The organism is Sinomonas sp. ASV322, from assembly GCF_030908245.1.
Taxonomy (GTDB): Bacteria; Actinomycetota; Actinomycetes; order Actinomycetales; family Micrococcaceae; genus Sinomonas.
Map to the genome: position 1 here is coordinate 1 of NZ_JAVFJJ010000010.1, position 113,899 is coordinate 113,899.

The 113,899-nt window shown below is 70.0% G+C and carries 100 protein-coding genes, 2 pseudogenes and 1 riboswitch (1 of these 103 cut by a window edge); of the genes and pseudogenes, 44 read left to right on the forward strand and 58 right to left on the reverse strand.

Going from position 1 to position 113,899, the window contains the following annotated elements; all coding sequences use genetic code 11:
* Positions 1-156 precede the first annotated feature (156 nt).
* Positions 157-1,380, forward strand: a complete 1,224-nt coding sequence (locus tag RBS12_RS13700; RefSeq protein WP_307966782.1) for an IS481 family transposase — start codon at positions 157-159, stop codon at positions 1,378-1,380.
* Positions 1,381-1,583: 203 nt separating this feature from the next.
* Here the strand turns inward: RBS12_RS13700 and RBS12_RS13705 are convergent, their stop codons facing one another.
* Positions 1,584-2,351, reverse strand: a complete 768-nt coding sequence (locus tag RBS12_RS13705; protein ID WP_307966679.1) for an SGNH/GDSL hydrolase family protein — start codon at positions 2,349-2,351, stop codon at positions 1,584-1,586.
* A 212-nt stretch (positions 2,352-2,563) separates the two neighbouring features.
* Positions 2,564-3,037, reverse strand: a pseudogene (locus RBS12_RS13710) (MarR family winged helix-turn-helix transcriptional regulator); the annotation flags it as partial.
* Between the two features lie 140 nt (positions 3,038-3,177).
* Here RBS12_RS13710 and RBS12_RS13715 point away from each other — a divergent pair.
* Complete coding sequence (locus RBS12_RS13715; RefSeq protein ID WP_307966680.1) at positions 3,178-4,500, forward strand: alkaline phosphatase family protein; 1,323 nt, start codon at positions 3,178-3,180, stop codon at positions 4,498-4,500.
* A 250-nt stretch (positions 4,501-4,750) separates the two neighbouring features.
* Entirely contained in the window at positions 4,751-5,656 is a 906-nt protein-coding gene (gene gluQRS, locus RBS12_RS13720; RefSeq protein ID WP_307966681.1) for a tRNA glutamyl-Q(34) synthetase GluQRS, read from the forward strand.
* Between the two features lie 37 nt (positions 5,657-5,693).
* Here the strand turns inward: gluQRS and RBS12_RS13725 are convergent, their stop codons facing one another.
* The 13 genes from RBS12_RS13725 to RBS12_RS13785 form a co-directional block, all read right to left on the reverse strand.
* Positions 5,694-6,902, reverse strand: coding sequence for an NAD(P)/FAD-dependent oxidoreductase (locus RBS12_RS13725; protein WP_307966682.1), 1,209 nt, complete (start codon positions 6,900-6,902; stop codon positions 5,694-5,696).
* Positions 6,902-8,071 carry a type III polyketide synthase gene (locus RBS12_RS13730; RefSeq protein ID WP_307966683.1) on the reverse strand — a complete coding sequence of 390 codons (1,170 nt, stop codon included), beginning with the start codon at positions 8,069-8,071 and terminating at the stop codon, positions 6,902-6,904. Before RBS12_RS13730 ends, RBS12_RS13725 begins: the two co-directional genes overlap by 1 nt.
* A gap of 92 nt (positions 8,072-8,163) precedes the next feature.
* A complete protein-coding gene (locus RBS12_RS13735; RefSeq protein WP_307966684.1) occupies positions 8,164-8,433 on the reverse strand; it encodes a YdeI/OmpD-associated family protein in 270 nt (89 codons plus the stop codon).
* A 199-nt stretch (positions 8,434-8,632) separates the two neighbouring features.
* Complete coding sequence (locus RBS12_RS13740) at positions 8,633-9,727, reverse strand: phosphatase domain-containing protein (RefSeq protein WP_307966685.1); 1,095 nt, start codon at positions 9,725-9,727, stop codon at positions 8,633-8,635.
* A gap of 305 nt (positions 9,728-10,032) precedes the next feature.
* Positions 10,033-11,412, reverse strand: a complete 1,380-nt coding sequence (locus tag RBS12_RS13745) for a GNAT family N-acetyltransferase (protein WP_307966686.1) — start codon at positions 11,410-11,412, stop codon at positions 10,033-10,035.
* A gap of 320 nt (positions 11,413-11,732) precedes the next feature.
* Positions 11,733-12,932: a multidrug effflux MFS transporter gene (locus tag RBS12_RS13750; RefSeq protein WP_307966687.1), complete on the reverse strand. Its 1,200-nt coding sequence runs from the start codon at positions 12,930-12,932 to the stop codon at positions 11,733-11,735.
* Between the two features lie 58 nt (positions 12,933-12,990).
* Positions 12,991-13,824 (reverse strand): SGNH/GDSL hydrolase family protein, encoded by an 834-nt coding sequence (locus tag RBS12_RS13755; protein ID WP_307966688.1) that lies wholly within the window; start codon positions 13,822-13,824, stop codon positions 12,991-12,993.
* A gap of 98 nt (positions 13,825-13,922) precedes the next feature.
* A complete protein-coding gene (locus RBS12_RS13760; protein ID WP_307966689.1) occupies positions 13,923-15,284 on the reverse strand; it encodes an LCP family protein in 1,362 nt (453 codons plus the stop codon).
* Between the two features lie 20 nt (positions 15,285-15,304).
* On the reverse strand, positions 15,305-15,781 hold the full coding sequence (locus tag RBS12_RS13765; protein WP_307966690.1) for a hypothetical protein: 477 nt from the start codon (positions 15,779-15,781) through the stop codon (positions 15,305-15,307).
* Between the two features lie 61 nt (positions 15,782-15,842).
* A riboswitch (M-box (ykoK) riboswitch) is annotated at positions 15,843-16,014 on the reverse strand.
* Positions 16,015-16,093: 79 nt separating this feature from the next.
* Positions 16,094-19,543: an ATP-binding protein gene (locus tag RBS12_RS13770; protein ID WP_307966691.1), complete on the reverse strand. Its 3,450-nt coding sequence runs from the start codon at positions 19,541-19,543 to the stop codon at positions 16,094-16,096.
* Positions 19,540-20,493, reverse strand: coding sequence for a DUF4194 domain-containing protein (locus RBS12_RS13775; RefSeq protein WP_307966692.1), 954 nt, complete (start codon positions 20,491-20,493; stop codon positions 19,540-19,542). The genes RBS12_RS13770 and RBS12_RS13775 overlap by 4 nt, the downstream gene beginning before the upstream one ends.
* The gene (locus tag RBS12_RS13780) at positions 20,490-22,013 is read right to left on the reverse strand and encodes a DUF3375 family protein (protein WP_307966783.1); all 1,524 of its coding nucleotides are present in this window, start codon (positions 22,011-22,013) and stop codon (positions 20,490-20,492) included. Before RBS12_RS13780 ends, RBS12_RS13775 begins: the two co-directional genes overlap by 4 nt.
* Positions 22,014-22,405: 392 nt before the next feature.
* A complete protein-coding gene (locus tag RBS12_RS13785; protein WP_307966693.1) occupies positions 22,406-22,660 on the reverse strand; it encodes a hypothetical protein in 255 nt (84 codons plus the stop codon).
* 443 nt (positions 22,661-23,103) lie between these two features.
* Here RBS12_RS13785 and RBS12_RS13790 point away from each other — a divergent pair, with 443 nt between their 5' ends.
* The 3 genes from RBS12_RS13790 to RBS12_RS13800 are packed head-to-tail and all read left to right on the forward strand — an operon-like array spanning position 23,104 to position 25,484.
* Positions 23,104-24,327, forward strand: coding sequence for an MFS transporter (locus RBS12_RS13790; RefSeq protein WP_307966694.1), 1,224 nt, complete (start codon positions 23,104-23,106; stop codon positions 24,325-24,327).
* 1 nt (position 24,328) lies between these two features.
* Positions 24,329-24,919: a sugar O-acetyltransferase gene (locus RBS12_RS13795; RefSeq protein WP_307966695.1), complete on the forward strand. Its 591-nt coding sequence runs from the start codon at positions 24,329-24,331 to the stop codon at positions 24,917-24,919.
* Entirely contained in the window at positions 24,912-25,484 is a 573-nt protein-coding gene (locus RBS12_RS13800; RefSeq protein ID WP_307966696.1) for a TetR family transcriptional regulator, read from the forward strand. The genes RBS12_RS13795 and RBS12_RS13800 overlap by 8 nt, the downstream gene beginning before the upstream one ends.
* Before the next feature lie 178 nt (positions 25,485-25,662).
* Here the strand turns inward: RBS12_RS13800 and RBS12_RS13805 are convergent, their stop codons facing one another.
* The 7 genes from RBS12_RS13805 to RBS12_RS13835 all read right to left on the reverse strand — a co-directional run bounded on the left by RBS12_RS13805 (position 25,663) and on the right by RBS12_RS13835 (position 33,992).
* On the reverse strand, positions 25,663-27,312 hold the full coding sequence (locus RBS12_RS13805; RefSeq protein WP_307966697.1) for an ABC transporter substrate-binding protein: 1,650 nt from the start codon (positions 27,310-27,312) through the stop codon (positions 25,663-25,665).
* A gap of 109 nt (positions 27,313-27,421) precedes the next feature.
* Complete coding sequence (locus RBS12_RS13810; protein ID WP_307966698.1) at positions 27,422-28,297, reverse strand: ATP-binding cassette domain-containing protein; 876 nt, start codon at positions 28,295-28,297, stop codon at positions 27,422-27,424.
* A complete protein-coding gene (locus RBS12_RS13815; protein ID WP_307966699.1) occupies positions 28,294-29,310 on the reverse strand; it encodes an ABC transporter ATP-binding protein in 1,017 nt (338 codons plus the stop codon). Before RBS12_RS13815 ends, RBS12_RS13810 begins: the two co-directional genes overlap by 4 nt.
* Positions 29,307-30,173 carry an ABC transporter permease gene (locus tag RBS12_RS13820; protein WP_307966700.1) on the reverse strand — a complete coding sequence of 289 codons (867 nt, stop codon included), beginning with the start codon at positions 30,171-30,173 and terminating at the stop codon, positions 29,307-29,309. The genes RBS12_RS13815 and RBS12_RS13820 overlap by 4 nt, the downstream gene beginning before the upstream one ends.
* Entirely contained in the window at positions 30,170-31,150 is a 981-nt protein-coding gene (locus RBS12_RS13825; RefSeq protein ID WP_307966701.1) for an ABC transporter permease, read from the reverse strand. The genes RBS12_RS13820 and RBS12_RS13825 overlap by 4 nt, the downstream gene beginning before the upstream one ends.
* Positions 31,147-32,826 carry an amidohydrolase gene (locus tag RBS12_RS13830; protein WP_307966702.1) on the reverse strand — a complete coding sequence of 560 codons (1,680 nt, stop codon included), beginning with the start codon at positions 32,824-32,826 and terminating at the stop codon, positions 31,147-31,149. The genes RBS12_RS13825 and RBS12_RS13830 overlap by 4 nt, the downstream gene beginning before the upstream one ends.
* Positions 32,827-33,257: 431 nt before the next feature.
* Entirely contained in the window at positions 33,258-33,992 is a 735-nt protein-coding gene (locus RBS12_RS13835; RefSeq protein ID WP_307966703.1) for a TetR/AcrR family transcriptional regulator, read from the reverse strand.
* Between the two features lie 321 nt (positions 33,993-34,313).
* Between RBS12_RS13835 and RBS12_RS13840 the strand changes: the two genes are divergently transcribed.
* The gene (locus tag RBS12_RS13840; protein ID WP_307966704.1) at positions 34,314-35,513 is read left to right on the forward strand and encodes a toxic anion resistance protein; all 1,200 of its coding nucleotides are present in this window, start codon (positions 34,314-34,316) and stop codon (positions 35,511-35,513) included.
* Positions 35,514-35,592: 79 nt separating this feature from the next.
* Here the strand turns inward: RBS12_RS13840 and RBS12_RS13845 are convergent, their stop codons facing one another.
* A complete protein-coding gene (locus RBS12_RS13845; RefSeq protein ID WP_307966705.1) occupies positions 35,593-36,897 on the reverse strand; it encodes a hypothetical protein in 1,305 nt (434 codons plus the stop codon).
* 120 nt (positions 36,898-37,017) lie between these two features.
* Here RBS12_RS13845 and RBS12_RS13850 point away from each other — a divergent pair, with 120 nt between their 5' ends.
* From RBS12_RS13850 to RBS12_RS13860, 3 genes are read left to right on the forward strand one after another with little or no spacing between them, the layout of a single operon-like run.
* Positions 37,018-37,563, forward strand: a complete 546-nt coding sequence (locus tag RBS12_RS13850; RefSeq protein ID WP_307966706.1) for a hypothetical protein — start codon at positions 37,018-37,020, stop codon at positions 37,561-37,563.
* Positions 37,560-38,123: a TerD family protein gene (locus RBS12_RS13855; RefSeq protein WP_307966707.1), complete on the forward strand. Its 564-nt coding sequence runs from the start codon at positions 37,560-37,562 to the stop codon at positions 38,121-38,123. Before RBS12_RS13850 ends, RBS12_RS13855 begins: the two co-directional genes overlap by 4 nt.
* Positions 38,123-38,728, forward strand: coding sequence for a hypothetical protein (locus tag RBS12_RS13860; RefSeq protein WP_307966708.1), 606 nt, complete (start codon positions 38,123-38,125; stop codon positions 38,726-38,728). Before RBS12_RS13855 ends, RBS12_RS13860 begins: the two co-directional genes overlap by 1 nt.
* Before the next feature lie 193 nt (positions 38,729-38,921).
* Here RBS12_RS13860 and RBS12_RS13865 read toward each other — a convergent pair whose 3' ends face one another.
* Positions 38,922-39,947, reverse strand: coding sequence for an LLM class flavin-dependent oxidoreductase (locus RBS12_RS13865; protein ID WP_307966709.1), 1,026 nt, complete (start codon positions 39,945-39,947; stop codon positions 38,922-38,924).
* Positions 39,948-40,181: 234 nt separating this feature from the next.
* Here RBS12_RS13865 and RBS12_RS13870 point away from each other — a divergent pair, with 234 nt between their 5' ends.
* Entirely contained in the window at positions 40,182-40,661 is a 480-nt protein-coding gene (locus tag RBS12_RS13870) for a hypothetical protein (RefSeq protein ID WP_307966710.1), read from the forward strand.
* A 129-nt stretch (positions 40,662-40,790) separates the two neighbouring features.
* Here the strand turns inward: RBS12_RS13870 and RBS12_RS13875 are convergent, their stop codons facing one another.
* The 7 genes from RBS12_RS13875 to RBS12_RS13905 form a co-directional block, all read right to left on the reverse strand.
* Complete coding sequence (locus tag RBS12_RS13875) at positions 40,791-42,188, reverse strand: ParA family protein (RefSeq protein ID WP_307966711.1); 1,398 nt, start codon at positions 42,186-42,188, stop codon at positions 40,791-40,793.
* Between the two features lie 155 nt (positions 42,189-42,343).
* Positions 42,344-43,261, reverse strand: a complete 918-nt coding sequence (locus tag RBS12_RS13880) for a hypothetical protein (RefSeq protein WP_307966712.1) — start codon at positions 43,259-43,261, stop codon at positions 42,344-42,346.
* 23 nt (positions 43,262-43,284) lie between these two features.
* Entirely contained in the window at positions 43,285-43,788 is a 504-nt protein-coding gene (locus RBS12_RS13885) for a DUF456 domain-containing protein (protein ID WP_307966713.1), read from the reverse strand.
* 224 nt (positions 43,789-44,012) lie between these two features.
* Positions 44,013-45,155 carry an NADP-dependent malic enzyme gene (locus tag RBS12_RS13890; protein ID WP_307966784.1) on the reverse strand — a complete coding sequence of 381 codons (1,143 nt, stop codon included), beginning with the start codon at positions 45,153-45,155 and terminating at the stop codon, positions 44,013-44,015.
* A gap of 425 nt (positions 45,156-45,580) precedes the next feature.
* The gene (locus RBS12_RS13895) at positions 45,581-46,765 is read right to left on the reverse strand and encodes an alkaline phosphatase family protein (RefSeq protein ID WP_307966714.1); all 1,185 of its coding nucleotides are present in this window, start codon (positions 46,763-46,765) and stop codon (positions 45,581-45,583) included.
* 368 nt (positions 46,766-47,133) lie between these two features.
* On the reverse strand, positions 47,134-47,742 hold the full coding sequence (locus RBS12_RS13900; RefSeq protein WP_307966715.1) for a helix-turn-helix domain-containing protein: 609 nt from the start codon (positions 47,740-47,742) through the stop codon (positions 47,134-47,136).
* A gap of 234 nt (positions 47,743-47,976) precedes the next feature.
* Positions 47,977-49,257 (reverse strand): MFS transporter, encoded by a 1,281-nt coding sequence (locus tag RBS12_RS13905; RefSeq protein WP_307966716.1) that lies wholly within the window; start codon positions 49,255-49,257, stop codon positions 47,977-47,979.
* 151 nt (positions 49,258-49,408) lie between these two features.
* Between RBS12_RS13905 and RBS12_RS13910 the strand changes: the two genes are divergently transcribed.
* The 5 genes from RBS12_RS13910 (at position 49,409) to RBS12_RS13930 (ending at position 56,471) form a co-directional block, all read left to right on the forward strand.
* A complete protein-coding gene (locus tag RBS12_RS13910; protein ID WP_307966717.1) occupies positions 49,409-50,926 on the forward strand; it encodes an MFS transporter in 1,518 nt (505 codons plus the stop codon).
* A 75-nt stretch (positions 50,927-51,001) separates the two neighbouring features.
* Positions 51,002-51,676, forward strand: a complete 675-nt coding sequence (locus RBS12_RS13915; protein WP_307966718.1) for a GntR family transcriptional regulator — start codon at positions 51,002-51,004, stop codon at positions 51,674-51,676.
* A gap of 105 nt (positions 51,677-51,781) precedes the next feature.
* Complete coding sequence (locus RBS12_RS13920) at positions 51,782-53,242, forward strand: NCS1 family nucleobase:cation symporter-1 (protein WP_307966719.1); 1,461 nt, start codon at positions 51,782-51,784, stop codon at positions 53,240-53,242.
* 144 nt (positions 53,243-53,386) lie between these two features.
* The gene (locus tag RBS12_RS13925; RefSeq protein WP_307966720.1) at positions 53,387-55,084 is read left to right on the forward strand and encodes a DUF222 domain-containing protein; all 1,698 of its coding nucleotides are present in this window, start codon (positions 53,387-53,389) and stop codon (positions 55,082-55,084) included.
* A gap of 154 nt (positions 55,085-55,238) precedes the next feature.
* The gene (locus RBS12_RS13930) at positions 55,239-56,471 is read left to right on the forward strand and encodes an MFS transporter (protein ID WP_307966721.1); all 1,233 of its coding nucleotides are present in this window, start codon (positions 55,239-55,241) and stop codon (positions 56,469-56,471) included.
* Between the two features lie 58 nt (positions 56,472-56,529).
* On the opposite strand, the gene RBS12_RS13935 is transcribed toward RBS12_RS13930, so the two are convergent.
* The 3 genes and pseudogenes from RBS12_RS13935 to RBS12_RS13945 all read right to left on the reverse strand — a co-directional run bounded on the left by RBS12_RS13935 (position 56,530) and on the right by RBS12_RS13945 (position 59,966).
* Entirely contained in the window at positions 56,530-57,189 is a 660-nt protein-coding gene (locus RBS12_RS13935; protein ID WP_307966722.1) for a DUF305 domain-containing protein, read from the reverse strand.
* Positions 57,190-57,281: 92 nt separating this feature from the next.
* A complete protein-coding gene (locus RBS12_RS13940) occupies positions 57,282-57,809 on the reverse strand; it encodes a hypothetical protein (protein ID WP_307966723.1) in 528 nt (175 codons plus the stop codon).
* 13 nt (positions 57,810-57,822) lie between these two features.
* Positions 57,823-59,966: pseudogene (locus RBS12_RS13945) on the reverse strand (copper-translocating P-type ATPase).
* Between the two features lie 276 nt (positions 59,967-60,242).
* On the opposite strand from RBS12_RS13945, the gene RBS12_RS13950 reads away from it, so the two are divergent.
* The 6 genes from RBS12_RS13950 (at position 60,243) to RBS12_RS13975 (ending at position 66,675) form a co-directional block, all read left to right on the forward strand.
* Entirely contained in the window at positions 60,243-60,533 is a 291-nt protein-coding gene (locus RBS12_RS13950; protein WP_307966724.1) for an antibiotic biosynthesis monooxygenase, read from the forward strand.
* A gap of 13 nt (positions 60,534-60,546) precedes the next feature.
* Positions 60,547-60,882 carry a YnfA family protein gene (locus tag RBS12_RS13955; RefSeq protein ID WP_307966725.1) on the forward strand — a complete coding sequence of 112 codons (336 nt, stop codon included), beginning with the start codon at positions 60,547-60,549 and terminating at the stop codon, positions 60,880-60,882.
* Positions 60,883-61,187: 305 nt separating this feature from the next.
* A complete protein-coding gene (locus RBS12_RS13960; protein WP_307966726.1) occupies positions 61,188-62,471 on the forward strand; it encodes a hypothetical protein in 1,284 nt (427 codons plus the stop codon).
* A gap of 177 nt (positions 62,472-62,648) precedes the next feature.
* On the forward strand, positions 62,649-63,620 hold the full coding sequence (locus tag RBS12_RS13965) for an aldo/keto reductase (protein WP_307966727.1): 972 nt from the start codon (positions 62,649-62,651) through the stop codon (positions 63,618-63,620).
* A gap of 4 nt (positions 63,621-63,624) precedes the next feature.
* Positions 63,625-64,848, forward strand: coding sequence for an MFS transporter (locus RBS12_RS13970; protein WP_307966728.1), 1,224 nt, complete (start codon positions 63,625-63,627; stop codon positions 64,846-64,848).
* 168 nt (positions 64,849-65,016) lie between these two features.
* Positions 65,017-66,675: an MDR family MFS transporter gene (locus tag RBS12_RS13975; RefSeq protein ID WP_373886525.1), complete on the forward strand. Its 1,659-nt coding sequence runs from the start codon at positions 65,017-65,019 to the stop codon at positions 66,673-66,675.
* A gap of 288 nt (positions 66,676-66,963) precedes the next feature.
* Here RBS12_RS13975 and RBS12_RS13980 read toward each other — a convergent pair whose 3' ends face one another.
* On the reverse strand, positions 66,964-67,179 hold the full coding sequence (locus RBS12_RS13980; RefSeq protein WP_307966729.1) for a hypothetical protein: 216 nt from the start codon (positions 67,177-67,179) through the stop codon (positions 66,964-66,966).
* Positions 67,180-67,370: 191 nt separating this feature from the next.
* On the opposite strand from RBS12_RS13980, the gene cycA reads away from it, so the two are divergent.
* Entirely contained in the window at positions 67,371-68,852 is a 1,482-nt protein-coding gene (cycA, locus tag RBS12_RS13985; RefSeq protein ID WP_307966730.1) for a D-serine/D-alanine/glycine transporter, read from the forward strand.
* Between the two features lie 73 nt (positions 68,853-68,925).
* On the opposite strand, the gene RBS12_RS13990 is transcribed toward cycA, so the two are convergent.
* Positions 68,926-69,348 carry a DUF4190 domain-containing protein gene (locus RBS12_RS13990; RefSeq protein ID WP_307966731.1) on the reverse strand — a complete coding sequence of 141 codons (423 nt, stop codon included), beginning with the start codon at positions 69,346-69,348 and terminating at the stop codon, positions 68,926-68,928.
* Positions 69,349-69,630: 282 nt separating this feature from the next.
* Here RBS12_RS13990 and RBS12_RS13995 point away from each other — a divergent pair, with 282 nt between their 5' ends.
* Positions 69,631-70,035 (forward strand): excisionase family DNA-binding protein, encoded by a 405-nt coding sequence (locus RBS12_RS13995; RefSeq protein ID WP_307966732.1) that lies wholly within the window; start codon positions 69,631-69,633, stop codon positions 70,033-70,035.
* A gap of 81 nt (positions 70,036-70,116) precedes the next feature.
* Here the strand turns inward: RBS12_RS13995 and RBS12_RS14000 are convergent, their stop codons facing one another.
* Entirely contained in the window at positions 70,117-71,313 is a 1,197-nt protein-coding gene (locus tag RBS12_RS14000) for a helix-turn-helix domain-containing protein (protein ID WP_307966733.1), read from the reverse strand.
* A 237-nt stretch (positions 71,314-71,550) separates the two neighbouring features.
* Between RBS12_RS14000 and ald the strand changes: the two genes are divergently transcribed.
* Together ald and RBS12_RS14010 are read left to right on the forward strand one after the other, a co-directional pair.
* Positions 71,551-72,669, forward strand: coding sequence for an alanine dehydrogenase (gene ald, locus RBS12_RS14005; protein WP_307966734.1), 1,119 nt, complete (start codon positions 71,551-71,553; stop codon positions 72,667-72,669).
* A 400-nt stretch (positions 72,670-73,069) separates the two neighbouring features.
* The gene (locus RBS12_RS14010; protein WP_307966735.1) at positions 73,070-73,642 is read left to right on the forward strand and encodes an NAD(P)H-dependent oxidoreductase; all 573 of its coding nucleotides are present in this window, start codon (positions 73,070-73,072) and stop codon (positions 73,640-73,642) included.
* 53 nt (positions 73,643-73,695) lie between these two features.
* Here RBS12_RS14010 and RBS12_RS14015 read toward each other — a convergent pair whose 3' ends face one another.
* Complete coding sequence (locus RBS12_RS14015; protein WP_307966736.1) at positions 73,696-73,935, reverse strand: hypothetical protein; 240 nt, start codon at positions 73,933-73,935, stop codon at positions 73,696-73,698.
* Positions 73,936-73,943: 8 nt separating this feature from the next.
* Positions 73,944-75,380 carry an SPFH domain-containing protein gene (locus tag RBS12_RS14020; protein WP_307966737.1) on the reverse strand — a complete coding sequence of 479 codons (1,437 nt, stop codon included), beginning with the start codon at positions 75,378-75,380 and terminating at the stop codon, positions 73,944-73,946.
* Positions 75,381-75,763: 383 nt separating this feature from the next.
* Between RBS12_RS14020 and RBS12_RS14025 the strand changes: the two genes are divergently transcribed.
* Positions 75,764-75,901: a hypothetical protein gene (locus RBS12_RS14025; RefSeq protein WP_307966738.1), complete on the forward strand. Its 138-nt coding sequence runs from the start codon at positions 75,764-75,766 to the stop codon at positions 75,899-75,901.
* Between the two features lie 35 nt (positions 75,902-75,936).
* Here the strand turns inward: RBS12_RS14025 and RBS12_RS14030 are convergent, their stop codons facing one another.
* Together RBS12_RS14030 and RBS12_RS14035 are read right to left on the reverse strand one after the other, a co-directional pair.
* Positions 75,937-76,296 (reverse strand): zinc ribbon domain-containing protein YjdM, encoded by a 360-nt coding sequence (locus RBS12_RS14030; RefSeq protein ID WP_307966739.1) that lies wholly within the window; start codon positions 76,294-76,296, stop codon positions 75,937-75,939.
* Positions 76,297-76,379: 83 nt separating this feature from the next.
* The gene (locus tag RBS12_RS14035) at positions 76,380-77,762 is read right to left on the reverse strand and encodes an FAD-linked oxidase C-terminal domain-containing protein (protein WP_307966740.1); all 1,383 of its coding nucleotides are present in this window, start codon (positions 77,760-77,762) and stop codon (positions 76,380-76,382) included.
* A gap of 205 nt (positions 77,763-77,967) precedes the next feature.
* On the opposite strand from RBS12_RS14035, the gene RBS12_RS14040 reads away from it, so the two are divergent.
* Positions 77,968-78,552, forward strand: a complete 585-nt coding sequence (locus tag RBS12_RS14040) for a TetR/AcrR family transcriptional regulator (RefSeq protein ID WP_307966741.1) — start codon at positions 77,968-77,970, stop codon at positions 78,550-78,552.
* Positions 78,553-79,175: 623 nt separating this feature from the next.
* Here the strand turns inward: RBS12_RS14040 and RBS12_RS14045 are convergent.
* The gene (locus tag RBS12_RS14045) at positions 79,176-79,454 is read right to left on the reverse strand and encodes an antibiotic biosynthesis monooxygenase (RefSeq protein ID WP_307966742.1); all 279 of its coding nucleotides are present in this window, start codon (positions 79,452-79,454) and stop codon (positions 79,176-79,178) included.
* 481 nt (positions 79,455-79,935) lie between these two features.
* Here RBS12_RS14045 and RBS12_RS14050 point away from each other — a divergent pair, with 481 nt between their 5' ends.
* On the forward strand, positions 79,936-80,136 hold the full coding sequence (locus RBS12_RS14050) for a hypothetical protein (protein ID WP_307966789.1): 201 nt from the start codon (positions 79,936-79,938) through the stop codon (positions 80,134-80,136).
* A gap of 470 nt (positions 80,137-80,606) precedes the next feature.
* On the opposite strand, the gene RBS12_RS14055 is transcribed toward RBS12_RS14050, so the two are convergent.
* From RBS12_RS14055 to RBS12_RS14070, 4 genes are all read right to left on the reverse strand, one after another.
* The gene (locus RBS12_RS14055; RefSeq protein ID WP_307966743.1) at positions 80,607-81,068 is read right to left on the reverse strand and encodes an SRPBCC family protein; all 462 of its coding nucleotides are present in this window, start codon (positions 81,066-81,068) and stop codon (positions 80,607-80,609) included.
* 83 nt (positions 81,069-81,151) lie between these two features.
* Complete coding sequence (locus RBS12_RS14060) at positions 81,152-82,504, reverse strand: amidohydrolase family protein (protein WP_307966744.1); 1,353 nt, start codon at positions 82,502-82,504, stop codon at positions 81,152-81,154.
* Between the two features lie 46 nt (positions 82,505-82,550).
* The gene (locus tag RBS12_RS14065; RefSeq protein WP_307966745.1) at positions 82,551-83,507 is read right to left on the reverse strand and encodes a PDR/VanB family oxidoreductase; all 957 of its coding nucleotides are present in this window, start codon (positions 83,505-83,507) and stop codon (positions 82,551-82,553) included.
* Positions 83,504-84,244 (reverse strand): XRE family transcriptional regulator, encoded by a 741-nt coding sequence (locus RBS12_RS14070; protein WP_307966746.1) that lies wholly within the window; start codon positions 84,242-84,244, stop codon positions 83,504-83,506. Before RBS12_RS14070 ends, RBS12_RS14065 begins: the two co-directional genes overlap by 4 nt.
* Before the next feature lie 154 nt (positions 84,245-84,398).
* On the opposite strand from RBS12_RS14070, the gene RBS12_RS14075 reads away from it, so the two are divergent.
* From RBS12_RS14075 to RBS12_RS14110, 8 genes are all read left to right on the forward strand, one after another.
* Positions 84,399-85,751: an amidohydrolase family protein gene (locus RBS12_RS14075; protein ID WP_307966748.1), complete on the forward strand. Its 1,353-nt coding sequence runs from the start codon at positions 84,399-84,401 to the stop codon at positions 85,749-85,751.
* Between the two features lie 11 nt (positions 85,752-85,762).
* Complete coding sequence (locus tag RBS12_RS14080; RefSeq protein WP_307966749.1) at positions 85,763-86,530, forward strand: ABC transporter ATP-binding protein; 768 nt, start codon at positions 85,763-85,765, stop codon at positions 86,528-86,530.
* Positions 86,530-87,399, forward strand: coding sequence for an ABC transporter permease (locus tag RBS12_RS14085; RefSeq protein ID WP_307966750.1), 870 nt, complete (start codon positions 86,530-86,532; stop codon positions 87,397-87,399). The genes RBS12_RS14080 and RBS12_RS14085 overlap by 1 nt, the downstream gene beginning before the upstream one ends.
* 54 nt (positions 87,400-87,453) lie before the next feature.
* Positions 87,454-88,644 carry an ABC transporter substrate-binding protein gene (locus RBS12_RS14090; protein ID WP_307966751.1) on the forward strand — a complete coding sequence of 397 codons (1,191 nt, stop codon included), beginning with the start codon at positions 87,454-87,456 and terminating at the stop codon, positions 88,642-88,644.
* A gap of 11 nt (positions 88,645-88,655) precedes the next feature.
* Positions 88,656-90,032 carry an FAD-binding oxidoreductase gene (locus tag RBS12_RS14095; protein ID WP_307966752.1) on the forward strand — a complete coding sequence of 459 codons (1,377 nt, stop codon included), beginning with the start codon at positions 88,656-88,658 and terminating at the stop codon, positions 90,030-90,032.
* Between the two features lie 29 nt (positions 90,033-90,061).
* Complete coding sequence (locus RBS12_RS14100) at positions 90,062-90,868, forward strand: creatininase family protein (protein WP_307966753.1); 807 nt, start codon at positions 90,062-90,064, stop codon at positions 90,866-90,868.
* Positions 90,865-91,497 (forward strand): pyridoxamine 5'-phosphate oxidase family protein, encoded by a 633-nt coding sequence (locus tag RBS12_RS14105; protein ID WP_307966754.1) that lies wholly within the window; start codon positions 90,865-90,867, stop codon positions 91,495-91,497. The genes RBS12_RS14100 and RBS12_RS14105 overlap by 4 nt, the downstream gene beginning before the upstream one ends.
* A 73-nt stretch (positions 91,498-91,570) precedes the next feature.
* Positions 91,571-92,857 (forward strand): PLP-dependent aminotransferase family protein, encoded by a 1,287-nt coding sequence (locus RBS12_RS14110; protein WP_307966755.1) that lies wholly within the window; start codon positions 91,571-91,573, stop codon positions 92,855-92,857.
* 3 nt (positions 92,858-92,860) lie between these two features.
* On the opposite strand, the gene RBS12_RS14115 is transcribed toward RBS12_RS14110, so the two are convergent.
* The 8 genes from RBS12_RS14115 to RBS12_RS14150 form a co-directional block, all read right to left on the reverse strand.
* Positions 92,861-93,628: a DUF2182 domain-containing protein gene (locus RBS12_RS14115; RefSeq protein ID WP_307966756.1), complete on the reverse strand. Its 768-nt coding sequence runs from the start codon at positions 93,626-93,628 to the stop codon at positions 92,861-92,863.
* Between the two features lies 1 nt (position 93,629).
* Complete coding sequence (locus RBS12_RS14120) at positions 93,630-94,235, reverse strand: DUF1326 domain-containing protein (protein ID WP_307966757.1); 606 nt, start codon at positions 94,233-94,235, stop codon at positions 93,630-93,632.
* A gap of 97 nt (positions 94,236-94,332) precedes the next feature.
* Complete coding sequence (locus RBS12_RS14125; protein WP_307966758.1) at positions 94,333-95,856, reverse strand: S8 family serine peptidase; 1,524 nt, start codon at positions 95,854-95,856, stop codon at positions 94,333-94,335.
* A gap of 231 nt (positions 95,857-96,087) precedes the next feature.
* Complete coding sequence (locus RBS12_RS14130; RefSeq protein ID WP_307966759.1) at positions 96,088-97,686, reverse strand: glycoside hydrolase family 66 protein; 1,599 nt, start codon at positions 97,684-97,686, stop codon at positions 96,088-96,090.
* A gap of 63 nt (positions 97,687-97,749) precedes the next feature.
* Positions 97,750-98,637 (reverse strand): carbohydrate ABC transporter permease, encoded by an 888-nt coding sequence (locus RBS12_RS14135; RefSeq protein ID WP_307966760.1) that lies wholly within the window; start codon positions 98,635-98,637, stop codon positions 97,750-97,752.
* The gene (locus RBS12_RS14140) at positions 98,634-99,608 is read right to left on the reverse strand and encodes a sugar ABC transporter permease (RefSeq protein WP_307966761.1); all 975 of its coding nucleotides are present in this window, start codon (positions 99,606-99,608) and stop codon (positions 98,634-98,636) included. Before RBS12_RS14140 ends, RBS12_RS14135 begins: the two co-directional genes overlap by 4 nt.
* A gap of 2 nt (positions 99,609-99,610) precedes the next feature.
* Positions 99,611-100,903 carry an extracellular solute-binding protein gene (locus tag RBS12_RS14145; RefSeq protein WP_307966762.1) on the reverse strand — a complete coding sequence of 431 codons (1,293 nt, stop codon included), beginning with the start codon at positions 100,901-100,903 and terminating at the stop codon, positions 99,611-99,613.
* A gap of 12 nt (positions 100,904-100,915) precedes the next feature.
* Positions 100,916-102,703 (reverse strand): alpha-glucosidase, encoded by a 1,788-nt coding sequence (locus tag RBS12_RS14150; RefSeq protein WP_373886526.1) that lies wholly within the window; start codon positions 102,701-102,703, stop codon positions 100,916-100,918.
* Between the two features lie 283 nt (positions 102,704-102,986).
* Here RBS12_RS14150 and RBS12_RS14155 point away from each other — a divergent pair, with 283 nt between their 5' ends.
* Complete coding sequence (locus tag RBS12_RS14155) at positions 102,987-104,132, forward strand: ROK family transcriptional regulator (RefSeq protein WP_307966763.1); 1,146 nt, start codon at positions 102,987-102,989, stop codon at positions 104,130-104,132.
* 162 nt (positions 104,133-104,294) lie between these two features.
* On the opposite strand, the gene RBS12_RS14160 is transcribed toward RBS12_RS14155, so the two are convergent.
* Both RBS12_RS14160 and RBS12_RS14165 read right to left on the reverse strand, forming a co-directional pair.
* The gene (locus tag RBS12_RS14160; protein WP_307966764.1) at positions 104,295-105,023 is read right to left on the reverse strand and encodes an NUDIX domain-containing protein; all 729 of its coding nucleotides are present in this window, start codon (positions 105,021-105,023) and stop codon (positions 104,295-104,297) included.
* Between the two features lie 26 nt (positions 105,024-105,049).
* On the reverse strand, positions 105,050-105,952 hold the full coding sequence (locus RBS12_RS14165; RefSeq protein WP_307966765.1) for a hypothetical protein: 903 nt from the start codon (positions 105,950-105,952) through the stop codon (positions 105,050-105,052).
* A 63-nt stretch (positions 105,953-106,015) separates the two neighbouring features.
* On the opposite strand from RBS12_RS14165, the gene RBS12_RS14170 reads away from it, so the two are divergent.
* Together RBS12_RS14170 and RBS12_RS14175 are read left to right on the forward strand one after the other, a co-directional pair.
* Positions 106,016-107,503: a multicopper oxidase domain-containing protein gene (locus RBS12_RS14170; protein WP_307966766.1), complete on the forward strand. Its 1,488-nt coding sequence runs from the start codon at positions 106,016-106,018 to the stop codon at positions 107,501-107,503.
* Between the two features lie 249 nt (positions 107,504-107,752).
* Positions 107,753-108,064: a putative quinol monooxygenase gene (locus RBS12_RS14175; protein ID WP_307966767.1), complete on the forward strand. Its 312-nt coding sequence runs from the start codon at positions 107,753-107,755 to the stop codon at positions 108,062-108,064.
* A 207-nt stretch (positions 108,065-108,271) separates the two neighbouring features.
* On the opposite strand, the gene RBS12_RS14180 is transcribed toward RBS12_RS14175, so the two are convergent.
* Positions 108,272-109,195 carry a D-isomer specific 2-hydroxyacid dehydrogenase family protein gene (locus RBS12_RS14180; protein WP_307966768.1) on the reverse strand — a complete coding sequence of 308 codons (924 nt, stop codon included), beginning with the start codon at positions 109,193-109,195 and terminating at the stop codon, positions 108,272-108,274.
* Positions 109,196-109,276: 81 nt separating this feature from the next.
* On the opposite strand from RBS12_RS14180, the gene RBS12_RS14185 reads away from it, so the two are divergent.
* The gene (locus tag RBS12_RS14185) at positions 109,277-109,783 is read left to right on the forward strand and encodes a 2'-5' RNA ligase family protein (RefSeq protein WP_307966769.1); all 507 of its coding nucleotides are present in this window, start codon (positions 109,277-109,279) and stop codon (positions 109,781-109,783) included.
* 110 nt (positions 109,784-109,893) lie between these two features.
* Here the strand turns inward: RBS12_RS14185 and RBS12_RS14190 are convergent, their stop codons facing one another.
* The gene (locus RBS12_RS14190; protein WP_307966770.1) at positions 109,894-110,424 is read right to left on the reverse strand and encodes a MarR family transcriptional regulator; all 531 of its coding nucleotides are present in this window, start codon (positions 110,422-110,424) and stop codon (positions 109,894-109,896) included.
* Positions 110,425-110,477: 53 nt separating this feature from the next.
* On the opposite strand from RBS12_RS14190, the gene RBS12_RS14195 reads away from it, so the two are divergent.
* The 3 genes from RBS12_RS14195 to RBS12_RS14205 form a co-directional block, all read left to right on the forward strand.
* On the forward strand, positions 110,478-111,200 hold the full coding sequence (locus tag RBS12_RS14195; RefSeq protein WP_307966771.1) for a hypothetical protein: 723 nt from the start codon (positions 110,478-110,480) through the stop codon (positions 111,198-111,200).
* 112 nt (positions 111,201-111,312) lie between these two features.
* Complete coding sequence (locus RBS12_RS14200; RefSeq protein ID WP_307966772.1) at positions 111,313-113,892, forward strand: glycoside hydrolase family 3 C-terminal domain-containing protein; 2,580 nt, start codon at positions 111,313-111,315, stop codon at positions 113,890-113,892.
* Positions 113,889-113,899, forward strand: the beginning of a protein-coding gene (locus tag RBS12_RS14205; RefSeq protein ID WP_307966773.1) for a TetR/AcrR family transcriptional regulator. Its footprint extends 631 nt past the window's final position; only the first 11 of its 642 coding nucleotides appear in the window; its start codon is at positions 113,889-113,891; its stop codon lies off the right edge, out of view. The genes RBS12_RS14200 and RBS12_RS14205 overlap by 4 nt, the downstream gene beginning before the upstream one ends.

Sequence of the window (113,899 nt, forward strand, 5' to 3'; positions counted from 1 at the left end):
GGTGACAGTTCTGCCTCAGGACATCGGTGACGGTTCCGGGGTTCTTGGTGGTGACACTTCTTTCGCTCTGATGGGCTGGTGAAGAAGAACTCCACTGTCGATCCTCGTATCCGTCTCGCGATCTCTCAGTGGCCGGAGAACGCGCCTCGGGGTGCGGTGACGACGTTCTGCGCCGAGCATGGGATCTCGCGGAAGACGTTCTATGCGATCCGCGCCCGGGTCGCCGCGGACGGGCCGGCCGCGGCGCTGGAGCCCAGGTCGCGGCGCCCGAAGAACAGCCCGGCCAGGCTCTCGGACGATGTGAGGCAGCAGGCCATCGGGGTGCGGGCGGCGCTGGAGCGCTCCGGGCTGGACCACGGTCCGATCAGCGTGCACGAGAAGATGCGTTCCATGGGCCTGGCATCGGTGCCCTCGCCGGCGTCGCTGGCACGCATGTTCCGCCAGGCAGGGGTCGCTCGGGCCGAGCCGAGGAAGAAGCCGCGGGCCGCGTTCCGCCGGTTCGTGTATCCGGCGCCGAACGCGTGCTGGCAGCTGGACGCGACGGAGTACGTGCTCGCCGGCGGGCGCAAGTGCGTGATCTTCCAGCTCATCGACGACCACTCCCGCTACGCGGTCTCATCGCACGTGGCCCGGTCGGAGACGGCGGAGGCGGCCATCGCCGTGACAAGGAAGGGGATAGCCGCCCACGGGGTGCCGCAGCGGCTCCTGACCGACAACGGCAGTGCGCTGAACCCGATCCGCCGGGGCGTGATCGGCCAGCTGGTCATCTATGTGACCTCCCTCGGAGTCGAGCCGATCACGGGCAGGCCCAACAAGCCCACCACCCAGGGCAAGAACGAACGCTTCCACCAGACCCTCTTCCGCTGGCTGGACAAGCAGCCCCTCGCCGAGACGATCGACCAGCTCCAGGAACAGGTCGACGCGTTCGACATCATCTACAACACCCAGCGCCCGCATCAGGGCCTGCCCGGCAGGATCACCCCCCTGCAGGCCTGGGAAGCGACCCCGAAGGCCGAACCGCCCAGGCCGAGGCCCGCACCGCCCGAGCCCACAGTCCCGGGACGCGGCGCCGCCGCGGCAACACGCATCCGCCCGGGAGTGGAAGGGACGGCCACCCGCGTCGTGCCCGCCAACGGCGGCATCACGATCCGCGGCGTGAAGTTCCAGATCGGCAGCGCCAGGACCGGACTCCAAGTCCACATCGTCTGGGATCCCGAAGGGATCGCGTTCTTCGACCACCAGGGCACGCTACTGATCGAGCACCTATGGCCGGCCAAAGGAATCACCTACGTCAGCAACGGCCGCCCCGTCGGCACAAGGCCCCGCACCGACGAAACTGTCACCGATGTCCTGACACACGAACCGTCACCGATGTCCTGAGGCAGAACCGTCACCCATGTCCTGAGACATCACAGGCGTACGACGACGGCGCACGCCCGGGATGCCGCAGGTCGCCGACGAGCGGGGGTTCTTGAGTTGGGGAAGCCGGTTCTGAAACTGGGGAGTCCGGTTCAGGTTCCGGGGAAATCGGCTGCGGCGGGAGGCGCGAGACCAGAGCGCGGGGCGCGGAACGCGGGGCCGGGCTAGAGGCGCGTCAGGGCCGGATACTTGGGGCTCAGGTGGTCGCCCGAGGAGCGACCGGTGAGCCGTCGCATGACCCAGGGCCCCGCGAATTCGCGCGCCCACACGACATTCTCGCGAAGCCGCTCGCGAACGCTCAGGACGGGAAGCTCGGGGGCCTCCGGGACCTCGGCCAGCCCGTCGTGTCCGAGGACGCCCAGCACGCGATTGGCCATCGTCGCGTGCCCGAGCGCGGACATGTGCATACGATCCTCGGCCCACATGCGCCAGTCCTGGAACTCGTGGAAGCGCCAGTAGTCCACGAGCGTCGCGCCGCGCCGCTCGGCGATCCACCGGACCTGCTCGTTGTAGACCGCGGTGCGCCCCCGCATCGCGCCGAAGATCTTCGACGAGCCCGCGTCGAAGCCCGTGAAGAGAAGGACCCGCGCACCGGCGTCCCGGAGGCGCGCGACGGCGGCGTCGTACTCCTCGAGCAGGGCGTCGATGTCGACGCGCGGGCGAAGGATGTCGTTCGCGCCGGCGTAGAGGGTCACGAGCGTTGGGCGGAGGGCGAGTGCCGGTTCGAGCTGCTCGGCCACGACCTGGCGCAGCTTCTTCCCGCGGATCGCGAGGTTGGCGTACGCGAAACCGGGATCAGCGGCCTGGAGGCGCTCGGCCGCGCGATCGGCCCAGCCGCGCACGCCATTCGGGCGCGACGGGTCGGGATCGCCGACACCTTCCGTGAACGAGTCGCCCAACGCGACCCAGCGCGTGCTGAACTCGCCGCTCATGCCGCGCCCCCGCCGTCGCCCGCTGCCTTTGCCCCGCCGCCGCGCGTTGCCTGCACCCCGCCGCCGCCCAATGGCCGCGCCCCGCCGTCGCCCAATGGCCGCGCCCCGCCGTCGCCCGCCGCCTGCACCCCGCCGTCGCGCCCGGGCGCCTCCGCACCTTGGCCAGGCGCGGCGCGATGCTTGGGGCACGGAAGGCCCGGATCGCGGGTCACGTCGCGGAAGATCCACGAGGCGTCGTCGAGCTGCGCGACGATCTTCTCGGCGACATCGGCGAGGAGCCGGGTGTCGTTCTCGTCGAGCCCGTCGAACACGATCTCCCGCACGCGCTCGACGTGGTCGGGGGCCAGGTCGAGGATCGTCTCCCACCCGAGGTCGGTGAGGTGCGCGTTGGTGACTCGGGCGTCGTCGGGCGAGGGCTCGCGGTCGATCCAGCCGCGCCGCTCAAGCTTCGATACGACATGGGACAGCCTCGAGAGCGACGCGGAGGTCCGGGCGGCCAGCTCCTTCATCGGAAGGGACCTCCCGTCCGTCTCGCTCAGCATCGCGAGGACGCTGTAGTCGAAGAGGGAAAGCCTCCCGAGGGAGGTCAGATGCGCGTCGAGCGCGGCTGGAAGGAGCGTCGTCACGCTCAGAAGGGCCAGCCAGGCCCGGCGCTCGTCGGCCGAGAGCCAGCGGGGTTCCGTCACGGATATCAAGCATAGGACGCCGCCGAGTCGACTCTCGGATTGGAGGCGAAGGGGCCTCTTCGGCGCGCGCTGTTCCGCGCCGTCGCCCGCTCCTCTAGCCTGTGTCCCGGAGGCCCACACGATTCCGGGAAGGAACGCCAATGACCGCAGGTCTCGCCGCAATCGACCACATCGTCGTCCTCATGCTCGAGAACCGGTCCTTCGACCACATGCTCGGCTATCTCTACCATTCGTCCGGAAATGTCTCGCCGAGCGGTGCCCCGTTCGCGGGGCTCACCGGCACCGAGAGCTGTCCCGGGACCAACGGCCAGCCCGTGTCCGTCTACCCCATCACGCCGTCCACGACCGACGGCTACTTCATGCCCGGCGCGGACCCCGGCGAGGGCTTCCTGAAGACCAACAACCAGCTCTTCGGAACCCAGAGCCCGGCCGCGGGCGCCGTGCCGACCATGAAGGGCTTCGTCACCGACTACGCCCAGGCGATCAAGGACAACCAGGCGAAGGGCTGGTACGTCGTGCCCGGAACGGCCCCGAACTGGATCATGGGCTGCTATGCACCCGAAACGCTGCCCGTCCTGAGCGCGCTCGCCCGCGGCTTCGCCGTGTGCGACCACTGGTTCGGCGCCGTGCCGACCCAGACCATGCCGAACCGGGCGTTCGCGTGCGCCGGGACGAGTCAGGGCCATCTGGACGACGTCACAAAGTCCTACACGGTTCCGAGCATCTTCGGTCTCCTCGGGAAGCACGGGGTGCCGTGGAAGATCTACGGGTACGACAAGCAGCCCCTCACGAGGCTCAATTTCCCGGACACGCACAGCGCGCCGGCCGCGAACATCGGGCTCTTCGCCGACTTCAAGGCTGACGCCGCCGCCGGCAAGCTCCCCGCGTACGCGTTCGTCGAGCCCAGCTGGAGCTCGACGGGGAACAGCCAGCACCCGAACTACAGTGTCGCGGCCGGCGAACAGCTCCTCCTCGACACGTACCGGGCGCTCTCCTCGGGTCCGGGGTGGGCCAAGACCCTGCTCATCATCACGTACGACGAGCACGGCGGGTGCTACGACCACGTCCCGCCGCCCTCCGGCGCGACCCCGCCCGACAACTCCGTGGGCGAGTTCGGCTTCGACTTCACACGCTTCGGGCCGCGCGTTCCGACCGTCCTCGTGAGCCCGCTCATCCCCGCGGGCAGCGTGTTCCGCGTTCCCGACACGAGCACGCCGCTCGACCACACGAGCATCCTGGCCACGGTCGAACATCGGTGGAACCTTCCGGCGCTCACGAAGAGGGACGCGGCCGCGCCCGACGTCGGCGGGGCCCTCAGCCTCGCGACTCCGCGGACCGACGATCCGCTCGCCGGCGTCACCGCCCCGACCGCGCCTCCGGTCCCCGCTCAGCTCCTCACGCAGCCCTCCCACCTCGCCGAGGTGCGCGACGAGCTCGCGGCGACGTTCGCGCCCCCGTCCTGACGGCTCGCCGGCCGTTTTGGGCCCACGGCGAGGTACCCGGCCTGAGCACGCGAAGGCTGGGAGCCGGTGGGGAGGGCCACGTTCCGCGGGTGCACACCCGCGGGACGTGACCCCCGGACGGCGTAACACCCGCGGGACGTGACCCCCGGACGGCGTAACACCCGCGGGACGTGACCCCCGGACGGCGTAACACCCGCGGGACGTGACCCCCGGACGGCCAACGACGACGGCGCGTGGCTAACCTTGGGGCATGACGTCCGCCGGCCGCTTCGCCCCCAGCCCCTCCGGCGAGCTGCACATCGGGAATCTCCGCACGGCCCTGCTCGCATGGCTCTTCGCGAGATCGACCGGCCGGCGCTTCCTCCTCCGCGTCGAGGACCTCGACCGAGCCCGGGCGGGCGCCGAGGAAGTCCAGCTGCGCGATCTCGCGGCGATCGGGATCGACTGGGACGGCGACGTCGTGCGCCAGACCGAGCGCACCGAGCTCTACGCGGACGCCCTGCGCCGCCTCGCCGCGGACGGCCTCACCTATGAGTGCTTCTGCACGCGCCGCGAGATCCAGGAGGCGCCGAGCGCCCCGCACGCCCCCCAGGGCGCCTACCCCCGCACGTGCCGCGACCTCACCGAGGCACAGCGCGCACGACGCCGGGCCGAGCGTCCCGCGGCGGTCCGGCTGCGCGCCGGGGTCAGCGAGTGGGCCGTCTCCGATGTGCTGCACGGGCGCTACGCGGGCCTCGTCGACGACTTCGTGCTCGAGCGCAACGACGGGGTGGTCGCGTACAACCTCGCCGTGGTCGTCGACGACGCCGAGCAGGGCGTGGACCAGGTGGTCCGCGGCGACGACCTCCTGCCCTCGACCCCGCGGCAGGCCTATCTCGCGGGGCTCCTCGGGTGCCGCGTGCCTGAGTATGCGCACGTCCCGCTCGTGCTCAACGCGGCCGGCCGGCGGCTCGCGAAGCGCGATGGCGCCGTGACACTCGCGGCCCTCGTGAACGCTGGCGTGCGGCCAGAACGGGTGACCGAGCGGCTCCTCGAGTCCCTCGGACTCCCCGGCTCCCTTCCGGAGGCCCTCGCAGTGTTCGATCCGGCGGCTCTCCCCCGCGACCCCGTTCTTCTCCCGGAATTGTCGGGTTACGCAGGGTCAACGCGCCTTTGACCCTGCTCAACCCGACAATTGCGCGCGGGCGGGGCCCCTACTGCATCGTGAAGCGCCGGGCCGTCCACGCGCGCACGGCCTCCGCCCGGTAGAGTCCCGCGAACACGGCGTTCCGCGCCGCCATGACCGGCCCCGCGAGCGGCCTTCCCAAGGCCATGTTGAGTCCCGCGTGCCGGGCCGCCTCGGCCGCCGCCCGCCGTCGTTCGCCCTCGACCGCAGCCCACAGCTCGGGCCACGCGCCGTCGTTCTCCGCAGCCCGCGCGAGGAGCGGCGCGAAGGCCTCCGCGTCGAGCCAGCCGAGCGTCATGCCCTGGCCGCCGATCGGGCTCAGCTCGTGCGCGGCGTCGCCGACGAGCACCGTGCGCCCCCGAACCATCGTCTCGGCAAGGCGCTCACGCACGGTGAAGGCGCTCAGCATCGAGTTCGTCTCGGCATCGACGGATTCTCCCGTCCGCTCGGCGATGAGCCGCGCGAGGCCGCCCGCCGACGGGGCGGCCACGGGCGAATCCACATGTACGACCCACCGGCGCACGCCGCCCGGCAGCGGGAACGCCTCGACAATCCCGCCCGGCTCGAGGTGCAGGACGGCGGCGGCGCCGTCGTCGGTCGCGTCGGCGAAGTCGCCCATGAGGTACGCGTCCGGGTAGGCACGCTCGCGCACCGCGACCCCGAGAAAGGCCCGCATCGGCGAGTGCGCGCCGTCGGCCGCGACAACCCAGCGGCCCGCGAAGGCGAGCTCGCCGCCGTCGGCCCCGACCGCGCGGACGACGCAACCCGCATCCGTTCTTCCTTCCCCCGCCCTACCCGCCCCACCCGCCCCGCCCGCCCCGCCAGCCCCCACCGCGCGCGTGCCCCGCCGGAGGGCCGACGGCGCGAGCTCGGCAAGCCGCGTTTCGAGGGCCTCCTCCGTGCGCCACTGCGGGACGGCTAGCACGGGCGGGTCGAACGCGAGGCGCGCGACGTCTCGCCCGCGCGAGCGCGCGACACCGCCGGTGATCCGCACGCCGTCGGCCGCAAGCCCGTCCGCGACGCCCGCGGTCGCGAGGACGCGGAGGCCGGGCGGGTGGATGCCGATCGCGCGCGAGTGCTGCAGCCGTTCGGTGCGGGCTTCGAGGACGACGACGTCGACGCCCCGCTGCGCGAGCAGCACGCCGAGGCAGAGGCCCACGGGGCCGCCCCCGACGATCACGACGTCGTGCCGTTCCGCGCCGCGCCGTTCAGCGCCCCGCTCATCGGGCACGCGCATCAGGGATGCACGCGGGTCAAGAGCGCGGTTTCGACGGTCAGGCCCGGGCCGAACGCCATCGCGCACACGCGCTCGGTGCCCGGCCGCCCGCCGTCGGCCGCTGTTGTACCGGACGCGTCGCCCGAACGCGGCAGCCCGAGGATGCGCTCGAGGACGAACATGACCGTCGCGCTGCTCATGTTCCCGAACTCGCGCAGGGTCTCGCGTGCGGGGACGGCCTGGGTCTCGCTCAGGCCGAGCCGGCCGACGACCTTGTCCACGATGCTCCGGCCGCCCGGGTGGATGGCCCAATGCTCGATCTCGGCGTGCGGCCGGCCGGACAGTGCGGGATCGCCCTCGAGGAGCGGCTCGAGCGCGCCAGTGATGTAGTCGTCGATGATGTGCGGGACGTACGTGCCGAGGACCATCTCGAAGCCTCGGTCGCCGATGTTCCACGCCATCGTCTCCTCGCCGACGGGCGTCAGCGTCGTCTCGAACGCGTCGAGGCTCAGGGCCGGGCGCGTGAGCGGGAGGTCCCTGGCCGTGACGACGGCGGCCGCGGCGCCGTCCGCGAAGAGGGACGCGCCGAGGATCGTGTCCGGGTCGTTCGAGCTGCGCACGTGCAGCGTGCAGAGCTCAACAATGGCCACGAGCACGACGGCGTTCGGGTCCGCCTCGCAGAACGCCTTCGCGGCGCGGAGGGCCGGAAAGGCGGCGTAGCAGCCCATGAAGCCCAGGTGGAGTCGCTGGACAGACGGTTTGAGGCCGAGTTCCCGGACGATCCGGTAGTCGGGGCCCGGGTTGAAGAAGCCCGTACACGAGACCGTGATGACGTGCGTGACGTCCTCGGGGCCGAGGCCGTCGGCCTTGTCGAGCGCGCGGCGTGCGGTCTCGGTGAAGAGCGGCGTGGCCTCGCGGACGAAGAGGTCGTTGCGGGTCTTCGTGCTCGGGTTGAGAACCGCTCTGGTTGACGGATCGAAGAACTCCGGGTCGTGGTCGGGGCGGTCCCACGAGAATTCGGCGACGGCCGTGTGGCGCGTGTCGATCGCGGCCGCGTCGAAGCACGCGCGGACGAGGCGGGTTCCGAGCCGGGTGAGGCCTTCCTGCGCGGCGAAGACGTCGCGGGCCTCGGCCTGCTTGAGGACCGTCGCGGGGACTGCGGTTTCCAGGGACCTCATGAGGACCGTCATGGGCCATTCTCGCTGCCGACAGGGCCGCGGGGGCAAGGGGTGAACGGCGGATTGTCGAGTGGCCCAATGGTCTCCGACGGCTCCCGGGCACCCTATCGGTCGTCGGTCCTGCGCGATGGCGCGTGGTCCATGCCCATGTAGACGCCGCCCTCGCGGAGCTCCTCGATCATCTGCTCGATGCGCTTCGCGCGTGTCTCCGGCCGTTGGGCGCGGCCGATCCACGCGAGATAGTCGTTCTGCTGGTAGGCGGGGCGGGCGCGATAGTCGGCTTCGACGTCGGCCGCTTGGAGCTCGGCGAGGACGTCGGCGGGCATGGACTGGCGGTCGCGTTGGAGGTTGTCGAAGCTCACATCGTCGGTCATAGTTCGAGTGTGCACCCGCAGACGTGGTTGTTCGAGGACAGCGGGCGCCCTTCCCCGCAATGGTGCGGCGGACCCGCGGCACCGGTGCGGACCCGCGGCACCAGTGCGGACCCCCGGCACCAGTGCGGACCCGCGGCACCAGTGCGGCGGACCCGCGGCACCAGTGCGGGGAAGCGGCACCGCTGGGCGCGGGGCCCGGTTACAGGACCCCGAACGCCTCGAGCTGTTCGGCGAGCGCCGCGCCGTCGGGCGCTGACGCCCACGGGACGCCGGGAACGGGAGTCGGCCGCCCGTCGTGCATCGTGCCGCCCGAGAACACGGCTTCGCTGCCCGTGAGCTCACGGATCGCGACGGCCGCGACGCTGGCCGGATGCCGACGCGCGAACTCGGCGTAGATCGCCTCGTCGTGCTGGCCGTTGTCGCCGACGAGGAGCCACTTGACCTTCGGGAACTCGGAGGCGAGGCGCGCGAGGTTGCGGACCTTGTGCTCGCGGCCGCTGCGGAACCAGCTGTCCGGCGTCATGCCCCAGTCGGTGAGGAGCAGGGGGCCGGCGGGGTACAGGTTGCGGCCGAGGAACCGGGAGAGCGTCGGGGCGGCGTTCCAAGGGCCTGTCGAGAGATACATGACCGGGGCCTCGGGGTGCTGCGCGGCGAGTCTGTCGAGCAGCACCGACATACCGGGCGTTGGCGTTCGGGCGCGCTCGCTCAGCACGAACGTGTTCCACAGCGCGAGAAACGGGCGTGGGAGGGCAGTCACCATGACGGTGTCGTCGATGTCGGAGACGATGCCGAACGTCGTCGCGGGGTCGACCACGAGGACCTGGCCGACGGCGGGCACCGCGCCGTCCGCGCTCAAGCGCACGGAATGCCAGCCCGGTTCGAGCGAGACGTCGACCATCGCGTCTACGACTCCGCCGAAATCCGCGTGCACAGTCTGCACGCTGCCGCCGATCTCGATCGTCACGACCGAGTGCTCGATCGGGACGCTCGTGAAGGCGCGCCAGCCGCGCACGTTCTCCGTGCCGGTCCACCCCTGAGGAGCCCGCGACTCGGGCCATCCGGGCCGGCACCCGTCGCGACCGCGCCCGGGCTCCCGCGTCGTGTTGGCGCCGATCCTGTGGAGGCCCGGGGCGCCGTAGAGGACGCGCGCGAGGATCCGCACGCGCGACGTCGTGCCGTATCCGCGATACGCGACGACCTCGGGAATGAACCCGAACCTGCGCGCCCACCCCATCTGGACGGCGTGCACGCGGTCGCCGACCCGATGGGCGGCCTTCAGGAGGGTTCCAGTCATGCGCAACACTTTGCCACGGGTTGGCGTGCGTCACAGAACTGGGGGCGACGCAAGAACGCTTCGTCCCGTCCAGTACGCGTACACGATGGAACGTGGTCCCGGCTGTACGGGTTTTCACTCAGGGACCGGCCACGGGAGCCCGAAGACATGCGGAATTCCGGGGATCTCTCGGGGCCTCTCGGGGGCGAGCCGCCGAAACCCGTACACGAACGGACCGCCTCGGGCCCGTCCCTTCCAGTACGCGTACAGGAAAGGACGGGTTGGAAGGACGGGGTTTGGGGGGCGCCGGATCGGGCAGCGCGGGCTCAGACGCGCGCGAGCTGCTCGATGTCCTCGAGGAACGCCGCCGCGACCTCGTCACTCACGGTCGTCTTCGTCTCGGCGATGGCCTCGAGGTAATCCTCCGTGGTCGGCCCGCGCCTCGCGTTCCCCTCCGTGCCGGCCGCGTGCGCGCCCGGCCGAACGGCGCCGTCGTCGGCAGCGTCGCTGTCGCCCGCCGCCGAGGCGACCACGGCGGCGACCACGGCCGCGGGAGAGTAGACCGCCTTCTCGAGCGCGCGCTGCGACGCCGAGCGCGCGGCGAACTCGATGTCCGCCGGGGAGAAGCCCTCGGTGCGCTCGACGAGCCGCTCGACATCGACCGAGTCGACGACGGCCTCCGGGATGAACCGCTGCCACATCGCGCTGCGGGCCTCGGCGTCCGGCAGGCCGATCGGGATGACGTAGTCGAACCGTCCGTGCCGCAGGAACGCCGAGTCGAGCGCGCGGATGAAGTTCGTCGCGCACACGAGGAGCCGGCCGGACTGCTCGCGGAACGCGGGGATGATCTTGAGCAGCTCGTTCGTGACGCCCTGGTTGGGGCTCGGCGGGTCTCCGGCCCGGTGCGAGGCGATCTCCTCGACCTCGTCGAGGAACACGACAGCGTGCTCGAGCTCCGCGATCTCCGTGAACGTGCGCCGCAGCGCACCGGCGAGGCCCTCCGAATCCGACGCAAGGCGGGACGGGAACACCTCGACAAACGGCCACTCGAGGCGGGACGCGATGGCCTTCGCGAACGTCGTCTTTCCGGTGCCGGGAGGACCGAAAAGGACGACGGCGCGCGGCGGCACCACACCGAATTCGTCCGCAAGCTCGGCCTCCGCGAGCGGGAGCACGAGCCGCCGCTCGAGGAGCTGCTTCTCGCGCTGCATGCCCGCGACGTTCTCCCAGAGGTCGCGCGGGAGCACACGCCCGCCGAGCTGCGCGAGCGGGCCGAGCTCGGCGCGCTGCACCGGGATCTGCCGCTCGAAGAAGCGCAGGTTCTTGACGTCCTTGAAGCCGCGGGCGGTGAACGCGTCCACGCGGGTTTCGGTGTCCGGCATGAGCGCCGAGAGCTTCGTGAGGCCGAGCGGGGCCATGCGGCGCTCGATCGAGGCGAGGAGCGCCGTGCCGATCCCGCGGCTGCGCCACTCGGGGAGGATCGCGAGGAACACGATCCAGCCCTGCTCGTGAGCCGCGCGCGCGACGGCGGCACCCACCACGTCCTCGCCGTGCACCGCGACCGTCGCGTAGTCCGCCTGGCAGCTCGCGAGGACCTCCGAGAGCGAGTACACCGGCTCGATGCCCGACGCCGTCAGAGCGCTCCACAGGTTCAGCATGCCGTCGAGATCGGAGGGGTGGAAATCCCGGATGCGCCAGGTGGTCATGGGCGTGCTCCTTCGCTGCGCTTACGGGGGCCGGGCCGGAGGGGCCCCGTGCCCCGAGTCTAGCCGCGGCCGGGTGGCGGCGGGGTTGCGAGGCGACGGGCCGACGACGACGCGCGGGAAGACGGCTTGTGGCCGAAAAGACGGCTTCAGCGCGTCCTCTCGGCCACAACGCGTCTCCCCTACCGCGAAGCGGGCCACCTCGAGGCCGCGAGCCGCTCGTCGCCCCCACCCCCGCAGCGCCCCACCCCCGCAGCGCCCTACGCCGCCTCGCCCCACTCCCGCAGCGCCCCACTCCCGCAGCGCCCCACCCCCGCAGCGCCCTACGCCGCCTCGCCCCTCCGTGCCGCGACCGCCACGAGCAGCGTGGAGACGAGCGCCGCCGTCGTCATGAGGACTGCCATCGGCACCGGCGTGCCGGCCCCGCCGATGCCCGAGAGCGGCGAGACGACGGCGCCGAACACGAACTGCGTGAAGCCGAGCCCCGCGGAGCCGCTCCCCGAGACGTGGCGGACGGCGTCGAGCGCGAGGGCGGCCGAGTTGCCCATGATGAAGCCGACGGTCGTGACCGAAAGCCAGATCGGCACCGCGAGGAGCCAGCGCGGCCCGGGCAGGAGGGCGACCACGAGCGTGAGGGCACAGAACGCGAGCAAGAGCGGCACCGCGACCCGCACCGTGCGCAGCGGGCCGACCGTCCGGGCGAGCCGCGACGAGACGTAGCCCGACGTGATGAGCCCTACGGCATTGATGCCGAACGCGAGGCCGTAGCCGACAGCGCTGAATCCGAGAACGTTCTGATACACGAACGAGGAGGCGGAGATGTACGTCATCATGACCGCGAACGTCGTGGCGAAGAGCGCCGCGAACAGGACATAGCGCGGCACGCGGGCCACGTGGGCGAGGCCGCCGAGCGGACTCGCGCCGTCGCGCTCGTGGGCCGGGCGGGTCTCGCGGAACACGAGTGCGACCGACGCGATCATGACCGCGAAAAGCCCCGCGAGCGTCCACATGACGCCGCGCCACCCGACGGGGCCCTGGAGGAGCGCGCCGATCGACGGGGCGAGGATGGGCGCGATTCCGCCGACGGTCATCATGAGGCTCATCGTGCGGGCGGTCTCCGGCCCGCGCGTGAGGTCGACGAGGATCGCGCGCGCGATGACGACGCCGGCCGCCCCGCCAAGGCCCTGCACGAGCCGCGCGGCGATGAGCACCTCGAGCGAGGGGGCGACGGCGGCGAGCGCCGACGCGGCGAGCGCGAGGGCCGTCCCGCACACGAGCGGGACGATGCGCCCGAAGCGGTCGGAGATCGCGCCGAAGCCGAGCTGGCCGAACGCCATGCCCACGAGGAACGCGGTGAGCGTGAGCTGGACCCCCGACGCCGAGGCCGCGAAGTCCTGCTGGACGCGCGGGAAGCCGGGGAGGTAGAGGTCGGTCGAGAGCGGCGCGGTCATGGCGAGCAGCGCGAGGACGAGGAGCCATGCCCCGCTCAGACGACCAGAGCGGTTGAGGGCAGGGAGTGGCATGGCGTTCCTTTCGTGAGCCCTGCCAGCCTACGCCCCGCCGAGCCGGGCCCTCCTCAGGCTAGGGCGTGTGCGCTTCGAGGACCTCGGGATGGTCGATCGCGTAGCGCCGGAGCCCTCCCTTTCGGGGCACCTTGACGGGCTCGGGCCAGCGGGGGCCGAGCGAGTCGCCGAGCGTCACGCCGCGCAGTTTGCGGCCGATGAGCGGGAGCACCCAGTCGTTGAGCCATTCGCGCTGGGCATCGATCCACTCGAGGGTGCTCCGGGGTGCGAGCGGCTCCCAGTCGAGGGGCTTGATCGGCGTCGGGATGCCCAGATGGTCGAGGACCTGGCGCGCGAGGAACTTGTGCCCTGCCGTCGACATGTGGAGGCGGTCGGCGTCCCACATGCGCTTGTCGTTGTATTCGTCGAAGCACCAGTAGTCCACGAGGACCGCACCGTGCTCGCGCGCGAGTTCCCGCACCCGCGCGTTGTACTGCCAGTTGCGACGACGCAGCGGCTCGAGCAGGGGCGCGACCTTGACGTCGTAGCCCGTGAAGAGCACGAGCGTCGCCCCGGTCTCGGCGAGTCGGTCCACGAGGCCCGTGTACTCCTCGAGCAGGTGGTCCATGTCGGTGCCGACGTCGAGGATGTCGTTCCCGCCCGCGTACAGCGTCACGAGCGTGGGTTCGAGGGCGAGCGCGGGTTCGAGCTGGTCGTCGATGATCTGCTGGAGGCGCTTCGAGCGGACCGCGAGATTGGCGTACTCCCAGCCCTTCTCGTGCTTCGCGAGCTTCTCCGCGACGCGATCGGCCCAGCCCCGCACCCCATTCGGGAGGCCCGGATGCGGATCCCCCACGCCCTCGGTGAAGGAGTCCCCGAGGGCGACGTACCGCCGTCGAACGCTGTCACCCACGGGGGCACTCTAAGAAGGGCTGGCCACGCCAGGGCAACACCCGGGCGACGCGCGGGTTAACTCGCGCGGCCACGCGTCGAGCGAGAGGTGGCCACGCATCACTTGACGCAGGGGATGCCGCCGCCGAGGAGCGACGACGACCAGTCGCCGGCGTCGTACGTCCCGGTCGACGGCGGCGACGGCTGAGCGGGAGCGGGCGCCTGCTGCGCCGGGGCCTGCGCCGGGGCCTGCTGCGCCGGGGCCTTCTGCGAACCCTGCTGCGCGGGCGGCGCCGACGTCTGCGGCGGGGCGGGCGCCGCGCTCGTCGTCGGCTGCGGGGCGAGGAGCTCGGCGACCTGGGCCTGAATCGCACCCTTGTCCACGATGTTGACCGACTCGCCCGTGTCCGACCAGCCGAACTCCACAATCGGCAGGGTCACGAACTTCGTGTGGTTGTCCGTGAGCTGCTTGGCCTTGAGTCCGAAATCGATGAGGTTGAGCGACTGGTCGACGGCCATCTTGTCCTTGAGCGCGCCGATGATCCCCTGGATCTTCCCGAGATCGGTGAACGTGCCCTTCTGCTTGAGCTGCGTCGCGAGGGACGCGATGAACGCCTGCTGGCGGCGCGCCCGGTCGAGGTCCGTGAGGAACACGCCCTTGCCCGAGGTGTCGCGGCGCTGACGCACGAAAGCCACGGCCTGCTGGGCATTGAGCTGCTGCTGCCCTGCCTTGAAGTCGGCACCGGAGAAGGTGTCCTTGGTGGCCTCCTGGAGGCACACCGTGATGGGGGCGACGGCCTTCGCGACCGAGAGGAACGCGGACATCGTCACCTCGACGAAGTGGTCCACCTTGACATTGAGGAAGTTCTCGACCGTCTTGATCTCGGCCTTGCGTCCGGCGTCGCGGGCCTGCTGGTAGACCTCGGCGTCGCTCTTGCTCCCCTGATTGGCCTTGAGGGTCCGCATGGCCTCGTCCATCGCGTAGCCGTAGGCCTGCTTGACCTTGCCTTCCGTGACGCCGTCGGGGTGGCCGACCAGCTCGACGTAGTCGTCGCGCGGGATCGAGATGATCGTCGCTGTGCTCCCGTCCTTCGGCACATGCAGGAGCATGAGGACGTTGCTGTTGTACCCGCCGTCGTCCGAGCCGCCGGAGTGCAGCGCGTCGTACTCCTCTTGGCTCAGCGCGTTGCCGTTCTCGTCGAGGCGGCTGTCGAGGCCCATGAGGAGGATGTTGACGTCCTGGTCGAGGCCCGCCCCGCCGTCGATCGCCTGCGAGCGCTTGATCCCGTTCTCGATCCCGAGATACGTCGTGAGCGCGAAGATTCCGGCGCCGAGCACGAGCACGACGACGAGCGCCATCGAGAGGACCGTGATCCTCCGCCGCCGGAACTTCCTCCGGCGGTCTTGGGCGATGAGCTGCCCGTACAGGTCGTGGAACGGCTCGTTGGGCGCGCTGGCCTCGCGATCGGTCGTGTGCCGCATGCGGCTCCTCGGGTCGGCGGTCAGGACGGACGCGCGCCGCACGCGACGCGCGGGCCCACAGTACGCGGGCCTACGATAGCTGGTGAGTCTCCGAATTCTCTGGACGCGCGCCGCGCGTCGCGTTGACTTCGCACGGCTCCCGGGAGCGAGCGAACGACGACGGCGATGCCCGCAAGTGCCGCAAGCGCACCCAACGCGGGGCGAACCGGGGCGAGGACGAGCGCGAACGCGACGCCGAGGCCGGCAAGGAGCGCGACCACGGCGGCCTCCCCTGCGCACGCCGCGACGAGGCGAGCCGCGAGGTCCGTGACGCGGCGGGCGTCGGCCGCAGCGGTCGAGACCACGCGCACGTGCGCGAGGTGCAGTCCCTGGAGGTCGCGGAGCACGAGGACGCCCAGCACGAGAAGCACGAGCGCGATCGCGATCGGGGCGAGCACGACGACGGCGGGGCGGCGGCCGGCGACGGACGTGCGCACGAGAGCGGTGGCGAACAGCATGACGGAAAACCTCGGTCGAATCAGGCTTCGGCGCGAGAAGCGGGGCCCGTCGGACCCGCGGTAAACCTCTCCTCGTAAGACCTTCGGCACTTCGCGTCGTGACCCCGCTGTGACGGGGAGCCAATCGGAACCGCCCCTTAATCCGGAGCGATCTGTCCTGACCCTTGGCGTCTCTCGACGTTCCGGGTCGCTGGCCTGTTTCCGCGAAGGAGCCTCAGCTAACAAGTGGCGCCTTGCACCGTCCACCATAGCGTGGCCCGCGCCGGGCCTCCAACCCGACCGCGTGTGAGCTTGGTTACAGGGCCGACTCCCCTACACCGGCTCGCGCAGCACGATGTCGACGGGGTTGGCCTGCGAGACCGGCCCGCCTGGCTCCCCCTCCCGCCCGAGCCCCTCCAAAAGACCCGAACGGTTCGTGCGCTTGTCGCGGAGGATCTCCGTGACCGATCCCAGGTGCCGCGAGAGGTCGATGACGTTCTCGGGCGCCGCGAGCAGGAGCTGGAACCCGAACTCATGCAGGGCCGAGATGCCGGCCCCCGCGAACTCCTCGGACGCGAGGACGAAAGCCTCGTCCATCATGACCGTCCCGTAGGTCGTGAAGCCCTGCTCCGCGATCCCGAGCTGGTAGCTGAGCGCGGCCGCCATGATGAACGCCGTGAAGCGCTGCCGCTCGCCGCCGGACATGCTGCCGGTGTCCGCGTGGACGAAGACCTCGTCCCGTGGCATCCCGTCCGGGTTGGCGCCGGCGCGGTGCTCCTTGCACGAGATGAACACGTGCGTCCGCACGTCGAGCACCTCGGCGCGCCAGCGGCGGTCCTCGGGCGTCGACGAGCCGAGGCGCTTCACGAGCGTCTCGAGGGTCTTGTAGCGGGCGGCGAGGGCGTCGTCTCCAGCTGCGCCCGCGCCGTCGTCCTTCGCGTCCATACCGTGGCGCGCCTTGAGCGCCGAGACGATCGCGTCCTTGAACTGGCGCGCGGACGCGGGCACGGTCTGCTTGATGTCGAGCTCGAGGTAGCTGCCCTCGTGGAACCCGACGCCGCCGAGGATGCTGTTGAGCGGGAGGATGCGGGCGGAGATCGCGCGGCGCTCCTCGTCGAGGAGGTGCAGGAGCGTGCTGAACGATTCGTGCGTGCGCTGCTGGAAGAAGCGCCGGAACTCGGCCTCCTGCGCGGGCAGGCCCTCGGAGACGATGTCGTGATAGCGGGCCTCGAACGCGCTGGCCGCGGCGACGGACACGCCGTGGTCCGCGGAGACGCCCGGGCCCCACTCGCGCTCGAACGATTCGAAGATCCGGGTGAGGCGTTCCGCGGCGGCCTGCCCTCGGCTCTCGGCCGCGTGGAGCTCCTCGAGGAGGCGCGTGCGCGCGGTGTTGGCCAGGTTGTCGAGCCCGTGGAGGTCGGCGAGGCCCGCGGCGCCGTCGAAGTAGGGGGCGAGGGCCTGGACGTCGTCGCCCGACGGCGGCGCCCCGGCGACGCGCGAGCGCCCGGCTTCGAGGAGCCTCGCCGCGGAGCTCGCGGCCGCATCGAGATGCCGGTGCTCGCTCTGGAGGACCGCGGCGGCCTCGGTCGAGGCCTGGTGCTCCTCGCGGGCCGCCTCGACCTTCGCGCGGAGCGGCTCGAGGTCGGCCTGCGCGGCCTGAGCGTCCTCAAGGCGCTGCTCGGCGCGGCGGAGCTCGTCCTCGGCGACCACGGCCGAGACCTCCTCCCACGCCCGCGCGTCCGAGGCGACGCGCCGGAGCGCCTCGAGGCGGCGGGCCATGCCCTGGTGCGAGTCCTCGCTCGCCTGGGCGGCCTCGGCGGCGCGCGCGAGGGCGGCCTCAAGCGCGGCGATGCGCGCGGCGAGGTCTTCGATCTTGACGGCATTGTCGAAGCCGAGCACCCAGTCCTGGCGGGATGCGAAGCGGTCGTCCTTCTCGACCGTCCCGCGGTGCCGCTTGACGACGCCGCCGAGGCTCAGGCCGCGGTCGAGCCCCGCGAGCTCGTCCGGATCCTCGACGCACGGGTATGCGAAGTCGACGGCGATGCGCTCGCGGACATACGTGCCCGCCCGGTTGCGCACTGCGAGCCCTGCGTTCTCGAGAATGTCGAGCTTCGTCAGGAGGTCGTCCTCGCGCACATCGGCGAGCGCGGCGGCGGCGCCGGGGACGGGCACCGAGAGGTCGACGGCGCGCAGCGCGCCGCGGATCGCGTGCTCGTCGAGGTAGCGGGTCACGGCGGCGAAGTGCTCGCCGGGCACAAGGAGCGTCGTCGCGAGCGAGCGGAGCGCGCGTTCGGCGGCGGGCCGCCAGCGCTCCTCGCCGTCCGCGAGATCGATGAGCTCGCCCGCGAACGGCATGTCCTCCTCCGCGACGCCCGTCGCCGCGGCGATCGCGGCCCGGTTTTCGACGGACGACGGCGGCAGGAGGCTCTTGCGCGCGGCCATCGACTCGAGCTCGCGGCGGGACTCGGCGAGGTCGCGCTTGGCAGCCGCGTGCGCGTCGAAGGCCTCGAAGCGCGCCTCACGCAGGGCCGCGGAGTCGCCCTCGAGCGATTCGGTCGCCGCGGCGGCCTCTTGGTGGGCCCCCGCCCAGCCCTCGGCCGTCCACGGAAGCTGCAGCCCGGCGTCGTCCATTCCCTGCCGCGCCGCCGCCTCGACCTCGCGCCGCAGCCGCAGCCCGACGCGCGCGTTCTCGACGTGCTGTTCGAGCGTGCTGATCTGGTTCCCGCCCGCGTTGTTGTACTCGGCTTCGAGCGCACGGAGCTGATTCGCGAGCGCGTCGCGGGTCTTGCGCTCGGCGGCGAGCTCGGCGGCCTTCGATTTCGCCGAATCGGCGGCGCGCGCCGCGATGCGCTCCTGGACCGTGACGGCGAACTGCTCGCGGACGCGCTCGAACGCCTCGCCCGTGAGGTCGCGGAGCCGGTTCGCCTCGAGGAGGGCCTTCGCATACTGCACGTTGAGTCCCGGAACGGGCGCGAGCTGGTCGCGCTGCTCGCGCACGTCCTCGAGCCGCTGCCGGATGGACATGAGGTTGCTGAACTCCTCGACCACCTGGTCCGAGGCCGCGAGTGTCTCGGGCGGATCGAGGACCTGGTCGCGGAAGAAGCTGTTGACGCTCCCGCCGAGCCCCTTGCCGGCCTGGATTACGCGCAGGAGCGGGATGGCCTGGTCCGAGGAGATGCCGAGGAGGCGGCGGAAGCGCTCGGCGAAGTTCTTGTGGACGTCGAAGACCTGCGCGTGCGGGAAGATCCCCTCGAGCGTGCTCCGCGTGAACCGCCGGTCCGCGATGCCCTCGACCGCTCGCACGTCGAGCGGCACGGAGTCGATGAGGTAGAAGCGGCCGAGGCTCGACTCCGTCCCGTTCTTCGGGAGGTCGAACAGCGCGGTGAGCGTGCAGCGTGTGCCCGCGGCGTTGTCGTAGGTGAGGGCGACGGCGCTCCATGTCGCGCCGGGGCGCTGGAACGCGCTGGCCTGCGTCTCCCCGACCGCGACGTCGCCGACCTTGCCGCGCATGTACGTGAAGGTCGTGCGGCGGTCCTCGCTCTGGCCCGTGCGCGTCGCGGCGGCCTCGTTCGAGCGGGGGCGGGCGTCGAACACGCGCGCGATCGCGTCGAAGAGCGTCGACTTGCCGACGCCCGAGTTGCCCGTGAGGAGCGTCCCCGAGCGGTCGACGTGCATCGTGTGGGCGCCGTGGAAAGTGCCCCAGTTGACGATCTGGACCTGGCCCAGACGGAACTGGCCCGGGTTGACGTCGAGGCCGAGCGGGAGCATGGTCGCGACGCTCATACGAGCTCCTCCTCGGTGCTGGCCGCCTCGTCAGTCTCGCCGAGGTCGGGCCCCCTGACGCCGAGATCGGGGCTGCCGTCGCCGAGATCGGGCCCCCTGACGCCGAGATCGGGGCTGCCGTCGCCCTCATCCTCGCCCTCCCCGGCGAGGTCAAGCGCGGGCTGCGCGGCGCCGTCGTCCGCCTCGCCCGCCCTCGCGACATCCGCGTCCGCCGCCGCGACCGCCTCGAGGTGGCGCGCGATGTCCCCGACGTTCTCGAACGGCAGCGCGAGCGGGAGGGCGTTCGAGATGAGGAAGACGTCGTCGAGCGGCGTCGGGAGGAGCAGCCGGCGGGCCTGGAGCTTCTGGACGGCCCGGGCCACGGTGTCCGCGTCGCGGAGCGCATCCTGCTGGTCCGCGGGCTGGTAGTGGGCGACGACGTCGGAAAGCTCCTCAAGCGTGACCGTCGGTTCGGTGTGCGCGGTCGAGTGGCGGTCGAGGAGGAGCCGGAGGCGGAGGACGAGGATCGTCTCGACGCGGCTCAGGGTGCGCTGCTGGCGCAGGATCGTCGAGCGCGCGGCCGTGCCGAGAAGCTCTGGGTCGACGGGGCGGACGACGGCGATCTTCCGCTCGTGGTCGATGAGAAGGGACAGGAAGAGCTCGGACAGGCGCGAGCGCAACACGTCCTGGCTGTCGAGGAGTGCCGTCCACAGGCGCTCGTCGCGGCCGCCGTCGAGGTACGGGCCCTTGAGCAGGCGCACGAGGGTCTGGCGCACGCGGAGGGGAAGCGCGCCCGTGTCGCCGTCGTAGAGGGCGGCAGCGTTCGCAGGACGACGGCGGGACCCGACCTCGGCGGCAGGGGCCCCGACCTCGGCGACAGGCGACCCGACCTCGGCGACAGGCGACCCGACCTCGGCGGCAGGCGCCCCGACCTGGGCGGCAGGCGCCCCGACCTCGGCGTGTTCGGTCATGCTGTTCCCCTCTCCGCGACGTCTGCGTTCTTAGCGGCCTCGCCATTCCTTGCGGCCTCGGCCGCCCTCGCCTCTCCCACCGGCACGTACGCGCGCCTCTCCGAGCCGTCGACCTGCTCGAAATCGAGCGCTTCCCAGCCCTCGCGGCCAACGTCGCCAGCGAACACGGCGCCGCGGTGCAAAAGCTCGCCCAGCAGCGCGCGGATCGTGTTGATGTGACGCTCCTCGGGCGGAAGCTCGCGCCACACGCTCGCGGCGGTCGCGCGCCCGCCGTCGGCGGCAAGGGCGACGTCGAAGGCCCGCCGGAGTGCCACCGCGTTCGCCTTGCCCGTTCGCGCCGAGCGGACGCGGTCCCCCTCGCGGAACGCGATGGGCTCCGCGAGCCGCGGCGGGGCGACGTATTCGTCGGGGTCGAAGAGCTTGACCATCGCGAGCGAGTCGAATTCCGCAGAGAAGAGCTCGGGCGCGGGCGCGAATGCGGCCTGCTCGCGCTGGTACGGGAGTTTGCGGACGGCGCGCTCGGCGTCGCGAATCGCGTCGCGCAGCCGCACGGACTGGCGGTAGTCGTCGCTCTGGACGTACGTGTTGAGGCTCTCGGAGAGCTTGCCGTAGATGCCCTGGATCTCGGAGTGCTGATCGCGGAGCTCGGCCACGAGGTGGCGCAGGGTCAGGCGTTCCTCGGCGTCGAGGCGGTCGGCGAAGTCGCGCGAGAGGACCTCGGCGATGGCCGAGCGGAAGCGGAGCTGCTGCTCGGGGTTCTCGAGGAACGCGGTGAAGGATCGGAACGTGCGGCCCTCGCTCGACTCGCGGAGCCGCTTGTCGGCCTCGAGCACCTGCGCCATCGTCGCGCCCTTGCTGAGCGACTCCTCGATGATCTGGTTGCGGAGCTGGCCCACGGATTCCTCGATGCGGTCGCGCATGCGCTTGAAGTCCGCTGGAAGGCCGGCCGCGAGGTCGAGGATGTTCTCGGCGGACTCGACGGCGTCGTCGGATTCGAGGCCTGCGTCTAGTTCTCCGGCCTCGAGGCCGCGGATCATCTCGCGCCGTTCGCCAATCTCGGCCTCGAGCGCCTCGACGCGCGCACTCGTATCCGGATTGGTCTCCTGGGCAAGCTTCTCGACGTCGGCGAGGAGCGTCCCGAGGCGCGAGCCCGTGAGCGTCGAGCGGTCGGAGGAGAGCGAATCGAGGAAGGCCAGCACACGGGCGGCCGCCTCGGTGAGCTCATACACGATGCGCCCGCTCTGCGCACGGCGCGAGAGGAAGCGGCGGCGGGTCCAATCGTCCGCGACGAGGCGGCCCGTGAGCGTTCCCGCCGTGCTGGCGGTGTTGGACGCGGCGTCGCGGGCGCGGAGTTCCGCAAGGAAGTCGTCGAGCTCGTCGTGGAACGTCTCGAGCTCTACGTGCGGGCGGTTGCGGGTGAACGCGGTCTGCAGCGCCGCGATGACCCACGGCGCCGAACGAGTGAGGGCCCACGCGGGGCCTTTCGTGAGGACTTCGAGCTCGGCGAGCCGCGAGAGCATCGCGGAGGCCTGGCTGGGGGCCACGGCGCGGGCGCGGGCGGGGCCTATGCCTGCGGGGATCGTGCCTGCGGGGGCCGTGCCTGCGGGGGCCGTGCCTGCGGAGCCGCGGCCTATGCCTGCGGGGACGGGTCCTGTGCCTGCCAGTGACGACGGCGCCGACGCGTGCGCCGCGGCGGTGCGGGCACGGTTCGGGGCGGGTTCTGGCACGGCAGCCCAGTCTACCGGGCGGGCCGCGGCTCTCATGGCCTCGGGTACCCGGTTCCCGCCGAGCATCCACGACCGACGGCGTCGGGAAACCACCTTCTCGCACTGAGCAGTCCCCTTGTCACCCTCAAGTCCCCTTCAAGAGGACTTGAGGGCGACAAGTGGACTTCGGACGGCGGGACCGCGCCTCACCACTTGAGCGAGTGGCGCGCCCGACCGCGCGGGACGATCGCGGTCCTCTCATGACGCTGAGCCGGCTCGGGGTTCCGCGCCGCCCGCAGAGGATCACCGAGGCCGCGCCGGATCCGGCGACCGACGACGACGGCACCCGACACGAGCAGGAGGGCAGCCACCGTCGCCACGACGAGCACCACGAATGCTAGCGAGCCGATGACGGCCGTGAAGAGCCACACGAGGACGTCAGCCAATCCGCTGATATTCATTCCGCCTCCTCGGGCCAATTCAGGATCCGCTCGCCGGCCTTCGCGGAAACCGGCGTCATCGTCCGCGGTGGGACGCTCGCATGCGAGAAATGCCGGACCGATCACCGCCACTCGGCGCGGCATCATCAGGGCCGTGGGGACCAGGCCCCGCCAGCATGGGCAAATCAAGTGTTCAAACAACACCGACCTAAGCGTTAATTTACAGACTTTGTCAAGTAATCGGGTGACGAATTCGCCCTGCAATGTTGTTCGGCTTTCCGAACAAAAAGACCGTTAGTTCGGGCCGAACTAAACGAACTATCGCCACCCCCGGAACCCCAACAAATTCGAGGCCTCAACCCATCACACTATGGACAGATGTCCATAGTGCTGTGTACGTTTGACCATATCGTCGCCGCCCCCGCACCGACGACGCCCAGCTCCCACCGAACAGAAAAGGCCCCATGACGCCCACCCCGCCCTCAACCTTCCGCCGCGCCCGTGCGGCGACGGTCGCCCTGTTCTTCATCGCGGGGCTGTCGCTTGCCGTGTGGGTCGTCAGCATCCCCGCCGTCGAACATCAGACCGGGGTCTCGCACGCCGTCCTCGGCGGCCTCCTGCTCTTGTTGGGCCTCGGATCCTTTATCGGCATGACTGCGGCCGGTCCGCTCGTCGACCGCTTCGGCAGCCGTCGCGCCGCCGTCATTGGCGCGACGCTCCTGGTCATCGGGGTCAATCTCGCTGGCCTCGCCGATGGGCCGCGGCTCCTGGGCGGCGCGCTGATCGTCCTGGGTCTGGGCGCGGGGGCGATCGACGTGGCCATGAACGATCAGGCCGTGATCGTCGAGCGTGCCTACGGCCGACCCATCATGTCCAGCTTCCACGCGTATTTCTCGGTCGGCGGCGGGGCGGGCGCGTTGCTCGGCGGCGGTATCCAAGCCCTGGGGCTTTCGGTGAACTGGTCACTCGGCATCGGGGCGATCGTGACTGCTCTCCCCGCCGCTATCGCATACCCCGCGCTCCTCGCCACGCGAGGCGGCTCCGAGACCGAGGCCCACACGACCGCGGCCGATGCCTCCCCTGGCTCGGTCCGGCGGCGCACCGTGACGATCGTCATCCTCGCCTGCCTTGCCTTTCTCATGATGCTCTCCGAGGGCGCAGCGAGCGACTGGAGCGCGCTCCAGGCCGTCGAGCATCTCGGCCAGCCGTCCTCCGCGGCCTCCCTCGCGTACGGATCCTTCGCCGTCGCGATGACGGTGGGCCGCTTCTCCGCCGACGCCGTCGTGCACTGCTTCGGGCCAGTCAAGGTGGTCCGGGTCGGCTCGCTTCTTGCCGCGGCGGGCATGCTCGTCGTCGTCCTCTCCCCCACCTACCCACTCACCCTCGCCGGATGGTCCGCGTTCGGGATCGGGCTCTCGGGCATCGTGCCTCAGATCTTCACGGCGGCGGGCAGCCTCGGTGGCGCCAACCAGGGGATCCTGATCTCGCGCATCGTCGGGGCCGGCTACCTCGGCCTGCTCGCTGGCCCAGCGGTCATCGGCTGGGTTTCCCAGGGCGTCGGACTCACCTTGGCACTCACGCTGCCTGTGGGCTGCTGCATCGCGGGCATCCTCCTGGCTGGGCGCGCGGCCCCAGCGGCCCAGGCGGCGGACAGGCCACTCGTCAACGTCACAGGAAAGGTGAACTGACATGACCGACTACTTCGAGGGCGACCCCCGCACCAACCGCGAGCGCATGCTCGCCGGAGACTTCTACATCTCCGATGATCCGGAGAGCGCCCGCCGCGCTCAGCGGGCCGTGCAGCTCGCCGACAGGTATCACCGGGCGGCGGTCGACGACGAAGCCGCCGCGCGTCCGATCCTCGCCGAACTCATCGGCTCGCTCGGCGAGGACGCGTTCGTCAAGCCGCCGCTCTACGTCGACTATGGCGAGCACATCGCGATCGGGGCGCGCACGTTCGTCAACTACAACCTCACGGCGCTCGACGTCGCCCCGATCACCATCGGCGAGGACTGCCAGCTCGGGCCCAACATCCAGCTGCTCACGCCGATCCACCCGATCGAGCCTCAACCCCGCAAGGACCGGCTCGAGGCCGCACGGCCCATCACGATCGGTGACAACGTGTGGCTTGGCGGCGGCGTCATCGTCTGCCCCGGGGTCACCATCGGCGACAACAGCGTGATCGGCGCCGGAGCTGTGGTGACGAGAGACATCCCGGCCAACGTCGTCGCCGTCGGCAACCCCGCGCGCGTCATCCGTACAATCGCAGTCGATGGCTGATACCTCGTACCAACCCGCCCCGGCACGACGGGCGCGCCGCTCCGATCCCGACCGCCGCGAGCGGATCATCCAGGCGTGCCTCGAGGTGATCGCCGAAGCAGGCGTCGCCGGGACGACGCATCGCAAGGTCGCCACCGCGGCGGACGTGCCCCTCGGGTCGATGACCTACCACTTCGACGGAATGGACGAGCTCCTCCGCGAGGCCTTCACCCAGTTCGCGGACACCGTGGCAGACGCTTTCGAGCGCCGGATGGCCGCCGTCGAAGGCCGCGAGGCAGCGAAGGCGGCCGTCGTCGCCATCATCACCGAGGACGTTTTCGGGACCCAGCGTGACCTCGTCCTCACGCACGAGCTCTACACGCTCGCCGCCCGGGACAGCGGGTTCCGCGATATTACGAATGCGTGGATGGCCCGGAGCCGGCGGGCTCTCGAGCAGCACTTCGATCCCGCCACCGCGCGCCTGCTCGACGCTCTCATCGAAGGCCTCACGATCCACCGGGCCCTCGACACCGAGCCACACGACCCCTCAACGGCCGTCGACGCCGTCGGCCGTATCACGGCCTGATTCCGGATTCGGCCGTCGGGGTCCGGCCGCTTTCCCCCGCAACTACGCGGCTCCCCCGCATTGACGCGCCGGGCCCGGCGCGTAGATGCGGGCCCGGCGCGCACTTGCGGTCCACAAACGGCTCTGGCGCGGCCGCCCAGAGAGGCGGCCGCGCCAGAGGCGTATCAGGCGGCAGAGGCTACTGCGCCCCGCCGAGGTGTGCGGCCCACGGGTAGTAGACGTACGCGAACGCCGCCGGCGCGCCCGTGATCTTCTTGTTCATCCACACGGTGCTGTCGAGCTTGATGCCCGGAACCATCGGAAGCAGCTCGTCGTGGAGCTTCGTCTCGATGTCGGAGACGAGCTGGGCCCGCTTGTCCACGTCCGCCGTCGCGACGGCCTTCGCATACAGGTCGTCAACGCCGTTGTAGTTGTACTGGTTGAACAGGCCGCCCGAGACGGCCGTGGTCACGAGCCAGTCAAGCGGGTTCGGGATGTTCGGCCAGAACTGCGTGTAGAGGATGTCGACGCCAGCGCGAGTCTTCTCGTCGTAGAGGTAGTTCGTGTAGCCCGTCTGCGGGACGACCTTGAGCTCGAAGTTGAGCCCGATGCGACCGGCCGCGTCCTTGATCGCGAGGCCGAACTGCTGGGTCTCGGCGGCGTCGGGGACGACCATGGTGATCTTCTTGGCCTTCACGTCGGCCGGGAGGCCGTCGACGATCTTCTTCGCGTCGTCATATTTGGCCGATGCGGGATCCGGAAGAGACTTCTCGAGCGACTCGAGCGGGGTCTTCGCGAACCCGTAGACGGTGGACGGCGTCTGGAGCTTGATGGGCTGGCCCGTCCCCGCGAACGTCTGCTTCGCGACGCCGTTCCAGTCGATCGCCTCCTGGAGCGCCTTGCGGACCTGCGCGTTGCTGCCCGCGCCCTGCGGGTCAGCCCACACCATCGTCATGTTGAACGACGCCGGGCCCTCGCTGAACGTGCCCGCGGGGCTGTTCTTGAGCTGGGCAACGCTCGCCGTCGGAACGTTGAACGTCCCGTCGATCTGGCCCGCGAGAAGGCCCGACGTGATGGCGGCGCCGTCGGTCACGAAAGTGAAGTCGATCTTCTTGGTCTTGGGCTTGAGGTCCTGGTTCCAGTACGTGTCATTCCGCGTGACGGAGATCGACTGGCCCTGGGTCCATTTGTCGAACTTGAACGGGCCGGTGCACATGAGGCCCGTGGCGGGCGAGCCGAAGTCCGCGGCGTGGGCCTCGAAGAACTTCTTCTGGACGACGACGCCCGCGAAGCTCGCGAACTCGTCGTTGATGAGGTAGTCCGGCGCCTTGAGGGTCACCGTGACCTGGTTGGCGCCCGTGGCGGCGACGCTGTCGACGTTCCCGAACAGGTAGTTGTAGAGGCTCGTCTTGTCGGTGAGGTTGTGCTGGAGGCTGAAGACGACGTCGTCCGCCGTCATGGGCGCGCCGTCCCAGAACTTGACGTCCGAGCGGAGGTCGTAGACCCAGTGCAGCGGATCCGGGGTCGAGACCTTCGAGGCGAGGTTCGGCTTGATCTGGCCGTCGGGGGTCTGGAGGAGGAGGTTCTCGCACAGGTTGGCGTTGATCATGTTCGGCGTGTAGTCGGCCGACTTGAACGGGTCGATCGTCTGCGGCTCGCCCTCGAAGACGTTCCACGTGATCTTATCGACCTCGGACTTCGCCGCCGGGGTCATGATGGTCGAGCCTGAGGCGGCTGCGGTGTCTTTGGGCTTGGCCTGGGCGCCGCCGGAGCACCCGCTGACGAGGGCGGTGACGAGCAGGCCGGCAGCGGCGACGGCCGCGCGAGACCGGACGCGGTTCTGGTTCATGGGTGTGTTCTTTCTTGGGTGGTGGGTACGGGTGATGGGGTGGGTACGGGTGATGGGGTGGGTACGGGTGGTGGGGTGGGTTCGGGAGGCGGGGTGGGAGAGGAGTGCATCAGGACGTGACGAGGGCGTCCGCTCCGGGCCGCCACCCCGCATGGGGGACGCTGTCGCGCAGGAGCCGCGTGTAGGGGTCCTGAGGGCTGTCGAGCACGTCGGCGGTCTGCCCCTGCTCGACCACCCGGCCGTGCCGCATGACGATGGCCGTGTCCGTGATCTGCCGGATCACGGCGAGATCGTGGCTGATGAAGACGTAGCTGACTCCACGCTGTTCGCGGATGTCCGCCAGAAGGTTGAGGATCTGGGCTTGGATCGAGACGTCGAGGGCGGAGACGGCCTCGTCGAGGATGAGGATCTTCGGCTCAGCCGCGAGCGCCCGTGCGATCGCGACGCGCTGCCGCTGGCCGCCCGAGAGCTCGCGCGGGAGGGCCCGGAGCTGCCGGTCGTGGAGGCCCACGAGCTCACCGAGCTCGCGCACCCGCGCGTCGAGCGCCGAGCCGGAGAGCCCGAAGTGGAGCCGCACGACCTCGCCGAGGCAGTCCCCGATCTTCTGCCTGCGATCGAGGGACGTGTACGGGTCCTGGAAGACGATCTGGATGAGCCGCCCGCGCGCTCGCAGGTCCCTGATCCGGCGCGCGGGCCGCGTGTGGTCCGCGCCATCGAGCACGATGCGGCCCGCCGTCGGCTGTTCAAGGCCGATGAGCATGCGCGCCGTCGTCGTCTTGCCCGAGCCGGATTCGCCCACGATGCCGAGCGATCCACCGGCCGCGAGCTCGAAGGAGACGCCGTCGACGGCGACGGCCTCCTTCCGCCCGCGGCCGAACGTCTTGCGCAGGCCGTCGACGGCGAGGATGGGCACCCCGCCTGGCGCCGCCGTCGTGCGTTCGCTGTCTGTGCGCGCGTCCGCGCGCCTGCCCGCTGTGCTGCTCATCGCACAACCTCCTCGTGAGACACGACCGCCGGCACGAGCAGCTGCCCGCGCAGCTCTTCCGCGCGGCGGCAGCGGCTGTACTCGCCGTCGCCCACACGCTCGAACGCGGGCAGGGCGGCCCGGCACGCGTCCTCGGCGAACCGGCAGCGGGGCGCGAACGCGCACCCGTCCGGGGTCTCGAAGGCCGACGTCGGGTGGCCGGGGATCGCGGGAAGCCGCGGTACGCGCCGCTCGATTTCGGGTCGCGCCTGCATGAGTGCGGCGCTGTAGGGGTGGAGCGGGTCCGTGTGGAGGCGCGACGACGCCTGGTGTTCGACCATAGCCCCCGCGTACATGACGACGGTCTCGTCGCACACGGCGGCCGCGAGCTCGAGATCGTGCGTGATGAAGAGCATCGCCATCCCGTATTCGCGCTGGAGCCGCGCGAGGATCGCCATGACCTCGCTCTGGGTGGTGACGTCGAGCGCCGTCGTCGGCTCGTCGGCGAGGATGAGCCGCGGCTTCACGGCGAGGCTCGCGGCGATCATGACGCGCTGGAGGAGCCCGCCCGAAAGCTCGTGCGGGTACTGCCTGAGCCGCCGCTCGCCGTCGTGAATCCCCACTTCTGCGAGGAGTTCGACGGCGCGGCGCTCCGCCTCGCGCCTCGGCACGCGGCCGTTGACGCGCATCGCCTCGGTGAGGAAGTCGCCGATGCGGCGCACAGGGTTCGTGTGGGCGCGCGGGTCCTGGAAGATCATCGAGACGTCGCGCGAGCGGAACTTCCGCAGCGCGTCGCCGCGAAGATCGAGGACGGACGCGCCGTCGAACGTGATCGAACCCGAGGTACGCGCCCCGGGAGGGAGAAGCTGGGCGATGCTGCGCACAGTCATCGACTTCCCGGACCCGGACTCGCCGACGAGCCCGAGCGTCTGCCCGGCGTCGAGGCTGAAGGACACGTCTTGGAGGACGGTGCGGTATTCGCCGGCGACCGGGAGCTCGACGCTCAGGCCGTCGACTTCGAGCAGGGCGCTCATGCGCGGGCCTCCGATCGCTTGACGAGCTCGTCGCCGAGGCTGTTCGCCGCCGCGACGGTGATGACGATGAGCAGGCTCGCCCACAGGGCCTCCTGCGGTTCGAGCTGCTGGATGCCGGCCATGCCGGTGCCGACCATGGCGCCCCAGTCGGCCGTGGGAGCCTGCACGCCGAGTCCGATGAACGAGAGGGCTGCGAGGTCGATGAGCGCGAAGCCGAACGAGAGCGTCGCGTTCGCAAAGATGAGCCCCGCGATGTTCGGCAGGATGTGCCGCAGGCTGATCGCCGTTCCGCGCAGTCCCTGGACGCGCAGCGCCGCGATGTACGGGAGCGAGCGCTCACGCAGAGCCGCGCCGCGCACGATCCGCGCGATGTACGGCGTGTAGGAGATCGAGAGCGCGATGATCGCCGCCTGGAGGCCCGTTCCGAAGATCGACGTCGCGAGAATCGCGAGGAGCAGCCCGGGGAAAGCGAACACGGCGTCGACAACACGGGCGACGGCGGTGTCGAACCAGCCGCCGACCCACACCGCGGCGAGCGCGAGGCCCGTGCCGAGGAGGGTCGAGACGACGACAACGAGGAGCGGTCCCACGAGAGACGTCCGGGCGCCCGAGAGGAGGCGCGAGAACAGGTCGCGGCCGCTCGCGTCCTGGCCGAGCGGGTGACCCGCGCTCGGGTCCGCGAACGCGTTCCCGAGGTCGACGGCGTTGGGGTCGACGGTGACGAGCAGCGGGCCGAAGACCGCGAGCAGGGCGACGACGGCGAGCACCACGGCGGCGACCCAGCCGAGCACGCTCAGGTGCTTGCCCCGAGGGCGTCGGCGCGTGCGCCGGCGGGCCTCGGCGACGACGGCAAGGGCGGTCATGACTTTCCTCCCCCGACCGAGACGCGCGGGTCGAGGACCGAGTACGCGAGGTCGATGACGGTATTGAGAACGATGAAGGCCGCGACATAGACGAGGCAGATCGCCTGGACGACCGGGAAGTCCTTCTGCTGGACGGAGCTCACGAGGAGGCTCCCGAGGCCGTTGAGCTGGAACACCTGCTCGACGACGACCGTGCCCGAGATCATCCCCGCGAGCGTGAGGCCGAGGACCGTGAGCACGGGCAGGGACGCGTTGCGGAGCACGTGGCGCCGTACGACGACGCCGTACGGGAAGCCGCGGCTGATCGCCGTCTGCACGTGGTCCGCCGTGATCTCCTGACGGATCGCGGCCTGCGAGAGCCGCGCGACGAAAGCGATCGAGGCGAGCGCGAGCGCGAACGCCGGCAGGATGAGGTGATACAGCATGTCGACAGGGCCCTCGCCCACGCCGAACACGGGGAACCAGCCGAGCTCGACGGCGAACACGAGCGTGAGCACGACGGCGGCGACGAACGTCGGGACGGCCATGGCCGCCGTCGACACCCCCATGAGCGCGCTCGACGCGATGCCGGGCTTGAGGCCCGAGAAGATGCCGATCCCGAGGCCGATGAGCGCGACGAGGAGGGCGCTCAGGGCGATGAGGGCGACCGTCGTGCCGATGCGCTGGCCCAGGAGGGAGCCCACCGAGTCCTTGTAGAGGATCGAGCGGCCGAAATCGCCCTGCAGGATGCCGCCGAGCCAGCGGACGTACTGCAGGAGGAACGGCTCGTCGAAGTGGTACTGCTCGTTGATCTGCGCGATCGCGTCGGGCGTCATCGACCGGCCGTGGGTGAGGAACGTGATGGGCGAGCCCGGCGCGAGGTACAGGGCGCCGAACACGACGAAGCTCGACGCGAGCAGGGTCACGAGCAGCCCGCCGATGCGCCCGCCGAGGAAGCGGAGCGTGTGCAGGGCGGCCTTCGGGCTGGCCGCGCTCATCGGGTCGCCCCGGCGGGGTCTGGGCTTTGCGCGGCCGCCGCCGTGTGGGCCGCCGCCGTGTGGACCTCGCGTCCGCCGACGACCGTCCGCACGATCGCGGCGTCGAGCAGTTCCTCGGCAGGGCCGTCGAAGACATTGCGGTCGACGACGACGAAGTCCGCGAAGAGCCCCGCCGCAAGCCGGCCGATGTGGTTCTCCGCGCGGCTCGACCACGCTGCGTCGCGCGTTGCGTGGGTGATGGCATCGCCGAGCGGGAGCGCGTAGTGCGCAATGTTCGGCTCAAGCGACGGGTCGAAGGCCGAGCGGCGCGTCGAGGCCACGAACATGTTGGGCAGGGGCGCGTAGGGCGACGTCGGGGAGTCCGTGCCGAACGCGAGCGCCGCGCCCGCGTCCGTCATCTCAGGCCACGGGAAGCCCCGCTCGATGCGCTCGTCGCCGAGCTTGGCGCGCCAGTTCGCCTGGATCGCGGGGTCCGCATGGACGGGCTGCATGCTCGCGGTGATGCCGAGCGCGGCGAGGCGGGCGATGTCGGCCTCTTCGACCACCTCGAGGTGCTCGATGCGGTGCCTCCGTTCCTTGGGGCCGTTCGCGGCGACGGCGCGTTCGACGGCGGAGATCGCGATCCGCACGGCTTCGTCGCCGATCGCATGCATCGCCACCTGGAGGCCCGCGGCGTCCGCGGCGGCGACGACGGGGGCAAGGGATTCAAGGTCCCAGATCGGGTCCGCGAGCGAGCCGTCCGCGTACGGGCGGCCGAGCGCGGCGGTGCAGCCGTCCACCGTGCCGTCCACCATGACCTTGATCCCGACGACGCGGAGCCACGGCGAATCGTGGCGGGCCGCGAGCTCGGCGGCGCGGGCGACCTGGGCGAGGTTCTCGGCCGGGTCCTCCGAGCGGTAGACGCGGTAGTGGGCCGAGATGCGGGCCGTGAGCGTCCCGGCCTCCTCGGCGCGGACCATCGCGGCGAGGTCGGCCTCGTCGAGCCCCATGTCGGTCGCCGCCGTGACGCCCGTCGCGCGGTAGCCCGCGAGCGCCGCCGCGAGGAAACGGTCGCGCTCGTCGTCACTTGCACCGCCGTCGAGCGCGGGCCACACGAGCTGCTGCATCGCCGTCTCGTCGATGTAGCCCGTGGGGTCGCCCGCCTCGTCGCGGGCGATCGCACCGCCCGCGGGCGCCACGGTGTCGCGGTCGATGCCGAGCTCAGCGAGCGACGCGGTGTTGAGCCAGATCGAGTGGTAGTCGTAGGTCTGGACATACACGGGACGGTCCGAGACCACCTCGTCGAGCATGTGGCGCGTCGGTGCGCCGCCCGGGACAGTGCCCGGGAGCCAGCCCTGCGCGCGGACGCGGGTGGCTTCGGGGTTCTCGGCCGCCCAGCGCGCGAGGCGGCGCTGAATCTCGGCAAGGTCGTGGGCGCCCCAGAGGTCGGCCTGGCCCGCAGCCTCGCCGGTGCCGACGATGTGTGCGTGGGCGTCGACGAAGCCAGGCAGCACGAGCCGGCCGCCGAGGTCCTCCTCGATCACCTCGGCGCCAGCGGCGAGGCCGCCCGCGATCCGGCGCGCCGTCGGCTCGTCCCCCACGTACACGATCCGGTCCCCGTCGACGACGAGGGCCTCTGCCCACTCGGGCTGGTCGGCGGTGAAGAACCGCGCATTGACATACAAGGTGGAAGCCACTGTGGGGTCTGCCTTACTGCAAGAAATGAATGACGTTCGTTTATTAGAACAGTGGCGCAGGTCACGGTCAAGAGGTTCAGGCTTCCTGCCACTCTGTTGCGTGGCCAGATCCCGCCCACCCGTGGCCAGATCCCGCCCAACCCATAGCCGGTCGCCGGGGCGGGACGTGGCCAAGCGTCGGGCGAGAGGTGGCCAAGCGCCGGGCGGGACGTGGCCAAGCGTCGGGCGAGAGGTGGCCAAGCGCCGGGTGAGAGGTGGCCACTCGTCAGGCGAGAGGCGGCCAAGCGCCGGGTGAGAGGCGTCCGCTCGTCAGGCGAGAGGCGGCCAAGCGCCGGGTGAGAGGCGTCCGCTCGTCAGGCGAGAGGTGGCCACTCGTCAGGGGTGGCACCCGAACGGCGGTACGCCCGCGCCCCGTGAGGCCGGGCGCTGGCCTAGTGTCGTGCCGCCTGGGCGGCCGCGAGGGTCGCGCGAAGCCCCGCGACGATGGCGTTGAGGCCGAGGGCGAAGGCGTCGTCGGCGGCGCTCCGGCCGCTTCCTCGGCGGGCCGAAACTGCGTCGGCGAACGTCGGCGCGAGATCGCGGCGGTCGCCCACATTGAAGATCCACTCGGGAGCGGAGACATCCATGGCCGAACCCAGCACGAACGACTCGACCGCGACGATGGTGTCAATGACCATGTCTTCGGGCCAGCCCCCGCCGCGCAAGCCCTCGGCCACCCGCTCATACATCGCGAGGGTATGCGGCGCGCCGGTGATCGGAAGGACTGCGATGACCGGAATGAGGGGCGAGTGCTGGGCGAATGCGTCGCGGTAGGAGTGAGCCCATCGCATGAGCGCGAGATCCCACGGATCGCGGCCGAAGCCCGCGACGTCGATCGTCTCGTTGACGTCGTCCTGGACCCAGTTGAGCACCTCGTCCTTTGACGCCACATGGTTGTAGAGCGCCGAGGGCGCGGTCTTGAGCTCGCGCGCGAGGGCCGCCATCGTGAGTCCGTCGTAGCCTGACCGTGCGATGACGGCGAGCGCGGCCGCGGTGATGCCCTCGCGCGAGAGCACTGGACGCGACGGCCTTCCGCGGCGCCGCGGCGCAGGCGCACCCGGCGCATCGGCCGGCGGGTCTGCCTTCACGGGCGTCGCAGGCGTCGCAACGGTGGGGACGGGCTCCATGGTCACGAAGTCTAAGGTACCGAATGCCCAAACAAATGAACTAAATTCATTTGTGAAAGCCTTGGCCACATGCCGAACGATCCCCCTGCGCCGCATAGCCGAAGCCAGCGGTGGGCGCATGACCGTCCCTGAGCGACCAGACCGTCCCTCGCGCCGCGGTTTTGGGGACGGTTGTGCAGCTAAGAGACGGTCATGTCGCGACCCCCGCGGGGAACCTCTCTGCCCCGTCCCCCGTTGCCCAGTTAGCGTGTGTCAAACGTCGCGAACTCTGCTGCCACGGGAGAGAGTTGAATCCAGGGCAGCGAAGAATGGAGACCACAGATGAGCACCCCTCTGACCCCTCCGGACCCCACCGAAGACGCGCTCGTGCTCGAGGCCCCGGACGCAACCCCCGTGATCCGGGAGGAAGACGCGCCCGGGATGGTCCCTGTCGCGGCCGACCGGCAGTCCGAGATTGCCGCCCAGGCGAAGGCGTGGGTGGCGGAGGTCGCGGCCATGGACTCGCGCAGCCCCGAATTCGCGCGCAAGGTCGAGGGCCTCCACCGCGTCGGCGGGCGCGAGATCATCGCGTCGTCGGACGCGTCGGGCCGGCTCCTCGATCGCGCGTCGACGTCGATCCGCGGCGCGAAGAAGACCGGCGACACGGCGCAGACCTACGTCGCGTCGACCCTGGGCGAGCTCCGCTCGACCGTGGAGAGCCTCACTCCCAACCGCGCCGACCTCGGGACGAGCCGCAAGATCCTCGGCTTCGTTCCCGGCGGCAACAAGGTCGCCAAGTACTTCCAGCGCTACGAATCCGCCCAGACGCAGCTCGACCGCATCATCAAGGCCCTCATGGCCGGCCAGGATGAGCTCCTCCGCGACAACGCGGCGCTCGCGCAGGAGAAGGGGAACCTGTGGGAGGTCATGCAGCAGCTCTCCGAGTACGCCGTGTTCGCGCAGGAGCTCGACGGCGCGACCGCCGCCAAGATCACCGAGGTCCGCGCCGCGGGGCAGACGGAGCATGCTCAGCAGCTCGAGGCGGACGTGCTCTTCCCGATTCGGCAGCGCCGGCAGGACATCCTCACGCAGCTCGCCGTCTCGGTGCAGGGCTATCTCGCGATCGACGTCATCCGGAAGAACAACAACGAGCTCATCAAAGGCGTCGACCGGGCCCGTGCGACGACGGTCTCCGCCCTCCGCACGGCCGTCATCACGGCGCAGGCCCTCTCCAACCAGAAGCTCGTCCTCGACCAGATCGACGCGATCAACACGACGACCAACGCGATGATCCTCAAGACGTCTGAGATGCTCAAGGACCAGACGAGCCGGATCCACCAGCAGGCCACGAGCTCGGGCGTCTCGGTCGAGACCCTCGAGCGGGCATTCGCGAACATCTACCAGACGATGGACGCGATCGACGCGTTCCGCTCGCAGGCGGCCCGCTCGATGGAAAGCACCGTGCACGCACTCGAGGAGGGGCTAGAGAAGGCCCGCCCGCATATCGAGCGGGTCCGCCGCCAGGAGGGCAACGCCGGCTAACGGACGACGGCGGCACCAAGGGACGACGGCGGCGCGCACCTCACGCTGCGGGCACCACTGGGCGGGGCGCCCGGGTGCCTTAGTCGGCCCAGTCTTCCTCGTCGAAATCTTCTCCGTCGGGAGCCTCGAACGCGTCGTAGACGGCGTCGAGCGCCGCGGCGTGGACGTCGGCGAAGCCCTTCCGCAGATCCACGATGCCCAAGGCGGCGAGTTCCCTGAGCTCGTCAAGGAGGAGTACGGAGACTACCTCGAGCGCGGCAGGATCGGCACCGTCTGGTGCATCGGCCGCCAGGCTCTCGACGGCCGCGAGCTCAAGCGGATCGTCGACGGCTGCGCGCTGGAGGATCGCTGCGAGCCCGCCGCCGACCGACTCGCCCTGAGGCCCCTCGCCCGCGCTCTCGCACGTCGCGATGACGAACTCGGTCGCGAGGAACTGGGCCTCGAGACGCCCGAAGACGTCGCCGGTCCCGAGCCGGGCCGCGTCCTCGCCGGGGCGCGCCGTCGCGCCCTGGCCAACCCCGCCGTCGCCCGCACCAGCCCCGCCAACCCCGCCGTCGCCCGCACCAGCCCCGCCAACCCCGCCGTCGCCCGCACCAGCCCCGGCGCCGTCGCCCGCACCAGCCGCGCCAGCCCCTCCGTCGCCCGCACCAGCCCCGCCAGCCCCGCCGTCGATCTCAAGGATCTCCGCGTTGACCATGGCGCGCCACAGGCGCGAGAGGCGCCGGCGGGCGTCGGCGGAGTCCGAGCCGACGAGCGCGGCCATGGCGATGAATTCCGCCCCAACGAGTTCACCGTCGGCGTCCACCGCTCGGCCATCGCCGACAAAGTTGAGCACGGCGAGGGCGTGCCGCACGAGCGGCGATGCGGTCGCGAACTCGAGCGCCTCCTCCTCGGTCGGCTCGCGCCGGGGCGCGCCGAGCTCGCCCGGCGCGGCGTCGACGATCCCGCCCACGGCCTCGGCCTCTGCGTCGAGCAGCTCGGTGAGCGCCTCGAGCTCGGCGGCGGTGCCCTCCCATCGCTCGGTCTCCTCGAGGAAGGTGACCCAGTCGATGAGGGTCCCGATGAGGTAGCGGAGCTGATCGACGTCGTCGGTGTCGAGGAGCGCGTCGAGCGCGTCGGGGACGCCCTGCGGATCGATGCGGAGGCCGGCGCTGGGCCGATCGTCGGCGTCGAGGAACACGTAGAAGATCTTGACGATCGCGAGCTGGCCGACGGAGAACGCCTTGACCTCGAGCTCCTCCTCGGCGCCGAGCTCCCCGGCGGCCCACGCGCTGTAGTCGACGGCAACGGCGTCGATGAGCTTCTCGATCCGGCGGCGGCGCCGTTCGACAGGTCCGGTCGCGCGGTTCTTGTTCTTGGGCTTGCGGGTGCGGCTCTTGGGCATGAGACGAGAGTACGCCGCGGGGATCACCCGCGCGGAACGCTCCGCGGGCGACGCGCGAGGACGTCCTGCGTCGTACCGGTCTCCCCGATGGCTGTCGCCTGTACCCGCTAAGGTGAATCCATGGTGTCGAAGTTCTTCGGCTCGCTCTTCGGCGGCGGGCGGGAACCCGAGCGCATCCCCGACGACGAGCTCCCCCGCACGCAGGCCGAGGAGCTCGAGCAGACGCGCGCCGCGCTCGCCGAGCTGCGCAGTTCGATCCGCCGCGCCGGCTCTCTGCTCCCGACCCTCGCGTCGTCCAACATGCGCCAGATCGACGACGTCCTGCGCCTCCTCATCGACTACGTCGCCGAGCATGGCGCCTCGACCGAGCAGCGCGTGCTCCTCCACTCGATCACAGCCGACTACCTCCCCACCTCCCTGCGCGTGTACCGTGCGCTGCCTCCCGAGACGCAGGTGGACGAGAGCCCAGAGACCGAAAAGCTCCTCGAACAGCTCGACATCCTCCACGCGACCGCGCTCGACCTCGACCACCAGGTCCGCACGGGCGCGATCGCCGAGCTGAGCGCGCACGGGCGATTCCTGCGGGACAAGTTCGACGTCGACGGTGTGCGCATTGCCCGAGGGCGGAAGCCCCGCGACGAGCAGCGAAGGGAGCATGGCGAATGACGTCGCTCGTCCCCGGGACGACCGTCGAGGTGAGCGCCGGGCCCCGAGGCCTCGGCGGCGTGCTGGTCAGCATGGGCTGGTCCCTCGAGCCGGGCCCGGGCCCCCAGGCCGAGCCCGTGCCGCTCGCGATCGTGTGCGGCGAGAATGGCAAGGCCCTGAGCCCCGAGCACGTCGTGTTCTTCAACCAGCCGACGACGGCGTCCCCCGGCATAGCGTTCTCCCCCGCCGAGCCGGGGCGCGCCGAGGCCGGTCAGTTCGAGGCGGACTTCACGCGGATTCCCGAGGACGTCGCCAGCATCGCGTTCGTCACGTACATCGACCCGGAGGTCCGCGGACCTGGGACGTTCGCACCGCTCCGCGACGCACACGTCCGCATCGCACGGCCTGACGGCGACGAGATCGCCCGCTTCGAAGCCGCGCCGGCGGAGGCCGAGAAGACTCAGGCGATGCTCTTCGGCGAACTCTTCCGCCACGGGGACGCTTGGGCGTTCCGCGCCCTCGGCCGCGCCTACGAGAACGGCCTCGCCGGCGTGAGCCGCGACTTCGGGCTGGACGTCTGATGGCCGAACAGCACCCCGCTCCCTCGCGCCGTCCTGCGCGGGACGACGGCCTCACGCTCGGCCGGCCCGACCCGGCCAGCGCCCCCACGGCGCCGCCCGAGTCCCTCCTCTACCGGGCCCCCGAGCTCGGCTCGGTCGCGCAGCTCTCGGCGCGCGCCGCCGTCGTCCGCCTCAATCCGCGCCAGTCCGCCATCGGCTCGCTCTTCGTGACGGGCTCTCGCGGCGCGGCCTGGGAAGACGTCTCGCGCGTGACGGGAGCGCAGAGCGTGCACCGCGAGCAGATCGGCACAGCGGTGCAGACGGCGGGCGGGCGGCCGCTCGTCGGATACGTCAACCGGGACGCCGTCGTCGTGCTGCGGCACGTCCGGCTCCTCCGGCGCGCCTTGTTCATCGCGGGCCAGGGGCCGCTCACGGTCCAGGCCTTCGACGGCTCGGCCGTCGCCGTCGCCGGGTCCCTCGGCGACGGCCGGCGCACCGTCCTCACGCTCCTGCGCATCGGCTCGGTGCTCGAACTGCGCGCCGAGTCCGTGCCTCGCGAATGGGACGACGGCCAGATCTGGCGCGAGTTCGGCTTCTCGATGACGATCGGCCTCGGGCGGCGCTAAGTCGGAATAACGGACCAGTATTCCGACCTAGAACACGTACCTCGGAATAACGGGTAGAGCTCGAATACTTCAGGGTAAGGATCACGGCGCGCACGCGGGGCCTTTGGGCCGAGTCCCCTCCTCGGCGTCAGCAACGCCACAATTCGCGGGCGATCGGGCGCAATTCAGCGTCTATAGGGCTGCGAGTTGTGGCTCACGCGACCGGCACCGCGCCCCACTCCTCCGCGAGCAGCGAGAAGCTGCGCTCGCGCAGCGCGGGATCGTGCGCGTAGCCGGTGAGGATCACCTCGTCCACGCCGTACGAGGCCGCGAAGGTCCGGAGGAATTCGGCGGCCTCGGACGGCGTGCCCACGGCGGAGACCCTGAGCGCCGAGGCGGCCATCTGCTCCTCATGCGGCGCCCAGTCCATCTCGCGGACCGGCGGACGGATGGGCCCGCGCTGGCCGCGGCGGATCGCGAGGAACATCTGCTGATGCGACGTGAAGAGGAACTCGGCCTCCTCGCGCGTCGGCGCGACCATGAGGTTCGCGCCGGCCATGACGTGCGGCTCGGGGATCTGGGCCGTCGGCGCGGAGGGGTTGAACGCCTGGCGGTACGTCCAGATGGCGTCGCTCAGCTGGAACGGGGCGAAGTGGCTCGCGGCGGCGAACGGGAGGCCGAGCTGGCCGGCAATGGCCGCGCCCGCCGTCGAACTTCCGAGGACCCACAGCGGCACGTTCGTGCCGCGGGCGACGGCGGCGTGCACACCGAAGGAGAGCTGGGAGGACTCTGCGTCGTCCTCCTGCTCCCCGAAGTACCACGCGAGGAGGCGGATGCTGCGCGCGAAGTGCTGTTCGTCGTCGTCCCTCGCCCCGCGCCGCAGGACCGCCGCGGTCCGCGGGTCGGTGCCGGGCGCGCGCCCGAGCCCGAGGTCGATGCGCGGCCCGTAGAGATTCGCGAGGGTCCCGAACGCCTCCGCGACGGCGAGCGGGGAATGATTCGGGAGCATGATCCCGCCCGAGCCGACGCGGAGGGTCGACGTGTTCGCGGCGGCGTTCGCGATGAGAAGGGCCGTCGCGTTCGAGGCGAGCGCCTCGGTGTTGTGGTGCTCCGCGTACCAGAGCCGGGCATAGCCGGCCTCCTCCGCGAGGCGCGCGAGGCGCGTTGCACTCGCGAAGGCATCGGACGCGGTGGAGCCCTGGACGATCGGGACGAGGTCAAGAAGCGAGAGCACGGTCACGTGGGCGGCAACCTCCCGCCGGGGCGGCTTGTTCCCACGCAGCACCTCGTGTGGCCCGCCTCACGGCCTGCCCAACGCGGAAGTGGACGTTCGATAACGTCTCCATTGCTTTTCCACAACATCACGGCGATGCGGTTGAAGTGCCCTGTGGGAAGTGCGGAAGAATGAACGAGTCCCGGAAAACCTCGCAGCTCCGGGCATTCTTCTCGACAGTCTCTGGGGATGGGAGATGGCGTGGACGACGGACTTCTCGTGACGAACCTCGTGTATTTCGGCACGCTGGTGATTGGCGGCGTCATGCTCGCCATCCTTGCTTTCGCGCTCCTCGGCACGATGTTCGTGGCCGGGATCGCGCAGGTCGGCGCGCTCCTGGTCAAGCTCGGCGTCAAGGTCGGCGCTGAGCTCTTCGTCTACCGTCCCGAGGAGCAGACGACGACGGCGCCGGACCGTATGGAGGATCACGTGCGCAACGCCGTGGTCGCCAAGGCGGATGCGATCCTGGCCGAGGCCCGCACCGGGCAGCTCCGCGCCACCCAGACGGCCGCGGCCGAGGCCTCGGACGAAGCGGTTCTCGAGGATTCGCGCCGCGCCGAGGAGCCCCCGGCAGGCCTGAAGCCCTCCAAGGCCGCCTCCGAGAAGCCGAGCCTCAAGCTCGCGTACTCCGACCGCACCGGCCCCTTCACGTCGCCTGAGCCGCTCGTCAAGGCTGGCTGATCCGCGCCAAGCCCCCGTCGAGGGCCCCGATCCCACCGTTCGCAGGCGGTCCGGATCGGGGCCCTTCTGTATGGCGGCCCACCCCAAGGCAAGTCCGGCGACAAGGGGACTTCCCGGGCGCCGCTGCGCTCAGAGGCCGTCCACGATCGCGGCCGTGGCCTCGAGGTACGCCTCCTGGGTGGACGGCGAAAGGTTCTCGAAGATGATGTCGGCGCCGTCGTCGAGGGCCTCGTCGTACGGGGCGATGACGATCTGGCGCACGTAGTGGCCGAAGTGCTCGCGGATGCGGTTGAGCCGCTCCTCGTTGGCCGCGACGCGGGTCTTGCGGTTCTTCGAGGGGACGGGCGGCTGCGTCACGAGGAGGACGCCGCGCGCGAGCTTGTCCGCAAAGCCCATCTCGACGAGCGTGTCCACGGTCGCCGCGAGGGTCTTTGACGAGTCCTCCTTGTTCATCGCGACGAGCACGATCTCGTCCGCGATCTCCACGGCCGCCTGCCAGGTTCCGGCCGTCGACGCGTTGCCCGTGTCGACGAGCGCGAGGTGGTAGAACTGCCGGAGCACCGAATGGAGCTGCACGAACGCGGCACCGTCGATGACTTCTTTGTCTCCCGCCTGGTTCTGCGACGCGAGCACGTGGAACTTGTTCTCGCCCTGGGGCCGCACGTAGTTCACGAGCTCGTGGGCATTCGACGGGCTCGCGAAGCGCTCGACGTTCGCGAGGAGATCGATGGCCGTGTGGTCGTGGCTCGCGGCCATCGCACGGTCGCCGAGCGTGCCCTTGTTCTCGTTGTTGTCCCACGCGAGCACGTTGCCGCCCCGCACGCGGCCGAGGGTCGCCGCCGCGAGGTAGCAGCTCGTGGTCTTCGACGCGCCGCCCTTGAGGTTCACGAACACGACCGTCTTGTGTCCGGCGAGCCCGCGCTGCGCTGACGCCCGCCATTCGCGGCGCTCGACCTCGTGCGCACCGGGAGAGAGGCGCAGCGCCCCGCCCGAGAGGCCGTTGACGGCCCCCTGCCAGCCCTCCTGCGCGGGGCTCTGCGAGGCGGACGGGCGCGACGCCGCGAAGTCCGCGGCCGTCGGCCGGCGGCGCCGCAGCGGGGGCTCGGCGCCGTCGAACGCGGCGTGGGCAGAGCCCGGCCGGGCTTCCCCCTCCGCGGGAGCGAACGACGACGGCGGGGCGGCAGGCCGCGCGGGTTCCGCCGCGGCGCCTCCCGGGCGAGCGGCCTGCGCGGGCGTGCCAACGTGTGCGGGCGCGGCCATGGGCGCCGGTTCGGCGGCTGCCGCGGCGTGAGCACCGTCGACCTCGGCCTCCCCGCTCGCGAACACGAGCATGCGCTGTTCGCCGGCGGGATCCGAGATGACGAGCTGAACGGGGGAATCGATCGCGGCGGCCGTCGCGGCGGCCGTCTCCTGAACCGACTGGCGGGCCGCCTCAAGGTCTGCGTAGCTCGTGTTCCACGTCCGGCCGTTGGATCCGGTGATCTGTGCCTCCCCATTTGCGGACAATCGGGCGTTGATCTGAGTCATCGGTACTTCTCTCTCCCCATCATTGCCACGCTGGCCGTCACGGCCATGCTGGATCTGTGCCCACATCGTGGGACGACCCAACCGAGCCCGGATTGTTGCAGATTTCCAGGGCAGGCGCATGTCACGCGGGCCGGCGAAAGGGCTGATCCGAGGATCTACTCGGGGCGTTCCCCCGTGAGCCGCTCGAAGTCGCGCAGCCAGAGCTCCTTGACTTCGGCATCCTTCGTGCGCTTGGCGCGGGGGCGAGCGGCGCCGTCGTCGTCCTTGCCGAGCGACGGGCGACGCCCCATGCCCAGGGCGAGCAGCGCCCGCTCGGTCATGGCGGTGTGGCGCAGCGCAAGGGACGTCCGACGGCGGCGCATCACCTCGCGCACGGCGTCCTGGGCTTCCGTGCGACGCCCGAGAACGCGGAGGGCTCGGGCGCGGAGGATGAGGAGGGTGGCGGCGAGGTCGTCGCGGTTGGTCAGGCCGTCGGTCCAGGCGACGACGTCCGCGTGGCGGCTCAGGATCTCGGCGAGGCGGCACGCGGCGAGCGACGCCGGAAGCGACGGCGGAAGCGGCGAGAGCGCCGCGAGCGCGTCGTGCGGATGCCCAATCTCGCGGAGGCTGTGGGCGAGCGCGAGGCACACGGCCTCCTCGCTGAACACCACGTCGACGTTCACGCCCTCCGCCACTTCGACCCACTGCTGCCAGCCCGCGAGGTAGTCCGCCGCGAACTGTGCCGCCGCGTGCTCGTTCGCGCCGGCGAGGCCGCGCTGGAGAAGCTCGGCGGCCTGGGCGTGCTGATGCGAGCGGTACGCGATGAGTCCCGCCATGACGTAGCAGAGCCCCGACCAGCCGGGGTGCGATCGGGCGAGGACGATGAGGCGCTCTGGCTCCCCTGCCCGGAAGACGGCGTCGAACACGGCCCGCTCGACCTTCCCGGGGAAGCGGCGGAGCCGTGGCGTGGCGCCAGCACGGCCGAACCGGCCGAGGATCCCGTGGACAGGCGTCGACACCCGCACGCCGCGGAAGGGCGTGAGGTCGCGCGGGTCGTGGAAGGCGCGCTGGCGGTCCACCTCGCCGGAAGCCATGGCCTCCATGCTAGCGATCCCGGTCACCGGTTCGAGAAGTAAAGCCACGCCCCGACGACCCACACCGTGACCGCGACGGCGGCGCAGGCGAACTCGACAAGGCGTCCGAGCCCGACGGCCTTGAGCGCAGCGAACGACGACGACGAGGCCGCCCGCAGATCGCGCGTCCTCGCCCATTCGCTCCCGAGCAGCCCGACGACGAAGCCGACGATCGGCCCCACGACCGGCGCGACGAAGAGGCCGACGATCGCGGCCACCGCGGCGATCACGACCGATCCGCTCGGGACGCCGCGGGCCGCGAGCTTGCGCCCCGTGAGAACGTACGAGGCCGCCATTCCCGCGGCGAAGAACGTCGTCCCGATCGCGAACACGATCCAGCCGCCCGCCCCCGAGCCGCCGAACAGCGCCCACTCGAGAAGCGCGAGGATGCCGAGCACGCTCCCGGGCAGCACCGGGACGATCGTGCCGGCGACCGCGACCGCGAGGGCGAGGCCGGTCAGCAGGGCGGCGAGGGCAGGTCCATCCACGGCACCCCAGCCTAGCCCCCTAACCCCGAGGTCGGGCCCCCCGACACCGAGATCAGGCCCCCCGACACCGAGATCAGGCCCCCTGACACCGAGATCAGGCCCCCCCGACGCCGAGATCGGGCCCCCCGACGCCGAAGTCAGGCCCCCCCGACGCCGGGACCGGGGCAAAGACGCGGACGACGGCGGGTGCGCACCCGCCGTCGTCCGCATTCCGACGCTGCCCGCTACTCCCCCACCACGACCGCCGCCGCGACGGCCGCCGTCACGGCCGGGGCGACGCGCGGGTCGAGGGGGCTCGGGACGATGTAGTCGGCGGAGAGCTTGTCCTCGGCAAGTTCGGCGATCGCGCGGGCGGCCGCGAGCTTCATCGCGGGCGTGATGCGCCGGGCGCCGGCGTCGAGGGCACCGCGGAAGATCCCGGGGAATGCGAGCACGTTGTTGATCTGGTTCGGGAAGTCGCTGCGCCCCGTGGCGACGACGGCCGCGTGCCGTCGCGCGACCTCGGGCGCCACCTCGGGGTCCGGGTTGGACAGCGCGAAGACAATTGCGCCGTCGGCCATGGCGGCGATGTGCTCCTCCGGCACGGTCGACGACGAGACGCCGATGAACACATCCGCCCCGGCCAGCGCCTCGGCGGTCCCGCCTGCTACGCCGCGCGGGTTCGTGCGCTCGGCGAACTCGGCCTTCATGCCGGTCAGGTCGCCGCGGCCGGTGTGCAGCGCGCCCTTCGAATCGAGCAGGACGACGTCGCGGACCCCGGCGGTGAGCAGCATCTCGGCGACGGCGATGCCCGCCGCGCCCGCCCCCGCGATGACGACGCGCAGCTCCGAGAACTCCTTCCCGACGACCTTCGAGGCGTTGGTCAGCGCGGCGAGGGCGACGACGGCCGTGCCGTGCTGATCGTCATGCATGACGGGCATGTCGAGGGCCTCGATGAGCCGCCGCTCAAGCTCGAAGCAGCGCGGCGCCGAGATGTCCTCGAGGTTCACGGCCCCGAAGCTCGGCGCGATCCGCACGAGCGTCTCGATGATCTCGTCCACGTCGGTCGTGTCGAGGACGATCGGGATCGAGTCGAGCCCGCCGAACGTCTTGAACAGGGCGCTCTTGCCTTCCATGACGGGCAGCGACGCGGCCGGCCCAATGTTCCCGAGGCCGAGCACGGCCGTCCCGTCCGAGACGACGGCGACGAGCCGCGACGCCCACGTGTGCGTGCGGGCCAGATCGGGATCGGCGGCGATCGCGCGGCTCACCTGGGCGACGCCGGGAGTGTACGCGATCGACAGGTCGCGCTTGGTCGCGAGCGGGCGGACGACGCCGACGGACAGCTTGCCGCCCTCGTGCGAGGAGAAGATCTCCTCGTCCGTGATGGGCTGGGTCTGGGTGTGGTCAAGGGAGGGCGGGGCGGCGGGGGCGGGTGAGGAGTGGGACACGGCACTGGTCTCCTGGATCGAGCCGTCGGCGCAACGGCCGACGGCGGCACGCACGCGGGCGGGCGCGTCACCCTGAGCTTCGTCGGGCAGGGAGCGGCACGACCGCGTGATCGGCAAAGGGTCCGGGGATCTGCGCCGGATGCGGCGCTTCCGGGAGGCCGGCCGGGCGGGGATGTCTGCTCGGCTTGTGGCCCGGGAATGAGGTACTTCCATCCTGCGGGACGAGACGGAGTTTCCGCAACACGGAAGTGGCGAGGCTCACGCCCACGCCGCCATCGTCGTCGGGCATCGACACAACGCCAGCGGGCCGGGTGCGCCCCCCTAGCAGCACCCGGCCCGCTCGAAACCCGACGGGAAATCCCTTACGGGCGGAAGAGCTCCTCGAATGTGCCGGACGTGGTCGGCGAGCACGTGTTGGCGAGGCAGCCGAGGTGCCACAGGTGCTGGATCGTCGACAGCAGCGTGTAGTGGTCGGAGAGCTGGCCCGTGGCCTTGTGCGGGCCTTCCGCCGAGTTGATGACGATGAGCGGGGCGTGGCCGCCGCCCAAGACCGCGGTGCCCGGGCCGTTCGGCGTGCTGAAGCCGACGGGGCTGCCAGGGCCGCCCGACGAGCCCGAGTAGTCGTTCTCGTCCCACGCGAGCACGATGCTCGAGTTCGTGGTCTTCCACGTGGTCGAGTTCATGATCTCCTCGACGGTCTTCTTGACGTAGGCGTCGCCGAGCTGGATCGCGCCGTGGTCGAGGCCCGAGTCCGGGTAGCCGCACTGCGGGAGGCCGATGAGCGCGGCGCCGGACGGCGAGACGCCGTGCATGTCGTGGCACTGGTTCGGGCTGATCCACGTGAAGCTGGGGACGTTGCCCGTCGCAAGGTCGTGGCTGAAGTTGCCCTCGGCCGGGACGATGTTCTGCAGGCGCGGGTTGCCGGGCGAGTTGATCCGCGAGAAGTACATGAACGGGTTGTGCTTCTGGGCGTAGAGCTTGACCGTCGTGCCGTTGATGACTGGGGCGTACACGGCCTGAGAACCAGCGGCCGGGAGGTTCTCCATGTAGGCCTTCCACGTGCGGCCGCTCTCCTCGAGCTGGTCGACGATCGTCCGGCCGGAGAACATGTGCGGCGTGGAGGCGGCCTTCGCGAACTGGGCCGGCGTGAGGAAGGCGTTGAGCGCGGTGTCCTCGGAAGTCGTCGTGAACTCCTCGGGGTCACACGTGACGGTTGCGCCGGCCTTGCAGTCATCGAAGATGCCCTGGGAGTCGCCGGAGATCGCGGCGAGGTAGTTCGGCATGCTCGGGTGCGTCACGCCGTGGTAGTTGTCCGCGACGTTGTAGCGCTCGGCGAGCGACGAGATGTACGGAGCGTCGGCCGTGTTGCCGATCACCTGCTCGTAGCCGTGGTTCTCCATCATGATTACGAACACGTGGTCCGGACCGCTCTGCGCATTCTGGGGAGCGGCGTCCGCGGCCGTGACGGCAACGGTACCGGTCAGCGCGGCAGCAGCGGCGAGGGCCACGACCGCGCTCATCGCGCGACGATTGAGCACACTACGCATGGGGTTCCTTTCAGATTCACTCCTAGGGGGCGGAGTGCCGAAAGTCTTAACTACCGGCCGACGACGACGCACGGCTGGAGAGCGCGTGGCGCGAAGGCGTCGGGAAGGTTAACCGCAGACGAAAATGGGCATGCGTCAGGGGGGGTGGCGGCGCGTCAGGCGGGAGGTGGCGGCGCGTCAGGCGGGAGGTGGCGGCGCGTCAGGCGGGAGGTGGCCGCGCGTCAGGCGGGAGGTGGCCGCGCGTCAGGCGGGAGGTGGCTGCGCGTCAGGCGGGAGGTCAGGCGGGAAGTGACTACGTGTCGGGCGAGGTGTAACGAGTGGCCAGATGTTGCCCAACGCGTGGCCAGGATCCCGCGAGCGGGACTCGCTCAGGCGAGCCGCGCCGTCGTCGTCGGTTCGAGGAGAGCGCACGCGTCCTTGAGCTGCTGCTCGGCCTCGTACGGAAGGAGCCGGCCCGTACGGATCGCGGCGACCAGGCCCGAGACCATGAGCACGATGCTCTTGCCGCGCGCGGCGCCCCCGGCGAGGCGACCGAGGACGGACCACGAGAGCTCGTCGACCTCGCCGATGAGCCGCCCGAGCTCGTGGTCGGCCGGCACGACGAGCTCGTCGAGGCAGCTGTTGACCGCCGGCTGCGAGAGGCGCATCTGCAGGAGCTCGACCGCGGCGCCCGCGAGCTGCCTTGGCCGCGCCTCACGACTCGCGGAGGACCGCGAGCGCTTCGCCGTGCGCTCGCGGAGCTCTATGAGCTGGCGGCGGTGGAGGGCGAGCAGAAGGTGCGCGGCCGAAGGGAAGTACCGATAGGCCGTGCTGACGGAAACAGCAGCGCGCTCGGCGACCGCCGAAACCTCAACCTCGGGGTACTCAAGCCGAGCGAACTCGGCCGCGGCGTCAAGCATCATGCCGTAACGCTCGGCCAGACGAGGGGTCGTGGGCGCAGCCTCCATGGACACCAGGTCATTGGGCAGTTGGAGCACGGCGCAGCAGCTTTCTTCTGGCGATGTGGCTGTACGTGGTACCCCCGAAGCCGACGGCGGCGAGGGGTGCAGACTCGTCGAAGGGCAACGCGGCGGGGTGCCCCCAACTATACGCCAGAGGCCGATTCGCCCGGGCCCCGAGGGCACTTTCGCGCCACCCTAGACGCATTCGCGCGCACGGCTAGGCGGCAGCTGGCCACGCCCACGGGCCGCGCAGCGGGCTGGGCGCGCGGGCTAGGCCACCGAGCGGATGCGCGTCACGAAGACCGCCCCGAGGAGGCCGACGACGGCGGCCGCGACATAGAGCGTGACGTAGCCTCCCCAGAACACGACGATGGGGGCCGCGATGCTTGGCGCGATCACCTGCGGGAGCGAGTTCGCGACGTTGATCACGCCGAGATCCTTGCCGCGCGCGGCCGCCTGCGGGAGGACCTGGGTGATGAGCGCCAGGTCGACCGCGAGATACGTTCCGTAGCCGACCCCGAGGATGCACGCGCCAGCGATAGCCCCAGGCCAGACCGGGAAGAAGCCGATCGTGAGGGACGCCGCCGCCACAATGACCGAAGAGATGATCACTAGCGGCTTGCGCTTGCCCATCCGGTCCGAAAGCTTCCCTCCGATAATGCTCGTGACGATCGTGATCACCGCGTACAGCCCCGTGAGGATCAAAAAGCCCGTCGCAGGCTCGATGCCCTCCTTTTCCTTGAGGTGTACGGCGTCGCCGAGAAAGAACAGGAGATAGAGGATCACCATGTGGTTCCCCAGCATCAAGAGGAAGCGCGTGAACCACGCCCAGGCGAAGTCGGGGTAGCGGAGCGGGTTGACCCAGAACGATGCGAGGAAGGAACCGAGCGAAAAGCGCTCGATCGCCGCGCGTGGCAGAGGATCGTCGACCCCTTTCGCGAGATAGAGCACCACGCCCACGAGGAGCGCGGCGGCACAGAGGACGTAGCCGAGCGCGAAGTTGCCGGAGACGACTGCGCCAATCACAGCTCCGAGGAGGATCCCGACGGTCACTCCCATCGAAGCAAGCCCGCCCACAGTGCCACGCTGTTCAACCGGAGCACGATCCGGGATAGCGGCCGTGATGGCGGCGTATGCGCCGTTGGCCCCGAGTTGCACGAAGCACCACAGTACGGTCGCCACAGCGACGTTGGGGGCACCCGCAAGCCCGAGAAGCGCACCAGCCGCGAGGACCGCGCCGATGAGCACCCACGGACGACGGCGGCCGAACCGGCTCCATGTGCGGTCCGAGAACGCGCCGAAGAGCGGATTCGCGAACAGCGCGACGATGGCGCCGACCCCCGTGACGAAAGCGAGGATCGCTTCCTTCTTGCCCGGGTCGAACGCCTGCGCTTGCTGCGCGATCAGCACTTGGATGGGTCCGAAGAACGCCGCATTGATCCCGACGTTGACGAGCACGAGGCCCGTGATCCACAGCCCGCCGACCCGGCGGACGGGCTCGGCGAGCGCCGAGCCGGGAACGTTGTTCTGGTGCGAGGCCTCAGTGGTCATGAACGGCTCCCGGCTTGTCGTGGTCTCCGCCCGTCGTGTTCCGGCGCGGGTCCGGGTGACGGTCGATCTCAGCGTAGTCCGCGTTGGGCCGTTTGGGATTTGAGACTCGGGCGTCGAGACGGTATGGTTTTGGTATACCAAAAGGAGTCGCATGAGCATCCGCGCCGAGCTGCCCACACAAGCCCCCGCCAAGGGCCCCGCCCGCGGGCGCGTGCCCTGGGCGGCCGCCGTGAGCGCCCTGCTCGTCTCGCTCAATCTCCGCCCCGCCGTCACAAGCGTCGCCGCGGCGTTCCCCGCCCTCGCGAGCGTCTTCGGCCCGGCCTACGCTCCCGGCTCACCATGGCTCGCGGCCCTCGGCTCGGCCCCGATCCTCGCCTTTGGCCTGTCGGCGCCGTTGGGCCCGTGGCTCGCCCGCCGCTGGGGTCTCGCCCCAGCTCTGACGACGTCGATGCTCGCCCTCGCGGCCGCACTCGCCCTCCGCGTCGCGAGCCCCGCACTGCTCTTGCCCGGAACCGTCATCGCGGGGTGCGCGATCATGGTCGGAAGCGTCCTCGTGCCGCAGCTCGTCAAGGCGAACGGCGGGGCCACGTGGCTCGCCGGGATCACGACGATGGGCATGGGAAGCGGCGCCGCCATCGGCGCCGCGCTCCTCACCCCGACCGCCACGTGGTGGGGCCTCCCGGGAGCGCTCGGCGCGTGGGCGCTCCCCGCCATCGCGGCCGGCGCCGTCGCGTGGGCCACCCTCCGGCCCCGGCAGACGTCAGCTCCCGGCGGAGCCCCCGACGGCGACGCGGCCCCTCCGCTGGAGACAGCGGCCCGCGTCCCCCGCGGTGCGCACGACGGCGGGGCCAGCGTCGCGCGGGACGGCGCCTCGCCGTCGTCGGCCGCTGCGCCCTTGCCGGCCCGCGGCCAGGACGCGATCGCATGCGCGGAGGCGGCGTCGTCGTCGGCCGCTGCGCCCTTGCGGGCCCGCGGCCAGGACGCGATCGCATGCGCGGAGGCGCCGCCGTCGTCCGCCGCAACGCGCGCCCCGCACCCGGGTGCGATCGCGCGCACGACCGTCGCGCCGTCGTCATCCGTTGGGGCCCCGCCCCGCGGCCGCCTGCTCCGCAACCGCACGGCCCTCGCGATCACGGCGTACTTCGGGGTCCAGGCGCTGCTCTATTTCGCGGTGACCTCGTGGCTTCCGACGTACCTCGCGGACCGCGGCGCGAACGCCGAAGCGGCGTCGGGACTGCTCGCATGGTTCAGCGTCGCGGGGCTGCCCGCGAGCTTCGTCGTGCCGATGATTGTGGGGCGGCGGCGTGGGGCGCGGATCGTCGGGCCGGGGATCGGACTCGCGATCGGGGCATGCCTCGTGTGGGTCCTTGCGGGGCCGCTGTCGATCATGCCGATCGCGATCGCCGCACTTGGTTTTTCCCAGGCGAGCACGCTCGCGTTCGCGTTCACCCTCATCGTGATCCGCTCGCACGACGCCGCGACCGCCGGCCGCCTCTCCGCCCTCGCGCAGGGGGCGGGCTTCGCGCTCGCGTCGATCGGACCGTTCGCGGCCGGCTGGGCCCACGGAGCGACGGGCGGCTGGGTCGCGCCGTTCGCTGGGATGGCGGTGGCCGCCGTCGTGCTCGCGGGCCTCGGGGCACTCGCGGTGCGCGGGCCCGAAGTGCGGTAGCGGGCAAGCTCCGACGTCGTCCGATAGTGCGCGCCAGCCAAGCTCTGCGGGCACCCCGAACGATATCCTCTCCCCATGGAGACCCCGCTGCAGGCCCTTGCCCCGGACGAGGCGTTCGCAAGCCACGTCTACCAGCTCATCCTCGAAGACATCGTGGCGGGTCGCCTCGCCCCCGGCCAGCGTCTTCGCGAGCGGGAGCTCTCCGACCAGCACAGCGTCTCACGCATCCCCGTGCGCGAGGCGCTGCACCGGCTTGAGCAGGACGGCTTCATCGTCACCGCGCCGCGCCGAGGGGCGGTCGTCAGGAGCCTGACGCTCACCGACGTCGACGAGGTCTTCGACCTCCGGGTCATGCTCGAATCCTTCGCAGCGCGCCGCGCTGCCGAGCGCGTCGCAGCAGGGGCCGACGGCGGCCGGCTCACCGAGCTCCTCGAGCTCGCCAAGGCGGCGGCGGACGCGGGCGACATCGAACGGGCGTCCGACCTCAACAGCGAGTTCCACGCCGAGATCGTCAACGTCTCGGGCCATCGACTGCTCGCGCGCTCGCTCCGGCCACTCCAGGGCCTCGTGCGCTGGATCTTCGGCCTCGGCGTGAGCCGCCCTATGGAGCTCAACACGATCGAGCATGAGGAGATCCGCGAGGCGATCCTCGCGGGCCGTGCCCAGCTCGCGGAAACCCTCGCCGCCGCCCACGTCGAGCTGGGCCGTCAGCCGGTGCTCGACGGCCTTGCCGGGCGGCTCCCGAAATAGCGGCCCCTCGGCACCTTGACCCCCGATTAATTACGGCATACCATTTTTTCGTAATTCAATAGGGATGTTTCCCTCGGGAAATTCTTTGGGACAGGAGCGCTGACAATGTCCCCTGCAATCCCTACGGGCACAAGCCCGCGGCTGCACAACGAAGACCTCGCACCTGCGGAACACCGCAAATGGGGCTTCTATTCGCTATTCGCCATGTGGATGTCAGACATCCACTCGCTCGGCGGCTACACCTTCGCGGCAGGCCTCTTCGCCTTGGGGCTGGGCGCGTGGCAGGTCTTCCTGGCGCTCGCGCTGGGAATCATCATCGTCTTCCTCCTCATGAACCTTTCGGGATTCGCAGGGCAGAAGATGGGCGTGCCATATCCCGTGCTCGCGAGGATCTCGTTCGGAACATTCGGCGCGAACCTTCCCGCCTTGATCCGAGCCCTTGTGGCAATTGCATGGTACGGAATTCAGACATGGCTCGCGTCACGCGCCGTGATCGTCATCGCCCTCCAAGTCTGGCCTGATCTGAAGGGGCTCACGGGAAACAACTTCCTCGGCGAATCGACGCTGGGATGGCTCGCGTTCCTGCTCGTGTGGGCGCTCCAGCTCCTGCTCCTCCGCAACGGAATGGACACCATCCGGAGGTTCCAGGACTGGGCCGGTCCTGCGGTGTGGGTCGTGATGGCGCTTCTCGTCGTGTACATCCTGATCAACGCCGGGTGGAGCATCTCGCTCGACCTTCCCGGTGGAACCGCCACGTGGGGCGTCGCCCAGGCGTTCCTCGCCGCCGTCTCGCTCACCGTCACCTATTTCTCCACCCTGCTGCTCAATTTCTGCGACTTCTCGCGCTTCGCACCGACCCGCAGGGCAGTCGGCACCGCGAACGTGTGGGGACTCCCGGTGAACTTCATCGCGTTCTCCGTGGTGTCGGTCGTCGTCACCGCGGGGACGTTCAAGGTGTACGGCCAGTACATCTACGATCCGGTGGACGTCGTGGGCCGCATCAACAGCATCTGGGCCCTCCTGCTCGGCGCCGTGACGTTCGCGGTCGCAACCCTCGGCATCAACGTCGTCGCGAACTTCGTCTCGCCGGCCTACGACCTCGCCAACGTCTGGCCGTCGAAGATCGACTTCCGGCGTGGTGGGCTGATCGCCGCCGTCGTCGCCCTCGTCATCACGCCGTGGAACCTGTTCAACTCCCCCGTGGTGATCAACCTCTTCCTCGGAGGCCTCGGCGCGCTGCTCGGTCCGCTCTTCGGCATCATCATGACCGACTACTACGTGCTCCGGCGCCAGCACGTCGTCGTCCATGACCTGTTCCGCGAGCAAGGCTTCTACACCTACTCGGGCGGGTGGAACCCCAAGGCGATCCTCTCGTTCGTCGTCTCTGCCGCGCCTGCGGTGGTCATCGCCCTCGTTCCCGCGTTCGCAGCCGCGGCGGCGTTCTCGTGGTTCATCGGGGCGGCCATCGCCGCCGTCGTGCACTACCTGATCTCCCGCGACGACCCGCGGATCGCCGAGTCGGTGCGTGCCGCGATGGCTGAGGAGGCTGGCGCGCCGGCGGCGTAAGCACGGACGGTGTAGGCACAAGCGGCCGGGCCACAAGCGGCGGGGCCGGGACCCACGCGCGGGACGCCCGCCCCCGCCGGGAGACCCTGGGGGCGAATCCGAGCGGCGCCTTATTTTGTCGGTGGCCGGTGGGATGGTTGGTCCATGGGGGAAATGATGGGGGAAGGCCCAGCGGACGACGGCGCCGGGTCGCTCGCGCGCGGCCCGGAGACGGCGGCGGGGCGGGAGGCGGCGCCAGTTCCCGAGTTGCCAGCACCCGAGCCGCACGCGCCCGGGCCGCCGGAGGTGCCGCAGTGGGAGGCGGCACCCGCACCCGAAGAACCAGCGCCCGAGGCGCCCGCACCCGATGGACCGGGCGTGCCGGGGCCCGAGGGGCCGGCTTCTGAAGAGCCCGGGCGTACTGCGCTGTCCCGGGCCGCGGCGGAGTTCGAGGCCCGGGCCGAGTTCGCCGGCAGGCTGGTCGACATGATCCGGCTGCTCGAGGCCCAGGAGTCCCGGATCCACGCGCTGCGGGCGTTCGTGGTCTCAGAGCTGCACGGGCACTTCCGCCGCGGCGCCAAGGACGCCCTCGAGGCCGCCGACACCGTACCGATCACCGCATCCGAGGTCGCCGCGGCCCTGAACGTCTCCGCGCGCACCGGCCGTGCCATCGTCGAGGAGGCCCTCGTATTGGCCGACCGGGACCTCGCCCCCGTGCTCGAAGCCCTGGGCGAGGGCCGCCTGGACCGGCGCCGGGCCAGGGCCGTGATGGAACACGCATGCGTGCTCCCGCCCGGCCAGGGCGCGCGGTTCAGCGCCGCCGCGGTCGCGATCGCCTGCCCCGCGGACCCGCACCGGGCCCCGAGCCCGGGAACGTTCTCCCGCCGGCTCCGCCGGCTGGCCGAGGACTACCACGACGAGCCCCTCGCCGCCCGCAGGGAGCGCGCGGCCGCGTTCCGCCGCGTCGACCTCGAACCCGCCCAGGACGGCATGTGCTGGATCACCGCCCACCTGCCCGTCGAGGTCGGCTCCGCGATCGACACCCGGCTCGAGGCCATCGCCCGCTCCCTCCAAACCCCGACCGAGCCCCGCGGCATCGCCCAGCTGCGCGCCGACGCCTTCGCCGACCTCCTCCTCGACAGCACTGCTCCTAGCAACCCCGCGCCCGACAGCGCCACGCCCGAAACCAACACCTCCGCCACCGCAACGCCCGGCGGCATCGGGGCCTGTGACGCCCTCGGCGAGAGCCCAGTGGGCAGACCCCCTTCCTCCAGGCCCTGGGGCGGCCTGCGCGGGATCCGCGCCGAGCTCGTCGTGACCGTCCCGGCCCGGACCCTCACCGGAGAGTCCGAAGCACCCGGGGAGATCCTCGGCTACGGCCCCCTCGACGCTCCCGCCGCTCGGCTCCTCGCCGCCGAAGCCGCGACGTGGACCACCATGTACGTCGACCCCGGCACCGGCGCCCCGCTCGCCCTCGGACGCCGCCGCTACACCCCCTCCCTGGCGATCCGCCGGTTCCTCGGCGCCCGCGACCGGGCATGCAGGTTCCCCGGCTGCGACAAGCCCGCCCCCGCCACCGAAGCCGACCACACCACCGAATGGCAGCACGGCGGAAGCACCGATACCGCCAACCTCGCCCTCCTCTGCCGCGAACACCACCGCCTCAAAACCCTCGGACACTGGAAAGTCCAACAACTTCCCAACCACCAGCACCAAGTCGCCAACCACCAGCACAAGAGCCAACCAACAGAAGCCGGAAGCCCACATCCCGCCCCGCCCCAGGGCGGAATCCTCGAATGGACCTCCCCCATCGGACGCCGACACCTCACCTACCCCGAAGCCGACCCATCCCCACCCTTCTGACGGCCCAGAGGGCTGGCGTCTCCTATCCACCCGAATTCAGTGTCCGAAATATGAGACAAAAATGCTCACATTCTGGACCATGGTCCACGATGTCCTCGGAGGTCCGTGCATTGGAGGACCGCGCAAAGGGAGAAACGGGGTGGGCGGGAGAAACATGACAACGCGACACACGAAGAACGATCCTGCACCCGCGACGGCACAGCGTGTTCCGACACCACCGAAGGCGTGGCTCATGCTCGCCCTCGGCGTCGGCGCACAAACCTCGGGCACGGCCTTCGTGAGCGCGCCGGCGTTCCTCATCCCGGAACTGCACACGCAACTCGGAATCCCCCTCGCCCAGGCCGGCCTGCTCGCGACCGCGCCCACGATCGGGATGGTGTTCACGCTCATCGCCTGGGGCGCCCTCGCGGACCGGATCGGCGAACGCTGGGTGATCTCCGGGGGACTCGCGCTCACGACGCTCGCCGCGCTGGGCGCCGTCGTCATTCCCGGGTATGTATCTCTCGGGGTCTTCGGCCTCCTCGGGGGCGCCGCCGCGGCGAGCACGAATGTGGCGAGCGGCCGCGTGGTCGTGGGGTGGTTCCCGCGCGATCGCCGCGGGCTCGCGATGGGGATCCGGCAGATGGCCCAGCCGTTCGGGGTCACGATCGCGGCCATGACCGTGCCCACCACGGCCGCGGCATACGGACCGGCCGCCGCGATGATCCTGCCGACAGCACTCTGCGGCGTCATCGCAGTCCTCAGCGCGCGCTGGATCGAGAATCCCCCGCGCTCGGCGCCGTCGTCGGGCCCGGCTGCCGACGAGGCGACGAACCCCTACCGGAGCGGCTCGTTCCTGTGGCGGATCCATGCGGTGTCGGTCTTGCTCGTCGTGCCGCAGTTCACGCTCTCGACGTTCGGCCTCGTGTGGCTCATGGCCGACGCCGGAATGGACAGCGTTGCGGCGGGAGCGGTCGTGGGCGGGGCGCAGGTCGTGGGCGCCCTGGGCCGGATCGTGGTCGGGGGTTGGAGCGACCGGCTCGGCAGCCGGGTGAGGCTTCTCCGCTGGGTGGCCGCGGCGGCGGCGGCGACCATGGTGCTCGCCGCCGTCACGGACATCGCGTCGATTCGGGCGGCGGCGGCCGTGGCGTTCGTGGTCGCATCGATTGTGAGCGTCGCGGACAACGGGCTCGCCTTCACGTCGGTCGCCGAAGCCGCGGGCCCACGCTGGTCGGGCGCGGCGCTCGGCGCCCAGAACACGGGGCAGTTCTTGGCGGCGTCGGGGGTCGGACCCGCAGTGGGCGCACTCATCGCGACGGTCGGCTACCCGCTCGCCTTCTGCCTCGTCGCGATCGCGCCGCTTGCGGCCGTGCCGCTCGTGCCAGCGCGGGACATCCACGCGGAATAGGCAGAACCACCGGGGGCCGCCGCACCCACCAGGCGCGGCGGCCCACGGCACAACCGCGCTACATCCCCGCGAGGAGGCCCTTCATGTCCGCGATCTCCTTCGTCTGGGAGGAGACGATGGACCCTGCCATCGCGACTGCGCCCTCATATCGCCCCGAGGCCTTCTCGGTCTGGGCCATCTGCACAGCCCCCTCGTGGTGCGCGATCATCTGGGCGAGGAACAGCTTCGAGGCCGTTGCAGCATCGGCCGACTTGAGCTCAGCCAGATCGGCATCCGTCATCATTCCCTCCATCGAGTGGCCAGAGCTGCTCGGCATCGAAAGCGGCTGACCCCACCCGGTGAGCCATCCCTTGAGCGTCGCGATCTCGGGGGCCTGCGCGCCCTTGATCTGCTGGGCCAGCGCGGAGACCCGCGAGTCGAGGCCGGGCTTGGCCAGGACGAGATCGCTCATCTCGACAGCCTGCTCGTGATGGGGAATCATCATCTGCGCGAACATCGAGTCGGCCGAATTGAAAGCACCCGTGGGCGCCGCGGACGTCGAGCCCGTCGGCATCGAGTGGCCCGCGTGGGCATCGGAGCCCGACGTAGGCTTCCCGTCAGAGGCGGACGCCCCGCATCCCGCGAGCGCGAGGCCGACGACGGCGAGCCCGCCAACGAGGGCAAGCCGCCCGCGGGCGCGGAACTGGTGCGGCGAGGTGCTGGAAGAGGTCGTGGTCATGGTTTCTCCTGTCGAATCAGCATGAATTCCGTGGAAGCGCACGAAAGCGCGGCACCCGGCCGGACGGCGGGGTGCTCGGGGCCTGATTCGGCCTACGTTCTGCTGATCGAGAGGGCGTCGAGGCTCGGCGCGCGCAGCGCCGTGAGGACCGTGGGCTGCCTGTCGAGCCCGCCCACCGGCCGCGCATCGGACCGGGAGAGGACGACGACGGCGGGCGGCACCGGCGCGGGAACCCCCGGCGCCGGCGTGCAATCGGTCGCGTGCCCAACCCCAGACGGCGGACATCCCGCGTGGCACGCCGCGCGCTCACCGGGTTGTGAAGCGCTAAGCCGGGCGCCGCCCGCGGAATCCACGCTGCGCTCCATGCCGCGGTCCATGTGCTCCCCCGAGGCGAGCCCCGCACCGGCGACGCCGCGCACGTGCGCATGCCCCGCCGTCGTCCGCTCGACGCTCGAGGCGCCCGAAGCGGGAGCCGACGAGTCCGCGACGACACCCTCGGCATGCGCCGCCGCGTGCGCCTCATGGGCCGCAAGGACGTGCATGCCCAAGAAGCCCGCCGTCACGAACAGGACGACAAGCGCGAGAACGGCAGCCCGAACCGGGGCGAAGCGCAACGGCACGCTCCCCATCCTGCTATCCGACACGCGCGGGGTCCACTTCGCGTCGGCGCAGGAGTTGGGCGTTGAGCGCGACGACGATCGTGGACAGCGACATGAGCACGGCCCCCGCGGCCGGCGAGAGCGCGATCCCCGCGAACGCGAGCACGCCCGCCGCGAGCGGGACGGCGAGGACGTTGTACCCCGTGGCCCATGCGAGGTTCTCCCACATCTTGCGGTAGCTCGCGCGCGAGAGCTCGATGACGGAAACGACTGAGCGCGGGTCGTTCCCCGCGAGCACGACGCCGGCGGACTCGATCGCGACGTCGGTCCCGGCGCCGATCGCGATCCCGACGTCGGCGCGGGCGAGCGCGGGTGCGTCGTTGACGCCGTCGCCGACCATGGCGACCTTGAGGCCGCGCCGCTGGAGTTCGGCGACCTTCTGCCCCTTGTCCTGCGGGAGGACTTCGGCGAAGACCTCGTCGATCCCGAGGTCGGCGGCGACGGCGTCCGCCACCTGCCGCGCGTCGCCCGTGATCATGACGACGCGCACCCCGCGATCCTGCAGCGCCCGCACCGCCGCGCGGGATTCGTCGCGCACGGCGTCCTCGAGCGCGAGCGCACCGACAACCTGCCCCTCGCGGATCACGTGCAGGATGGACGCCCCGCGCGCCTTCCAGCGCTCGACGTCGTCGGCGAGCTCGGCAGGCGTGCCGAGGCCTTCGCGCGCGAGGAGGGCGGGGCCACCCACCTTGACGAGGGCGCCGTCGACCGTTGCCTCGACGCCATGGCCGGGACGGGCCGCGAAGCCCATCGCACGCGGGGCGGCGATCCCTCGCTGGACGGCTGCTCGCACGACGGCGCGCGCGACGGGATGCTCGCTCTCGGCCTCGGCCGCCGCCGCGAGAGAAAGCAGCTCGGCGTCGCCCATGGCGACGGCGGCGAGGCCGACGACGTCCGGCTCGCCCCGCGTGAGGGTCCCGGTCTTGTCGAACACGACCGCGTCGACCGTGCGGAGGCGTTCGAGGGCGAGTCGATCCTTGACGAGGACGCCGCCCTTCGCGGCGCGCTCGGTCGAGATCGCGATGACGAGCGGAATCGCAAGGCCGAGCGCATGAGGGCAGGCGATGACGAGCACGGTCACGGTGCGCGTGACGGCGTCGTCGAGGCTTCCGAGAAGAGCCCATGCGAGGAAGGTCACGACGCCCGCCGCGGTCGCGAAGTAGAAGAGGAAGGCCGCCGCGCGGTCGGCGAGCGCCTGCGCCCGGCTCGAGGAGGCCTGCGCCTCCGCGACCATCCGCTGGATGCCGGCAAGCGCCGTCGACTCCCCCACGGCCTCGACCCGCACGCGAATGCTCGTGTCGGTCACGACCGTCCCCGCAACGACCGTCTCGCCCGGTCCGCGGCTCACAGCCCGCGACTCGCCCGTGATCATGGACTCGTCGACGTCAGCGGTTCCAGCCTCGATCCGGCCGTCCGCGGGAAGCCGCCCGCCCGCGCGGACGAGCACGAGGTCGCCCCGCACGAGACTCGCGGCCGGGACCGTCTCCGTCCCGGCGTCGACGATGCGCTCCGCCTCGTCAGGGAGGAGCGCCGCGAGGGCCTCGAGCGCGCCCCGCGTCGCCCCGAGGGCACGCATCTCGAGCCAGTGGCCCAGGAGCATGATCGTGACGAGGAGCGCGAGCTCCCACCAGAAGTCGAGGTCGAAGCCGCCGATATGCAGGGTCGTGGCCCACGATGCACCAAATGCGACCGTGATCGCCATCGCGATGAGAAGCATCATGCCCGGCTGGCGCTCGCGAAGCTCGCGCACGGCACCGGCGAGGAACGGCCGGCCCCCATACAGGAAGACCACCGTGCCGAGAACGGGCGGGATCCACGCGCTGCCTGGGAATTCGGGGGGCATCGCGCCGAACAGGTGCCAGAACATGGGCTGAAGAGAACGACGACGACCGTGAGCGCGAGCGTGAGCCAGAACCTGTCGCGGAACATCGCGACGCTGTGGCCCGCGTGGTGGCCGCGCGAGTGGACCGCGTGTGAGTCGGCGTGGCCTGGGCTAATTGGCGCTGCGTGGTCGCGCGCTGCGTGGTCGTGCGCGGCGTCGTGATGCGCTGCGTCGTGGTGCATTGCGTCGTCGCGTACTGCGCCGTCGTGCACGTGGTGGGAGCTGTGATCGGTCATGGCCAGCGCCGTCCTTCCGGTGAGCGGATGGTTGCGCTGTGGTCGATCGACGGTAGCGGCGAGGCCCGGACCGTCTACATCGCTGACAGCGCCTCCGAATATACCCCTAGGGGGTATATTCGGCAAGCCTTGACGCCGCCGTCCGGGGCCGAGCTCCCGCTCCTGACCGGTTGTCTCTTCCCGATCACTCGGGAATCGGCGCGTCGCGGCGCGCCACGGGGTCCGGCCCCGAAGAAACGGGCCGGAGCGCGGCAGCTCCCATGAAATGCTGGGCACATGGTTCTGGAACACGCGATCCTGCCCGTCCGCCCCGGGAGCGAGACCGAGTTCGAAGCGGCCTTCCGAACGGCGCGACCGCTGATCAGCGCGCAGCCCGGGTTCCGCAGCCTTTCGCTGTCGCGGTCGGTCGAATCCCCCAACCTCTACCTGCTCCTCGTCGAGTGGGACTCGGTCGAAGCACACACCGAAGGCTTCCGGCGGTCGGATGAGTACGAGAGCTGGAAGGCGCTGCTCCATCACTTCTACGACCCGTTCCCGAACGTCGAGCACTTCACGACGGTCGACTAGGGGTCGAGGGGGAATGACCGTCATCCGCTCCATCGCGCTCTTCGCGCTCGCCGCGGTCCTCGAGATCGGCGGCGCATGGCTCGTGTGGCAGGGGGTCCGCGAACATCGCGGCTGGGTGTGGATCGGTGCGGGCGCGATTGCCCTCGGCCTGTACGGCTTCGTCGCGACCTTCCAGCCGGATGCGCACTTCGGCCGCGTTCTCGCCGCGTATGGCGGGGTCTTCGTGGTCGGGTCGATCGCGTGGGGCATGGCCTTCGACGGCTTCCGGCCCGACCGCTGGGACATCGTCGGCGCCCTCATCTGCCTCGCGGGCATGGCCGTCATCATGTACGCCCCGCGGGGCCAGTAGGCGGACACCGCCCGGCCCGCCAGAGGTCTGCTGACTCGGCCGGCGTGCCGCCCACGAGAGGACCACTCTCAGTACTCGAGTACCGATGCGGTACGGCATCCGAAAAGCCGGGTATCGACTACTGATGTCCCCCCGCCAGCTCGGCAGCTGTACTGGTTGACATGAACTCCGGTCCGCGGCCGGAACGTCAGGCGGCCGGACTGCTGGGCAACCCGGCCGCCGAATCTCCCGTGCGATGGCGTCGCTGGGTGGCGCTCCCGCGCGGTCCCCACCACACGGAACCAACGGACTCGGAGAAATAGGGGATGTTCGCCATCAAGAAGACCTGGTCTATTGCCGCCGCGGCCTTGCTGCTCGGCGGCGCCGTCACGGCCGGGATGTCGCCGGCATCAGCAAATCCCGGAGCTGTGCGCGGTCTCAGGAACACCGTCAGAGTGTGTTCGCTTCCGATCGCCGGGCAGGCCGCATGCGGTGCGCGCAAGGTCGTCGACCCCTCAGGGAACGCGACACCGACGCTGAGTGCCCCACCGTCGTCCGGCCTTACGCCGGCACAGCTCCGCGACGCCTACAAGCTCGAGGGAACCTCCTCTGGGGGTCGGACCGTCGCCATCGTCGACGCGTACGGCTACCCGAACCTCGCGACCGACCTCGCGACATACCGGCAGCAGTTCGGCCTCCCAGCATGCACCGTGGCGAGCGGCTGCCTTCGCATCCTCAACCAGACCGGCGGTACGACGCTGCCCGCGTACAACCTCGGCTGGGCCCAGGAACAGGCGCTCGACGTCGACGCGGTCTCTGCGGCCTGTCCCGACTGCAAGATCGTGGTGATTGAGGCCAACTCCAGCTACTTCAGCGACCTCGGAACGGGAGTCCAGACGGCGGGGAAGACCGCCGGCGTCGTGGCGATCTCCAATAGCTACAGCGGCTCCGATGCTTCGGACGCGTACTACGGCAAGTACTACAACGTCCCCGGCATCGCCGTGACGGCGAGCGCGGGCGACAATGGCTATCAGGGCGCCGCGTATCCCGCCTCCTCGAGCTACGTGACCGCCGTCGGCGGGACCTCGCTCGCCAAGGCGTCCACCGCGCGCGGCTGGAGCGAGACCGTGTGGATCGGCACCGGCTCGGGCTGCTCGGCGTACAACGCCGCCCTCCCCGCAGCCGCCAACTACAGCACTGGATGCGCCAAGCGGGCCATGAACGACGTCGCCGCCGTCTCGGACCCGAACAACGGCGGCCTCGCCGTCTACTACCCGATTTCGGGCACCACCTCGACGTGGGGCCAGTTCGGCGGCACGAGCGAGGCCGCTCCGATCATCGCCTCGGTGTACGCCTTGGCTGGAAGCACTGGGGCCTCGGCCAACGGCGTCTCCGCGAACAGCATCCCCTACGCCCACCCCAGCGCATTCTTCGACGTCACCTCGGGCAGCAACGGCTCCTGCACGACGACGAAATGGTGCACCGCGGGCACTGGATGGGACGGTCCCACGGGGCTCGGCACCCCGAACGGCGCAGGCGGGTTCGCCAACACGGGCCAGGGAGGATCCGGGAGCGGAAGTTCGATTCTCTCGCTGCTCTCGCTGCTCTGACGTGTGCGAGGTGCTCACGCTCGGCGCCGGGCTCGTCGTCTCGGGCCACGGCACGTACGTCGCGAGCAAGGCGGCGGCCGCAAGCGGGGCTCGGGACTAGGGGCGCCCTGGCAGGGCCTCCTTCACGGGCGCGGCCATGCGTAGCGTGGACTGCAGACCCGATGAAAGGACGTCAGCATGGAGTACACCCGCCTCGGCGATTCCGGGCTCAAGGTCAGCCGGATCGCGTTGGGCTGCATGAGCTTCGGAGACACGTCGCGCGGCTTCAACGAGTGGGCGCTCGACGACGACGCGGCCGAGCCGATCTTCCGTCAGGCGATCGAGCTCGGCATCACGTTCTGGGACACCGCGAACGTCTATGGCTTCGGCACGTCGGAGGAGATCGTCGGCCGGGCCATCCGGAAGTACACGCGCCGCGAGGACGTCGTCCTGGCAACCAAGGTCTTCTTCCCGATGCACCGCGGCCCCGGGGGTTCGGGACTCTCCCGGAAGGCGATCATGGAGCAGATTGACGCGTCGCTGCGACGCATCGGCACTGACTACGTTGACCTCTACCAGATCCACCGCTTCGATCCCGAGACGCCGATCGAGGAAACCATGGAAGCTCTGCACGACGTCGTCAAGGCCGGGAAGGTGCGCTACCTCGGCTCTTCGTCCATGTGGGCTTGGCAGTTCGCCACGATGCAGTTCACGGCAGAACTCAATGGCTGGACCCCGTTCGTCTCGATGCAGAATCAGTACAGCCTCGTGCAGCGCGAAGAGGAGCGCGAGATGTTCCCGCTCCTCGAGGACCAGGGCGTGAGCAGCGTCCCGTGGGCTCCCCTCGCCAAGGGGCGGCTCGCTCGCCCGTGGGATGAGCAGGGGACGACGCGTTCGACGACGGACCCGCTCCAGAGCCGCTATTCGGACGAAGGCAATCGTCCCATCGTCGACGCGGTCCAGCGGATCGCGGAGGAGCGGGCCGTGCCTATGGCGCAAGTGGCCCTGGCCTGGGTGCTGCGGAACCCGACCGTGGCCGCGCCGATCGTCGGCGCGACCAAGCCGCACCACCTCCCGGACGCCGCGGCCGCCGTCGGCCTCGACCTCACGGACGAGGAGGCGAGGCTGCTCGAGGAGCCTTACACCCTCCGCGAGCCGACCGGGTTCTGACCGCATGCGCTTGCCCCGCCTCCTCGTCCCGTCCGCCGCCCTCCTCTGGGGTCTGCAGTTCGCGTTCCTCAATCCCGCCCTCGCCCTCCTCCTCGTGGCGCTGTTCCACGCGAGCGACGCCGAAGTCGGCCTCGCGCTCGCCCTCTACAACGCGAGCGGCTTCGTCGCGTCCCTCGTGATGCCCGCGTACGCTGACCGCACGCACGACTACCTCCGGCCCATGCTCGTGTGCAGCACCCTCGCCCTCGTGGTCGCCGCGCTCCTGCTCGTCGCGTCGTCGCTGCCGCTCGCCGTCGTCCTCCTCGTTGCCCTCGGCGGGCCCGCGAGCGTCGGCTCGTCGCTCCTGTTCGCCCACCTCAGGGCGAACGAGACCCCGCTCGCGCAGATGATGAACACGCGGGCGATCGTCTCGTTCGCATGGGTCGCGGGCCCGCCGCTCGCGACGCTCCTCATCGGGTCCCTCGGCGAGCGGTCCATCCTGATCGCGATCGCGGCGATCGCGGTCCTCGCCTTCGCGACGACGGCGGCTCTCCGCAACCGTGCAAACGCTGCGGGAGCGTCCGCCCAGCCGCAGGCGGCCGACGACGACGCCGCACCCCTCCCGCGCGGTGCCGTCGCCGTCGTCGTCCTCGCCTTCATCGCGCTCCAGGCGACGAACAACGTCGTCGTCTCGATCATGGCGCTCTTCACGACGCAGCGGCTCGGGCTGGGGATCGAATGGGCCGGCATCGCGCTCGGAGTCGCGGCAGCGCTCGAAATTCCCGCGCTCTTCGCGATCGGGAAGCTCACGAAGCGATTCTCGAGCCTCCGCCTCCTCGCGTCGGGATGCGCCGTCGGCGTCGCATACTACGCGGCGATGGCGTTCGTCTCGGGGCCTGTGCTGCTTGTTGCGGTGCAGGTGCTCAATGCGTGGTTCTTCGCCGTAGTCGCGGGAGTCGGGCTCACGTATTTCCAGCAGATCATCCCGCGCCCAGGCCTTGCCTCGGGGCTCTTCACGAACACGCGACGGCTCGGGGCGATTGTCTCGGGCGGCGTCATCGGGTTCGGCTCGACGCTGTTCGGCGGCTACAGCGGGGTCTTCTGGGCCTGCGCGGCGCTCACGATAGTGGCGCTGGCCGCGGTCCTCGTTGTCCCGCGGATCTCGCGGATCTCGCGGCGCGTGGACCGGCACGCAGCGGACGGCGCCGGTCCGTCGCGTACGCGTTTGGCCTCGACCGAAGGCGCGTAGCCCCGGCCGCCCGCAAGCCGAGGCCCGGAAATCCGCGGATGTGGCGCCCTCGCGGGACCTGTTCCTTCCCGTACGCGTACTGGAAGGAACAGGTCCGGAATGAAACCCGAACTAGGATAGTTACGGAAAGCAACGATCTGTTCATCCCGCGACTTCCTGGAGCCTTTCGTGTCTCACAGCGCAGCACCCTCCGCGCCCTCGGGCGCACTGTCCAGACGCCAGATCACCGGCGTCATGACGGGGCTCATGCTCGGCATGTTCCTCGCCTCGCTCGACCAGACGATCGTCTCGACGGCGATCTACACCGTTGCAAACGACCTCGACGGGCTGAGCCTCCAGGCCTGGGCCACGACGGCCTACCTCATCACCTCGACCGTGAGCACGCCGCTCTACGGCAAGCTCTCCGACATCTTCGGCCGCCGCCCCCTCTACATCGCCGCGATCGCGATCTTCCTCGGAGGTTCGGTCTTCGCCGGCTCCGTGCATTCGATGGGCGAGCTCGCCGTGGCCCGCGGCATCCAGGGCCTCGGCGCGGGCGGCCTCATGGCCCTCGCGCTCGCGATCATCGGCGACATCGTGCCGCTCTCCGAGCGCTCGAAGTACCAGGGCTACTTCATGTCCGTGTTCGGCGTCTCGTCCGTGCTCGGCCCCGTCATCGGCGGGGCGTTTGCGGGCGCCGACCAGATCCTGTGGATCACCGGCTGGCGCTGGGTCTTCTATGTCAACGTCCCCGTCGGCATCGCGGCGCTCGCCACCGTGTTCCTGTTCCTGCACCTGCCGGTCCGCCACACCCGGCAGCGGATCGACTACCTCGGGGCCGCTGCGATCACGATCGGCCTCGTGCCGCTGCTCCTCGTCGCCGAGCAGGGCCGCGGCTGGGGCTGGGGCTCGGCCAGCTCGATCGCGTGCTACGCGATCGGGGCAGCGGGCCTCGCGCTCTTCGTGTGGTTCGAGAAGCGCGCGGGCGACTACGCCCTCATCCCCCTGCGGCTCTTCAAGAGCGCACAGTTCAGCCTCTCGGCGGTGCTCAACTTCATCATCGGTGTGGGGATGTTCGGTGCCATCGCGATGCTTCCGATGTACCTCCAGCTGGTGAAGGGCCTCACGCCGACCGAGGCGGGTCTCCTCATGATCACGTTCACCGTCGGGATCATGTCCGCGTCCATCATCGCGGGCCGCACGATCTCGAAGACCGGCACGTTCAAGATCTTCCCCATGATCGGCACGCTCCTGCTCACGGGTGCCTCGGTGACCATGGGGCTCGTCCTCACGGTGGACTCGCCCCTGTGGGTCCCGGGCGTCGTCGCGGTGTTCTTCGGGATGGGCCTGGGCTGCTGCATGCAGCCGCTCGTCCTCGCGATGCAGACGTCGGTCCCGCCCCAGGACATGGGCGTGGGGACGTCCACGGCAGCCTTCTTCAGATCGATGGGGGGCGCCGTCGGAACCGCCGTGTTCATCTCGATGCTGTTCAGCCTCGCAGCGGACAAGATCACCTCGGCCATGAAGGACGCCGTAACCCAAGCGGACTTCGTCCGCACGATGCGTGATCCCGCCGTGCTGGCCGATCCCACGAACAAGCCGCTCTTCGATCTCTTCAAGGGCAGCGCGGGCGGCCTCGGCTCGGACAACCTCAACGACACGAGCTGGCTCAAGAACGCGAACGCCGTGCTCACGCATCCCATCAGGGACGGTTTCTCGCAGGCGGTCGACGGCGTGATGCTCACCGCGGCGGCCCTCGTCTTCGTCGCGTTCCTCATCACACTCGCCCTCCCGAACGCGAAGCTGCGCGATCCGAAGGCTGCCCTCGAGGAGCCGGCCGCGGCGTAGGCGCGGCCGCAAGCACGGCAGCAGCACTGCGCTCCAGCCCGTTTCTCAGGCCGCCCAAGCCGTGTTGAGCCGCGACGCGTCGCGGCTCGAGTGATTGGGAAAGCACAACCGGGCTGGAGCGCGGCCCACAGGCGACCGGCCCGCGCGCAGGGGGATTCTGGAGAGAAAGCAACGGCGCGGGGCGCCTACCGTAAGGGAAGGCGCCCCGCGCCGCGTTTTGTGGCGCTGCGCGCCCGGCTTGACGCCGGGGCGCCTGATGCGGCCGCTGGGGGCCGGTCGCTTCAGCCTCTACGCGCGTTGATGGGTGAGTCCGTAGGGGACACTCTCATCGTGCGCGACAACGTATTCGCCGGCAGCCTCGCGCGTGACGAGGATGCCGCAGCAGGGGTTGGCCGCCGCAGTCCGCTGCAGCCTTTCAATTGCCGAGCCGAGGATGTCGTCGAGCTCGCGGGCATGGTCGACGACGACACGCAGGCTACGGTGATGGTGCACATCGGGGGACATGCGCACGCTCCTTCCGTGGTCAAGTCAAATGTCGGAACGTTTAGTTTAAGGCACAACCCCGGTCCGACAGCAAATGGGCCAACCAACGATGGCAGCTTGTTCGGCAGAACCGGTCTGAAGGTAGCGGTAGGCTAGGCAGTGCCCTGTTACGGGCATCACATTTTCCCCACCACCACAAAGGCCTTAGCACTATGACTAAGCTCATACCACCGGGAGCTGCCTCAGAGGGTCCGACGACGCACCCCACCGGGCAGCACAGCGAACCGCACCTCAGCCGCGGCCTCTCCAACCGCCACATCCAGCTCCTCGCCATCGGCGGGGCCATCGGCACGGGCCTGTTCATGGGGTCCGGAAAGACGATCTCCGTGGCCGGACCGTCCGTGATCTTCGTGTACATGATCATCGGCTTCATGCTCTTCTTCGTCATGCGGGCCATGGGCGAGCTGCTGCTGAGCAACCTCAACTACAAGACGTTCAGCGACTTCGCGGGCGACCTCCTGGGCCCGTGGGCCGCGTTCTTCACGGGCTGGACGTACTGGTTCTGCTGGGTCGTGACGGGCGTGGCCGATGTCGTCGCGATTGCCGGGTACGCGGACACCCTCTGGCCCGGCGTCCCGCTGTGGATTCCGGGCGTCGCGACGATCCTCGTCCTCCTCGCGCTCAACCTCCCCACGGTCAAGGCGTTCGGCGAGGTCGAATTCTGGTTCGCGCTCATCAAGATCGTGGCCATCACCGCGCTCATCGTCACGGGCCTCGTGATGATCTTCTCCGGCTTCCACTCCCCCGCCGGCTCCGCGAGCTTCGGGAACCTGTGGCAGCACGGCGGCCTGTTCCCGAAGGAGTTCATGGGATTCGTGGCCGGCTTCCAGATCGCCGTGTTCGCGTTCGTGGGCATCGAGCTCGTCGGCACCGCTGCCGCCGAAACGAAGTCCCCCGAGAAGAACCTGCCCAAAGCCATCAACGCGATCCCCGTGCGCGTGGGACTGTTCTACGTCGGCGCGCTCGTCATCCTCATGTCCGTCACGCCGTGGACCGAGTTCAAGGCCGGACACTCGCCGTTCATCGGCATGTTCTCCCTCGCGGGGCTTGGCGCCGCCGCAACGCTTGTGAACCTCGTGGTGCTGACGTCGGCCATGTCGAGCGCCAACTCGGGCATCTACTCGACGTCCCGGATGGTGTTCGGCCTCGCGCAGGAGGGGGACGCGCCGTCGTTCTTCGGCCGGCTGTCGTCGCGGAAGGTGCCGCAGAACGCGCTGTTCCTTTCGTGCGTGCTGCTTCTCGCCGGCGTCGTGCTGCTCTACGCCGGCAAGGACATCGGCACAGCGTTCGACATGGTGACGACCGTCTCCGCGGTGTGCTTCATGTTCGTGTGGTCGATCATCCTCGCGAGCTACCTCGTCTACCGGAAGCGCCGGCCGGAGCTGCACGCGGCCTCGACGTACAAGATGCCGGGCGGGCCGGCCATGGTGTGGGTCACGTACGCGTTCTTCGCGTTCCTCGTCTGGGCGCTCACGACCCAGCCCGATACGCTCACCGCGCTCCTCGTCACTCCGCTCTGGTTCGCGATCCTGACGGTCGCGTGGCTCGTGCTGCGCCGCTCGCCGGTGCACCAAGCACGGATCGCGGCGCACGGCGAGGCACTGCGGGAGCGCGAAGCGACGCCGGCCGTCTAAGGCGGCCCCCCGTTTCGCCGTCACATCCGCAGGGTGCCCACCCACCGGATGTGACGGCGCAACCAGGCTGCGGTCAATGCGAGTAGCCCATCCCGGCGCCGATGAGTGCACCAAAGACCCCGAACACGACCAGGATGAGCAGGACCCAGCCCACAAGCATGATCCCGTTGAGGATCAGGCCAGCCACCGCCATTCCCCGCCCCGCAGGCTCACGGCGGAGCCCCACGATTCCGAGAACGAACCCGATCGTCGGTGCGAGGAAGGTCCAGCCGAAGAAGATACTCACGATCCCAAGGACCATCGAGGCGATGGAAGCACCCTTGGGCTGGGGAACGAGCACCACGTAGCCCGGAGCGGGCTGGGCGTACGACGGCGACTGGGCGCCTTGGTGCTGTTGGCCGTAGGGGCTCTGGGGCGCCTGGCCGTAAGGGCTCTGGGGCTGTTGGCCGTAGGGAGCCTGGCCATACGGGTTCGGCTGCTGGGGCGTGTGGCTCACGGTTCTGCTTCCCTCTCGATGGTGCAAACGAAGGATGCGACCGGTGCTCTCGCCTGTTCGTATCCCCCGACACCGCATCTTAGTCGCGGCCGATCCTCGCGTCTCCCGGGCGCCCGGCCGACGGTCCGCCTCGCCGCGGGAGTCTCACCAGCGTCTGGCGGCCGGGCGCGGCGTGTCACCCGAAAGCGGCGGCGCGCCGCGCCGTCGTGCGCTCGAAAACTGGTGAGACCGCGACGCGAGGAACCGGACCCGTGGCCCCCGCAATTGGCTACCCTGAACCGCATGACCCGCTTCGCCCCGCGCACCGCGCCCGCCCTCAGCCCCGAAGACGCCGACGACGTGCGCCGGGCCCTCGCCGCGGGGGATGTCACGGTCTTCGCCGACGGAACGGCCTATCGGCTCCCCGACCCGGCCCGCGACGCCGTCCTGGACCTCCTCGCACGGCTCTCGCGCGGCGAGTCCGTGACGGTGAGCAGCGCCGAGGACATCCTGACGGTCGCACAGGCAGCCGAACTCGCGGGGATCAGCCATTCGTACGTGCGGAAGCTGACGGACGTGGGCACCTGGCCCGTCGAGTACCGCGGGACGCACCGCCGGATCCGGCGCGAGGACGTGCTCGCGTGGGTCGCCACACAGAAAACGGCGCAGCAAAAGCGCGGGGAAGGGTCCGACCCCGCAACGGCCTGAATGGCCACGCATCGGGCGAGATCAGGCCACGCTTCCGGAACGGTGGACGCGTGGCCGAATCTCGCGTAACGCGTGCCCACGTCAGATCCGCGGGCGCCCGGCCCAGCGGCGCGCCTTGAGCGCGAGATGCAGCTCCTGCCGCACGCGCCCGCCCAGCGGATCCGCGCCCAGCAGCTTCCGCACGCGGGCGATCCGGTGGTACACGGTCGAGCGATGGACGTGCAGCCTGTCGGCCACGGCCTGGACGGCGCCGTCGCTGTCGTAGAGCTCCTCCAGGACGGGCAGGAGCTCACCCGTCCGGTCTTCCTCCTCGAGGAGATCCGCGAAGACGCTCGAGGGCTCTGAGTCGAGCGCGGCCATGAGCTGGTAGGCGCCCACGGATCTCACGTCGACGAGCTCCCCGAGGGCCTCGTCGACAGCGGCTGCCTGCGCCGCGATCTTCGACTGCGCGTACGCCTCGGGGAGTCCCCGCAGCGACGTGAACGGCTCACTGATCCCGACCAGGACGCGCCCGGCGGGGCGGCCCGAGCGCTTCGCGAGCTCGCGTTCGTAGTGGGTCAGGACGGCGGCGTGGCTGGCCCGGCCGGTCGAATGGATAAAGAGGACGACGGCGTGTGTGTCCGCTCCCGCCGTGAACAGGGCCGGGTCGATGCCCGCCGTCGCGAGCATCGCCGCCGTGCTCGTGGCGACAACGGCGGCCTGGGGGTCCGCGGGGTTCACGCCGGCGGGATCGAGGAGTGTCGCGACCTGCCACGGCGCGTGCCCGTGGACCTCGCGCCAGCCCGCGATCTCCGAGAGCGCGGCCCTATCTCCGCGCGCCGCGGCGAGGAACGTCGATTCGCGCTCGCGCCGATGAGCAGACGCCGCCGTGTTCGAGTCCAGCAGGAGCCCTGCGATGAGCTCGATCTCGAGCCGCACGCTCGGCAGCGCCGCAAGGATCGCCGTCGCGCTCTGCTCGTCGGGTTCCTGCTGGACCCACAGGTAGCCGACGCGGAAGCCGCGCACGAGCAGCGGGACGCACACGCGCCCGTACATCCCGAGCCCGGGGTTCGGCGGCACCGCGACGGGGCGCACCGCCGTCGCGATCCCGTGCGAGAGCTGCCACGCGCTCACGTCAGCGGGCACGCGCTTGCTGAGCAGGAAGTTCACGCGCACGGGATCGGCATGGGCCTGGTTCGACGAATAGGCGACGAGCAGCCCGTCGAGGTCCTCGACTGAGAGCCCTCGGCCAAGCTTCTGGGCGGCCTTCTCGACGAGTTCCTCGACCCCTTCGCGCATGCCTTCCAGCATACGGCGACCGCCCGCACAGCAGGGGACATTTGCCGCTCCAACGTGCGACATCTGTCTAATGCCCGACGGCGGAATCCCCGGAATTCCGGGGATCTCACCTCCACAGGGCGCTCGAGAGCGCTGTTGCTTGGCTCACAGCATGCCTACGCTGGAAGCGCCGCGGAAGCCCCCGGACAGCACCACGAGGAGCGGCCCTACGAGGGCCTCGAGCAACGGAGACGACAAATGATCATCGGAGTCCCCCAGGAGATCAAGAACAACGAGTTCCGCGTGGCCATCACGGCCGCGGGCGTGCACGAATTCGTGTCCCGCGGGCACACGGTGCTCGTCGAGGGCGGGGCGGGGCTCGGCTCGGGCATCACTGACGACGAATACCGCGTGGCGGGGGCCGAACTCGTCGAGGATGCCGCGGATGTCTGGGCGCGCGCGGACATGGTCATGAAGGTCAAGGAGCCGATCGCCGCGGAGTACCACTACTTCCGCAAGGGGCTCATCCTCTTCACGTACCTCCACCTCGCCGCCGAGCCCGCGCTCACGCGTGCGCTCCTCGACGCGGGCGTCACGGCCATCGCGTACGAGACGGTCCAGGAAGGCCGCACACTCCCGCTCCTCGCACCCATGTCCGAGGTCGCCGGCCGCCTCTCCGTGCAGGTCGGGGCGCAGTCCCTGCTCGCCCCGAACGGCGGCAAGGGCGTGCTGCTCGGCGGCGTTCCGGGCGTGCGGCCCGCGAAGGTCGTCGTGCTGGGCGCGGGCGTCGCGGGGACGAACGCGGCGGTCGTCGCGATGGGCCTCGGCGCTGACGTGACCATCCTCGACATCAACATCGCGCGGCTCCAGGAGCTCGACGCCCTCTACGGCAGTCGCCTCAAGACCGTCGCGTCCAACAAGTACGAGATCGAGAAGTCCCTCGTCGAGGCGGACCTTGTGATCGGCTCGGTCCTCGTCCCGGGCGCGAAGGCGCCGAAGCTCGTCACCAACGAGCTCGTATCCCGCATGAAGCCGGGCTCGGTCCTCGTCGACATCGCGATCGACCAGGGCGGCTGCTTCGAGGACTCGCACCCCACGACGCACCAGGACCCGACGTTCCGGGTCCACAACTCGATCTTCTACTGCGTCGCGAACATGCCGGGCGCCGTGCCGAACACGTCGACCTACGCGCTCACGAACGTCACGCTCCGTTACGCCGTGCAGCTCGCTGACCTCGGGGTCGAGACGGCGTTCGAGAGGAACCCCGCGCTCGCGCAGGGCCTCAACGTCGCGGGCGGCCGGGTCACGAACCGCTCCGTCTCGGAGGCGCACGGCCTCCCCCTCGCGAACGACTGGCACGGGCTCGTCACCGCGTAGGCCACCCGTTCAAGAGTCACGTTCCGCGGGTCCCGAGCCGTTCAGGGGTCACGTCCTGTAGGTCGCGCCCGCGGGACGTGACTTCCAAACGGCGCCGCACCCGCGGGAGGTGACCCCTGGACGGCGCAGCAGCACCGACGACGACGGCGGAACGCGAGCGCCGTCGTCGTCCGGCGTCGGCGAAGGGGGTTGGCTGCATTGGCGGGGGTAGCCCGTATCGGCGGGGGTCCTGCCCGGCTGAAACGCGGTCAAGCGGCGGAAATGCGCCCCGCCGGCGCGCCCAAGACCGCGCCGTGACGAAGCTCACATAGCCGAACGGAATGGGCAGGCCTCCCAATTTAGTTGACACTTCACAGAAACGCCGACGACGGCGTGATCACAAGTCAACAAGGAGAGCCCTGTGGCCGAGAAGACCATCCTGACCCTCGTCGGCAGCCTGCGTGCTGAGTCCGTGAACAGCAAGTTCGCCCAGATCGCCGCCGAGACGGCACCCGAGGGCACGGCGATCACGACGTTCGCAGGGCTCGAGGAAATCCCGTTCTACAACGAGGACCTCGACGTCGAGGGCAAGGTCCCGGCCAAGGCCGCCGAGCTCCGCGCCGCGGTCGCCGCCGCCGATGGCGTGCTCTTCGTCTCCCCCGAGTACAACGGCACGATGCCGGCCGTCCTCAACAACGCGATCGACTGGATCTCGCGCCCGTTCGGCCAGGGTGCCGCGGTCGGCACGTTCGCCGCCGTCATCGGCACGTCGGCCGGCCAGTTCGGCGGCCTGTGGAGCCACGACGACATCCGCAAGTCGCTCAAGGTCGCCGGCGCGACGGTCCTCGACGACGCGAAGCTCGCCGTCGGCGGCTCGTTCCAGCGCTTCGCCGGTGTTGAGCCCAAGGACGACGCCGAGGTCGTCGAGGGCATTCGCGGCGTGGTCGCGACCCTCGCGGCTGCGCAGCTGGCCGAGGTCGCGGCCGCGAACTAACTCTTCATTCACGAATCACGTCCCGTGGGTCCCGGCCCCGGGACGTGACTCTTTTAAGCTTCCCTCAGCACATCCGGCAGTTCCTCAACGAAAACCGTCTGCGGCGGTTCGTAGTAGATGACCAGCACCTGATCACCCACGTTGAACACGCTGGTCTTGTCGAAGGGGTGCGCGTGAAAGGCGCTCGTGCCGCCATGGAAGGGCAACATCACTTCTCCCACCGTGCCCGGCCCGATCCGCCCCGTCACCCGACCGATCTTGCCGGTCAGGCTACGGTCGACATCCTTGTGCATCGGGGTCGCTATGCCTCGGGAGCTTTCGTGGGGCGCGACGGCGCCACCTTGCCGTTCTTGAGCGCCCCTGTGATCGACGGCAGGAAATTGCCGACCTGCGCCAAGATCCCGCCCACCATGCTATTGAGCCCTTCGCCGCCGTTCAGGACCGTCAGCTGATCGACGTGGGCAAAGGGCTCAGCAGCGGCGGCCACGATCGCGGGCATATTCTCGGCAAGCTGCTGGGAGATGACTGCTTCTTGGTTGGCTCCGAGCGCTTCGGCGCGCGCCTTGATGCCGTCCGCCTCGGCCAAGGACTTTGCCTTGATGGCGGAGGCTGCGGCGTCACCGCGTGCCTTCGTCGCAGCCGCTTCTGCTTCACCCGTGACCTTGGTGGCCCCCGCCATGGCTGCCGCGGCAGTGGCGTTGGCCTGCGCTTCGACCTCCACTTTGCGGGCATTCGCCTGGGCCTCGAGTTCCGTGCGGCGTGCCCGCGCCTCGGACGCACTGATGTCAGCGGCCTTCTGGGCTTCCGCCTCGGTACGCAGGGCATAGGCTTTGGCGTCGGCGGGCTTGCGGATGGACGTCTGCAGCTTCTGCTCCTCGCGGTCGGCCTCCAGCTTCGCGACCTCGGTCTCTTGGACCACGACTTGCTGCCGCGCCGTGGCCTCGGCCAGCGGGCCTGCCTGAGCGGCGTTGGCCTTGGCCGTCTCCGCGTTGGCCTGGGCCGCGGATTGCCTGATCGCGGAAAGGCTCTGGGCATCGGCGATCTGCGCGGCAGCTTCTGCCTCCTTTTCCGCGGCTTCGCGGTTCCTCGTCGCCTCGGCAATCCGGGCTTCCATCTTGACCTGCGCGATATGCGGCTTGGCCAGGTTTTGGATGTAGCCCGTGGGGTCCTGCAGGTCCTTTATTTGGAGAGAATCGACCACGAGGCCGAGCTTCTCCATTTCCGTGCCACTTGCACTGCGGACCAAAGAGGCGAGCTTGTCGCGCTCCCGGATGATTTCTTCCATGGTCATGCTGCCAATGATCGAACGCAGGTGGCCCTCGAAAACGTTGTAGACCTGGCTTTCCATTTTTGGCTGCTGGCCGAGAAACCTCCTCGCCGCATTCGCAATGAAGGGTGCAGAGTCGCCAATCTTGTAGATGACTACGCCCTCCACGATCACCTGAATCCCTTGCGAGGTCACGCAGTTGACCTGAAGCTCTGTTTCGTTGAGGGTGAGCGACAAAGTCCTGACCGTCTGGAGTCCGGGAACCACCAGCGCGCCCTTCCCGGTGACGATCTTGAAGTCCATGCCGTCGGTGGTGTCCGCATTTCCCCGGGTCAGGCCCGAAATGATCAGCGCCTCGTTCGGTTCCGCCACTTTCCACATCAATGTGATGAGCAGCCTGATGACGGCAACAGCGGCGACGACGCCCACCAGAGTCACAAGAATGGGCAAGTAGACCAAGAGGTCGAGCATTGACTGTCCTTTCAACCGCAAGCACTCGGGGGTCTCGTGTAGTCAGTCTGCTGTGGTCCGTTCCGATAGTCCAGCGATTTGTGTTGGCCGAACGGGTCCCGCAGGAGGCAGCCTGCGCTGGAGGTCTGGTGACCAAGGGACGAGGAAGACCGCGCGGCAACGCCCGACAGCCCGGAGGCCTGGCACCTCAAGCCCAGCTGGAACTGACCCACGCATCCGGGGGTCACGTTCCGTGGGTTGCGACCGACGGGACGTGACCCCTGGACGTGGGGAGAGCCTCACGTAACCCCGCCGCGCGGGCCATGGCCAGCCGCGACGCGCGGTCCTAGGCTGGTTTGTGGGGACAAAGGCCACCAACGCGAAAGAATCGAGGCGATTCCCCCATGGCAGCGTTCTCAGGAATCGAAAACGACGAGGACCGCGTCCACAGCGAGGCACCCGCGGAGGGTGACACCGATCTCGACACGACCGAAATCCGCGCCCACTCCGAAGAGCCGGCCGAAGGCCCCGACGAGGACTGATTCGCGCCGTCGAACCTGGACTGCCCTTAGAGGGGCTAGGCCTTCTTGACCACAGACGACTTGAGCTGCATCGGACCGACACCGTCGATCTTGCAGTCGATGTCGTGGTCGCCCACGCCGTCGACGAGCCGGATATTGCGCACCTTCGTCCCCGCCTTGATGACGAGGGAGCTGCCCTTGACCTTGAGGTTCTTGACGACGGTCACCGTGTCACCGTCGCTCAGAACGTTGCCGACGGCGTCCTTGATCTCGTGCGCGCCCTCGCCGCCGCTCTCCTCGGAGCCTTCCGCGACCGCCTCCCACTCATGCGCGCACATGGGGCACACGAGCAGCGCGCCGTTCTCGTAGGTGTATTCGCTGCCGCATTGGGGGCACGGGGGAAGGGTTTCGCTCACCCTGTCAGGATATCCGGCATGCCCCGGCGCGAGCGGACGGACGACGGCGGGTGCGCGCCCGCCGTCGTCTGCTTGCCCGCCCTTCACACCGCCTTGCCGGGGTTCAGGATTCCGTGCGGGTCGAAGACGTCCTTGATGCGGTGCTGAAGGTCGCGCAGCCGCTCGGACTGCTCGAGCGGGAGCCAACGGAGCTTGAACGAGCCGACCCCGTGCTCGCCGGTGATCGTACCGCCCATGGCGAGGGCGACGTCGATCGATTCGTCGAGCGCCTCGTTGAGCCGGGTCACGGCCTCGGCGAGGTCCGGCGAGCCCGGATCGACCGAGAACTCGGGGTGCAGATTGCCGTCGCCCGCGTGGGCCACGACCTTGACGTCCACGCGGTGCTCCGCGGCCATGCGCTCGAGCTCGTGCACGTAATCCACGAGGCGCGAGCGCGGGACCGCAACGTCCTCGCCCACGCGGAACTGGCTGTCCTGCCCAATGCCCCGACTGTTGCGCCTCAGGAAGACGAGGCGTTCGGCTTCCTCGGGGTCGTCGTCGAGCAACGCCGCACCCGTCTCGGCCAGAACTCTCCGCACAACCTCGGCCTCAGGCTCCGCGCCGAAGCCGTCGGTCTGGATGAGCAGAAGGGCGCGCCCCCGCGACAGGAGGTCGGAGCCGTTGAGCCGATCGGCGTCGGCGAGCGACCCGGCATCCATGAGCTCCATGATGGCCGGCTGCACGCGGGCGCGCCCGACGGCGAGAACCCCCGCCGCCGCCGACGCAAAGTCCGCGTAGAACGCGGCGATGGTCCGCACGGCGACGGGAAGGTAGCGCAGACGGACGGTCGCCGCGACGACGATCCCGAGAGTTCCCTCCGAGCCGACGAGGAGTCCCGTGAGGTCGTAGCCTGCGACGCCCTTGAACGTGCCCCGGCCGACGCGGACGAGGGTTCCGTCCGCGAGCACGACGTCGAGGCCCAGCACCGAGTCGCGCGTCACCCCATACTTTGCGCACCGGAGACCACCCGCGTTCGTGCCGATGTTGCCGCCGATCGTCGAGAAGCCGTGGCTTGCGGGGTCGGGTGCGTACATGAGCCCGTGTTCGGCGGCGGCCGCGTTGAGGTCCGCGTTGATGACGCCGGGTTCGACGACGGCGACCTCGTCGTCGGGGCGGATCTCAAGGATGCGGTTCATCCGTTCGAAGCTCAGGATGATCGAATTCTCGATGGCGTGCGCCGCGCCTGAGAGCCCCGAGCCCGCGCCGCGCGGGACGATCCGCGTGCCCGCCGCGGCGCACGCGCGCACCGTGGCCTGAACGTCCTCGACCGATTCCGCGAAGACGACCGCGAGCGGGACGGCCGCGGCCTCGATGGGGCCCAGGTCGTGGCTGTACTCCTCGAGGACCTCGCGCGCCGCGCTGACCTTCGAGGCGCCGATGGCGCCTTCGAGGGCGGGCAGCACGCTGTTAGTCGGGCTCGCGGTCATGGGGCTCCTTGCACGATGGTCGATGTCTGTTCGCGCTCCGGTCCGGTTGTCGTTTCCCAATCGGTCTCGAACTCGGCGTGTCACGCCTGAATCGGCGCAAGCAGACCAAGAAGTGGGTTGGAGCGCGGGCGGAGCACCCGTAACACTTGTTACGGTAACGGATGTTACGATCGGGGCGCAAGCGAACCCGCGAAGGAGGCGGAACATGGCACGGACACGGGACGTCGAAGGGCAGCGCGCCCGACTTTCGGCCGCGACATGGCAGGTTCTGGCCGAGGGCGGCCTGTCAGCGCTCACGCTCCGGGCCGTCGCCGAGAGGGCCGGCTGCACAACCGGCCTCGTGCTCCACGCGTTCCCCAACAAGCGCGCGCTCCTGCTCCATGCGAGGCAGCTCCTGCACGAACGCGCCAACTCCCGTGCCGACGCCATCGAGACCAGGGGCGGAGAGCCGCGCGCGGTGCTGCGCGACGTGCTCCTCGCCATGCTCACGACGACGGCCGAAGGCCACGACGAGGCCCGCGTCTGGGTGAGTTTCCTCGTGGAGTGCATCGGGGACCGTGAGCTATGCGAAGTTCATGTGGCAGGCAACCGATTCTTCCTCGAGAGGGTCACGCGCCTCGTCCAAGCATGCCGACCCAGGCTCAATGCCGACGCTGCGAGGACGGCCGCGGTGCAGCTCGTCGGGCTCATGGATGGGCTCAACACCCTGAGCGTGGCCGACCCCGAGTCGTATTCCCCGGACCGACAGCGCGCGGCCCTCGACGCGGCAATCGCGGGAATCACGCGGTAACCGCGTCGACGCGGCCCGCGCCGCTTCCCGGTTGTTCTTTCCCAATCAGCCGCGGGCTCGGCGTGTCCCGTCCAAAACGGCAGATGCGGGCCTAGAAGTGGACTGGAGCGCGGGATGCCGGGCCGGAGCGCCCTCAAGCCCACTCGACGAGCACGCGCGCAGCTTGCTCGGGCACGGAGAGGTCCACGCCCGTGAGCTCGTGGAGCCGCGCGATCCACCGGGCTCCCGCGGCTCCCGCCAGAAGCCGTACACAATGCTGCCGGTCTCATAGACATGCACGCGGACGCGGCCGGGCACCCCGCTCCCGAGAGCGCGGATAGCGGCGCCGGCGGCACCCGTCCCCGCGGCCAGGACGAACGACGCCGCGGGGCTGACCCGGAGCGCGGCCCCGATGCGGGCGAGGACCAGGTGTGCTCCCGGACTATCGGCGGATGCGCCGACACAGCGATGCAGCGTCAGCGCGAAAGTGCCGCGGAACCACTCCGGATGCCAGTCAAAACTCGTCCTCGGCGTCGTCCCTTGACACACGCGACCACTCGCGGGGAACAGGATCAGCCTGTCAGACACTTACTCCCGCCAACAAGGCGGTCACGAGTCGTTGGCGGATGCTCGCCCAGCGAGGGTCAGAGCCCCTCGATCGTGTAGCGGCGCTCGATCCCAGCCGTGGCACGTCCCCATTCGCTGCTCGCGACTCGGTCTTGGTGGGCTTTGAATGCCCCGGCGTCGCGGAACAATTCCTCAACCTGCCATACCAACGGGTCATCGGTGGGGGTCACGCAAAAAGAGACACAGCCATTTTCGGCGCGCGTGAGCGCGATATGACGTTCAAGATGGTCGACGACGACGGCAATGTCGTTGTCGTCGCGGCACACGAGCAGTCCATGGAGACGAATTTCAGTCATCGAGCCATCTTCTCGCATTACCCGTGGACCTCACCTGCCCTAGAGGATGAACCGATTCGGAACGCAGCCATCCGAGTTCTCGCCAAAGATAACCGCAGGATTCGCCCAAATCCGTCCCACGAGCGTTCATCCTTGGGATGATCGTCTCGTAGGGCCCAACCGCTTCGGGCATTGGGGTGCGGCGGCTGGGCCCTACGAGCCCTCTTTCGACTGACACCGGGAGTATTTTTTGAGCAAGAACCCCTCCGGACCAGCGGCCTCCGGCCCCGCCGGGCCGCTTTCCTCAACAACGACATCTTGGACCGTCAAGAAGTCGGGCGAATGGGGCGGCGACCCGGACCTCCAGCCCAGATCGCTGCGGCTCGGTGCGCAGGATCCGACCGGCAGTCTGGCTCCGACCGTAGGCATGTGTCGCGAACTCGAGTGGCCGTCGTTCCAGGCCTAGACCGCAAGCAGGCTCTCAAGCGGCTCCCCCGCGCAAATGCGGCGGAGCAGCTCAGGCTCGGCGGCGTCGGATTCCTCGGCGGGGCCGACGACGGCGGAGGCCGCCTCGGGCGTGCCGAGCGTCGACGGCATCTCGCACAACGAGGCCGAGTTCACGCGGGACGAGGACCTCGTGGCCGGGGTTGCCGTGCTGACCGAGGTCGTCGAGCGGCTCGCGGCGGGCGATCTGGCGGATTGAGCGGGGGCATGCCGCGTTCCTGACCGGTTGCACTTTCCCAATCAGTCGGGAACGCGGCGTGTCGCCGCGGGGCGCGATCGGCCGGCCGAACAAACGGATAGGAACGCGGGTCGGGCCTCCCCCGAGCAGCGCAACCCCGGTCGCTGGCGCCGCCGGGCGTGACAACTCCGGCGAAATCGTCTAGCGTCACTTCTAACTGCAGCTTTCACGTGGGGGATGAGCATGGCAGCAACAAGATGGCGCGACGCGAGACGCCGAGCACATGGCTCGGCAGAACCGCCCTGCACCTCGCCAGCATCGCTTCCCCTCGGTGACCACAAGCTGGCGGCGGTCCGCGTACGCCCCCTCGCGGGCCGCCGTCGTCCCTCCGGCCCCCTTCCTTCAGGGGTCACATCGCGCGGGTGCAGCGCCGTTCATGGGTCATGTCCCGCGGATGGAGCCACCCAGGGTGACCCCACACGAGGTGGCGGTCATACGGTCGTCGCGACCTGCGACAGCCGGGCGAGGCCCTTTTCGAAGTCCTTGCCGACCATCTTGTCCATGTTCATGAAGAGCGCGAAGATCTGCGCGACGCCGCGGTTCTCGCCCGTCATCGTCCATGTCACGCGCGTGCCACCGGATTGGGGCTCGAGCGTGAAGGACGTGGGGTTGACCGCCTTCCACGGCTTGAGGAATTCGAGCCGGAGGGCGACGCGGCTGGGCTCGGTCGATTCGACGATCTCCATGCGACCAGACCCGACCTTGCGATTGCCCTGCCAGGCGTATTGGGCCCCGACGCCGGATTCCGGGCCGGAATAGGCTCGCTCGAGCGTGGGGTCGAGGTCCTCCCACGGCGACCACGACGTCCAGTTGTGGAAGCTGTTGATGTGCGGGAAGATCTGCTCCGGCGGAGCGGGGATGAAGGCGCTACGAGTGATCGTGAAGGCAGACATGCCCTCATGGTAGGGCGCGCGCCGCCGGGTGAGAACGATCGGCATCGTCGCCGCGCCGTGCCTCGACGTCCGCCGCCACGAGCCTACGACGGCGACACGGCCGGGGTTCGGGCCAGGCGACTGAGCAGGCGCGCCACGATCTCGGCCTCATCGGCCATCGTGAGGCGGTAGTCGCGCACCACGACCCGACCCCCGACTACCACATGCTTCGGCCGCCGACCCGGCGAGGCCCACAGGAGCCCGCCGATCGGGTCGTGGACGCCCGCATCGGCTGCCCCGGAGACGTCCCATACGCACAGATCGCCCGCCGAACCCGGGCTGAGATGCCCAAGCTCGGGGCGCCCGAGCCCAGCGGCGGAACCTGCGGTGGCCATGCCGAGCACGGTCCGCGCGGGGAGCTGCGGCCCCACGAGGCCCGAGACTTGCATCGCGAGCCGCGCGTCGGCGAGGAGATGCCCCGCGTCGTTGCTTCCCCCGCCGCTCGTTCCGAGGCCGACGACGACGCCCGCCCCGAGCAGGGCCGCAACCGGCGCGACGCCCCAGCCCATGGGCACGTCGCAGCCCGGCGCATGCGTCGCGCTCACGCCAGCGCGCGCCAGCAGGGAAATCTCCGCGGGCGTGACGTCGCACAAATGGGCAATGGTGACGTCTGGCTCGAGCCAACCCCATTCGTCGAGGAGCTCGAGCGGGCGCCGCCCGTAGCGCTCGAACGCGATCGCGGTGTCCACCTGCTCGTTGGCCTGCGTTCGGCGGCGAAGGCCGTAACGGGCCGCGACGGCTCCGAGCGCGGCATAGGTCTCACGCGAATCGGAGTGCACGCCGGCGGGGCCGACGGCGACCTGGATCATCCCGTCGGCGCTCACCCCGCCGGGACGCACGCCGCCGGCTCCGTCCGGGACGATCGCGGTCGCGATCGCCTCGGCGGACTCACCCGCCCACTCGGGATCGTCCCTCGCCGAGCCCCTCACGAAGGCGAGCCGCGCGCCGAGGGACCGGACGGCGTCGGCCGTCGCACGCGCCAAGGCGACCGCATCCGAGATCGGGACCCCGTGCGGCCAATTCAGGTGGTGATCCGCGATGGTCGTCACGCCACACAGGAGGCTCTCGGCGGCGCCCACGGAAGCCGCAACGGCGTACGCGTCCGGGTCGTGGCCCACGCGCGCGTACGCGGACGCCATCGCGGGCAGCCAGTCCGCCATCGCGACCCCTCGCGTCCCGGGCAGCGTGCGGAACGCGCTCTGCAGGAGGTGGTGGTGTGCGTTGACGAGCCCCGGCGTGACGACGCAGCCCGAGGCATCGAGCACCGTCCGGCGCGGGGAACCGTCGTCGAGGGTGAGATCGCCGCTTCTCTCAGCGAACGAGCCGTGTTCTGCGGACGAGCCGCGTAGCGCGGACGAATCCGCGAAGATGCGCTCGGCGGACGTGATCGTGAGCATGAGCTGGTTATAGCAACGAGTTGTGACGGGCTTGTTTCCGTGCGGCCTACAGCTCGAGCACGAGCTTCCCGCCGCGCGAGCGGGAGACGCAGATCATCATGCTCCGATTCGCGGCCTGCTCGTCCTCGCTCAGGATCGAGTCCCGGTGGTCGGCCGCCCCTTCAAGAATCACGGTCTCGCACGTCCCGCACGTGCCCTCGCGGCACGACGAGAGCACAAGCACCCCGGCCTCCTCGGCGACGTCGAGGATCGAGCGGTCGCTCGGCACCGCGAGCGTCTGCCCCGAGAGCGCGAGCTCAACCTCGAACGAAACATCGACCGTCGCGCCGAGGTCCTTGGGCGCGAAGCGCTCCATGCGCAGCGACCCGTGGGGCCAGGCCCCCATGGCCGATTCCACGGCGTCCATGAGCCGCGCCGGCCCGCAGCAGTACACCGCGGCTCCCGCCACGGGCTGCCCGAGCAGCTCGTCGAGGTCGAGCCGCATTCCCACGCCGCTCACCCACAGCTCGACCTTCCCGGGATGCGCGCGCTCGAGGTCCTCGGCGAAGGCCATCGACGCGAGAGAACGCCCGGCGTAGACGAGGCGCCACGGCGTTCCGCTTGCTTCGGCCGCCTCGATCATGGGCAGGATCGGTGTGATCCCGATGCCTCCCGCGATGAAGAGCGCGGGCACGCCGGGCTGGAACTCGAAATGGTTGAGGGGGCCGCGGGCTCGCAGCGGGGTCCCGGCGACGAGGCCGTCGTGGACGAACGCCGAGCCGCCTCGGCCGGCGTCCTCACGCAGCACGGCGACGCGCCACTCCGCGTCGTCGAGCGGCCCGCACAGCGAATACTGGCGTTCCTCGCCGCTCGGCAGGACGAGGTCGATGTGCGCGCCGGGCCGCCACGCGGGAAGGTCACCGCCGTGCGCGGCGGCCAGATCGAGAACGACGACGCCGTCCGCGACGGCGCGTTTCGACGCCACGACGACGTCGTGTTCAGTGTGGGACGGGGAGTCGATCATTCATCCTCCAGGGACGTGGCTTCGGGCTTCTGTTTCACGACGACGAGGTGGTAGGGCGATCCGTCGGGCGAGCACCAGCGGTGCGAGGTGCCTCCGCGGTAGTAGACGGAGTCCCCCGGATCCAGGCGAACGGTCCCCTCGCGATCGAGGTCGAGCAGGATCGAACCGCTGATGACGTAGATGAACTCGTCTTCGGGGTGGCGGAAATAGTCGCCGAGGTCTGTGTTGGCGCCGCGCCATTCGATGGGGTCGAAGGCCAGCTGCCCGCGCGCGAGCAGCCTCACCTCGCCGTTCGGGAACTCGCTGCGCGCGCCCTCGCCGGCGCGCAGGACGTCGGGCGCGCCGTCGGTCACGCCGCCCTGCGCCGGATCCCCGGCGGCGAGAAGCTGCACCTGGGTGGTGCCGAGGGCGGCGGCGATGCGGTCGAGCGAGACCATGCTCGGGCGCGTGTGCCCGCGTTCGAGCTGGCTCAGGAACGGATGCGAGAGACCCGTGCGCTCAGCGAGCTGGACGAGCGTGAGGCCCCGTGACCGCCGCATCTGCCGGATGCGACTGCCGATGCGCTCTGCCTGCTCGTCCACGACGCGCGACGGCGCCGGCTCGACATGCAGAGAGGGCGCGCCAGCCGACGGCGCCGGCTCACCGAGCACTTCAGGCACGACGCCCGACGGCGCCGGCTCACCGAGCGCTTCAGACCCTCCGGAACGGGCCGGATTGGCCGGCGACTTGACGTTCACAGCCGCCGTCCCAGAACTGACTCGCAAGGGAAACAAAGAGAAATCGGGACTTTACACATGGGAAACCTCGACTCCGTAGCATCAACGATGTTGATGAGATCAACATTCTATCGCCCGCACGATGCCGTGACACCCCCGCCCTTCGGAGGATTCCATGACGAACTCGCTCCCCCGCCCGGTCACCGCGGTGCGCAATGCGACGCTTGCGGACGGGCGCGTCGTGGACCTCGCGATCGGCTCCGGTCTTGTGAAGGAGTCCGTGCCGGCGGGCGGGCTAGGTCCCCGAGACCCCGAATCGAGCCTCGACCTCACGGGATGGCTGCTCCTGCCTGCGCCGGCCGAGCCGCACGCGCATCTCGACAAGGCCCTCAGCTTCGACCGCATCCTCCCGCCGCTCGGCGACCTTCCGTCGGCCATCGCGGCGTGGCGCGCGCACACCGCGACGATGACGGTCGAATCGATCGCCGAGCGCGCCCGGACGCAGGCGCTCGCGATGCTCGCCGCAGGCATCACGGCCATCCGCTCCCACGTTGACGTACTGGGCGTGGACGGCCCGGCGCACGCCCGCGCGAGCATCGAGAAGGCAACGCGCGGGGCCCGCGCCCTCGTGCAGGTCCGCGAGGAACTCGCGGGGCTCATCGACCTCGAACTCGTGGCCCTCGCGGGCCCGCAGGCCCCGGACCGCCACGTCGAGGCGGTTCTCGACCTCGGCGTCGACCTCGTGGGCGGAGCTCCGCACCTCGCGCCGGACCCCTCAGCGGATCTCGCCCGGTTGCTCGCCATCGCCGAATGGCGCGGGATCGGCGTCGACCTCCATACGGATGAGAGCCTGTTCGGCCCGGTGACCCTCGACGCCTTCGCCCGCGCGGTGCGCGGCTGGCCGCGCGACCGCCCGCGCACCGCGGGGCACTGCGTGCGCCTCGGCACGCTCGACACCGATCGGCGGGACCAGATCATCGCGGACGTCAGGGCCTCAGACGTCGGCATCGTCACCCTGCCCATCACCAACCTCTACCTCCAGGGCTGGGAGCACCCCGTCTCCATGCCGCGTGGCCTCGCCCCGCTGCGCGAACTCATCGACGCGGGGGTCCGGCTCGGGGCCGGCGCGGACAATGTCCGCGACCCGTTCAACCCCGTGGGCCGCGGCGACGCGCTCGAGACGGCCTCGCTCCTCGTCACGGCGGGGCACCTCTCGCCGGACGAGGCGTACGGGCTCGTGAGCGACGGCGCGCGATCCGTCATGGGGCTCCCGCCGGCCGGAACGGAGGTCGGCGAGCAGGCCGACTTCCTGGCGATCCGCGCCGCGAACCTCACCGAGGCGATCGCGGGCGCGCCGGCCGACCGCATCGTCGTCCACCGCGGCCGGATCGTCGCGGCCACCGAACTGCGGCGCGAGCTCCCCGCCGTCCCCACACGGACGACGACGGCGAGCGCCATGGGCGGAATCTCACCGCATCCCGCGGCCGCGTTCCCCGCACGCGTCCCGACCGCCGTCCCCGCGTCCTGAAGGAGACCCCCATGTCCACCCTGACCGCGCCACCGCCCACGGCGGTCTCGACGCTCCTGGACTTCCGCGATGTCGAACTCGTCTTTCCCAACGGCACCGTCGCGCTGAGCGGCGTCGACCTCACGGTGGACCGCGGCGAGTTCGTCACGATCGTCGGGCCGAGTGGATGCGGCAAGTCGACGCTCCTGCGGATCGCATCGGGCCTCGAATCGGCCTCGAGCGGCACCGTGGACGTCGGCGCAAGCCGCATCGGCTACGTCTTCCAGGACGCGACCCTCCTGCCGTGGCGCTCGGTGCAGGGCAATGTCGAGCTGCTCGCGGAACTCCACAAGGCCTCCAAAGCCGAGCGGGCCGCGAAGGCAGCTGCCGCGATCGGGCTCGTGGGCCTCGCGGGGTTCGAGAAGCACCTCCCCAAGCAGCTCTCGGGCGGCATGAAGATGCGCGTCTCGCTCGCCCGGTCCCTCACGCTCGACCCTGAGCTGTTCCTCTTCGACGAACCGTTCGGGGCTCTCGACGAGATCACGCGCGAGCGCCTCAACGACGAGCTCCTGCGGCTCTTCGTCGAACAGCGCTTCGCGGGGCTCTTCATCACCCACTCGGTCTCCGAAGCCGTCTACCTCTCGACCAAGGTGATCGTCATGTCCGGGCGACCGGGCGCCGTCGTCCATCGCTTCGACGTCCCGTTCCCGATGCCGCGCGATCCCGACATCCGCTTCACTCCCGAGTTCGCCGAGCTCGTCGGCGAAGTCTCCCACGCACTCCGAGAGGGGCACCGCTGATGGCAACGCTCCAGGAAGCCGCTGCGCGCCGGAACGCCGCGGCGACGTCCACGCTCACGCGTCGGCGCCCCCGCAAGCCAACGTCGTGGTGGCAGCCCGCCGTCGCCTTCGCCGTGTTCGTCGGGCTCTGGTACGCCGCAGCCGCGTACTACGACCAACAGGTCCAGCTCCCCTATCTCGTCCCGTACCCACACCTCGTGTTCGCGGCGATGATCCACGACACCCGCCCCGATGGCGCCCCGACGAGCTTCAACCCCGACCTGTGGGCGTCGCTCGGACGCACTACGGTCGTCTCGCTCACGGGCCTCGCGGTCGCGATCGTCATCGGCGTCCTGTGGGCCACGGTCATGGCCCAGGCCAAGGGCCTCGAGAAGGCGCTGTATCCGTACGCCGTCGTGCTCCAATGCGTGCCGATCCTCGCGCTCGTGCCGCTCATCGGGGCGCTCTTCGGGTACGACTTCGTCTCCCGCGTGATCGTCACGGTCATGATCGCGCTGTTCCCCATGGTCTCGAACACGCTCTTCGGCCTCCAAGCAGCGGACCACGCCCAGCGCGAGCTGTTCGCGCTGCAGGGCGCCTCGCCCTTCACGCGCCTCCTCAAGCTGCAGCTCCCGGCCGCGCTCCCCTCGATCTTCGTGGGCCTGCGCACGTCCGCGGGCCTGTCCGTCATCGGGGCCATCGTCGGGGACCAGTTCTTCCAGCGCGGAAACCCCGGCCTCGGCGTCCTCATCCAGGTCACGGCCTCACGGCTCATGGGGCCTGAGCTGTACGCGACCATCATCATCGCGTCGCTCTACGGGATCGCCGTGTTCCTCGTCTTCGGGCTCATCGGTCGCCTCGCCGTCGGCCGCTGGTTCGACTTCAGCTAGCTGTACTTCCCCCCACCGCCTTCCCACCCACCCACCCGCAGAAACGGAGCACCCATGCGCACTCGATCCCGTGTTGCCGCCGTCGCCACGGCCGTGACCGCCCTCGCCGTCGCCCTCACAGGCTGCGGCGGGAGCGGCACCGCCGACTCCGCCGCGAAGGCCACGACGTCGACGGCGACCGGCCCCGCCGTCGACCTCTCCGGCGTGTGCCCCGCGACCGTCGTCGTCCAGACCGACTGGAACCCCGAATCCGACCACGGGCACGTCTACCAGCTGCTCGGCCCCAACCCGACGATCGACGCCAACAAGAAGTCCGTCACCGGCGACCTCTACGCGAACGGCAAGGCGACTGGCGTCAAGCTCGAGGTCCGCGCCGGCGGCCCGGCCATCGGCTTCTCGACCGTCTCGGCGCAGATGGCCCAGGACAAGTCGATCACCCTGGGCTATGTCTCGACCGACGAGGCGATCGAGTTCTCCGGCAATATGCCGACGACGGCGGTGTTCGCCGAGAACAACAAGTCGCCCATGATGGTCATGTGGGACCCGAAGACGTACCCGGACGTCTCCACGATCAAGGACCTCGGCTCGAAGCTCTCGTCCAACGGCGGTGTGGTGCGGTACTTCAACGGCGCCGCCTACATGACGTACCTCTCCCAGGCGGGCTACCTGCCCCAGGGCGTCCTCGACGGAAGCTACGACGGCACGCCTGCGAAGTTCGTGACCGCCAAGGGCAAGGACGCGCAGCAGGGCTTCGCGACCGCTGAGCCGTACGTCTACCAGAACGAGGTCGCGGCGTGGGGCAAGCCGCTCAAGTTCCAGCTCGTCGCGGACACCGGATGGTCCCCGTACCCCGAGACGATGTCCGTCCGCAGCTCCGACCTCGCCTCGCTCTCGCCGTGCCTCAAGAAGCTCGTACCGGTCATGCAGCAGGCCGACGTCGACTTCATCAAGAACCCGACGGCGACGAACGACCTCATCGTCAAGCTCGTCCAGGCCTACAACAACGGCTGGACGTACGACGCCGAGGTCGGCAAGGCCGCCGTCGCCCAGATGAAGGACCTCAAGATCGCGACGGACGCCGGCAGCGGCCACGTCGGCACGATGGATGAGAAGCGCGTCTCCGACCTCATCAAGATCGCGGCGCCGATCTTCGACAAGGCGGGCGGTCACGTCAAGAGCGGTCTCGCGGCAAGCGACCTCGTGACAAACCAGTTCCTCGACCCGAGCATCGGCTTCGGCTTCTAAGAAGGACCACCATGGCTACCCCTGAGACCCTCGAAGCGCTGCGCGCCGAGCTCGCCGTCCTCCTCGGCGAGCGCGGCGTGAGCGCGGACCTCAAGACCCGCGAGCGCGCGTCGGTCGACGAGGCCACGATGAGCCCGATCCTCTCCGAGCAGCTCCCGCTCGGCCTGGCCGATCTCGTGGCCTACCCCGCGACCTCCGAGCAGATCGCTGTCGTCCTCGCCGCGGCGACCCGCCACGGCGTCCCGGTCACGGCGCGCGGCAAGGGGACCGGCAACTACGGCCAGGGCATCCCGCTGCACGGCGGCCTCGTCCTCGACACGACGCGCGCACGCGCCGTCGTCGAGGTGGGCGACGGCGTGATCACCGCCGAGGCCGGCGCACCCATGGTGGTTCTCGAGCAGGCCGCGAACGCCCGTGGGCAGCAGCTGTGGATGTATCCGTCGACGGCGCAGTCCACCGTGGGCGGCTTCCTCTCCGGGGGCTCGGGCGGCACCGGGTCGATTGCGCGCGGCTCGAACTGGGAGGGCTTCGTCGTCGCGCTCGACGTCGCCCTCCCGGGCTCCGAGCCCACCCTCGTCCACGTCGAGGGCGCGGAGGCACAGACGTTCGTGCACACGTACGGCACGGCGGGCGTCATCGCCCGCGCGACCGTCCGGCTCGAGCCCGCCCAGGACTGGCGCGCGGTCTACGCGAGCTTCCCGTCCTTCGAGGAGGCGCTCAGTGCGGTCCGGACGCTGCGCGGGATCGAGCCTGCCCCGCGGCTCGTGAGCGCAGACCGGGCGTACATCGCCGAGCGGCTCCCCGCCGACCCCGCGATCCCGGCAGGGCGCGCAAGCCTGCGGGCGATCGTCGACGCCGAGGCGCTCGACGCCGCGACCTCGCTCATCGGCGCGGCCGGCGGCTCCGTCGAGGCTGTGCGCGAGGGCGCCCCGCAGACGGTCAAGGTCTCGATGCTCTCCTACAACCACCCGATCTGGTGGCTCAAGAAGAACAGCCCGGGCGTGGAGTATTTCCACGTCGAGGTGGGCGGCGAAGCGCTCATCGATCGCATCCACGAGGTGGAGGCCGTGTATCCGGGCGGGATGCTGCACATCGAGGCGGCGCATCTGTTCCCGATCGGCATGCTCGCGGCGGAGTACGCCGGGGCCGAGGAAGTCTACGCGGGCTACGCGAAGCTCATCGAGCTCGGGGTCCGTGTGCACAGCCCGCACCAGTTCTACGTGGACCACGGCGTCGAGGACCTCCTCGCGCTCAAGGAACGCACCGACCCCGGCGGCCTGCTCAATCCGGGTCACCTCGGCGCCCCGGAACTCGCCGCGGCGGGGAATTCGACGGCGTCGGCGCAGCCGGCAGGATCAGCGCAGCCGGCAGGATCAGCGCAGCCGTGAAACCAGCAGCCGGGAAACTAGGAGACTGAATGAACCGCCACATAGCCGAACTCTCGGGGCCAGCCCTCGCAAGCCGGATCACGAAGGACTCGATCGTCGTCGTTCCCACGGGGGCGATCGAGCACCACGGGCCGCACCTCCCTCTCGTCACGGACGTGCTGCTCGCCGAAGCGGTGGGGAGTGCCGCCGTCGAACGCGCCGCCGGAGAGGGCCTCGACGTCTGGCAGCTCCCGACGCTCGCCTATACGAAGTCCGACGAGCACAGCTGGGCCGCCGGCACGGTGTGGCTCGACGCTGAGACGGTGTTCCGCACCGTTGTCGAGGTGGGCCGCGCCGTCGAACTCATGGGAGCTGGGACCCTCGTGTTCGTCAACGGGCATGGCGGGAACGTCGCGCTGCTGCAGGTGGCGCTGCGGGAGATCCGCAAGCGCTTCGGCCTCAGGACGTTCCTTATGCCCTCGCTGGCGCCGGCGGCCCCGCCCGCGGGCGAGGGGCTCGACGAGCACGGCCTGGGCATCCACGGAGGCGCAGCGGAGACCTCGCTCGTCCTGCGTCTGCGCCCCGACCTCGTGGACCTCTCCCTTGCGGAGCGATGGGTGCCCGAACATCTCGCCGAGTTCGCGCTCATCGGATTCAACGGCCGGCCCGTGAGCTTTGGGTGGCTCTCGAACGACTTCGGCACGCCGGGCGTCGTCGGCGATCCGACCCAGGCGACGCCCGCCTACGGCGAGGTGCTGTGGGAGGCCTCGGTGCACCAGGCCGTCGAGTCCCTGCGCGAGATCGCCCGCTTCGAGCACAGCCGTCCGCGGGTGCCGGCCGGCGTGGGCGAGGCATGATCCCGTTCGACGCCGGAGCGCCGGGTAGTCTCGCCGCGGCGGGCGAGGCGGACGACGGCGCGCCCGCCGATCCGTTCGCCCTCCTCGCCGCGTGGCTGCCCGGATGGGACGGCGCTCCGCTCGGTCCGATGACCCTTGCGACGATCGGCCGCGACGGTTACCCGGCCGCGCGGACGGTGCTCCTCTCGGGGTTCGACGGGGAGCGCTTCTTCTTCCATACCGACGCTCGTTCGGCCAAGGCCGCCGAGCTCGCGACGAACCCCCGGGCCGCCGCGACGCTCGTGTGGCCCGAGGCAGGCAGACAGCTCGTGGTGACGGGCGACGTCGAGCGCCTGACGGCGAGCGATGCTGCGGCGGCCTACTCCCACCGCACCCGGTATCTGCAGGTGCTCGCGTGGGCGAATGACGCCGAGATGGCGCAGCATTCGCTGGCCGAGCGACGGGAGCGCTGGCGCGCGTTCGACGCCGCCCACCCGCCCGGCATGCTCGCGCCGCCCCCGCACTGGGCCGGATACGCGCTCGCTCCCGTGCGGATCTCCTTCTGGCTGGCCGACGACGCGGGGCCGAGCCATCGCCTCGCCTACGAGCGCGACGGCGGCCGGTGGGCGCTCGCCGCCCTCCCGGGCTAGCTCCGCGGTCCAGCGGTCCGTCATTGCGTCAACAAAGGGTGCGTATTTGGAAACTTCACGCTACGCTGTGTGAGTGACTTCACAGGACACCGCCGTCGAACTGACCGCCGAAACGCAGACCGCCTTCGAACGCGCCGAGGCCAAGCACCGCCATGAGGCGCTGTACTCCGAGCGCGCGCACAACATCAAGCAGTCCGCCGTGCGCGACGTCTTCGACATCTCCATCCGCCCCGGCCTCGTCTCGCTCGCGGGCGGCTCGCCGAGCCTGTCCAAGCTCCCCGTCGACCTCGTCGCAGAGACCGCGAAGCGCGTCATCGCCGAGCACGGCATGACGGCGCTCCACTACGGCGGCGGCAAGGGCACGGAAGAGCTTCGCGAGCTCATCTGCGAAATCATGGCGGAGGAGGGCATCCTCGGGGCATCGCCCGACGACGTCGTGGTCACCACCGGCTCGCAGTCCGCGCAGGACATCGCGGCCAAGGTCTTCTGCAACCCAGGCGACGTCGTCCTCGTCGAGGACCCCACGTACGTCGGCGCGCTCAACACGTTCGAGGCGTACCAGGTGAAGGCCGAGCCGATCGGCATGGATGCGAACGGCCTCATCCCCGAGGACCTCGAGCGCCGCATCGCCGAGCTCGAGGCCGAGGGCAAGAACATCAAGCTCCTGTACACGATCCCGAGCTTCAACAACCCATCCGGCATCACGCTCGCGGCGGAGCGCCGCCAGCGCGTCGTCGACATCTGCCGCGAACACAACATCCTCGTACTCGAGGACAACCCCTACGGCATGCTCCGGTTCGACGGGCACCCGCTCGCGCCCCTGCGCGCGGACAACCCGGACGACGTCATCTACTGCGGCTCGTTCTCCAAGATCTTCTCCCCCGGCGTCCGGCTCGGCTGGGCCCTCGTGCCGAAGCACCTCTACCGCCGCTTCTACCTCGCGGCCGAGGCCGTGGTCCTGTGCCCGTCGTCGCTGACCCAGCTGCTCGTGACCGAGTTCTTCCGCGTCTTCGACTGGCGAGGCTACCTCGCGGAGTCCCGCGCGGTGTACGCCGAGCGGTGCGCGGCGATGCTTCAGGCCCTCGCCGAATACTTCCCCGCGGAGGCCGAATGGACGACGCCGGATGGCGGCTTCTTCGTGTGGGTCACCCTCCCGGAGGGGATCGACACGTACCCCCTCCTCTACCAGGCGATCGACGCTGGTGTCGTGTTCATCCCGGGAGCCGCGTTCACGCCGTCGGACGTCCCGAGCAACAAGCTCCGGCTCGCGTTCAGCGGCGTGGCCCCCGAGCAGATCCGTGAGGGCGTCCGCCGCCTCGCGCCCGTGATCCGCGCCGCCGTGGAGGCCAACGCGGGGTAAGGGTCACATCCCCACCGAGGCGTACAACCCGGGCAGCAGGGCCGGATTCCCCGGCACGAGGAATGCGAAGGCGATCAGCGCCACCCCGACGATCCTGCTGACCGCCCGTCCGCGGCTCCACGTCTTCTCCAGCAGCACGGTTGCCGCGATGGCCGCCATCCATACAAGGTTCGTCAGGCCGACGGCGGTCAGCACCGCCATGAGGCCCCAGCAGCACCCCACGCAGTACACGCCGTGGTAGATGCCGACCCTGACGTCACGGAACGTGCCCTTGTAGCCCGAAACGTGGAGCAGGAACGCAAGCGGCGAACGGCAATGGCGAAGGCAGAAGTCCTTGAGCGGAGTCAGCTCGTAGACGCCGGCAGCCGCCACGACTCCGGCCCCAACCCACGGCGAGACCGCAGGCGCCGTCGTCGCCAATTGACCGGCCAACAGCGCGGCCGCGAAGGCGAGCGCCCCGAACAGGGCCCACGAGACGAGGTAGCCGACCACGAGCGCGACGGTCCGAAAAGCGCGGACCGCCGCGCTCGGGGTCGCCCGGAGGGACCGCAGGTACATCGTGGTCAAGGGGGCCAAGGCCGGGAGCATCATGGCGGCCATCATGAGGGTCCACGCCGCGAGGAACCCTCCGAGGGCGAGTCCCATCGTCCCGGGGCCGGGAGGCATGCCCCGGGCTCCCAGGACGGTGAGGTACCACGCGACGGCCGAGCAGCCGAGCAGCACCAGCAGGGCCGCCCGGTTGCCGACGGCCAGATGGGCCTGCCCCGCCAACTCAGGCCGACCAGGCGAACGGGGCCGAGAAGGAATTCTTCCCGGTGTTGTCCCACGACAGGCCGAAGATGTTCACCGTAGAGGTCGTGGCACGCCCCGCGGCCAAGGTATCGGCGGGGAAGCCGACACCGCTGACCTTGACGCCCGCGCCGGTTGAATCAAACCGGGAGACGAAGTCCTCCACGGCAATGTCAATGGCATCGCCGATGCGGACCCTGTGCTCGCGACCGTCCTCGGAATACGAGATCTCGCGCGTCTCCATCCCAAGCATGTCGCTGACCAACGGGGCGAGGCCCGCGAGCGGTCCCCCGAGTTGACCGCCGAAGACTCCGCCGAGCGCTTCGGCCTGCTGAGCCGAAGCAGCGGCATCCATCACCACGCCCATCTTCCAGCCGCCGTCGCCCATGAGCGCCGGTGAATCGGCCACGACGCAGACGGTCAGGCCACCGACGTCGACGCCGTCGACGTCGCCCTTGTCGACATGGAAGGTCAGCACCACATCGCAGCGGTCATTGTCGGCGGGCGCGGTGAGGCCAGAGGTGGAACATGGGCAGACCATGTCGCAGTTGCAGTTCTCGAAGTACGTGCCTTCGATGTGCCATGTCATGTGAGCTCCTCAAAGGACGGCCTCACCCCACACGGAACCCCTACGATCGGCAACTGTCCTCCGAACGCCGGCCAAGGTCAAGACGTGGTCTCGCCGACTACCCGCCGATGGCGCGGAGTGCGTTCGCCTGGCCCTTGCCGCTGAACGAGTTGCTGCCCACGCCGCCCTGGCAGACTTGCGGGGCGCCGTTGTCGACGGCAGGGAACGGCGCGTACATCGCCGTGTCGGGGCACGCGAGCGGATCGGCCGTGGCCGTGATCCGGGCCGCGACGGCACCCGGCGAGATCACACCCGAGCTCACGACGAGCGCCGCGACGCCCGTGACGTGCGGCGAGGCCATGGACGTTCCCTGCAGGTAGCAGTACGTCGCGCCCGAGGCGTCGAACACTTTGCGTCGGCAGTTCTGGATGAGCGACGCCGGCCACGTCGAGAGCACGCGACCGTTGGGGGCCGCGGCCGTCCGTTGCAGGATCGAGTCGCCGCCCGGAGCCATGACCTGGGTGACGCCCACTCCGTAATTCGAGTAGAACGACTTGAACTCCTTGTTGCCATCCGCGCTCACTCCGATGACGCCGGGCACCTCGGCCGGGACGACGGCGCACGCGTTCGTGATCTCGCGCGTGACGGGCGTCGTGTTGTCCGGACTCGTGACGTCCTGGGTCGGGTGCGCGAGGTCGTCGGAGGCGTTGCCGAGGGCCGCGACGACGGTCGTCCCATGCGACTGCGCGAAGCGGATCGCGCGCCGCTCGGACTCCCAGATGGCCCGCTGCGTCGGATCGTTCTTGCAGTTGAAGAGCCACGGGTCCGCGAAGTAGCTGTTGTTCGTCACCTGGATGCCGTGCTGCCCGGCCCACATGAACGCGCACACGACGGCCTCGGGGAAGAAGAACCCAGCCTTGTCCCCGGCCTTGATGCCGGCGACCATGACGTTCGGGGCCACGCCCACGATGCCGATCCCGTTCTTCGCTGCCGCGATCGTTCCAGCGGTATGAGTGCCGTGGCCGTTGTCGTCCATCCACGCCGACGGCGCCTGATTCGGCACACCGCCCACGCACGAGACGCTGCGCGAGAAGTCCACGTTCGGGGCGAGATCGGGATGCGAGAAGTCGAGACCCGTGTCGATGTCGCCGACGACGACGGATCGGCTCCCACCGTTGATTGCACGCGCCTCGGGCGCGTGGATCTGGTTCATGTCCCATTGAAGGCCCGAGAGACTGTCGGCGCCGGGCACGGGGGTCGGCGAGACGGGATCCGCGGCGTCCGTCGCCGTGTCTTCCCCAAGAGAAACCCCGAACGACGCCGTTGCTGCCGCGGTGTCGACGCTCGGATCGGCGGCTTGGAGACGGGCCGCGAACCCGGACGCGCCCGATGAGACGATCGCGACGCCGATCTCGGCGTAGTCCTGGACGATCGCTCCGCCAGCCTGGGCGATCGCGTCACGCGAGGCTCCCGCGCTTCCGCCCGACTTGTAGAGGACGAGGTAGTTCTGGCTGGGTCCAGTGGCTGCCGGGGCCGTGTCAGCGGCGGCCGGCGAGATCGACGCCGTCGTGAACGCCGCCGCGAGGGCAACCGCGCCGACGGCCGCGACAATGCGCGCCGAGGTGCGAGTGACAAGGTGCATGGAAGGCTCCGTTCTCCCCGCGGAGGTCGTCCGCGTGGGGTAGGTCCCGAGGACCCTCTCGGCACCACTGCCGGGAGGGCAACGGACCACGGCGCTCCGGCCGGAAGCCGATCCGGCCGATCCGAGCCACGTGCGGCGCGCCCCGCGCGTCAGAGACTAGTGATGTGGGTCACCTTTTGTGAAGAGTTCGTTGCGCGTTTTCGACGGTCGACGAGGCGTGGGGGGTGACCGCTAGTCCTCGGTGATCTGAACGATCTGCCAGAGGCGCGGCGCCGGGAGCTGGGCCGTGACGTAATCGCCGTCGACCACAAGGGGCACCTCTGTCAAGCGCGGCTCGAGGTCGGGGTCCGCCACGCGGAGGCGCGGGAGGCCGCGGCCGGTGCGGCGGTACCTGAGAGTTGCCGTTCCCGGGGTGACTGGTTCCCGCCGAGGAGAGTCCCACAGGGCGTCTTCTTGGCCCTTGAGGTTGATCAGGTGCATCACGAGCCCGGAAGGACCCTGGGTGATGCGCCGCCACACGGCTCCTGGTGCGGGTTCCTCGGAAACGGGGGTGTCCGCGTAGACGACGTCGACGTCATCGTTGTAGCCGCCTGCGTAGGATCCCGTGACGTCGACAATGGCCGGGTCCATGAGCAGTTGATCGTACTCGACGAGGAAGTCGTACCAGCGGGCCAGGAACCGTTCGGTGGTCGTGTTGGCCACGTGATTGGTGACGTAGTACGGATCCACGAGAATCCTGTCCGCCTCGCCGGCCAAGAGCTGGGTGGCCCCGTGGCTGAACGCCGTGGCCATCGTGAGCGCGGTGGCCCTGTCGGCGCTTTCCTGGTCGTCCGAGGACGAGTACACGTGCTGGTAGGCGGCCAGGACGATCGGCTGGCCCCGCCGGGCGCCCTTGGCGCGGTTGATGACGTGGGCGAGGGAACCGAGGGTCGTGTGGGGCGGCCAGACCTCGATGTACACGGCGTCCTGCGGCGCGCTTGCGGTGGCCCACGTGGGGAAGTCGTTGACGTTGTTGAAGACCAGGCGGCTGTCCGGCAGCTCCTTCCTAGCCCGCTCGATGAGCTCGACGAACGATGCGGCGAGATCCACGGTGCGGCCATCGGGAGTGGTAGCCCGCTTGGGGTATCCGTACTGGTCGAGGTGGAAGCCGTCGAAGCCCACCTCGGAAGCAGCCCGGGCGAGTTCGTGGGCGAAGTGGCTGAGCCAGGGCTCCGCGGCGGGATCCAGGAGGTTCAGGAAGTCGCCGAGGCTGTGGGTGGCCCCGGTAGCCGTGGTCAGCGCATGCGCGTGCCAGAGCGGCCATTCCTCCTTGCCGGACGCGTACACGGCCGCGTAGCCGAGGCTGTCGGCGCCGACGGCCTTGAGGGCTTTGGCCAGGCTCCGCACGGTGGCCAGAGAGATCGGCTGGCCCAGAGGGTCGGAGTAGTCCTCGCCTCCGCCCAGGAGATCGGCGTGCCGATAGGCCCAGTCATAGAACTGGATCCCGTTCAGGTGGAGCCGACGAGCCCGGCGCACTACGCCATGGACGTCCTTGTCCGGCGAGTAGCTTGCCACGAAGCCGTACCGCAGCCGACCTCGGGGATCGGCCGTGACTTCGACGGCGGTGCGCAGTGTCAGCCCGTCTGCCCTGTACTCGATTCCGTAGCCGCCGGGCTGCAAGCTGCCCAGCGCGCGGAATCCCGGACCGACGTCGTTGAGGCGGAGCACGGGATCACCGAGGCGGAAGACGGTCAGCGTACCTGTGGTCCCCTCGGGAACGAGCACGTCCAGGGCAACAGTGTCCTCCGGCGTGAAGGAGGCTTTGACAGGGAGGAGTTCGGTGGAGATCACAGATTTCCTTGGCTTTCCTTGGCTCGGTGCGCCTGGCTCCGGGCCAGGCCGGTCATGGGAGTTCTACTTGACGGCGCCGGCTGTGATGCCGGCAATGAGGTGTCGCTGCCCTGCGATGTAGACCGCGACAACGGGGATGACGGCGATGGTCGAGGCCGCAAAGACGAGCCCCCACGCAGTGCTGTGCTCGCCTTGGAAGGCCGCGATGCCCAACGGGAGCGTGCGCTTGCTGGCGTCGCTGATCACCGTGAGGGCCCAGACGTATTCGTCCCACGCCCCGAGGAAGGCGAACACGGCAGCGGTTGCGAGGGCCGGGCGCGCGAGGGGCAGATAGAGCCGGACGAACTTCCGCCAGGTGCCAGCGCCGTCGACCGTCATGGCCTCGTCGAGCTCGGTGGGAACCCGTTCGAAGAAGGCCCGCAGCATGAACGTGGTGAACGCGATCTGGCCGGCCGTGTAGAAGAACACGAGGCCATTGAGGGAGTCCAGCATGCCGAGCGACTTGGCCAGGATGAACTGGGGCACGATGATGACGATTCCGGGAATCATGAGCCCGGCCAGCAGCACCGCATAGACGACGTTCTTTCCGGGGAAGTCGAATCGGGCGAAGGCGAAGGCCGTCATCGCCGAGATCGCCACGGCGGCGAGCGTCGTCAGCACCGACACATAGGCGGAGTTGACGAAGTACTGGGCGAAATCGCTGCCCGTCCACGCATCCACATAGTTGGCGATCGTCGGGTTCTGGGGGAGGAAATGCGGCGGATTGGGCAGCAGCGCGGTGTTCGGCTCGAACGACGTGGTGACCATGATGACGAACGGCGCCATGAGGAACAGCGCCCCGATGGCGACCGCCGCCGTCCGGGCTGCAGTCCAGCCGATCGCACTCCGGCGCCTGCTGGGGGTCCGCCGTGCGGACGGGGTTCCGACGAGGGTGGCTGGCGCGCTGCTCATCGCCGCGCCTCCTTCTTCTCACGCGTGATGCGGTACTGCAGATAGGAGACCGCGGAAATGATGATGGCCATGACGAAGGACATAGCTGAGGCGAAGCCGAAGTCCAAGAACGAGAAGGCCTGCTTGTACATGTAGGTCAGGGGCACTTCGGTCGAGCCGGCGGGCCCGCCGTTCGTCATGAGGAGGATCGAGGGGAAGACGTTGAACGCTCCGATGATCTGAACGATCGCGACGAAGATGACGGTCCCGCGGATGCCGGGGAACGTCACGTTGGCGAACTTGGCCCACGCGTTCGCGCCGTCGAGCGCCGCGGCCTCGTAAAGGTCCTGCTGGACTCCGCCCAGCGCCGCGAGGAAGACGACGATGCACCAGCCGAGGTTCTTCCAGATGCCGAGCATCGAGACCGCAGCGAGGGCAGTCCAGCGCTGCTCGAGCCAGGGCACTGGTTCGGAGACGGCGTGGAGCACGTCCTGCAGGAACCAATTCACGGCGCCGTTGTCGCTGCTGAAGAGGTACTTGAACAGGAGCGACACCACGACCCAGCTCGTGACCACGGGGATGTAGTAGAGCACCCGGAAGAGGGTTCTGGCGGGCATGGGGCGGTGCAGGAGCACGGCGAACACGAGCGAGACGGCGATCGTCGCGGGCACCGTCATGAGGAGGTAGGCCCCCGCGTTGACCACGCTCGTCCAGAACTGCGGGTCGCCGAGAGCCCTCACATAGTTGTCGAACCCGACGAACGGGCTGTCCGTCCCGGGAAGAACCGACCACTGGTAGAAGCTGATCTGCAGCGATCGCACGAGAGGGTAGCCGGTGGTGAGCGCGAAGAAGGCCAGCCCTGGCGCGGCAAACGCCCAGGGGATCCACCAGTGGGCCGGGCGGCGGGAACTCCCGCCCCGCCGCGGCTTCGAGGGCCGCGACGGAGCGGGAACGTGTTCCGTGCGGGCACGGAACGGCGCTTCGGTGGACATGGTCATCCTTGCGCGAGCAGGGGGTCAATCTGGGAGGCCGCGGAGTCGAGCGCCTGCTGGACCGTCACTTTGCCCTGGAAGGCGAGCTGGACCTGCTTGGTGAAGATGTCGTCGACCTTGGCCCACTGCGGGGTTGCGGGGCGCGGGCGGGCGGTCTTGAGCTGCTCGAGGTAGGGCGCGTAGTACGGCGCGTACGAGGCCATATCGGCAGCCAGAGCGGGCTCGGCGGAGAGCTGCCCCACCTTGCCCATCGCCTGCTGCGCGTCGGGCGAAAGCATGTACCGGACGAACTCCGCCGCGAGGGCCTTGTTCTTGGACTGCTGCGTCATGACAATATCTTCGCCGCCGACCACGCTGATGCTCCCGGCCGAGCCCGAGAACATCGGCTCGGTAGCGGGCTTGAAGCTCGGGTAGGAGGCGGTCAGCCCGGGGAAGGTCCAGGGACCGTCGACGATCGTGTCGTAGAGGCCCTTCGCAAGGCCGTCCGACGTCGGGGTGTCGCCGCTGCCGCCGAGGATGTTGCCGGGGATCTGCTTGGCCCTGTACATGTCGACGAGCATCTGGATGGCGTCGACCGTCTGGGGGCTGTTGAGGTAGCCGGTCGCCTTCGAGACCGACGGATCGGTCATCTCGCCGCCGTTGGACCAGATGAAGGGCAGGAGGTTCCAGGCGCCGGACCCGCCCTCGGCGAAGATGAACTTGCCGCCGCCCACCTTGCTGGCCGCCGCCTTGAGGTCATCGAGGGACTTCGGGACTTGGCTGACGCCCTGGGACGTGAGCGCATCCTGGTTGTAGATGACGACCCTCGTGTTGGTGTCGAGCGGCAGTCCCCAGTACTTGTCCTTGTACTTGTTGGTGGCCAGGGGCCCGGGGAACATCTTCGCCGCCCAGCTCTGGAAGTCGGGCATGACGTCGCTCAGCGGTGCGAGGACCCCAAGCTTGGCGAGCTCCGGAACCGTGACGATGTCCGCACGCACGACGTCGGGCAGCGCACCGCCCGCAGTTGCCGTGATGAGCTTCTGGTGCATATCGGAGGACGGGACCTGCACGTCGTGGACCTTGACCCCGGGGTGGAGCTTTTCGAAGTTGGGGATGATGGTCTTCTCGAGGGCGTTGATCTCTCCGCCACCGGCGCTGTAGGCGTGCCAGAACGTGATTTCGCCGGACACGGATGCACTGGGCGAGAGCTCGTTGCCGGACGGCGCGCTCTGGGATGATCCGGCGCCGACGCCACAGGCGGCCAGGCCGGTCAGGGCGGCCAGCGCGATGGTCGGCAGGACCAGCGATCGTTTCATGGTGGAACCTTTCTATGCCTGGACTTCTGTGTCCAACGGGGCAGGGGGGATGGGGCGAAGCAGGGCGGCGAACTCCCATGGTCTGAGGGCCAGTCCGTGGGCGTCGGGATAGTTGCCGAGGAGCCGCCGCGCGTCAGCCCAGAGAGGGTCCGCGACCTCGGCAATCCGTGGGTGGGCGCTGAAGTTCCCGAGCACGAGCAGCTCGTGATCCTCGTGGCGCCGAATGTAGGCGTAGACCTCCTCGTCGTCGGGCAGGAGCATCGTGAAGTCGCCGTGGGCGATCACGGGCAGCTCGTGGCGCAGCCGGATGAGCATTCGGTAGAAGTTGAAGACCGAGTCCTCGCGCGAGATCTGCTCCTCGGCATTCACGGCGCTGGCGTTCGGGTTGACGCCGATCCATGGTGTGCCGCTCGTGAACCCGGCTTGAGGTCCTGCGTCCCACTGCACGGGCGTGCGGGCGTTGTCCCGGTTGAGCGGGGCGATCGAGGCGAGGACGACGGTGGGGTCCTCCCAGAGCACCTCGGTCGCCTCCCGGAAGTGGTTGAGGACCTCGATGTCCCTGTAGTCGTCGATGGTGGCGAAGGGCATGTTCGTCATGCCTAGTTCCTCGCCCTGGTAGACGTACGGGGTCCCGCGGTGAAGGTGCAGCACCCCGGCGAGCATCTTCGCCGAGAGCTCACGGTACTCGGGGCTCTCGTCCCCGAACCGCGAGACAACCCGCGGCTGGTCGTGGTTGCCCCAGTACAGGCTGTTCCAGCCACGCTCCGCGAGCCCGGCCTGCCACCGCCCGAGCGACGCCTTGAGCTCGGTCAGGCGCAGCTGGGTGGGGTTCCACTTGCTCCCGTCATGGTCGAGTCCCACATGCTCGAACTGGAACACCATGTCCACCTCGCGGCGCGCAGGGTCGGTGAAGAGCGCGGCATCCTCGACCGTGACCCCGGGCATCTCCCCCACCGTCAGCAGGGCCTCGTCTCGGCCGGCGAACACCTGTTCGTGCATCTCGTTGAGGTACTCGTGGATCCGCGGCCCGGAGATGAACGATGCGCCTCCGTCCGCGTAGAGCCGGCCGTCGCGCTCGGGGCCGTCCGGCAGCGCGGGATCTTTTGAGATGAAGTTGATGACGTCCATCCGGAACCCGTCCACCCCGCGGTCGAGCCACCACCGCATCATCTCGTAGACCGCCTCGCGGACCTCGGGGTTCTCCCAGTTCAGGTCCGGCTGCTTCTTCGAGAACAGGTGGAGGTAGTACTCCCCCGTGGCCTCGTCGAGCTGCCACGCGGAACCCGAGAAGAACGACTCCCAGTTGTTCGGCTCGGCGCCGGGGATACGGGGCTCGGCCCCGGGCCCGCCAGCCTCGAAACCCGGGCGCGCCGGGCGCCACCAGTACCAGTCCCGCTTCGGGGAGTCCTTCGACGCGCGGGACTCGACGAACCACGGGTGCTCGTCCGAGGTGTGGTTGACGACGAGGTCCATGACGAGCTTCATCCCGCGGGCGTGAAGGCCCGCGATGAGCTCGTCGAGGTCCGCGAGGGAGCCGAAGAGGGGGTCGATGTCCCGGTAGTCGCTGATGTCATAGCCGTTGTCGTCGTGCGGGGAACGGTAGACGGGCGAGAGCCAGAGGACGTCGACCCCGAGCCGTTCGAGGTAGTCGAGCTTGGAGATGATTCCCTGGAGGTCGCCCACGCCGTCGTCGTTCGAGTCGGCGAAGCTGCGCGGATAGACCTGGTACACCACGGCGCTGCGGAACCAATCGCGCTCGCGGGGAACGGTTTCGCGTTCTTGGGGGGAGATGACTGTCAACGGGGCACCTTCGCAGAAAGTTCGCAGAGAAGAGGATGAGCCGAAGCGGCTGATTCCCGACTGGGAACGCAGTCTCGGGCTGGCTCTGCCTTGCGCCGCCGATGAGACCGGTTCACCTCAGGATGTGATCTGTTCAACACTCAAAGTTTTGTCACAGAAGTCTCATGGTGTCAAGGGATGGCCAACCAGCCTTGCCGGCCCGGTTATCTCAAGCGTCGAAGTTCTGGCGCAAAAGCCCAAGTTCTGCCAAAATCACAGTGACATACCTGCGAGGAGGCAACCAGTGGACGCGACGCCTGTGCATCCGAGCTGGCTCGGCGAGCCGGGATCGACTCGGGACGTGCTGTATCGGCTGCTGGTCGAGGGGCCCCTGTCTCGCAGCGCCCTCGCCGAGCGCCTCGGGCTCTCGGCGGCGAGCCTGAGCCGCGTGACCAAGCCGCTGCTGGCCTCCGGAGAGATCAGGGAGACGCCCGACCGCCACGTCGGGCCCACCGGCCGGCCCACTCAGCCGCTCGAGATCGACGCCGACCGCCATCATTTCATCGGCGTGAAGATCACGGGAACCCATGTTTATGCGGCGCTCGTGAACCTCCGCACCGACGTCCTGGCCAGCGCACAGGCTCCTCTCGAGTCCACCGAGCCTCAGCGCGTCGCGGAGCTCGTGGCGCTCATGGCCAAGGAGCTCCGGGAACAGCATCCCGTCCCCGTCTCGGGACTCGGCGCGTGCCTTGGCGGGCAGGTGCTGGACGACGGCGAAGTGGGCTACGCACCCTTCCTGCACTGGGAGAATGTCCCGTTCGCGAGGTATCTCGGCGGGCACACCGAGATACCTGTCACGGTGACGAACGATCTGAATGCCCTCACGCTCATCGAGCATTGGCGGGGTGCCGGACAAGGCGTGGCCAACCTCGTGATCCTCACGATAGGAGCCGGCGTGGGCTACGGACTCGTCATCAAGAACCAGCTGATCCATGATGCCAACGCGGGTCTGGGACAGGTGGGCCATACCCCTCTGGACGCGTCGGGGCCCACGTGCGACCTCGGCCATCGCGGGTGCGCGAACGTCATGCTGAGCATCCGGAACATCGAGGCGCACGCCTCAGTGTCGTTGGGGCGCGTCGTGAAGTATGACGAAGTGCTCCGGCTCGCCGAGGCAGGAGATCCGCTCGCGCGCGCCGCGGTGGATCAGGCGGGCTTCGCGCTGGGCCGCCTTCTCACGATCGCCTCAGGCTTCGCGATGCCCGAAAAGATCATCCTTACCGGCGAGGGCGTCGGCCTTGCCTACACGGCGGCCGACGCCGTCGAGGCCGGCCGCCGACAAGACCGCGAGAGGCATGCCGCAGCAGTTCCCCTCGAATGCATCGAGGTGGACGACATCTATTGGGCGCGCGGAGCGGCGCTCGCGGCCATGCAGCAGCCGCGGTCCTGACTCGGGATCAGCCCTCCGACTGATAGCGAGCTGGCACGCCGATGCGCATCCGGCAGCGCCCCATGACCCGTGGCGCGAAGCTTTTGTTGCGAAACCCTCAGCATGTCCGGGCGAAGCGTGCCGCCTGCCTCGCATCCGGCAGTCGCTGCACTCACGCGAGCTTTACTCCGTGCGCTCGTACACCCACGGAAGGGACGTCAGGGTCAGGCGGTGCCGCGCGTTCCCGATTGCGCCGGGGTTGAGGTATTGCGCGTCGCCGTTCCACAGGACCGCCTCGATCCGGCCGTTCTCGCCGAACAGCTGGAAGCTCGCGAACAGTCTGGGGCCGCGCTCAGCCGCCTCCGCAAGGGCGGCCGCCGACGACTCGGCGCCCACGAGTCCGTGGAGTGTGACCCACGTGGGCGGGAACAGCGCGAGCTGACCGGCCGCGTGCCGCTCAAGGGCGGCCGCGGGGGCAAGCCATGCGAACGCGACGTGCTCGGACTCGTTGAGGACGATCTCGCCCCCCGGATCGGCCGCGAGGAAGAACCACGTGCGCAGCCGCCTCTCGGCGCGCTGCGGCGGGATCCAGCACGAGAGATCCACGAGATCGGATTCGTTGAGCGCGAGGCCCGTCTCCTCCGCGGTCTCGCGCACGGCCGCACGACGCGCGGCGAGGGGCACCGCGGCGGGGGCGGCGCCGTCGTCGTCCGCTCGGAGCCGGGCCGGATCGCCGGGGCGGAAGTCCTCCGGGTCCACCCGCCCGCCCGGGAACGCCCATGCGCCCGCGAACGAGCCTCGGCCGGGCCGTTCGAGCAGGAGCACCTCGACTCCAGCCTCGCCCTCTGGCCCGGAAGTGTCGCGGAGGATCACGACGGTCGCGGCGTCGTCGGCGGCCTGGGTCTCGGGCATGCACCCAGTATGGCGCGCGGGACGGGCTAGAGGGGCCGGAGCCGGCCGGTGCCCGGGCGGAGCCACCGGACGCCCTCGGCCTCGAGCACGTCGTGGACGCGGGGGCTGCTGCGGGACCACCGCTCGGGCGTGACGCACACGAGCGGCTCGAGCCCCTGCATCTTCGAAAACAGGAACGCGCCGACGAGGGAAAGGTCATTGAGCGCCCGGTCGAAGAACGCAGGATCGTATTGCAGACCCGGGTCATATTTGAACGCCGACTCCTCGAGAAGCTGCCCGTAGTCCTCCGGGTCGCCGAAGAGCTCCGCGACCATGGGGCGCACGCCACCGTGCACGACAAATCGATTCCGGAGCTCTTTCATCCGGTAGATCAGATTGATCGTGTCGGGAGCGAGCACCGCGCGCACCCGCAAATCGTCCTTGACCCGCTTGGACAGGATGATCTTGTCCACGAGCACGTTCCTCGCGGCGCCCTCGCTCAGCCTGCGCACCCACGCGAGCTGCTTGATATACAGCTCGATGACCTTGAAGAATTCGATGATGGCGCTCTCGGGATCGGCCAGGAGCGCATAACCGCGGGACAACGTGAAGCACGCCTGGATCTGGTAAGGGCTGTTGGATCTCTCGAGGTGGAGGATGGCGTCCGTGACGTCCTGCGAATACCGATTCTCCCCAGGCTCATCCTCGGACGGAATAGCCGAGAAAGTGCCCGACGAACGCTCGATGAGCCCTTGGCCCTCATAGACGCCGAGCAAGGCCAGCGCCATGGAAAGCCTCTTGAACGCGGCCTTCCGGTCCAGCTCGTCCGAACACCGCAGCACCACCGACCGCGCGCCGTCGCCGCCGAGGTCGAGCCCATAGACCGGGTATTCCAGACCCGAGGACGGGACGGGAACCAGCGGAAACGTATAGGCATAGCTGCGAGCCATGCCTCAATTCTGAGGGACCCCTCGGGGCCGGGGCGGGCCGTGCGCGGTCGTACGCTAGAAGGCGTGCTTCTTTCCCGCCGCCAGTTCCTCCGCGCCACCGCGGCGGCCACCGTGCTGGCCCCGGCCCTTGCGTCGAGCCTCTCCTCGTGCGCCGCGCCCGAGGACGTCCCCAAGGTCGGGTTCGGCACGCCGCTTCCGGTCCCGCCCCTCGCGGAATCGCGGCTCGACGGCGACGTGCGCGTCTTCTCGCTCGCCGCGCAGGCGGGCAAGCACGAGTTCGTCCCCGGCAAGCCCGCCGACTCGATGGGCTACAACGGCTCCCACCTCGGCCCCACGCTCCGCGCGGCACGCGGCGAACGCGTCCGCATCGACATCCGCAATCAGCTCGGCGATCCCACGACCCTCCACTTCCACGGCATGCGGCTCCCGGCGGCGGACGACGGCGGCCCGCACCTCGCGATCGACCCGGGGGCATCGTCGTCGCCCGCCTGGACGATCGACCAGCCCGCCGCAACGCTCTGGTACCACCCCCACCCGCACGGGAGCACCGAGAAGCAGCTTTCGCTCGGGCTCGTGGGAATGTTCTTCGTAGACGAGCCCGGCGCGGGCGTCGCGCTACCCCATACGTACGGCGTCGATGATTTCCCTCTGATCGTCCAGGACCGCCGCCTGGACTCGAACGGCCAGCTCACGTTCGACTCCTCCGGCAATTCCCTCGGCACGCTCGGCAACTCGATCGCGGCGAACGGCGTCCTCGGCGCGTCGCTCAAGGTCACGACCGCCCGCGTGCGCCTTCGGCTCCTCAACGCGAGCGGCGGTCGCTGGTTCAACTTCGGCTTCGCGGACGGGCGCACCTTCCACGTCGTGGCGTCCGACGGCGGGCTCCTCGCCGCCCCGACGCCGGTTACGCGGGTGCAGCTCTCCCCCGCGGAACGCGCGGAGATCGTCGTCTCGGTGACTCCGGGCGAGTCGATCATGCTCCGCTCGTTCTCGCCGGACCTCGGCTCGGTGAACCCCGCCTCCTCGTTCGGGGGCGGCAAGGACTTCGACGTCCTGCGGCTCGACGCGGCGGCGAGCCTCACGCCGTCGCCCGCTCTGCCCGCGGCGCTCGCTGCGATTCCGGCCCTCGACGTCTCCGGGGCCCACATCCGCAGCTTCACGCTCAACGGCCGGAACATCAACAACCACACGGTGGACATGAACCGCGTCGACGAGATCGTGAAGAAGAGCTCGACCGAGGTGTGGCTCGTGGACAACACCAACGCGTATCAGCACAACTTCCATGTGCACGGCGTGCAGTTCCAGCTGCTCGACGTCAACGGGACGCCGCCACCCGCGCATCTGCGCGGGTGGAAAGATACGATCCCACTGCTCCCCGGCGATCGGAGCCGCATCGCGATGCAGATGCCTGCGTATGCCGACGTGAAGGTCCCGTACATGTACCACTGCCACGTCGTCACGCATGAGGACCAGGGGATGATGGGGCAGTACCTCGTGACCGAGGACGGCACGGGACCGTCGGCCCTCTCGATGGAGGGCATGCACCACTAGCGTCCCTTCCAGTACGCGTACTCGAAGGGACACCGACCGTCGTGTACGCGTTCCCAGCCGCAGACGATCGCGCGACCGCGACATTCCGCGGCCGAGCACCTGGCCGAGGCCCGGCCACGCGCGAAACCCGTACAGGACTGAACGGGTTTGAGGCGGCCCGTCGTGTACGCGTACAGGAAGGGTCGCCTGGATCGGGTACGGTTCGACTAGTCCGGTCCGCCGACCAGCCCCCACGAGCCAAGGAGCACCATGACCGTCGTCGTCACTGCCGTCTTCCACCCCGCTGAGGGCCAGCGCGAGCAGCTCGTCGAGGCCCTTCGCTCGACCATGCCCGCCGTCCACGAGGAGGACGGGTGCCTGCTCTACGCGATCCACGACGCCTCCGACGGCACGATCACCATGATCGAGAAGTGGACCTCGGCCCAGCACCTCGACGCCCACGCGCGCGGCACCGCGGTCGCGGCGCTTCAGGCCGTGGTCGACCCGCTCGTCGCGCGCCCGACGGTCGTCACGACGATGACCCCGCTCAAGGCTGGAACCCCGGAGCAGGGACTCCTCTAGCCCGGGGCCAGCCCCGACGCGGCCGTCCGGGCTCCCCAGTTACAGCGCCGGGCTCCCCAACTTTGACGACCACAACCTGAGCAGGGCCGCGGCGTTCCGGGTGAGTTCCGCCGTCGTCCGGCCAAGAGTTGGAGACGTTGGCGGAAGAACTGGGGACGTTGGCGCAGGGCCGAGAAGGATCCCTGCAGAACCCGGGCCCAGCCGAGCTCAGTACCCCGCCGCCGGGTCGACGAGCCCCTCGAGCGGAAGGCCCATCGCGAAGCGCCGAACGTTGATCTCGACCCGCTCGCCGAGGAGCGGCCGGATCATCTCGAGGGTGTCGGCCGTGTGCGGCGTGATGAGGGCGCGGGGCTCGTCCCACAGGGGGTGGCCGTCCGGGAGGGGTTCGGGGTCGGTCACGTCAAGGCCCGCCCCGAGGATGCGCCCGTCCGCAAGGGCGCGGACCAAAGCGTCAGTGTCCACAAGCCCGCCCCGCGCGATATTCACGAGCACCGAGCCCGGCTTCATGACCGCGAGCTCGGCCTCGCCGATGAGCTTGGAAGTTCCAGGGGTCAGCGCCGCCGCAACGACCACGACGTCGGCCTCGGGGAGCAACTCGGGGAGGTGCTCCGCCGTCGTCGTCCGCCGCGCGCCGGGGACGGGCGCGTCGGTGCGCCGCACGACGTCGATCTGCATGTCGAACGCGGCAAGGAGCCGCAGGAGCTCGATCCCGATCCCACCCGCGCCGATCACGAGCGCCGTGAGCCCGTGCAGCGACGTGCCCGCGGGCCGCCCCCATGCACGGGCGGCGGCGCGCTCGGGCAAGTGCCGGTACAGGGCGAGCGTGAGCGCGAGGGCGTGCTCAGCCACGGGCTTCGCGTAGGCGCCCTTCGCGCTCGTCCAGACCTTGTCGGGATGCGCGGCGAGGGCGTGCGTGTACGATTCGATGCCCGCCGAGGGGAGCTGGACCCAGCGCACCGACGGCGTCGCGTCGAGGATGTCCTGGAGCGCGTGCTTGTCGTTGCCATGGTCGAGGACGAGGGCGTCGGGCTGCTCCCCGAGGCCGACGACGACGCCGCCCGCCGCGGCGATGGCATCGGTGAGGAAGGGCAGGACGTCGCCGTGGATCGCGATGCGGGGAGTTGTGGTCATGGGCACAGCGTAATGGCGCAGCCTGAGCGTAGGGCCTGAGCGTGGAGCCTGAACATGGGCCCCGAACCGTAGGATCAGGTGGTGCATCGATTCGCCGTCGTCCTCCCCCTCGCGCCCATGGCGCTCGGCGAGCGCTACGCCGTGCGGGACTGGCCCCTCCATGTGACCGTCACCCCGGTTTTCGCGACGCGGGCGACGACGCCGATGCTCGCCGCACGCATGGGCGAGGTCGCCGCCCAGCACGGTCCGGTCGACGCCGTCGCGGGGCCGCCCGAGCTCTTCGGCCCGCGGCACGACACGCCCGTGGCGCTCCTGGACTGCCCCGAGGTCCGCGCGATGCATGCCGTGCTCACGGATGCGCTCGCACCGTTCGGCATCGCGTTCGACTCGCCGGGCTACTCGGGGGAGGGCTTCCGCCCGCATGTCACGGCGACGTCGAAGGGCGCCGCGGCCGAGGGCCAGAAGCTGTGGCTTGCCCAGCTCGCACTCGTGGACATGGAGCCGGGGCCGGGCCCGGGGCGCCCGCAGGTCGTGGCGGTCGCGGCACTCGACGCGAGAACCCCCGCCGTTTCCACTGAGGGCGTCTGAAACGTCCCACTGAGAACAAGCATCAATTCGTGCTTCCGGTGGCAAACCAAAATTCACTCGCCAGAAAAGACATTGAGAGACATGCGCGTCGCTGATCAACCCGTGCGGCATCAACGCGACGCGTCGCGGTAGCCGACGTGGACCTCGGCGTCGAGGCCCCGCAGCGAGCTCAGCTTCGACAGGAGCCCGAACAGCTCGGCGGCCTGCTCAGGGGTCAGGCCGTCGACGATCGCGGCCTCCTGCGCCTCGGCGGCATATCGCAGCGAACGGAGCACAGAGACCCCGGATTCGGTCAGGCGGAGTTCCTGGATCCGGCGGTCGGCGGAGCTCCGCGTCCGCGTGACGAGCCCGGCGCCCTCGAGCCGGTCGATGAGCGCAACGACCCGGCTCTGGACCGAGCCGAGCGTGTCGGAGAGCTCCCGCTGGCTGATGCCCGGGGACCGGCCGATGATGCGGACGACGCCGGCCTCCGAGGGGGTGATGCCCAGGCCACGCGTCTGGTCGGCGAAGAGCTCGGTTGCGTGCGCGCCGAGCTGCGAGAGCAGGAATCCGATGCGGGCCGGGCGTCCTCCGGTCGGCATGGGGCCGGCCGGCATGAGCCCGCCCGGTCTCGATCCGTCTGGCCTCGAACTCTCTGGCATGGATCCACAATACAGCATTGACTGCATGATTCACTAGGTGAATAATTACAGCTATGACTGATGTAACGGCACCTCTCACCCACCACGAGGACGCGCGGTCCCGCCGCCGCCCCGACGGGCCGAACGCGGGGATCCTCGCGATCGTCGTGCTCGCGCTCTCCACCGCCGCGGTCGCCCTGCCAGCCATCGCCGCGGGCACCATCTACCCCTCGCCGTCGGCCTCGTCCGCCGATGTCGCCCGCTACTTCGCGGACCACTCCTTCTCGGCTGCCCTCACGGGCTTCCTCGCCTTCGGGGCCTCGGTCCCGCTCGGGATCTACGCCGCTACCACCTATGCACGTCTCCTCCGGCTCGGCATCCGCGTGCCCGGCCCGAACATCGGGTTCTTCGGGGGAATCGCGGCGTCGGTCATGCTCGGCGCGTCCGGCCTCCTCATCTGGGCTCTGAGCCAGACGGCCGCGGAGGCCCCGGCCGCCGTCGTCCGCCTCGTCGCGGACGCCGCGTTCGCCCTCGGCGGCTTCGGCTTCGCCACAGGCGCCGGGCTTCTCATCGCGGGCACGGCCGTTCCCGCCCTCATCCTCCGGCTCACGCCGCGATGGTTCGCGTGGGCCGGGCTTGTGCTCGCAGCCGCGGGCGAGATCTCGTTCCTGGGCATGTTCTGGCAGGGGCTCGACTATGTGCTGCCGATCGTCCGATTCGTCGGGCTTGCGTGGCTCGCGGCCGTCGGCTTCATCCTCCCCCGCAACCGGCACGAGGTTCCGAAGCGCGGCGCCTGAGCCGCCGTGCGCGAGAGGTCTTGCGCCCTGCGCGAGAGGTCTTGCGCCCGTCGCTCCGGTCTGGAATAGTTTATGTTCACTATTACCCATTCCGACCCCCGGAGCGACATCGATGTCCACTGGCAACCTCCCCTACGCCGCACTCATCACGCGCCTCTCGCTCGAGGAGAAGGTGCACCTGCTCACGGGCGAGACGGCGTTCACGCTCCCGGGCAACGACACGATCGGCCTGGCCCCGCTCGCGTTCTCAGACGGGCCCACGGGCGTGCGGGGGCTCAAGTTCATGGGCGGGGACGCCGTCGCGCTCTTCCCGAACGCGACCCTCATCTCCGGCTCGTGGGACGACTCGGTGGCCGAGGAAGTCGGGCTCATGCTCTCCGAGGAGGCCCACCGCCAGAGCATCCACGTGGTGCTCGGCCCGACGATCAACCTCCACCGCTCACCGCTCGGCGGCCGGCTTTTCGAGGCCTACTCCGAAGACCCCTACCTGACGGGCCGCACCGCGTCCGCCTACGTGCGCGGCATGCAGGGCAACGGCACGGCGGCGTGCCTCAAGCACCTCGTCGCGAACGAGTCCGAGACGCTCCGCAACTTCATGGACTCGCGCGTGAGCGAGACGGCGCTGCGCGAGGTCTATCTCCTGCCGTTCGAGATGGCGGTCGAGGACGCGGGCGCGTGGTCGATGATGGCCGCATACAACGACATCAACGGCGTCTCAGCCACCGAGCAGGACCACGTCCAGAACGGGATCGTCAAGGGCGAATGGGGCTGGGACGGCCTCATCATGAGCGACTGGTTCGCCACGAAGCGCACCGTCGAATCCGCGAACGGCGGCCTCGACCTCGTCATGCCGGGGCCGGCCGGCCCGTGGGGCGAGCGCCTTGTCGCGGCCGTGCGCCGCGGCGAGGTCGCCGAGACGACGATTGACGATCACCTCGCGCGGCTCCTGCTCCTCGCCGACCGCACGGGCGGGCTCCGCCGCGACGCGGCAGAAACGGCCGACGGCGGGACGGCCGACGGCGGCGAGAGCCCCTTCCGCTCGGGCATGCCGGCCCCCGGCTCGGAGCTCCGCAAGGAGCAGCTGCGCCGCATCGCGGCCCGCGGCATGGTGGTAGCAAAGAACGACGGCGGTGCCTTGCCCCTTGCGGGCGGCCCCGAGACTGCAGGCCCCGTGGCCCTCATCGGCCGCCATGCCGTCGCGACCCAGGACATGGGCGGCGGCTCGGCCCAGGTCAACCCGCCCTACCAGTCGACGGTCGCGGAGGGCCTCACGGAGCGCCTCGGCGAGCGCGTCACGGTCGTGGACGGCGTGGACGTCCGCCGTCGCCCGATCGCCGCGAGTGCCGCGTTTGTCACGGACCCGGCCACGGGCGAAAGCGGTATGCGTGTGACCTACCTCGCCGCCGACGGCCGCGAGATCGCGAGCCGCCACGAGAACGGCACGGCCATCACGGTGGGCTGGGACGACGACTTCGCCGAGTCGCCCACCGCCGTCGTCTTCACCGCGGTGCTCTCGAACGACGCCGGTCGCGTCCGTCTTGGCGGAATCGGCGCGGGCAGCTGGACGATTTCGACGAACGCGGGCACGACCGCTGCCGGCGCTGAAGGCACCCCGGCGCTCAGCGCCGAGCTCGGGTTCTCGGGCTTCGACCCGGGCGAGGCCGTGCTCCGCCCGCCGGCGTTCGCCGAGGTCGTCACGCTCCCCGCGGGTGTGACCGTCACCGCGCGCCTCGACCTCAACCCGGTGGACTGGCGGGCAGTCCTCGACGCGCACCCCGCGGTCAAGGTCGCGGACGAGAGCCACCTGCTGACCATGGCCGGCTTCGGCGCCGTCGCGTTCGTCGCGGAGCCCGCGGGCCGCACCGACGACGAGGCCATCGACGCCTCCGTGGCGGCTGCGCGCGCGGCGGGCACGGCCGTCGTCGTCGTGGGACTCACGGAAGAGGACGAGACGGAGGCTTCGGACAAGGCCACGCTCGCCCTCCCGGGCCTCCAGAACGAACTCGTGCGGCGGGTCGCGGCGGCTGCCGAGTGCACCGTCGTCGTCGTCAATGCCGCGACGCCCGTGCTCATGCCGTGGATCGACGACGTCGACGCCGTGCTCATCGCGGGCCTGCCCGGGCAGGAGGGCGGCCACGCGATCGCCGCGGCGCTCACCGGCGAGGCCGAGCCCACGGGTCGCCTCGTCACGAGCTACCCCGCCGCGGACGGCGCCGCCCCCGCCTGGAACGTCACACCCGGCGAGGACCTCGGCCTCGAGTACTCGGACGGCACCGCGATCGGCTACCGCGGCTACCACGCCGGGACCGCCCCGGCCCCGCTGTTCTGGCTCGGCCACGGGCTCGGCTACGGCTCGTGGGAGTACGGAGCGGCCCGCCTCATCGAGGCGACCAACACAGCCGCCGGCGCCGCTCCCGTCCTCGAGGTCGAGGTCACGAACACGTCCCCGCGGCCCTCGCGCGAGACCGTCCAGGTGTACTTCGCCCCCGCCGAGGCCGAGCAGCCGGTGCGGCTCGCGGGCTACGCGGGCGTCGACGTCGCCCCCGGCGAGACGGCGACGGTCCGCGTCGCGTGCGACGCGCGGCTCTTCCGCCGCTGGGACGAGGCCGCCGCCGCGTGGGCTCCCCTCGCAGGCGGGGAACTCGTCGTCGCGCGCGGCCTCGGCGACGTGAAGGCCCGGGTATCCCTGTGACCCAAAC

Coding starts and splice junctions, on each gene's coding strand:
- ald (WP_307966734.1), top strand. CDS start 71,551: ATGATCATCGGAGTCCCCCAGGAGATCAAGAACAACGAGTTCCGCGTG.
- RBS12_RS14075 (WP_307966748.1), top strand. CDS start 84,399: ATGACGAACTCGCTCCCCCGCCCGGTCACCGCGGTGCGCAATGCGACG.
- RBS12_RS14040 (WP_307966741.1), top strand. CDS start 77,968: ATGGCACGGACACGGGACGTCGAAGGGCAGCGCGCCCGACTTTCGGCC.
- RBS12_RS13750 (WP_307966687.1), bottom strand. CDS start 12,932: ATGCCACTCCCTGCCCTCAACCGCTCTGGTCGTCTGAGCGGGGCATGG.
- RBS12_RS13810 (WP_307966698.1), bottom strand. CDS start 28,297: ATGAGCAGCACAGCGGGCAGGCGCGCGGACGCGCGCACAGACAGCGAA.
- RBS12_RS14125 (WP_307966758.1), bottom strand. CDS start 95,856: ATGCACCTTGTCACTCGCACCTCGGCGCGCATTGTCGCGGCCGTCGGC.
- RBS12_RS14135 (WP_307966760.1), bottom strand. CDS start 98,637: ATGAGCAGCGCGCCAGCCACCCTCGTCGGAACCCCGTCCGCACGGCGG.
- RBS12_RS14140 (WP_307966761.1), bottom strand. CDS start 99,608: ATGTCCACCGAAGCGCCGTTCCGTGCCCGCACGGAACACGTTCCCGCT.
- RBS12_RS14190 (WP_307966770.1), bottom strand. CDS start 110,424: ATGCCAGAGAGTTCGAGGCCAGACGGATCGAGACCGGGCGGGCTCATG.
- RBS12_RS14065 (WP_307966745.1), bottom strand. CDS start 83,507: ATGATCGACTCCCCGTCCCACACTGAACACGACGTCGTCGTGGCGTCG.
- RBS12_RS14195 (WP_307966771.1), top strand. CDS start 110,478: ATGACTGATGTAACGGCACCTCTCACCCACCACGAGGACGCGCGGTCC.
- RBS12_RS13760 (WP_307966689.1), bottom strand. CDS start 15,284: ATGCGGCACACGACCGATCGCGAGGCCAGCGCGCCCAACGAGCCGTTC.
- RBS12_RS13875 (WP_307966711.1), bottom strand. CDS start 42,188: ATGACTCAGATCAACGCCCGATTGTCCGCAAATGGGGAGGCACAGATC.
- RBS12_RS13745 (WP_307966686.1), bottom strand. CDS start 11,412: ATGACCACCTGGCGCATCCGGGATTTCCACCCCTCCGATCTCGACGGC.
- RBS12_RS13950 (WP_307966724.1), top strand. CDS start 60,243: ATGGTTCTGGAACACGCGATCCTGCCCGTCCGCCCCGGGAGCGAGACC.
- RBS12_RS14080 (WP_307966749.1), top strand. CDS start 85,763: ATGTCCACCCTGACCGCGCCACCGCCCACGGCGGTCTCGACGCTCCTG.
- RBS12_RS13800 (WP_307966696.1), top strand. CDS start 24,912: ATGGCTGATACCTCGTACCAACCCGCCCCGGCACGACGGGCGCGCCGC.
- RBS12_RS14180 (WP_307966768.1), bottom strand. CDS start 109,195: ATGACCACAACTCCCCGCATCGCGATCCACGGCGACGTCCTGCCCTTC.
- RBS12_RS13795 (WP_307966695.1), top strand. CDS start 24,329: ATGACCGACTACTTCGAGGGCGACCCCCGCACCAACCGCGAGCGCATG.
- RBS12_RS13880 (WP_307966712.1), bottom strand. CDS start 43,261: ATGGCTTCCGGCGAGGTGGACCGCCAGCGCGCCTTCCACGACCCGCGC.
- RBS12_RS13725 (WP_307966682.1), bottom strand. CDS start 6,902: ATGCGCGTGCCCGATGAGCGGGGCGCTGAACGGCGCGGCGCGGAACGG.
- RBS12_RS14045 (WP_307966742.1), bottom strand. CDS start 79,454: ATGACTGAAATTCGTCTCCATGGACTGCTCGTGTGCCGCGACGACAAC.
- RBS12_RS13860 (WP_307966708.1), top strand. CDS start 38,123: ATGGCCGAACAGCACCCCGCTCCCTCGCGCCGTCCTGCGCGGGACGAC.
- RBS12_RS14100 (WP_307966753.1), top strand. CDS start 90,062: ATGAACCGCCACATAGCCGAACTCTCGGGGCCAGCCCTCGCAAGCCGG.
- RBS12_RS13925 (WP_307966720.1), top strand. CDS start 53,387: ATGGGGGAAATGATGGGGGAAGGCCCAGCGGACGACGGCGCCGGGTCG.
- RBS12_RS13935 (WP_307966722.1), bottom strand. CDS start 57,189: ATGACCACGACCTCTTCCAGCACCTCGCCGCACCAGTTCCGCGCCCGC.
- gluQRS (WP_307966681.1), top strand. CDS start 4,751: ATGACGTCCGCCGGCCGCTTCGCCCCCAGCCCCTCCGGCGAGCTGCAC.
- RBS12_RS14015 (WP_307966736.1), bottom strand. CDS start 73,935: ATGCACAAGGATGTCGACCGTAGCCTGACCGGCAAGATCGGTCGGGTG.
- RBS12_RS14200 (WP_307966772.1), top strand. CDS start 111,313: ATGTCCACTGGCAACCTCCCCTACGCCGCACTCATCACGCGCCTCTCG.
- RBS12_RS13995 (WP_307966732.1), top strand. CDS start 69,631: ATGACCCGCTTCGCCCCGCGCACCGCGCCCGCCCTCAGCCCCGAAGAC.
- RBS12_RS13840 (WP_307966704.1), top strand. CDS start 34,314: ATGAGCACCCCTCTGACCCCTCCGGACCCCACCGAAGACGCGCTCGTG.
- RBS12_RS14000 (WP_307966733.1), bottom strand. CDS start 71,313: ATGCGCGAAGGGGTCGAGGAACTCGTCGAGAAGGCCGCCCAGAAGCTT.
- RBS12_RS14160 (WP_307966764.1), bottom strand. CDS start 105,023: ATGCCCGAGACCCAGGCCGCCGACGACGCCGCGACCGTCGTGATCCTC.
- RBS12_RS14060 (WP_307966744.1), bottom strand. CDS start 82,504: ATGCTCACGATCACGTCCGCCGAGCGCATCTTCGCGGATTCGTCCGCG.
- RBS12_RS13855 (WP_307966707.1), top strand. CDS start 37,560: ATGACGTCGCTCGTCCCCGGGACGACCGTCGAGGTGAGCGCCGGGCCC.
- RBS12_RS13765 (WP_307966690.1), bottom strand. CDS start 15,781: ATGCTGTTCGCCACCGCTCTCGTGCGCACGTCCGTCGCCGGCCGCCGC.
- RBS12_RS13850 (WP_307966706.1), top strand. CDS start 37,018: ATGGTGTCGAAGTTCTTCGGCTCGCTCTTCGGCGGCGGGCGGGAACCC.
- RBS12_RS14165 (WP_307966765.1), bottom strand. CDS start 105,952: ATGGCTCGCAGCTATGCCTATACGTTTCCGCTGGTTCCCGTCCCGTCC.
- RBS12_RS13965 (WP_307966727.1), top strand. CDS start 62,649: ATGGAGTACACCCGCCTCGGCGATTCCGGGCTCAAGGTCAGCCGGATC.
- RBS12_RS13955 (WP_307966725.1), top strand. CDS start 60,547: ATGACCGTCATCCGCTCCATCGCGCTCTTCGCGCTCGCCGCGGTCCTC.
- RBS12_RS13815 (WP_307966699.1), bottom strand. CDS start 29,310: ATGAGCGCCCTGCTCGAAGTCGACGGCCTGAGCGTCGAGCTCCCGGTC.
- RBS12_RS13915 (WP_307966718.1), top strand. CDS start 51,002: ATGGAGACCCCGCTGCAGGCCCTTGCCCCGGACGAGGCGTTCGCAAGC.
- RBS12_RS14085 (WP_307966750.1), top strand. CDS start 86,530: ATGGCAACGCTCCAGGAAGCCGCTGCGCGCCGGAACGCCGCGGCGACG.
- RBS12_RS14090 (WP_307966751.1), top strand. CDS start 87,454: ATGCGCACTCGATCCCGTGTTGCCGCCGTCGCCACGGCCGTGACCGCC.
- RBS12_RS13730 (WP_307966683.1), bottom strand. CDS start 8,071: ATGACGGTCCTCATGAGGTCCCTGGAAACCGCAGTCCCCGCGACGGTC.
- RBS12_RS13960 (WP_307966726.1), top strand. CDS start 61,188: ATGTTCGCCATCAAGAAGACCTGGTCTATTGCCGCCGCGGCCTTGCTG.
- RBS12_RS13705 (WP_307966679.1), bottom strand. CDS start 2,351: ATGAGCGGCGAGTTCAGCACGCGCTGGGTCGCGTTGGGCGACTCGTTC.
- cycA (WP_307966730.1), top strand. CDS start 67,371: ATGACTAAGCTCATACCACCGGGAGCTGCCTCAGAGGGTCCGACGACG.
- RBS12_RS13910 (WP_307966717.1), top strand. CDS start 49,409: ATGAGCATCCGCGCCGAGCTGCCCACACAAGCCCCCGCCAAGGGCCCC.
- RBS12_RS13905 (WP_307966716.1), bottom strand. CDS start 49,257: ATGACCACTGAGGCCTCGCACCAGAACAACGTTCCCGGCTCGGCGCTC.
- RBS12_RS13805 (WP_307966697.1), bottom strand. CDS start 27,312: ATGAACCAGAACCGCGTCCGGTCTCGCGCGGCCGTCGCCGCTGCCGGC.
- RBS12_RS13895 (WP_307966714.1), bottom strand. CDS start 46,765: ATGCGTAGTGTGCTCAATCGTCGCGCGATGAGCGCGGTCGTGGCCCTC.
- RBS12_RS13780 (WP_307966783.1), bottom strand. CDS start 22,013: ATGCTCTCGCGGCTCGCCGAGCTCGAAGTCCTCACGAAAGGCCCCGCG.
- RBS12_RS14035 (WP_307966740.1), bottom strand. CDS start 77,762: ATGACCGCGAGCCCGACTAACAGCGTGCTGCCCGCCCTCGAAGGCGCC.
- RBS12_RS13970 (WP_307966728.1), top strand. CDS start 63,625: ATGCGCTTGCCCCGCCTCCTCGTCCCGTCCGCCGCCCTCCTCTGGGGT.
- RBS12_RS13920 (WP_307966719.1), top strand. CDS start 51,782: ATGTCCCCTGCAATCCCTACGGGCACAAGCCCGCGGCTGCACAACGAA.
- RBS12_RS13845 (WP_307966705.1), bottom strand. CDS start 36,897: ATGCCCAAGAGCCGCACCCGCAAGCCCAAGAACAAGAACCGCGCGACC.
- RBS12_RS14055 (WP_307966743.1), bottom strand. CDS start 81,068: ATGTCTGCCTTCACGATCACTCGTAGCGCCTTCATCCCCGCTCCGCCG.
- RBS12_RS14175 (WP_307966767.1), top strand. CDS start 107,753: ATGACCGTCGTCGTCACTGCCGTCTTCCACCCCGCTGAGGGCCAGCGC.
- RBS12_RS13930 (WP_307966721.1), top strand. CDS start 55,239: ATGACAACGCGACACACGAAGAACGATCCTGCACCCGCGACGGCACAG.
- RBS12_RS13785 (WP_307966693.1), bottom strand. CDS start 22,660: ATGAATATCAGCGGATTGGCTGACGTCCTCGTGTGGCTCTTCACGGCC.
- RBS12_RS14025 (WP_307966738.1), top strand. CDS start 75,764: ATGGCAGCGTTCTCAGGAATCGAAAACGACGAGGACCGCGTCCACAGC.
- RBS12_RS13835 (WP_307966703.1), bottom strand. CDS start 33,992: ATGGAGCCCGTCCCCACCGTTGCGACGCCTGCGACGCCCGTGAAGGCA.
- RBS12_RS13770 (WP_307966691.1), bottom strand. CDS start 19,543: ATGAGCGTCGCGACCATGCTCCCGCTCGGCCTCGACGTCAACCCGGGC.
- RBS12_RS14050 (WP_307966789.1), top strand. CDS start 79,936: ATGCGGCGGAGCAGCTCAGGCTCGGCGGCGTCGGATTCCTCGGCGGGG.
- RBS12_RS14120 (WP_307966757.1), bottom strand. CDS start 94,235: ATGACATGGCACATCGAAGGCACGTACTTCGAGAACTGCAACTGCGAC.
- RBS12_RS14020 (WP_307966737.1), bottom strand. CDS start 75,380: ATGCTCGACCTCTTGGTCTACTTGCCCATTCTTGTGACTCTGGTGGGC.
- RBS12_RS13735 (WP_307966684.1), bottom strand. CDS start 8,433: ATGACCGACGATGTGAGCTTCGACAACCTCCAACGCGACCGCCAGTCC.
- RBS12_RS13790 (WP_307966694.1), top strand. CDS start 23,104: ATGACGCCCACCCCGCCCTCAACCTTCCGCCGCGCCCGTGCGGCGACG.
- RBS12_RS14095 (WP_307966752.1), top strand. CDS start 88,656: ATGGCTACCCCTGAGACCCTCGAAGCGCTGCGCGCCGAGCTCGCCGTC.
- RBS12_RS13715 (WP_307966680.1), top strand. CDS start 3,178: ATGACCGCAGGTCTCGCCGCAATCGACCACATCGTCGTCCTCATGCTC.
- RBS12_RS13825 (WP_307966701.1), bottom strand. CDS start 31,150: ATGAGCGCGGCCAGCCCGAAGGCCGCCCTGCACACGCTCCGCTTCCTC.
- RBS12_RS13740 (WP_307966685.1), bottom strand. CDS start 9,727: ATGACTGGAACCCTCCTGAAGGCCGCCCATCGGGTCGGCGACCGCGTG.
- RBS12_RS14105 (WP_307966754.1), top strand. CDS start 90,865: ATGATCCCGTTCGACGCCGGAGCGCCGGGTAGTCTCGCCGCGGCGGGC.
- RBS12_RS14145 (WP_307966762.1), bottom strand. CDS start 100,903: ATGAAACGATCGCTGGTCCTGCCGACCATCGCGCTGGCCGCCCTGACC.
- RBS12_RS13820 (WP_307966700.1), bottom strand. CDS start 30,173: ATGACCGCCCTTGCCGTCGTCGCCGAGGCCCGCCGGCGCACGCGCCGA.
- RBS12_RS13980 (WP_307966729.1), bottom strand. CDS start 67,179: ATGTCCCCCGATGTGCACCATCACCGTAGCCTGCGTGTCGTCGTCGAC.
- RBS12_RS13775 (WP_307966692.1), bottom strand. CDS start 20,493: ATGACCGAACACGCCGAGGTCGGGGCGCCTGCCGCCCAGGTCGGGGCG.